Genomic DNA, 112,880 nt, shown 5'->3' with positions numbered 1-112,880 from the left:
CGATCGCGTGCTGCGTGAACCCCGAGCGCCGGTACAGCGCGAGCGCCGGCTCGTTGTCCCCCTCGACGTACAGTGCGGCGGCGCTCAGCCCGCGGCCGTGCAGCCGGGCGGTGCCCGCGCGCATGAGCACACCACCGAGCCGCTGTCCCTGCAGGTCGGGCCGCACGGCGACGGCGTAGAACTCGCCGATGCCGTCCTCGACCTTGAGCCAGCACGACCCGGCGAGCTGCCCGGAGGCATCGCGGAGCAAGAGCAGGTCGTCGCCGGAGAACCAGGCGTCGGCTTCTCGGGCGTGCAGGTCGTCCAACGTCATCCGCCCCTGCTCGGGGTGGTGCGCGAAGGCTGCGGCGTTCAGCGCGAGCCAGTCGGTCTCGTCGTCGGTGCCCGGGCGGAACGCCGACAGGCTGAACCCGTCGGGCAGCTCGACGTCGGCGGCGACGTCCACCTCGGAGTCGGCGACGGGCGCCCGGAGCTGCAGCAGCGTGCGGACCGCGCGCCAGCCGAACCGGTCGGCCAGCGCCCGCGCTGCCGGGTGGTCCCCGTGCGCCCAGGCGAGCCGGGGAGCGGCCCCGCCGCCCAGCGCGAGCGCCTGCGTCACCAGGGCGGTGCCGATGCCGCGGCCGCGGGCCTCCTGGGCGACGACCATCTCGAGCTCACCGTCACGGACCACGGCGACCCCGTCGTCGACGGACAGGACGCTCGCGCGCCCGGCGCGGACGTCCACCAGGGTCTGGTCGGAGAACGGCGGGGCCTCGCCGGGGGCGACGAAGGCGCCGAGGTCGGGCAGCACTACTGCCCCATCAGGCGCTCGGCCTCGTCGTCGTAGACGTTGAAGCGGTACCCGACGTTGCGGACGGTGCCGATGAGTGACTCGAGGTCCCCGAGCTTGGCGCGGAGCCGTCGTACGTGCACGTCGACGGTGCGGGTGCCACCGAAGTAGTCGTAGCCCCAGACCTCGCTGAGCAGCTGCTCGCGGGTGAAGACGCGTGACGGGTGGGTGGCGAAGAACCGCAGGAGCTCGAACTCCTTGAACGTCAGGTCGAGCGGCCGACCGCGGACCTTGGCGGAGTAGCTGGCCTCGTCGATGACGACACCGGACGCCTGGATCTTCGAACTCGTCTGGCCCTTCGCGGCACGACCGGCCGACAGGCGGATGCGGGCGTCGATCTCGGCGGGGCCGGCGCTCTCGAGCACGACGTCGTCGACGTTCCAGTCGCTGTTCACCGCGGTCAGACCGCCCTCAGTGACGACGAGCACGATCGGCGTGGTCGACCCCGACGAGGCGAGGATCTTGCACAGGGCCTTCGCGCTGACCAGGTCGGTGCGGGCGTCCACGAACATCAGGTCGCTCTGCGGGGCGTTGACCAGCTGCGCGGCCTCGGCCGGCACGTGGCGGATCCGGTGGCTCAGGAGGCCCAGGCTCGGCAGGACGTCTCCGGGCGCGGTCGAGGTGAGTACCAGGAGCTGTGCCACAGGACCTCCGGAGGTGGATGACGTCGTGGAGACATCCTAGTGATGCTCGGGAAGGACTCATCCGGCCGGACGGATTGCGCGCCGTCCCGCACAGCACCGCACCGGCGGTGCGAGCGTCCCGCACGAGCACCGCACCCGGCGGTGCAAGCGTCCCGCACGAGCACCGCACCCGACGGTGCGAGCATTCCGCACGTCCCCTGTCATGATGGATCGCGTGACCGAGCCCGTGCACCCCACCGACCAGCGTCGCCTGCGGCTGACGTCCGTCCTGCCGGTCTGGGTGCTGGCGGTCGTCGGGGCGGTGCTCGTCCTGACCCTGGCCGAGCGTGACTCGTTCGCCTGGCTGCTGCTCGTCTTCGTCGCCTGCGTCATGGTCAGCTTCGTGCTGCAGCTCATCACCGCCACCAAGGACGGGCTGGTCGAACGGATCAGCATCGCGTCGTCCGGGGCGTTCGTCGTGGTGCTCGTCACCGCGGTGGTGCTCCTGGCGCGTTGAGCCGAGCCGCGTAGACTCCGGACCATGGATTCGCTGCTTGCGCTCGAGCTCTTCTACGTCGGCCTCCTCGGCCTGGCGTCGCTCGCGATCGCGTTCATCTCGGTGGTCGTCGTCGTGAAGCTGTTCAAGGGTCAGCGTTGATCGAGCTGCCCGAAGGCCTCGCCCCCGAACTGGTCCCGCTGTCGTGGCTGGTCGGCGTGTGGGAGGGCACCGGTGTGGTCGAGTACCCGGTCGGTGACGACGACGAGGTCCGGAACTACGAGTTCGGCCAGCGCGTCAGCTTCAGCCACGACGGCCTGCCCTACCTGAACTACTCGTCCACCACGTGGCTGCTCGACGACGACCACACCCCGCTCGCCGCCGAGATGGGCTACTGGCGGATCGACCGTCCGACCGAGCCCGGCGACCGCGGCCCCGCGATGCTCCTGGGCGACGGTCCTACCCCCTTCAGCACGGTCGAGAGCGTCGAGGCGCTCCGCAACACGACCGACGGCTTCGACGTCGAGGCCGCGATCATCCACCCGACGGGCGTCAACGAGCTCTACGTCGGCCGTGTGCTGAAGGGCCGGATCGACCTGTCGACCGACGCCGTGCTGCGCTCGCCGAACGCGAAGGACTACTCCGCCGCGACCCGCCTGTACGGCCTGGTCGAGGGCAAGCTCTTCTGGGCGTGGGACATCGCCGCGCTCGGCCGTGAACTCACCTCGCACGCCTCGGGGCAGCTCGCGAAGGTCGACTGATGTCGGTGTTCGCCGCGCGGGACGGCTTCGTCGCGGCCGATTCGGTCGCCGCGCACTTCGGCAACCCGATCGGGGAACAGCGACTGCTGTCCCGCGGCCGCGCCGTCGTCGAGCTCGGTCTGGGTGTTGTCACGGTCTCCGGGCCGGACCGCCTGTCGTGGCTCAACTCGATCACCTCGCAGCAGCTCACCGGGTTGCCCACGGGCGTCAGCACCGAGACGCTCGTGCTCGACCAGGCCGGACGCGTCGAGCACGCGGCCCGGATCGTGGACGACGGTGCGACCGCCTGGCTGCTCTCCGAGCGCGCTGACGCTGCGCCGCTCGCCGGCTGGCTCGACTCGATGCGCTTCATGCTCCGGGTCGAGGTCGCCGACCGATCGGCCGACTTCGTCACCCTCGGCTGGCTCGGCGAGGCCGCACCGTTCGCCTCCGTCGAACTGCCCGAACCACCCGTCGCCGAGTGGGTCGACCCGTGGGGCGTCGTCACGCCCGGCGGGTGGGGCTACGCCGCCCAGGAGGCCCACCCCGGCTCCGACTGGACCCTCCGCATCGCCGTGGTCACCCCCGGCACCGCGGCCGCGATCGCCGCGTCGGACGTCCCCGTCGCGGGGCTCCTGGCGTACGAGGCGTTGCGGATCGCCGCCTGGCGACCGGTCCTGTCCGACGTCGACGAGCGGACGATCCCGCACGAGCTCGACTGGCTGCGTTCCGCCGTGCACCTGTCGAAGGGCTGCTACCGCGGGCAGGAGACCGTCGCCAAGGTCCACAACCTCGGGCACCCGCCGCGTCGGGCCGTGCTGCTGCACCTGGACGGGTCCGACGGCGTGCTGCCGGCACCCGGCACCCCCGTGCTGCTCGACGACAAGCCCGTCGGACGGCTGTCGGCGTCGGCGATCCACCACGAGCTCGGTCCGATCGGGCTCGCCGTGGTGAAGCGTTCCCTCGACCCCACCGCGACCCTGCGGCTCGAGGCCGACGACGTCGTGGTGACCGCGGCGCAGGAGACCATCGTCCCGCCCGAGGCCGGTGCGACGGCGAACGTCCCGCGCCTGCCCCGTCTCGGAGCCGTGAAGCGCTCCTAGCCTGCGCGTTGACGGTCGCAAGACACCGGTGTTCGCCGGTCGCACCGCGGTTCGCGGGTGTTCGGAGCGCGAACACCGGTGTTCTGCGCCGCTGCGTCAGGCGGGCTCGACGGCCGACCAGGGGACGCTGAGCTCGCCGAGCCGCCACCTGGTCACGCCGTGCAGCACCGGCCACCCGCGGTCGCGCATGCCGCGCACCGTGGCGATCCACCGCTGCCGGGGTCCGTACGTACCGAGCGGTGCGGCGACCGCCCACGACAGGTCGAGGTCCCGCAGGAACGCGTGCACCCGTTCGCCGGGCACGTTGCGGTGGATCAGGGCCTTCGGCAGGCGCTCCGCGACGATCGAGGGCACGTCGAGCCCGGCGAGCCGGAGCGACACCGTGAAGGTCCGTGGCGCGACGTCGTCGAGCGTGACCCACGATGCGACCCGGCCGACCTCGTTGCAGGTCCCCTCGACGAGCGCACCGCCGGGCTGCAGCCGGTCCTGCATGATCCGCCACGACCCGACCACCGCGGACTCGTCGTACTGCCGCAGCACGTTGAAGGCCCGGATGACGGCGGGTCGGCGCTGCCCGGGCGTCGGCGTCTCGAAGCCACCCAGGCGGAAGGTCACGCCGTCGCGTGTCCCGGCGTTCGCGAGCGCGACCCGCGAGGGCTCGATCTCGATGCCGGTCACCTCGACGTCCGGTCGGACGGCCGCCAGCCGGTCGCGGAGCTCGAGGGTGGTGGTCGGCGATGCCCCGTAGCCGACGTCGGCGACGAGCGGGTCGTCCGTCCGGCGCAGCACCGGCAGGGTCGCGATCCACCGGTCGACGCGGCGGAGCCGGTTGTACCCGGTCGTCCCGCGCGTCACGTTCCCGATGGGCATGCGTCAAGGGTACGGGGCCGGTACCGCTCGGTAGACTCGGAGGCATGACCTCCACGCTCGTCCTGCTCCGTCACGGCAACAGTGACTGGAACCAGAAGAACCTGTTCACCGGTTGGGTCGACGTCCGGCTCAGCGAGCTGGGCGAGAAGGAGGCGAAGCGCGCCGGCGACCTCATCGCCGAGTCCGGCATCGTCCCCGACGTCCTGTACACCTCGCTCCTGACCCGCGCGATCCAGACCGCGGACATCGCGCTGCTGCAGGCCGACCTGGCCTGGCTGCCGGTGAAGCGCGACTGGCGCCTCAACGAGCGCCACTACGGCGCCCTGCAGGGCAAGGACAAGGCCCAGACCCTGGCCGAGTACGGCGAGCAGCAGTTCATGGAGTGGCGCCGCTCGTTCGACGTCCCGCCGCCGCCCATCGCAGACGGAGCCGAGTGGTCGCAGTCCGGTGACCGCCGCTACGCCGAGCTCGGCGACCAGCTGCCCCGCACCGAGTCGCTCAAGCTCGTGATCGACCGCCTGCTGCCGTACTGGGAGTCCGACATCACGAAGGACCTCGCCGCCGGCAAGACCGTGCTCGTCACTGCCCACGGCAACTCGCTGCGTGCGCTCGTGAAGCACCTCGACGGCATCTCCGACGACGACATCGCCGGTCTGAACATCCCGACCGGCATCCCGCTGGTGTACGAGCTCGACGACGACTTCACGCCGACGAAGCCCGCGTACTACCTGGACCCCGAGGCCGCCGCTGCCGGCGCCGCCGCCGTGGCCGCCCAGGGCGCCAAGAAGTAGCGCCCCGCAGAACGCCCCGTCCGGCATCCGGGCGGGGCGTTGGTGCGTGTGCCGTGCTTGCCGGAAGCGACAGAGTGGGCCGCCAACGTTCCGCCGACTCCTGTCGCTCTGCCAGGAGGAACGGATCGCCCCGTCGACGACGTGTCGCTCCGGCAGCATGGTCGGCTCGACGAGCCGTGGCTGGTCAGACGAAGTGCGACGCGATCTCCTGCACCAGGGCCCCGACGTCGTAGGGCTTCGTGGTGTCGACCCGGATCACCGGGACACCGGCGAGCCCGACCGGGTGCGCGTCGTCGCCGTGCTCGTCCCAGAAGGCCAGCACGTCGGCCATGTCCCCGTGCACCTCGTGCCGCACCGGCACGGTGCCCGGGTCGTACCGGTCCCGCAGCCGCTGCTCGGCGGTGGCGCGGTCCGTGTCGCACCACACCTCGACGGCGCGCGGCGACCCGGCGGAGGCGAGCCCGGCCTCCAGGCGGTCCCGGTCGCGGGACGGCAGCCAGACGGCGTCGAGGACGACCCCGTTCTCGACGGCCCGGGCCATGGACCACATCGTGTCCATGGCGATGCCGCCGAGCGGACGCGAGGCGATCATCGGGCCGACGACGTCGGCCAGGGGCTCCTTGATGCGGTCCTTCGACAGGAACGGGCAGCCGAGCACCTCGGCGAGTGCCGTGCCGATCGTGCTCTTGCCGGAACCGGGCATGCCGTTGACGATGATCGCGACCTGGGCCATGCCACGATCCTCGCAGACCGATCGGGTCGGGTCAGACCGCCGCGGTCGAGGTGGACGCGCCGGTCCAGTCGCCGGTCGCCAGGTACTCGACCTTCTTCGCGATCGAGACCGCGTGGTCGGCGAAGCGCTCGTGGTAGCGGGAGGCCAGGGTGGCGTCGACCGTGTCGATCGGGCCGCCCTTCCAGGCCTCGCCGAGCACGAAGTCGAAGACGCTGGCGTGCAGCTCGTCGACGGCGTCGTCCTCGTCGCGGATCTCGGCCGACAGTGCGATGTCCTCGGTGGCGAGCAGGCGCGTGAGCTTCTGCGCCATCGCGACGTCGTGCTTGCCCATCTCCTTGAAGGTGCTGCGGAGGCCCTTCGGCACGACCTTCTCGGGGAATCGCTGGCGGGCGAGCTGCGCGATGTGCTCGGCCATGTCTCCCATGCGCTCGAGCGAGGAGCTGACGCGCAGGGCGGTGACGACGACGCGCAGGTCGCGGGCCACCGGCGCCTGGCGGGCCAGGATGTCGATCGCGATCTCGTCGAGGCTGTTCGCAGCGAGGTCGATCTTCTCGTCGTCGGCGATCACCTCTTCGGCGAGGGCGACGTCGGAGTCGCCGAAGGCCTGCGTGGCTCGGGTGATGGCGGACTCGACGAGCCCGGCGATCTCGGTCAGTCGCTCCTGGACGTCCTGGAGTTCCTGCTGGAAGACTTCGCGCATGGGGGAGTACCTCTCTCTGCGTACCGGACGAGTGTCGTCAGCGCAGGTGAACGAACGGTGACGCGGGGCTGAACGCTTCGCGTTCTGGCCTTCCGCGGACGGTGAACGGTACCGGAACCCCGCATGACCATCCCTACACTGGCGGCATGGACAACGCGTGGCTCGTGCCACTGTCGATGCTCCTCGGCGGGGTCTTCGGCGCGGGCGTCGTGGTGCTGATCATCACCGCCGAGCGCACGGCACGTGCTGCTGACGTGGCGGAGCGGACCCTGCCGGACGGTGTCGCAGCGGTCATCTCGACGATGCACAACCCGGCGGTCGTCATCGACCCGTCGAACACCGTCGTCGCGGCATCGCCCCAGGCGCTCACCGCGGGGCTCGTCGTGCGCCGACGTCTGGTGCACCAGGAACTGCTCGGCCTGATCGACCGGGTGCGCAAGAGCGGGGAGATGGGGGCGGAGGACCTCGAGCTGCCACGCGGCCGCCACGGGGAGCTCATCGGCTACCTCAGCTTCCGCGCCGCCCAGCTGGGCAACCGGTACGTCCTGCTCACCGCGGACGACCTGACCGAGAGCCGCCGCATCGACGAGGTCCGCCGCGACTTCGTCGCCAACATCTCGCACGAGCTGAAGACCCCGATCGGTGCCATCGGGCTGCTGTCGGAGACGCTCGTGCTCGCCGCCGACGACCCCGCGCACGTCAAGAAGTTCGCCGCGCAGCTCATCACCGAGTCCGAGCGGCTCGGGGCGCTGACGAAGGACATCATCGAGCTGTCCCGCCTGCAGTCGGTCGACGCGCTCGAGAACAGCGAGGAGACCGGCATCGACAAGATCGTGCAGGCCGCCATCGACGGCAACGAGGTCGTCGCCCGCGCCCGGTCGATCGAGATCATCCGCGCCAAGAAGTCGAAGCTGCGGGTGATGGGCGACCCGGGCCTGCTGCAGGTCGCGGTGTCGAACCTCATCGCCAACGCGGTGAAGTACTCGCCGGACGGCACCCGCGTCGGTGTGGGCGTCCGGTCGTCGAAGGGCTTCGTCGAGATCGCCGTCACCGACCAGGGTGTTGGCATCCCCGAGGCCGACCTCGACCGCGTCTTCGAACGGTTCTACCGTGTCGATCCCGCACGGTCGCGCGCCACCGGGGGCACCGGCCTCGGGCTCGCGATCGTCAAGCACGTCGTCAGCAACCACGGTGGTGACGTGCGCGTCTGGTCGCAGTCCGGCAAGGGCTCGACCTTCACCATCCGTCTGCCCGAGGCAGATCCCGAACTGACCACAGCCCTCGAAGAGCAACTGGAAGAGCAGCCATCGTGACCAAGATCCTCATCGTCGACGACGAGCCGGCCCTGAGCGAGCCCCTGGAGTTCCTGCTGCAGCGTGAGGGGTACGAGACCTCCGTCGCTGCCGACGGCGTGACAGCGCTGTCGAAGTTCGACACGGAGAACCCCGACCTGGTGCTCCTCGACCTCATGCTGCCGGGCCTGAGCGGCACCGAGGTGTGCCGGCAGATCCGGACCCGCTCGAACGCGCCGATCATCATGCTGACCGCGAAGGACTCGGAGGTGGACATCGTCGTCGGGCTCGAACTCGGCGCCGACGACTACGTCACGAAGCCGTACTCGACGCGGGAGCTCCTGGCCCGGATCCGTGCGGTGCTCCGACGGCGTACCGAGGACGACCCGGCCGACAGCGGCATCCTGCAGGTCGGCGGCATCCGGATGGACGTCGAGCGCCACACGGTGTCCGTCGACGGGTCCGAGACGCCGATGCCGCTCAAGGAGTTCGAGCTCCTCGAGCTGCTGCTCCGGAACGCCGGCCGCGTGCTGACCCGTGGGCAGCTCATCGACCGGGTGTGGGGGTCCGACTACTTCGGCGACACCAAGACCCTCGACGTGCACATCAAGCGCATCCGCTCGAAGATCGAGCGGGTGCCGTCGACCCCCGAGATCCTGGTGACGGTCCGCGGTCTCGGCTACCGCATCGAGGCGTAGGCCCCGCGACCGGTCACGACTCACCGCGCGTCGTCCTGGGAGTGGTCGCAAGTCGTCGCCTCCGGCGCCTTGCAGTGACGGTTCGTGACCACTCGACGAGTGGTCTGCGACGAGTCATGACCGGGCCGCGCGCGAGGGCGCGCGCGACGGCTGGCGACGGCTGGCGACGGCTGGTGTGTGCACCGCACGGACAGCTGGTGTGTGCACCGCACGGACAGGAGGCCCGGTGCCGGTCTCTGGGACCGGCACCGGGCCTCCCGGTCTTCAGTGGTCGAGCGTCGCGTCAGCGCGTCAGCGCGGACGGACTACTGGCCGTCCGTCGGCGTGGCCGTCGGGGTCGAGGTCGGCAGCGTGACCGTGTCGGTCGGCTCCGGGGTCGGGCTCGGCGCGAGGGTCTGGTACTCCTCCTGCGAGCTGGTCAGCACCGGCACGTTCGCCGAGGTGCCCTCGGCGTCGGGGTAGCTGAAGTAGACCTTGACGAGCGATCCGGGCTTCGCGTCCGCGTTGTCGAACACGATCGGCTCGGCGTCGGCGGCGGTGGTGCCCTGGGTGGTGTCGCCCTCTTGCACGCTCGACTCGGCGTCGCTGCCCGCACCCGCTGCCATGGCGAGGTCGACGTGGCTGTTCGCCGGCACGTCGACGGTCCGGGTGTCGCCGCCGATCTCGATCGAGACGGTGTAGTCGTCCTGGTCGTCGTTGTTCACGAGCGTGCCGATGAAGCGGGCGCTCTCGCCGTCGTCCGAGATCAGCAGGGCGTTCCGCACGTCGACCTTGCCGGTCGAGACGTCCACGCCGTCGGTGATCTGCTTGATGTCGACGGTGTGGGCCGGCGACATGAACTCGCACCCGGTGGCGCCGAGCGCGATGGTTGCCGCAACGGCGACGGACACGAGTACCCGAGGTCGCAAGAGATTCCTCCGTAAGTCACGATGAGGACCGGGCGGTCCCCGCGTCCATCCTAGCGATCACCGGGAGGGGTGAGCGTTGAGGGTCCCCTTACCGGAACGGCCCTTGTGGTAAACTGGAGGTCTGGGAACGGAGCCTGATACATGCAATTCGAGGTCGGCGAGACCGTCGTCTACCCCCATCACGGGGCGGCAACCATCTCTGAAGTCAAGACTCGCGTCATCAAGGGCGAGGAAAAGGTCTACCTGAAGCTGCGGGTGACGCAGGGCGACCTGACGATCGAGGTCCCGGCGGACAACGTCGACCTGGTCGGCGTCCGCGACGTGATCGGCAAGGAAGGGCTCGACAAGGTGTTCGAGGTCCTCCGGGCGCCGTTCACCGAAGAGCCCACGAACTGGTCACGCCGGTACAAGGCGAACCTCGAGAAGCTCGCCTCCGGTGACGTCATCAAGGTGTCCGAGGTCGTCCGCGACCTCTGGCGGCGCGATCAGGACCGCGGGCTCTCCGCGGGTGAGAAGCGGATGCTGGCCAAGGCCCGGCAGATCCTGATCTCCGAGCTCGCGCTGGCCGAGAAGACCGACGAGGACAAGGCATCGACCGTCCTCGACGAGGTCCTGGCCTCCTGAACGCCTGAACGCTGAACCACTGAGCGCGACAGCACGAACGACGACCGCACGGTTCCCCGACGGGGTGGACCGGGCGGTCGTCGTCGTTGCAGCGGGGTCCGGCACCCGGCTCGGCATCGGGACGGCGAAGGCGTTCGTGCCCGTGGCCGGTTCGCTGATGCTCGCGCGGGCACTCGAGCCCCTGTTCGCGTTGCCGTCGCCGACGCTCGTCGTTGTGGTCGCACCGGCGTCGCACCTGGACGAGTGCCGGCAGGTGGTCGGTTCCGTCGCGGGTGCTGCGGTCGCGTACACGGCCGTCGTGGCCGGAGGCGCGGATCGCCACGGTTCGGTCGAGGCCGGCCTGGCCGTGCTGCCGGACTCCGTCACCACGGTGCTCGTGCACGACGCGGCACGGTGCCTGACACCCGCGGCGCAGTTCGCGCGGGTGTTCGACGCCGTCGCCGCCGGGGACGGTGCGGGCGTCGTGCCGGCACTCCCCGTCACGGACACCGTGAAGCGCGTCGACGGTGACGTCGTCGTCGAGACCGTCGACCGTGCCGCACTCGTCGGGGTGCAGACGCCGCAGGGCTTCCCCCTCGCCGCGCTCCGGCGGGCGTACGCGGTGTCGTCGCGGTCCGAGACGGACGATGCCGGCGTGTTCCAGGCCGTCGGGGGCACCGTCCGGTTCGTACCGGGTGACGCCGACGCCTTCAAGATCACGACGCCGTGGGACCTCGGCCGGGCCGAGTCGATCGTGCGGGCGCGGTCCGAAGCCGGTGCTGGTGCTGGTGCCGGTGCGGCGGGTGCCGGCCAGGCGGACACCGTCGCGGTCCGACTCGGGCTCGGGGTGGACGTGCACGCCTTCGACGACGCCTCGCCCTGCCGCGTCGGGCTGCTCGACTTCCCCGGCGAACCCGGGCTCTCCGGGCACAGCGACGGCGACGCGGTGGCGCACGCGGTGTGCGACGCCCTGCTCTCCGCGGGGGGCCTCGGCGACATCGGCGGCCGCTTCGGCACCGCCGACCCGCACTACGCCGGCGCCACGGGCGACGTCTTCGTCCGCGGCGCGGTCACGCTGCTCGCCGACGCGGGGCTCGTGCCAGTGTCGGTCACCGTGCAGGTCATCGGCAACCGGCCGCGCATCGGTCGTCGCCGTGACGAGATGCAGGACGCCCTGTCCGCCGTGGTCGGCGCACCCGTGGCGGTGTCCGGCACCACGACGGACGGACTCGGGTTCACCGGCCGCGGTGAGGGGCTCGCCGCGATCGCCACCGCGCTCGTGCGTCCCTCCTGAAACCGCGGCCCCGCGCCGATTAGGGTTGAGGCGTGACCGTTCGCCTCTACGACTCCCGCGCCGCAGCCGTCGTCGACCTCGTGCCCCTGGTCGACGGACACGTGAGCGTCTACGTCTGTGGGCCGACGGTGCAGTCGTCGCCGCACATCGGGCACCTGCGGTCCGCGCTGGTCTACGACATCTGGCGCCGGTGGCTCACCCACCGCGGGTACCGGGTGGCCCTGGTGCGCAACGTCACCGACATCGACGACAAGGTCCTCGACCTGGCTGCCGGCACGGACGAAGCGTGGTTCGCACGCGCCTACCGGGTCGAGCTCGAGTTCACCGCCGCGTACAACGCCCTCGGCATCCTGCCCCCGACCTACGAGCCGCGGGCCACGGCGAGCGTGCCGCAGATGCACGAGATCATCCAGCGTCTCATCGACCGCGGGCACGCCTACGCCGCCGACGACGGCTCGGGCGACGTCTACTTCGACACCGGCAGCTGGGCCGACTACGGGGTGCTCACCCGGCAGCGGCGCGAGGACATGGTCGAGGCTGCCGACGCCGATCCGCGTGGCAAGCGCGACGCCCGTGACTTCGCGCTCTGGAAGGGTGCGAAGCCCGGCGAACCGTCGACCGCCAACTGGGACTCCCCGTGGGGCGCCGGCCGTCCGGGCTGGCACATCGAGTGCTCGGCGATGTCACGTCGGTACCTCGGCCCCGCGTTCGACATCCACGGCGGCGGGCTCGACCTGCGCTTCCCGCACCACGAGAACGAGCTCGCGCAGTCCACGGCCGCCGGGGACCCGTTCGCGTCGTACTGGCTGCACAACGGCCTGGTGACGGTCGAGGGGCAGAAGATGTCGAAGTCGCTCGGCAACTCGATCTTCGCCGCGGACTTCATCGGATCTGCTCGTCCCGCGGTCGTCCGGTACTTCCTCGGCGCCGCCCACTACCGCTCGTCGATCGACCACCACGAGGGCTCCCTGGCCGAGGCCGAGGCGGCGTACGACCGCATCGCCGGGTTCCTGGAGCGCGCCGAGCCTCGGCTCGAGGGCGTCCACCTCACCGATGCCCCATCCGTGCCCGAGGCCTTCGCCGCGGCCATGGACGACGACCTCTCCGTGCCCCAGGCCCTGGCCGTGCTGCACGAGACCGTGCGCACCGGCAACGCCGCCCTGGACGCCGACGATGCGGAAACGCTCGGGACCGCGTACCATCAGGTGGCTGCGATGGTGGAGGTGCTCGGCATCGACCCGCGAGCCGCCCACTGGTCGGGCGGCGGCCACGACACCTCGGCAGGCCCGCTCGCCGCCCTCGTCGAACGCCTCGTGCAGGAGCGCGCGGACGCCAGGGCAGCACGGGACTTCACCGCGGCCGACCGCGTGCGCGACGACCTCGCCGCCGCGGGCATCACGATCGAGGACACGCCGTCCGGAACACGCTGGAGCATCGCCTGAACACGGCAGTGCCGAACAGGAGCTACGCATGAAGAACGTCTCGGGAAGCAAGAAGGGTCGGCCCGGCGCCGTCCGCGCCGGTCGCAAGGGCAACAAGCAGGTCGGTTCCGGCGGACAGGGCGCGCAGGCGCTCGAGGGCCGCAAGCCGACCCCGAAGGCCGAGGACCGCCCGTACCACCCCGCGGGCAAGCGCAAGGCCGCGAAGGACCGCTTCGAGGCAGCCAAGGGTCGGCACGGTTCCTCGAGCACCCCGCAGGGTCGCACCGGCCGTCCGCCGGCACGCAAGACCGACGACTCCGAGCTGGTGACCGGGCGCAACTCGGTGCTCGAGGCGCTTCGCACGAAGACCCCGTCGTCGACGCTCTACATCGCGTCGCGCATCGAGGTCGACGACCGTGTGAAGGAGATCCTCGCGCTCGCGAACCACCGTGGCGTGCCGATCATCGAGCTCATGCGTCCCGAGCTCGACCGCATCACCGGGCACGACAGCGTGCACCAGGGCGTCGCCCTCAAGGTGCCGGCGTACCAGTACGCCGTGTCCGAGGACATCGTCGAGCAGGCGTTCTCGCGCGACCAGGTCCCGCTGCTCGTCGCCCTCGACGGCATCACGGACCCCCGCAACCTCGGTGCGATCATCCGCTCGACCGCGGCCTTCGGTGGACACGGCGTCATCGTGCCGCAGCGTCGCTCGGTCGGTGTGACGGCGTCGGCGTGGAAGACCTCGGCCGGTGCCGCGGCCCGCACCCCCGTCGCGATGGCCCCGAACCTGACGCAGACCCTGAAGTCGCTCAAGTCGATGGGCCTGTTCGTCCTCGGCCTCGACGGCGACGGTGACGTGGAGCTCGACGGCCTCGAGCTCGCCGACCGCCCGATCGTGATCGTCGTCGGTTCCGAGGGCAAGGGCCTGTCGCGCCTGGTCACCGAGACCTGCGACGCCATCGTGTCGATCCCGATCTCGAGCGCCACCGAGTCCCTGAACGCCGGCATCGCCGCGAGCGTCACCCTGTGGGAGGTCGCGCGGCGCCGCCGCACCGCGTAGCCCCGGCGCTTCGTCCGCAGCAACGGTCGCCTCCCCTCGTGGGAGGCGGCCGTTCCTGCGTGCGGCGCCGACCGGGGCAGGCCCGACGGGTCAGGACACGTCGGATGATGCCCGCCGTGTGGTCACGAGTCGTCGCTGCGCGACGCCGCAGGCGACGGTTCGTGACCGGCCGACGTGCACCTGTGGGGTGTCGTGACCGCTCGACGTCCAACGGCACCACCGGCGGTGCAGGTGACGGTCTGGAGGGCCGGCACCGGTCTCCGGGACGCACGCCGGGCCTCCAGGCGGTCGCGTTCTCGAACCCCGAGCGGCCACGACCCATCGGCGGGTGTCGGCCGTGTGGTCACGCGTCGTCGCTGCGCGACGCCGCCAGCGACGGTCTGTGACCAGTCGGCACCCACCCGGCGGGGCGTCGTGACCGACCGGGGACCGCGTCAGACGGTGGCGCGCCAGTCGTCCACGTCGTCGGACTCATCGGCGGCGTCGTCGTCGAGCACCGGGATCGGCACGGTGATCGACGAGGTCGGCGGGTTGATGAGCAGGCGCTCGTCGCGACGGTGGCGGAGCACGTCGTTGATGTACGCGGTCGTGGCCTCTGGCAGGGAGACGGAACGCTCCTCCTGCTGGGACATGAACCAGCGGTGCTCGAGCAGCTCGTGGAACACCTCGGCGGGTTCGAGCCGACCGCGCAGGTCACGGGGGATCGACCGGACGACGGGCTCGAAGACCCGTGAGACCCACTCGTGCGCCACCATCTCCTCGTCGAGTTCGTCACGGCCGTTGCGGGCACGGTACGAGTCGAGGTCGTTGAGCAGGCGCCGGGCCTGGTTCTCGCCGGCGTCGAGCCCGGTGAGCCGCAGCAGTCGGCGCTGGTGGTGCCCGGCGTCGACGACCTTCGGCTGGATCCGGACCTGCGAGCCGCCCTCGGTCGTGTGGATCGACAGTTCTTCGATGTCGAAGCCGAGCTCGTTCAGGCGCTCCACGCGGTCGTTGATGCGCCAGCGTTCCTTGATGTCGAACTGCTCGGTGCCGGTGAGCTCGGTCCAGAGCGTGCGGTACTGGGCGACGATGCGGTTCGAGACGTCCACGGGGTCGGCGTTCTCGTCGAGCCGTCCGCCGGCCTCCAGGTCGAGGAGCTCGCCGGCGATGTTCACGCGGGCGACCTCGAGGTCGTTCTCGCGCTGGCCGTTCGACAGCCCGCCGGGGTAGAGCTTGCCGGTCTCCGCGTCGACCAGGTACGCGGCGAAGGCGCCGGCGTCGCGACGGAACAGCGTGTTCGACAGGGACACGTCGCCCCAGTAGAAGCCGATGACGTGCAGGCGGACGAGCAGCAGCGCGAGGGCGTCGACCAGACGGGTGGCGGTCTCCGGGCGCAGCGTCTGCGAGTAGAGCGCACGGTAGGGCAGCGAGAACCGCAGGTGACGGGTCACGAGCACAGGGTGCAGTGGTTCACCGTCGGCATCGGCGCGGTTCGTGATGACCGCGACCGGGTCCACACACGGCACGTCCATGCGCTGCAGGGTCCGGAGCATCTCGTACTCGGACCGGGCGACCTCTTCGCCGGTCTCCTTCACCGCGGCGACGTACCCGCTCAGGTGCACGAACCGCACGAGGTGCCGTGAGATGCCCTTCGGCAGCGCGACGATCGTGTCGTCGGGCCAGTCGGCGAGCGGCAGGTCCCACGGCAGGTCGAGCAGGCCGGGGTCGACGGTGGCGGCGGTGATGGACATCGAGTCGGGCACGGTGGTTCCTCTGGTGTCGGGGACAGCCGAGAGCCCGCGTCCGGCCTGGTGAGGCGGGCGCGGGCTCTCGGGGGAGTGCGCTGGTTACGCGCTGACGACGGCCTTGTCGTCGAGGCGGTCGCCCGACTCGGTGTCGAAGGCGTGCACGTGGCCCTGCTTCGGCGTGATGACGATCGTGTCACCGATCGACGGGTGCGCACGACCGTCGACGCGGGCGACGATGTCGGCGCGCTGGCCGTTCACGTCGGCGTGACCGTAGAGGTAGCCGTCGGCGCCGAGCTCCTCGACGACGTCGACCGTGACGGGCAGGCCCTCGCCGGACTGCGACACGACGACGTCCTCGGGGCGGATGCCGACCGTGATCTGTGCGGCACGGGCGTTCGACAGGGTGTCGCGGTCGATCGCGTGGTTGAGCGTGCCGAACTTGATGCCGCCCTCGATGACGTCGGCGGGCAGCAGGTTCATGGCCGGCGAACCGATGAAGCCGGCGACGAACACGTTGTTCGGCTTCTCGTACAGGTCGCGCGGGGTGCCGACCTGCTGCAGGATGCCGTCCTTGAGCACCGCGATGCGGTCACCCATGGTCAGTGCCTCTGTCTGGTCGTGCGTGACGTAGACCGTGGTGACGCCGAGACGACGCTGCAGCGACGCGATCTGCGTGCGGGTCTGGACGCGGAGCTTGGCGTCGAGGTTCGACAGCGGCTCGTCCATGAGGAACACCTGCGGCTGACGGACGATCGCACGGCCCATCGCGACACGCTGACGCTGACCACCGGAGAGCGCCTTCGGCTTGCGGCCGAGGTAGTCCTCGAGGTCGAGGAGCTTGGCGGCTTCCTGCACGCGGGTGGCGCGCTCTTCCTTGCCGACGCCGGCGATCTTGAGCGCGAAGCCCATGTTCTCGGCAACGGTCATGTGCGGGTACAGCGCGTAGTTCTGGAACACCATCGCGATGTCGCGGTCCTTCGGCGGGACGTCCGTGACGTCGCGGTCGCCGATGCGGATCTGACCGGAGTTGACCTCTTCGAGGCCGGCCAGCATGCGGAGCGAGGTGGACTTGCCGCAGCCCGAGGGGCCGACGAGGACGAGGAACTCGCCGTCGGCGACGTCCAGGTCGAGGGAGTCGACCGCGGGACGGTTGCCTCCGGGGTAGAGACGGGTTGCCTTGTCATAGGTGACGGACGCCATGAGCGTTCGGTCCTTCCTTCACCGGCAGGTACGTGCCGGACGATCCGAGTGAAGCGGTGTGCCCGTACGGGCCCCGGACAGTCGTCGTCGACTGTCGAGCTCCATACAACACGAGTTCACCCGGGTGCGCCAGTGTTTTCCCCCTTGGTCGGCTGCTTCCCAGAGCGCCCCACTACAATCGCCGGGTCCGTCCGCCGAGCAGGGGAACGCCGAGCGGACACCGATCAGGAGGACGACGCACCGATGAACAACCGCCCCGAGGGTGCTGCCCGCGCCGCGCGGAACGAGCGCCGTGAAGCCGCCCGCCAGCGAGCCCAGCGTGCCCGGACCCAGCAGAAGCGACGCCAGCGCGGTGTCCGGCTCGGACTGCAGATCGGGCTCGGGGTCGTGCTCCTCGCCGCCGCGACGATCGTCACGCTCGTGCTGGTCGACTCCGTGAAGCCCGCCGGGCCCGGACCGTCGACGATGTCGCAGGGCGGCATCACGATCGGACAGGACCTGAAGCCGGTCACCGCGTCCGCGTCCGGATCGGCCGCTGCCGCCCCGAGCAACACCGAGACCGACGGTGCCGGGACCGTCCGGATCACCCTGTACGTCGACTACCTCTGCCCCGGCTGCGGCCAGTTCGAGCGGGCCAACGGTGACTACATCAAGGACCTGGTCGACTCCGGAGCGGCCACGGTCGACATCCACCCGGTCGCGATCCTGTCGAACCGCTCGCAGGGCACGAAGTACTCGCTCCGCGCCGCGAACGCCGCTGCCTGCGTCGCCGAGCACTCGCCGAACCAGTTCTACGCGGTCAACCAGGCGCTCTTCGCGAAGCAGCCGGACGAGGGCACGGCGGGCCTGACGGACGCGGAGCTCACCGACGTCGTCACGGGCGTGCAGGGACTCCAGGAGCGCAGCGCCGTCCGGAGCTGCATCACCGACCAGGACTACGCCAAGTGGGTGGACGAGCAGACGTCGAAGGTGTCCGACGGCACCATCCCCGGGTCGACGCTCAAGGAGTTCCCGGGGACGCCGCTCGTGCTCGTGAACGGCCAGCGGTACGAACTGACCTCGCCGGTCACGAACGACGACTTCCGCACCTTCGTGGTGACGGCCGCCGGGACGACCGACGCGACCCCGACGCCCACCCCGAGCGCGACCCCGACGCCCACGCCGACCAAGCGCTGACGTCCGGACGAGCGCTGACGTCCGGACGAGCGCTGACGTCCGGACGAGCGCTGCCGCGCTGACCACGGACGGGAGGCCCGGTGCCAGCTGGCACCGGGCCTGACGTCCGCAACGGCGCGGCTACAGGGCCGAACCCGGGATGCTCAGGGTGTCGCAGTGCGTCGCACCCTGCTGGTAGCCCCGCAGGAACCAGCGCTGCCGCTGCTCGCTCGACCCGTGCGTGAACGAGTCCGGGTCGACGCGGCCGGTCGCACGCTCCTGGATGCTGTCGTCGCCCACCGCACTCGCCGCCGACAGGGCGTCCGTGATCTGTGTCCGGGTGATCGGCTCGAAGAAGGTCTCGCCGTCCGCGTCCTCGGTGGTCGCGGCGTCGCCGACCCAGGCCCCGGCGTAGCAGTCCGCCTGCAGCTCGACGCGGACGCTGTCCGACGACGCCCCCGTGCCGGAGCGGTCGGTGCTCGCGAAGGATCCCTGCAGCTGCTGGATGTGGTGCCCCCACTCGTGCGCGACGACGTACATCTGCGCGAGCGGACCGCCTGACGAGCCGTACTGCGACTGCAGGTCGTCGTAGAACGCGGTGTCCAGGAAGACCGCCCGGTCCGGCGGGCAGTAGAACGGGCCTGTCGCGGCGGACGCCTGCCCACACGCGGTGTCGGTGGAGTCCTGGAACAGGAAGAACTCCGGCGAGGTGTACGAGATGCCGAGGGATCGTGCCTCGGACGTCCAGTAGGCGTCGAGGGACTCTGCTGCGCCCTCCATCCGGCACTCGACGCGCAGGTTGGCATCCCGCCCGGTCCGGCACTCGGGGGCGGCGTCGGCGGACTCGCCCCCCTGCTGGATCGTCGTCAGGCCGTTGTCGCCGCCGACGATCCCGCTCAGGTCGACCCCCGTGAACTGCAGGATCAGGAACACCACGACGGCGCCGACACCCATGGCACCACCGCCGATCGCCGTGGTGCGACCCCGCCGCTTGACCTTGCCGCCCCGGAGCCGAGCATCGTCGTTGAACGTCATGGCCCCGAACCTACCGATCAGCGGCCCCGCGTAGCGTCGGCGGCGTCGGCCACCCCGACACCTGACGTACACCTGTCGTACAACCGGAAGGAACCGCACGATGGCCACTCCCATCAGCACCGTGATGAGCCCCGCCCGCTACGTCCAGGGCAAGGACGCGATCACCCGCGTCGGCGAGTTCATCGCCCCGATCGGCAAGCGGCCCCTGATCGTCGCCGACGACGTGGTCTGGGGCATCGTCGAGACCGCCGTCACCGAGAGCTTCCGGTCCGCCGACCTGGCCGTCGAGCGTGTCGGGTTCGGCCGCTTCGCCACCCCCGAAGCCGTCGACGAGCTCGTCGAGCAGATCGCCGCGAAGGACGCCGACGTCATCGTGGGACTCGGCGGCGGCTCCGCCATCGACGCCGCGAAGGCCGCCGGACACCTGGCCGGCATCCGGTGGGCGAGCGTCCCGACGGCCGCGTCCACCGACGCCCCCACCTCGGCGCTCGCCGTCATCTACACCGCCGAGGGCGAGTTCATCGAGTACCGCTTCTTCCCGCACAACCCGGACCTCGTGCTCATCGACACCAGGCTCGTCGCCAACGCCCCGGTGCAGTTCCTGGTCGCGGGCATCGGCGACGCGCTGGCGACCTGGGTCGAGGCCCGTGCCGCGAAGCGTGCCAACGCCGACACCATGGCCGGCGGCCTGCAGACCCAGACCGGCGTCGCGCTGGCCGAACTGTCGTGGAGGCTCCTGCACGAGAACGCCCTGCAGGCCATCGAGGCCGTCAAGTCCAAGGTCGTCACCCCCGCGCTCGAGAAGGTCGTCGAGGCGAACACGCTGCTGTCCGGCCTGGGGTTCGAGTCGGGCGGGCTCGCCGCCGCCCACGCGATCCACAACGGGCTGACCGCCGCTCCGCAGGCCCACGGCCTGGCGCACGGGCAGAAGGTCAACATCGGCACGATCGCGCAGCTCGTGCTCGAGGGCGCCCCGGCGGAGGAGATCGAGGACTTCGTCGTCTTCACCACGAAGGTCGGCCTGCCGAACACCCTGACCGAGATCGGCCTGACGGTGGACGACCGCGACGTGCTGCAGGCCGTGGCCGAGGCGGCGACGGTGGAGGGCGAGACCATCCACAACATGCCGTTCCCGGTGACGCCGGAGCTCGTGGTCGACGCCCTGGTCGCGATCGAGGGCATCGCGCGCAGCATCCGCGCCGAGCACGGTCTGCCGGAGCCCGTGCTGTACGAGCACCACTGACCCCGGCGCGGGATCAGGTGCGGATCAGCGGTTCCATCGTCGCCAGGTCCGCACCGATCCCGACGTCGACGAGTTCGATCCGACCCGCGAGGGTGGCGGCGGGTCCGGTCAGCAGTCCGGCCTTCACGCCGCCGAACGTGACGGTGACGTCGGCGTGCAGGACGTGGTCGTCCGCGACGCCGCCGGTGTCCACGTCGACGCCGCTCGGCACGTCGACCGCGACGACGAACGGCGCGCGCTGGTCGCGGGCGAGCTCGCGGATCGCGTCCACGACCTCGCGGGCGGGGGACCGCAGTGCGGTCGCGCCGTGCACCCCGATGCCGAGGATGCCGTCGAGCACCAGGTCGGCCTCGAGTGCCGCCTCGGTCGCGACGGCGGCCAGGCGCTCGCCGTCGCTCCGGCCGGCTGCCCGCAGGATGTCGGCCGCTCCGCCCGCGTTCGGTCCCGAGGTGCCGGACGCGCCGTCGAGCAGACGGGCGCCGGCGTCCAGCGCCGCTGCCAGGCCGGCCGCGTGGACACGGGAGCCGACGCGCAGGACCGCCACGTGCCTCCCGGCCGCTGCCAGGCGAGCACCCGCGAACAGGGCGTCCCCGCCGTTGTCGCCGCTGCCCGCCAGCACGAGGACCGATCCCGGCCCGTCGACCGGCCGCACGGCCGGGTCGTCCAGCAGGTCGCCGACGATGCGCGCGAGCCCTGCGGCGGCTCGCTGCATGAGCGGTTCCCCCGCGTCGAGGTGGGGGCGTTCCGCCGCCCGGATCTGATCGCCGCCGTAGCCGTCCATGGCGACCACACTGCCCCGATACGCTGGAGAGGACATGTCACTCGTCCCCGAAGCGCCCCGCCCCCGGTTCGTGATGTCGCCCGACGGGCTGCGACTCGCGACCTACGACTTCGGCGACCCCGACGCCCCGGCCGTCATCGCGGTGCACGGGTTCGCCTCCGGCGCGGTGCTCAACTGGCACGCATCGGGCTGGACGCGACACCTGGTCCGTGCCGGCTACCGCGTGCTGGCGCTCGACCAGCGGGGGCACGGCGCGAGCGCGAAGCCGCACGACCCGGGTGCCTACTCGATGGACCTGCTCGTCGCCGACGTCACCACGGTCATCGACACGTACCTGCTCGACGACGTCGCGTACCTCGGCTACTCGCTCGGCGCCCGCGTCGGCTGGCACACCGCCGAACGCCTGCCCGGCCGGATCTCGCGAGCGGTCTTCGGCGGGATCCCGGACGCCGACCCGATGCGCCGCGTCCGCGTCGACCAGGCGAAGGCCTACATCGCCGACGGCACCCCGATCGAGGACCGCGTGACGAACGGCTACCTGACGATGGCGGGCAACGTCGAGGGCAACGACCTCGGCGCGCTCGTGGCCATGGTCGAGGGGATGCGGAACAGCATCGAGCCGACCCCGCAGAACGCCCCGGCGCAGCCGCTCCTGATCGCGGCCGGCAGTGAGGACGGCATCCGCGACAGTGCGGTCCGGCTCGCCGAGGCCGCACCGGACGCCACCTTCTTCGAGATCCCGGGGCGCAACCACTTCAACGCACCGACCTCGCGGCCGTTCCGCGAAGCGGCGCTGCGGTTCCTGTCCGCCCCGCGCTGAGGGGTACTCGTGGGTCCCCTCGGTCGGACCCCACCGGGCGTACCGTCCCCGCCATGGACTACAGACTCCTCGGCAACAGCGGGACATCGGTGTCGACGCTGACCCTCGGCACCATGACGTTCGGCAGCGAAGCCGACGAACCCACCTCACACGCCATCCTCGACGCCTTCGTGGCCGCCGGTGGCACGCTCGTCGACACGGCGGACGTCTACTCCGGCAACGAGTCCGAGCGGATCATCGGCCGCTGGCTCGCAGCACACCCCACCGAGGCGGCGCAGGTCGTCCTCGCCACCAAGGGCCGGTTCCCGCAGGGCGACGGTCCGAACGACCTCGGGCTGTCCCGACGACACCTGCGCGTGGCCCTCGACGCCTCGCTCGAACGGCTCGGCGTCGACCACATCGACCTGTACCAGATGCACGCCTGGGACGCCCTGACCCCCATCGACGAGACCCTGCGGTTCCTCGACGACGCCGTGTCCGCCGGCAAGATCGGCTCGTACGGGTTCTCGAACTACCTCGGCTACCAGGTCACCAAGGCCGTCTACGAGGCGAAGGCGCACGGCTGGGCACCGCCGGTCACCCTGCAGCCGCAGTACAACCTGCTCGTCCGCGACATCGAGCACGAGGTCGTGCCCGCCTGCCTCGACGCCGGCATCGGCCTGCTGCCCTGGTCGCCCCTGGCCGGCGGCTGGCTGTCGGGCAAGTACCAGCGCGACGAGGCCCCGTCCGGCGCCACCCGCCTGGGCGAGAACCCGGAGCGCGGCATGGAGGCGTGGGAGGCCCGCAACGGCGACGAGCGCACGTGGGAGGTGCTCGACGCCGTCTCCGAGGTGGCCGACGCCCACGACGCGTCGAAGTCGCAGGTCGCACTCGCCTGGCTGCTGGCCCGGCCCGCGGTCACGAGCGTGATCCTCGGTGTCCGCACCCTGTCGCAGCTCGAGGACAACCTCGGTGCCGCGGACCTGGTGCTCACCGACGACGAGCTCGCCCGGCTGACCGACGCCAGCGCTCCCCGCATCGACGACTACCCCTACGGCACGGCCGGCGTCGCGCAGCGGGAACGGAAGATCACCGGCGGGCGCTGAGCGGACAGGACCCGTGCGCGTTCGTGCACATCGTGCGGATTTCCGCGGATGTGGGGTCAGGGTGTGGACGCGCGGGTCGGTGAGGTGTCATCCTCGTCGCACGACCGGCTGGTTACCGCGTCCAGCGCCCGGAACGCCCCCTGATCCGCGTTCCGTGTGCCGATGCCCCGGGCGAGACTTCGCCCGGGGCATCGCTCTGGGGCCGGCAGCGGGACTTGAACCCGCAACCCCCGTATTACAAGTACGGTGCGCTACCAATTGCGCCATGCCGGCTGACGCCGCTCATCCTACCGGTGAGGGCGTCCGGGGCTCACTCGCCCGACTTCTCGGAGAAGTTCAGCGAGATCGAGTTCATGCAGTACCGGTCACCGGTGGGGGTGCCGAACCCGTCGGGGAACACGTGGCCCAGGTGCGAACCGCAGCTCGCGCACCGGACCTCGGTCCGGGCCATGCCGAGCGAGTTGTCCTCGATGAGCTGCACGGCGTCCGGGTTCACCGACTCGTAGAACGACGGCCAGCCGCAGCCGGAGTCGAACTTCGTGCCGCTCTTGAACAGCTCCGCGTTGCAGGCCGCACAGGTGTAGACGCCGGCGCGCTCCTCGTCGAGGAGTTCACCGGTCCACGGTCGTTCGGTCCCCGCCTGGCGGAGGACGGCGTACTGGTCCGGGGAGAGCTCCTCGCGCCACTGGGCGTCGGACTTGTCGACGTTGTATGCCATTGGTTCCTCCTGCTTCCGGTCGGGCTCTTCCGGGCACTCCCGACCACTTCAGTAAACTCGCCACGATGTCCGAGCATTCCGTGCACCACGCCCGCTGGACCCGTCTGACGACGGACGCACTGTACGGCATCGTCGTCCTGCGCAACCGCGTGTTCGCGCTCGAGCAGCGGGTCACCGCCGAGGACTTCGACGGCCGTGACCGCGAGCCCGACACCGAGCACTGGTGGTTCGGCACGGACACCGCTGCGGTTGGGTACCTGCGGCTCATCCGCCCGGCGGTGGACGAGGTCCACCCGGACGGCGCCGAGTCGCCGGCGTGGGTCATCGGGCGGGTCGCGACCGACCCGGAGCACCGCGGGCAGGGGATCGCCGGCGGGCTCGTCGCCGCCGTCCTCGACGAACACGGACACGACCCGTTCGTCCTGCACGCCCAGGAGTACGTCGCGGCCCTGTACGAGCGGTACGGCTTCGTGCGGTTCGGGGAGCCGTACGTGGAGGCCGGCATCCGCCACGTCGGCATGCACCGGCCCGGGCGCTGATGGACACCCGGGCCCGGTACGCCGCCTTCGCCGACCGCATCGAGGCGGTCTCACCGTCGTACGCCGCCTGGGCACGGTCGCTCGACGACGCCATCGTCGCGCTCCTCGCCGAGGTCCCCGAGCAGCAGCGGCAGCCGGAACTGTTCTTCGCGGTCGCGCGGCGGCTGGGCGCGGACCCGTCGGACCCGGGTGCGCTCGGCGCGCTCGGCCTGGAGGCCCGCCCCGCGCTGGTCACGGCCCTCGCGTCCGCCACGGTGCAGGCCAACGACCCGCGGCGGCTCGCCCCGGTCGTCCCGCTCTTCGCGGCGCTCGCCGAACGCTCCGTACGGCCGCTCGGCCTGGTCGATGCCGGGGCTGCCGCCGGGCTGTGCTCGATCCCGGACCGGGTGACGCTCGACCACCGGACGTCGGAGTCCCGGGTGCCGGCGGAACGCGCCCCGGTGCCGTCGTCGCGCCCCGACTCCTCGGGGCGCGACGACCACGGCGGGGCGCGCACCGAGCTCGTCCGGATGCACACGGCGGTCGACGAACCCGCGGTCCGTCTCGTCGCGGACGTCTCCGGGGTCCTTCCAGCTCCGGCGAGCAGGCCGATCCGGATCGGCGCACGGATCGCCCTCGACCCGAACCCGATCGACCTCGCCGCACCGGGCGCGTTCGACCGGTTGGTCGAGGCGGTCCCGCCCGAGGCGACGGAGCGGATCGCCCTGATGCGCGAGGCGGCGCGCGCGACGCTCGCCGTGCCTCCCGTGCGGATCAGGGGCACGCTGCCGGGTGACCTCGACCGTGCACTGGACGCCCTGCCGGACGACGTCGAACCGGTCGTCCTGACCACCGGGACCCTTGTCTACGTGCCGGGCGCGGACCGGCAACGGTTCGTGGACCGGATCCGTGAGCGGGGGGTGCACTGGATCGCCCTCGAGCGCACCGGGATCCTGCGCGATGTGGCCGCGACGCTCCCCGATGACGTCGACGCCGCTGACCCGGACGCGTTCGCGACGGCCTCGATCGACGGGGTCGCGGTCGCCGCCTCCGACCCGTTCGGTACCCGCGTGCGCTGGTTCCGTGCGCCGAACCTGTGACCAGTGTTCGCGACAGTCCAGCCCCGTGCCAGGGTCCGGATCGACTCCACCCCTACGATGTGCGAGACCCGTTACCCGACCGTGATCGGAACCGCCGTGACCAGCCCCACCGACGAACGCAGCACTGAGCAGCTCAGCGAGCTCGCCCAGCGCGTGCTGTCGTTCGAGCAGGACCGGGCACGGCACGACCGCACGAAGGAAGCGGAGATCCGGGTCGAGTTCGAGATGTCGGCGGCGCGCTACTACCAGGTGCTGAACCGCGTGATCGACTCGCCCGCGGCACTCGCGTACGACCCGCAGCTCGTCAGCCGGCTGCAGCGGCTCCGGCACGCGCGCACCAGCGCCCGGGCCACGCGCAGCTTCGTCGCGCCAGGCGTGGCTCCCGAAGGACGTGAAGAGGAACGATGAGCACGAGATTCCCCCGAGACCGGTTCGACGACGTCGCCGACGGCCCGCGGGTCGGTGCGCACCGCGGTGCCCAGCGTCGCGGCCGTGGCTGGATCGCCTTCGCCTGGGCGGCACTCGCCACCGGGGTGCTCGTCGGCATCGGCGTGCTCGTGCTCGCGCTGCTGAACGGCAGCTACTCCTTCAACAGCTCGGACTCTCCGTCGGCGTCCACGTCGGCGTCCGCCACCGCGAAGCCCTCGGCGACGTCGAAGCCGTCCGCGTCCTCGTCGGCCGGATCGGGCTCCGCGGGGTCCGGCGCGGGCAGTGCCGCGGCCGCGACGCCGGCGCAGCAGGGCACCACCACCGTGGTGGTCCTGAACGGCACGACCACCACGGGCCTGGCAAGCCGGGCGAGTGCGGCGCTGACCGGTGCCGGCTGGCAGGTCGCCTCGACCGGTGACGCCGGCACGACGGGCTCGACGTCGACGATCGTCTACTACCAGCAGGCGTCGCAGGCGGCGGTCGCGCAGGGCATCGCGAAGCAGCTCGGGGTCACCGCGGTGCAGCAGTCGGCGGCGTTCCCGAACGCGGACGTGAGTGTCGTCCTCGGCGCGGACTACACCGGTTGATCCCGGCACCACCGCGTTTTTCGCGCATTGTGTGACGGGTGTGTTTCGGGCACGTTGAATTCTGACGGAATCGACGTGAAACAACGTCACACCTCTTGCCTGATCCGGCGCGTTCGGTCAGAGTCCCATGCAGACGACGATCACGTCGTTCCGCACTGCAGTACCAGGGAGCAAGAGATCATGGCCAACGGAACCGTGAAGTGGTTCAACGCTGAAAAGGGCTTCGGCTTCATCACCGTGGATGGAGGGGGCCAGGACGTGTTCGTGCACTACTCGGCCATCGACATGTCGGGTTACAAGGTCCTCGAGGAGGGCCAGGCCGTCGTGTTCGACGTCGGGACCGGGTCGAAGGGCCCGCAGGCAGAGTCCGTCCGCCCCGCCTGAGCACCACCACTTCCAGAACGCGCCGTCCCGTCAGGGGCGGCGCGTTCGTCGTGTGCGGGGGTGAGGACGGGTGCGGGGAGCGCGACCGCGGCGGTGGTGCGGGGTCCGCCGGACGTGGCGTGTCCTGGGAAGTCGTCACGAGCCTCCCGACTGTGTTGCACTCGCACCCGTCGAGTGCCAGAATCGGCGTTGGCACTCGCTCACGCTGAGTGCCAGCACGACCCCCAAGACGACGTCCGGGAGGGACGAAAAACCACATGGCTAAGATCATTGCTTTCGACGAGGAGGCCCGCCGTGGCCTCGAGCGCGGCCTGAACCAGCTGGCCGACGCCGTGAAGGTGACGCTCGGCCCGCGCGGCCGCAACGTCGTCCTCGAGAAGAAGTGGGGCGCCCCCACGATCACGAACGACGGTGTCTCCATCGCCAAGGAGATCGAACTCGACGACCCGTACGAGAAGATCGGTGCGGAGCTCGTCAAGGAGGTCGCCAAGAAGACCGACGACGTCGCCGGTGACGGGACGACCACCGCGACCGTCCTCGCCCAGGCCCTCGTCCGCGAAGGCCTGCGCAACGTCGCCGCCGGTGCCGACCCCGTGTCGCTCAAGCGCGGCATCGAGAAGGCCGTCGCCGCCGTCTCCGACCAGCTCCTCGCCAACGCGAAGGACATCGAGACCAAGGACCAGATCGCCGCGACCGCGTCGATCTCGGCCGCTGACCCGACGATCGGCGCGCTCATCGCCGAGGCCATCGACAAGGTCGGCAAGGAAGGCGTCGTCACCGTCGAGGAGTCGAACACCTTCGGCACCGAGCTCGAGCTCACCGAGGGCATGCGCTTCGACAAGGGCTACCTGTCGCAGTACTTCGTCACCGACCCCGAGCGTCAGGAAGCCGTCTTCGAGGACGCCTACATCCTGATCGTCAACTCGAAGATCTCGAACATCAAGGACCTCCTGCCGGTCGTCGACAAGGTGATCCAGGCGGGCAAGCAGCTCCTGATCATCGCCGAGGACGTCGACGGCGAGGCCCTGGCCACGCTCGTCGTGAACAAGATCCGCGGCATCTTCAAGTCCGTCGCCGTCAAGGCTCCGGGCTTCGGCGACCGCCGCAAGGCCATGCTGCAGGACATCGCGATCCTCACCGGTGGCCAGGTCATCTCGGAAGAGGTCGGCCTCAAGCTCGAGAACGCGACGCTCGACCTGCTCGGTCGTGCCCGCAAGGTCGTCATCACCAAGGACGAGACCACGATCGTCGAGGGTGCTGGCGACGCCGAGCAGATCGCCGGCCGTGTCCGCCAGATCCGTGCCGAGATCGAGGCGACCGACTCCGACTACGACCGCGAGAAGCTCCAGGAGCGCCTCGCGAAGCTCGCCGGTGGCGTCGCCGTCATCAAGGCGGGTGCCGCGACCGAGGTCGAGCTCAAGGAGCGCAAGCACCGCATCGAGGACGCCGTCCGCAACGCGAAGGCTGCCGTCGAAGAGGGCATCGTCGCCGGTGGTGGCGTCGCCCTCATCCAGGCCGGTGCCGTCGCACTTGAGGCCCTCCAGCTCGAGGGTGACGAGGCGACCGGTGCGAACATCGTCCGCGTGGCCATCGACGCGCCGCTCAAGCAGATCGCGCTGAACGCCGGTCTCGAGCCGGGCGTCGTCGCCGCCAAGGTCCGCGAGCTCGAGTCGGGTTGGGGCCTCAACGCCGCGACCGGCGAGTACGTCGACCTGATCGCCGCCGGCATCATCGACCCCGCCAAGGTCACGCGTTCGGCGCTGCAGAACGCTGCGTCGATCGCCGGTCTGTTCCTGACCACCGAGGTCGTCGTCGCCGAGAAGCCCGAGCGCACCCCCGCTGCTCCGGCTGGCGACCCGACGGGTGGCATGGACTTCTAAGTCCGCCTGACGGAAGGGCCCCGCACGCTGCGCGTGTGGGGCCCTTCTGTGTGTGGGGGTGGGTCTGTTGGTCACGACACCCCGCTCAGGCTCGCGGCGCGGTCACGAACCGTCGGTTTGGCCGCTTCCCGTCGACACTTCGTGACCGTCCGGCGGCGCAGGAGCGGGGAGTCATGACCGGCTCGTGGATGCGGCTTGCTCGTGTCGCGCCTCACCACTCCCGCACAGGAGGCCCGACTCACCTCGTTCTCCACAGGTTCCGAGCGCAGGTGGTCGGCTCGCGTGCCCTGCAGCGACCATGACGGCATGCCAGCTGCCCGTCGCCTCCCCGCTCCGTTCGACCGATCCACCTTCCGCGTGGCCGATGCCGTGGGTGGTGGCATTCATCCGGAACGACTCCGACGTGCCGACCTGGCAGCCCCGGTCCACGGTGTCCGCGCTCCGATCGACTCGGTGGACTTCATCGACGCCGTCGCCCTGGTCATGCGTCCCGACCAGTTCTTCAGTCACACGACCGCCGCTGCGATCTGGGGTGCGCCACTGCCGCAGTCGGTGCAATCGCTCCGGACCGTGCACGTCTCCACTGTGGGAGACGGGGTCCGGATGCGTCGGCCGGACGTGATCGCGCACCGCATCCGTCGGCCGACCGTCGTCGAACACCGCGGGCGCCGGGTCAGCTCGCCCGTGCAGATGTGGTTCGAGTGCGCCGGTGTCGTGGACCGTGACGGCCTGGTCGCGATCGGGGACCACCTCGTCGGAGTGTCGGGTCTGGCGACTGCGGACGACCTCCGTGCTGCGATCCGTCCCGGCACACGCTCCGCGCTCGCTGCTCGACGCGCGCTGGACTTCGTCCGGGCGGGCGCGGAGTCGCCGCAGGAGACCTGGCTCTGTCTGGCAGTGGTCGAAGCGGGGTTCCCCGAGCCGGAGCTGAACGTCGACGTGCACGACGGTGCGGGACGGTTCCTCGGCCGCGTCGACATGGCGTGGCCGGAGTTCGGCATCGCGTTGGAGTACGACGGCGATCACCACCGCGAGCGCGACACCTTCCGACACGATCAACGACGGGACAACGGCTTCGTGGTGAACGACTGGCTCGTGATCCATGCAACGGCGTCGGACGCCCACCGGCCCGCACTGTTGTTCGAGCGGCTCCGGCAGGCGTTCGAGGTCCGTGCGGTCGGAAACCGTCGGCGCTCGGCGTGAGAGCAGCATGTGCCACGCGGATGAGTACTTCGTCGGGCGGTCACGACATGTCGTCGGCTGTGCGCCGGTCGGTCACGAACGGTCGGTCAGCGAGTGCGCAGACGACAGATCGTGACCACTCGGCGGCCGTGAACGGGGTGTTGTGACCAGCCGGGCCGCCGCGGGACGCACGGCCCTCGCCGGTCAGGCGGTCAGGCGGCGAAGTCGCGGGGGAGCAGGGGGAGCCAGACGCGGAAGGTCGCGCCGCCGCCCTCGGTGTCGAAGACCTCGACCGAGCCGTGGTGCGCCGCGACGATCCCGGACACGATGGCGAGTCCGAGACCCGAGCCACCGGTGTCGCGTGCGCGCGAGGTGTCGGCACGCCAGAAGCGCTGGAAGATCTTCTCGCGCAGCTGCGGCGGGATGCCCTCACCGTGGTCGATCACGTCGAGGTGCGCCATGCCGCGCTCGTCGTCCACGCCGATGCCGATCTCGATCGGGTCGTCGTGCGCCGTGAACCGCATGGCGTTGCCCATCAGGTTCGTGACGATCTGGCGGATCTTGTTCTCCTCTGCCAGGACGATCGGCGGGCGCTTCGGCAGCACGACCGTGGGCAGCGGCGTGGTCTCGTCGGTCGGTGTGGCGCCGGCGTCGATGTTCATCGCGCGCGTGCGGCGGGCTCGGAGGCGCGCGATGGTCTGGCGCGAGAACGCGATCGGGCCCGTGGTGTTCGCCGAGGTCGGCGACACGGGCGGTGCCTCGCCGGTGTCCGGAGAGACGACGGACGACGGGGACGACGACGGACGGACGGCCTGCGGCACGCTCTCGCCGGTCAGGGAGTCCTCGACGAGGACCTGGATCTCGCGGTCGGGGTTGGAGGCCATGGTGTCGAGCGCCGAGTCGCGGGCGATGGCGACGAGGTCGACGGGGCCGAGCTCGAGCGGCTTGGACTCGTCGATGCGGGCGAGCTGCAGCAGGTCCTGCACGAGCAGGCCCATCCGCTGCGCTTCCTTCTCGATGCGCTCCATCGCCTGGGCGACGTCTTCTTCCTTGCGGAGGGCACCCATCCGGTACAGCTCGGCGTACCCGCGCAGGGACACCAGCGGGGTGCGGAGCTCGTGGGAGGCGTCCCCGACGAACCGGCGCATCTGGTCGATGGTGCGCTCACGGTCCTCGAACGCGGAGTCGATCCGCTCGAGCATCACGTTGAGGGAGCGGTTGAGCCGGCCGACCTCGGTGTTCGGGGTGTCGGCTTCGAGGCGCTGGTTGAAGTCACCGGCGGCGAACCGGGCCGCGGTGTCCTCGACGTCGCGCAGCGGGTCGAAGGTCGCGGTGACGAGCAGCCGGGTGAGCATGGCGCCGAGCAGGATGACCGAGGCGCCGAACCCGAGGAAGATCGCGGTGAACTTGCCGATCGTCTCGTCGGTGCCGGCACTGGAGACCGCAATGAGCACGTAGCCGGTCTCGGTGGTGCCGTCGGACTGGTTCTGCAGCGACGCCGGGATGATCTGGGCACGCCACTCGTGGTCGTGCTGGCTGTCGTAGAGCGAGATGCGCTGGTTCGACTGCGCGGCCTGCACCAGGGTGGCTTCGCGGACGTCGGGCCGACTCGACGCCTTCGTCTGGCAGATCCGGTCGCCGTCGGCGTCGTACGCGGCGACGTAGGCGCTCTGCGACACCACGACGGACAGCTTGCAGTACTGCTCGCCGTCACTGATGTTCTGGCCCTCGAGCTGCTCGGTGGTCTGCTTGACCGTGTTGTCGAGCTGCTGCATGAGGTAGGTGGACAGCACCGTCATCGTGCCGAGTCCGGCGACGAGCAGTCCGAGCGCGACGAGGAGCACCGTGATCCCGGTGATCTTGGTGCGCAGGGAGATCCCGTCCCACCAGTGGTTCATTCGCGTGTGCATGCTGCCTCAACGATAGACAGCGGCCGCCCGGTGAAACCGGACGGCCGCCGTGAAGTCGAGCCCCGAGGGGCCTTGGCCCCTAGGAAGCCTTGGACGCCTTCAGCATGTAGCCGAAGCCGCGCTTGGTCTGGATGATCGGCTCGGCGGAGTACTGGTCGAGCTTGCGGCGCAGGTACGAGATGTAGCTCTCGACGATGCCCGCGTCGCCGTTGAAGTCGTACTCCCACACGTGGTCGAGGATCTGCGCCTTCGACAGCACGCGGTTCGGGTTGAGCATGAGGTAGCGGAGCAGCTTGAACTCGGTGGGGGAGAGCTCGATCTGCGCGTCACCGATCGTGACCTCGTGCGTGTCCTGGTCCATCGTGAGCTCACCGGCGCGGATGATCGCGTCTTCCTCGTCGTTCATGGTGCGACGGAGGATGGCCTTGATGCGGGCGACGATCTCGTCGAGCGAGAACGGCTTGGTGACGTAGTCGTCACCACCGACGGTGAGGCCGGTGATCTTGTCCTCGGTGTCGTCCTTCGCCGTCAGGAACAGGATCGGCGAGGTGTAGCCCGAGGAACGCAGGCGCTTGGTCACACCGAAGCCGTTCATGTCGGGCAGCATCACGTCGAGGATGATGAGGTCCGGCTCTTCTTCCAGCACGGCGGAGATCGCCTGTGCGCCGTTGCCCACCGCACGCACGGCGAAGCCGGCGAAGCGCAACGAGGTCGTCAGGAGGTCGCGGATGTTCGGCTCGTCGTCGACGATCAGGATCTTGGGGCCATCGCTCATGGTCTTATCTTCTGACTGTTCCCTCGGGGTTTCCTGAGAGCGCTTCGTACGTCAGCCCACGGGCGTCTGGACCTGGTCGGCGTCGAGGATCGTGTAGGAGTACCCCTGCTCCGCCAGGAACCGCTGCCGGTTCTGCGCGAAGTCCTGGTCGACGGTGTCCCGGGCCACGAGCGTGTAGAACGAGGCGGGCAGGCCGTCCTTGTTCGGTCGGAGGAGTCGGCCGAGCCGCTGCGCCTCTTCCTGCCGGGACCCGAACGAGCCGGACACCTGGATCGCGACGGTCGCGTCGGGCAGGTCGATCGAGAAGTTCGCGACCTTGGACACGACGAGCACATCGACCTCGCCGGACCGGAACGCGTCGTACAGCCGCTCCCGTTCGTCGACCGGGGTCGCTCCGGTGATCTCCGCCGCGTCGAGCGACGCGGCCAGTTCGTCGAGCTGGTCGATGTACTGCCCGATCACCAGGATCTGCTCACCGCGGTGCTTCTCGATGAGTTCCCGCACCACCGGGGTCTTCGCCGGCGACGTCGCGGCGAGCCGGTAGCGCTCGTCGTCGCTCGACGCCGCGTACTCCAGGCGGTCCTGGTGCGGCAGGTCGATGCGGACCTCGTAGCAGGAGGCCGGCGAGATGTAGCCCTGCGCCTCGATCTCCTTCCACGGGGCGTCGTAGCGCTTCGGCCCGATGAGCGAGAAGACGTCGCCCTCGCGGCCGTCCTCGCGCACGAGCGTGGCGGTGAGGCCGAGGCGTCGGCGGGCCTGCAGGTCGGCGGTCAGCTTGAACACCGGAGCGGGGAGCAGGTGCACTTCGTCGTAGACGATGAGGCCCCAGTCGAGGGCATCGAGGAGCGACAGGTGCGTGTACTCGCCCTTCCGACGGGCGGTGAGGATCTGGTACGTCGCGATCGTGACCGGCCGGATCTCCTTGACGCTGCCCGAGTACTCGCCGATGTCCTCCGGCGTCAGGGTCGTGCGCTTCAGGAGCTCGGTGCGCCACTGCCGCGCCGAGACGGTGTTGGTGACCAGGATGAGCGTCGTCGCCTTGACGGTCGCCATCGCACCGGCGCCGACGAGCGTCTTGCCCGCACCGCAGGGCAGCACGACGACGCCGGAGCCCTGGGCGAAGAACGTGTCGACCGCCTGCTCCTGGTACGGCCGCATGTGCCACTCGGCGGTGTCCAGGTCGATCGGGTGCGGCTGGCCCGGGGTGTAGCCCGCCAGGTCCTCGGCCGGCCAGCCGAGCTTCACGAGTTCCTGCTTGATCTGCCCACGCGCCCACGGCTGCAGTTCGACCTCGGTCGAGGACCGCATGTCACCGAGCAGCGGCTTGATCCGCTTCGACCGGATGACCTCGGCGAGCACCGACGGGTCCTCGGCGGTGAGCAGCAGGAGCGGCAGCCGCTCGAGTTCCTCGGCGGGGGAGTTCGCGATCACGGGCGCGTCGGGGCGTTCCTCGCGACGGATCACGAGTCGTCCGTAGCGCGAGACCGTGTCGCGGATGTCGACCGTGACGCTCTGCGGCACAGGGAACTTCGCGAAGCGTTCCAGGGTGTCGATCATCGCCTCGGCGTCGTGGCCCGCGGCGCGCGCGTTCCAGAGTCCGAGTCGGGTGATCCGGTAGGTGTGCACGTGCTCGGGAGCGCGTTCGAGCTCGGCGAAGGCCGCGAGCTCGTGGCGTGCGTCCTCGGCGTCGGGGTGCGCGACCTCGAGGAGCACGGTGCGGTCGCTCTGCACGATCAGCGGTCCGTTCATGACCTGCCAGCCTAGCCGTCAGCGCCTGCGTACTGGTGACCGCACGGCTCAGGCGTCGCTCTCGACCGACACGACGAGCGACAGCGGCAGCGTGCGCTCGACGTCGACGGCGGTGTCCCGCCCGCGGACGCGTCCGGCGGCGACCGACGTCGGCACGATCGAGAACGGTCGGTCCGAGCCGTCCGGCATCCGGACGGTCACGCGGATCGGCGTGCGCCCGCGGACGGCCAGGTCGATCTGCCGGCCGAGCCACTCCTGCTCCGGCTCCGCGTCGCCGCGCCGGGTCGTCAGGCGGAGCCGTTCGACGAGTGCGTGCGCCGACTGCTCCGGCGAGCGTCCGGTGGGGCTGCGCCGGCCGGGAGGCCCGTGGTGCGCCTCGGGACGGGCTGCGGTCGTCAGGACGGCCGGGTAGCGCTGGTCCTCGAGCGCGTTGTGCACGACGTGCGGCGGGTAGCGCGTGGTCAGCGTCGTCAGGTCGGGCCGGTCCCAGGCGAGCTGCCGGAGTTCGGCGTCCACCCCGATCAGGTCGAGCTGGTCGGGGGTGCCTCGGACCTCGGTGCCGACACCGCCGGGTCCCCGGTCGACGACGATGCTGCCGTCGCGTCCGGCGACCTGGTCGATCAGGTAGGCCAGGGGCTGCGGGATGCCGGTGGCCGACAGTCGCCCGAGCAGCGCCAGCAGGTCGTCGCGGGAGTGCCCGGCCCGGAACGCCGTGCGCAGGGTGTCCTCGGAGATGCGGTACCGCGCCGCGAGCCCCGGTGCCTCGAGCACGGCGACCGTGCGCAGGGCGTCGTCGTCCACCGGTGCGAGGGGCCCCGGCGCGATGACGGTGAGGTCGTGCTGCAAGTAGACCCGTTCGACGGTGCCCGGCAGGTCGTCGGCGGCCTGCTCGGCGTCGCCGTCGAACAGCGCCCGGCCTGTGCTCGTGACGAGACCGTCGACGGCCAGGCCGAGCGACGCCGCGGTGCCGGCGACGTCGAGCAGCAGGGCGTCGAGCCAGCGGGATCCGGCCGGGTAGGCCCAGCGTCCGAGCGGTACGAGGTCGCGCAGGTCGCCGTCGGCCAGCGCGAGCACTTCGTGCACGGCCGGCGGGAGGGTGTCCGACCATGCGGCCACCAGCGACACCCAGCGCTCCGGCCAGCTGGCGAGCAACCAGGCGTGCCCGGCGTCGGTGACGATCCACCGTCCGGTGTCGGGGTCGGCGAACCCGATGCCGTCGAGCAGCGCCAGGCGACCGGCGACGAGTTCGGCGTCGGTGCCGATGCGCTCCGCGAGGGTCCGGGCGAGCGGCATGCCGATCCCGCCCTTGACGAGTTCGCGGACCGCGCCGGCGTCGACCGCCCGCAGTAGCTCCGCGAGCACGGTCATCGTCGCGAACGCCTGTTCCGCGCCCGTGGTGCGCGCACGCTCGAGCGCCGCGGCGTCGAGGACGGGAGCAGCGGGGCGGACCTGCTGCGGGCCTCCAGGCTGTTCGTCGAGTGAGGTGAGGTCGGGGTGGGCGGCCACGCGTGCGGCGACCGCGTCGTCGACGGCGCCGTCCTGGTCGGCCAGGCCGAGCTCGACCGCGGGGCCGAGCGCGTCGACGGCACCGCCGTCGCGGAGCGCCAGGATCGTGGCGCGCGGCAGGTGCTCGACGGCGGCGTCCACCGCGTCGTCGCCGCGGAGCGCCTCGGCGAGGTCGAAGAAGTCGGTGATGCGCTGCGGGCCGGTCTCGGCGAGTGCAGCGGTGGGGAGTCGCCTCGCCGCGACGAGGCGCTGGAGCGCGTCGTCCGGCATCGCCCGGAGTCGGGCGGCGAGGTCGGCGGTGGTCGTCATCGTCCGGTGCCAGCGTCCGGGGCGGACGTCAGCGAGCCGTCCGGTTCGCTCGTGCGCGACGTGTCCAGGTGATGGCGAGGAGCGTGAAGACCAGCACCATGCCGATCGGGAAGCCGATGAGCGGGATCGCCATGATCACCGGCCACGGCATCGACGCCTGCGCACTCGAGGCCGTCAGCCACATGACGATGATGGCCGCCATGCAGAGGAAGGCAGCGATGAAGATGCCACCGATCATGAACGCCAGAGCGCGTTCGGTACGATTGAACGTCAGCGGGGGTTCTGCGGAATCCTGCGGGTTCCCGGTTGATCGGGTCGGATTGGCCATCGACCCAGGATATCCGACGCACCACGGCCGTACCACGACCTCGAGGAGTCCACGCATGCCCACCGGCAAGGTCAAGTTCTACGACGACGACAAGGGCTTCGGCTTCATCACCGGAGACGACGGCGACCAGGTGTTCCTGCACGCGTCCTCGCTGCCCGACGGCGTCGTGACCGTCAAGGCCGGCACGCGGCTCGAGTACGGCGTCGTCCAGGGCAAGAAGGGGTCGCAGGCGTTGTCCGTGCGGCTGCTCGAACCCCAGCCGTCGCTGTCGCGGATGACCCGTCGCTCCGCGGACGACATGGCCGTGATCGTCGAGGACCTGGTGAAGGAACTCGACCGGATCAGCGGAGACCTCCGCCACGGCCGCTACCCGAAGAACGGCGATCGCATCGCCGCCATCCTGCGGCACGTCGCAGACCAGTTGGAGGCGTGACCCCATGACCGAGTCCGAGACAGCAGGGGCCGAGACGGCTCCCGACGCAGCGTCGACTGACGCCGTGTCCATCGACGCAGCGTCCATCGACGCAGCGTCCATCAACTACACCGACCTGGCGCGCGAGGCGTTGCTCGAGGTCACCCCCGAGTCGACCGTCGGCGCACCCGTCGGCACCGTTGACGAAGGGGACGGCGTCGTGTCCGTCCTGTTCGCCAACCGCCTGCCCGGGTACCCCGGGTGGCGCTGGACCGTCAGTGTCGCGAAGATCGGCGACGACGAACCCACCGTGCTCGAGGTCGAGCTGATGCCCGGGGACGGCGCGCTCGTCGCACCCGAGTGGGTTCCGTGGTCCGAGCGGCTGGCCGAGTATCGGGCCGCGCAGGAGCACGAGGCAGAGGACGGCGAGTCGGACGAGGACGACGAGTCGGACGATGACGATGACGACGACGAGTTCGACGACGACGAAGACGAGTCGGACGACGACGAAGACGAGTCGGATGACGACGAAGACGACGACGACTACGACGACTCGGACGACGAGGACGACGACGACGAGTCGGATGACGACGACGATGACGAGTTCGATGCCGACGAGGACGACCTCGACGAGTCGGACGACGACGACATCGAGGGCGTGGACGTCGATGCGCTCGCCGATGTGAGTGACACCGACGCCTCCGACGGCGCCGACGGCGCCGACGGTGCCGACGAGGATGAGGCTCCGCAGTCGCCGCGCCGCCGCCGTGCCCGCCGCGTGCAGCCGGTCGAGCCCGACGCCGACCTCGAGGTGGACCAGCTCGACGCGGGCGAGGCCGACCCGGACTTCCACCGCGCCTGACGCACCCGCACCGACGAACGAACGGGCCCGGCACCACCGATCTGGTGGTGCCGGGCCCGTTCGGCGTTCCGGCGGGTGTCCCCGGCGTCAGCGCAGGGCGTCGACCGTGAAGTCGATCGCACGCACGAGCTTCGCGACGTCGTCCGGGTCGATCGCGGTGAACGTCGCGACGCGCAGCTGGTTGCGGCCGAGCTTCCGGTACGGCTCGGTGTCGACGATGCCGTTGGCGCGCAGGGTCGCAGCCACGGCCTTGGCGTCGATCGAGTCGTCGAGGTCGATCGTGGCGACGACCTGCGACCGAGCAGCGGCGTCGGTGACGAACGGGGTGGCGTACTCGCTCGCCTCGGCCCAGTCGTAGATCGTCGACGACGAGGTCTTCGTGCGGAGGTCCGCCCACGCCAGACCGCCGGACTCGTTCATCCACCGGACCTGCTCGTCGAGGAGCAGCAGCGTGGAGATCGCCGGGGTGTTCAGGGTCTGGTTCAGGCGCGAGTTGTCGACCGCGTTCTTCAGCGACAGGAACTCGGGGATGTACCGGTCCGATGCGGCGATGCGCTCGATCCGCTCGATCGCCGCGGGGGAGAGCAGTGCGAGCCAGAGCCCGCCGTCAGAGGCGAAGTTCTTCTGCGGCGCGAAGTAGTAGACGTCGGTGGCGCTGACGTCGAACAGGGCACCACCTGCGGCGCTGGTCGCGTCCACGACGGTCAGGGCGCCGGCGTCACCGGTCGCTCGGACGACCGGGGCCATGACGCCCGTCGAGGTCTCGTTGTGCGGGTAGGCGTAGACGTCGACGCCGTCCACCGGCTCGAGTGCGGCGAGGGAGCCGCCCGGCGCTTCGACGACGTGCGGAGCCTGGAGCCACGGGGCTGCGGCGGCCTTGGCGAACTTCGACCCGAACTCGCCGAAGGACAGGTTCTCGGCCCGACGCTCGATGAGGCCGAAGGCGGCGGCGTCCCAGAACGCTGTCGAGCCGCCGTTGCCGAGGACGACCTCGTAGCCCTCGGGGATCTGGAACAGGTCGGCGAGGCCGGAGCGGACGCTGCCGACCAGGTCCTTCACGGGCTTCTGGCGGTGCGAGGTGCCGAGGACCGTGGCGCCGCGCGTCACGAGTGCCTCGAGCTGTGCACCGCGGATCTTCGACGGACCGCAGCCGAAGCGACCGTCGGTGGGGAGGAGTTCGGCCGGGATGACGATGTCTGCCATGCACCGATCCTACCGACGCCGATCCGCATGCCCCCGCCCGTGTACCGGCCGGACGGGGTGGGTCCGGCGCACCCGCTCACCGCGTCCGATGACCCTTTCTCACGTGTGCCCGGGCGCCGGTCGGTGTTCGTCGGTGCGAACAAGTAGTGTGGTCGGCGCTGGGCCCAGACATGAGAGGCGGACCGTGACCGATCTCGTCGACACCACGGAGATGTACCTTCGCACCATCCTCGACTTGGAGGAAGAGGCGATCGTGCCGCTGCGCGCGCGCATCTCCGAGCGCCTCGGCCACTCGGGTCCGACCGTCTCCCAGACCATCGCCCGCATGGAGCGCGACGGCCTGGTCGTCGTCTCCGGTGACCGGCACCTGGAGCTCACCGACGAAGGCCGTTCCCGCGCCACCCACGTGATGCGCAAGCACCGTCTCGCCGAGCGCCTGCTGGCTGACGTCATCGGACTCGACTGGGCCTTCGTGCACGACGAGGCATGCCGGTGGGAACACGTCATGAGCGAGCAGGTCGAGGTCCGTCTGCTCGAGATGCTCGGCAACCCGACCGAGTCGCCGTACGGCAACCCGATCCCCGGGCTGGCCGAGATCGGTGGCCCCGCGGCCGCCGGGTTCCTCGACGGCGTCCAGAACATCGTCGCCGCGACCGAGGGCACCGACGCCGTCGCGACCGGCGTCATCCGACGACTGGGCGAGCCCGTGCAGTTCGAGCCGGAACTCCTGCACCAGCTCCGGACGGCCGGTGTCATGCCCGGCCGGGTCGGCAGTGTGCAGCGTGCGGGGGCCTACGTGGCGGTCCGTGTCGAGGGCGAAGACTCGGGCATCGAGCTCCCCATCGAGGTTGCCCAGCACGTCTACATCGAGCGCGACTGACCCCTCCGGGGTCGTCCCTGAGAGTCTTTACCGATTCGTTACCTCGTGGCGTTTTGTCTCGACACGGTAACGACGCCTCCGTACACTCGTCCGAGTCGCCGTGCTGCCCCTGAGCCGGAGACCCGTGGCAGGACGTCTCGAACCCGTCTCCTGCCTCGATCGGAAACGATGACGAACGGATGGGGTTGCACACCGCCGGACACCCACGGCGGCGTGATGACGAGACGTTGGAGACACACCTCTTGACGCAGACCGGTACCGCCGCGGACGACCAGACGCCCGCGAACCCGACGAACACCGAGAACGCCACCACCGCCCCGCTCACCCGGCGGGCCGTGCGCGAGACCGAGGGCCGAGCCGTCCGCAAGGTCGTGCCGGTGCGCTCCGCTCCGCTGCCCGGCGGTCGTCGTGCCGCGCAGGCCGCCGCCGCCGCGAGCACCGCGAAGGCCAGCTCGGTGTCGCGGAAGCGCAAGTTCCTCGCGCCCGTCGTCCTCACCGTCGCCGCCGGCATGTTCGGGACGGTCGCGGTCGCTCCGGCCTTCGCCGCGACGTCCGCCAGCAACTCGACCGTCGCCGCGGACGCCCAGCGTCAGGTCCGCGCCACGCAGAGCCAGGAGCTGTCGGTGTCCGACGCCGTGGCGCTGGCGGACACGAGCCGTGACGGCTACGGCGCCACCTCCACCGCGACGCTCAACGCCGAGAAGGCGGCCGCGCAGGCAGCCGCCGACCAGGCTGCTGCAGCGAAGCAGGCCGCAGCTCAGGCGAAGGAGACGCAGGCCGCCCGCGCCGCGACCGCGAAGCAGTACGCCTCGTACACCGGGCCGTCCGCGGCGGAGTACGCAGCCAGCTCGTCGGCGGCGAACACCCCGTTATCGCTGCCGGCCGTGGTCAACACCGCCAAGCAGTACATCGGCACCCCGTACGTCGTCGGCGGCGCTGACCCCTCGGGCTTCGACTGCTCCGGCTTCATCATGTTCGTCTACGCCCAGTACGGCATCAACCTGGCGCACTCGGTGCCGCTGCAGGACCAGGCCGGCACCACGATCCCCGAGTCCGAGGCGCAGCCCGGCGACGTCGTCATCTTCAACAACGAGGCGCACGACGGCTTCTACATGGGCAACGGCATGATCATGGACGCCCCGAAGCCCGGTGGCGCGGTGTCCATCCGCCCGATCTGGACGAGCGACTACCACATCGTCCGCTTCGGCATCTAGCGAACACTGCCCCCGGGGGAGTGTGAACTTCTCCAGAACCGGCCCGCACACCCTCGTGCCGGGCCGGTTTCTGGGTTAACCTGACGCTGCACCGGTCCGCACCGGCGCGAACAGGAGACCCTCATGTCGACGTTCCGCACGACCCGCACCATGGGTCGGCGCGCGCGTGTCGACATATGGTCGAGCACAGCCTGCGTGCACGAGCACGCCCCTGCATGACGAGAGCACTGCCCATCCGGGTGGTGCTCTTCGTGGTTCCAGGGGTGTGAACAGGCCGTGTTCACCCGTTCCGCGTCGTCGGTCCGACGCACCCGCAGCGCCTGGAAGCCGTCCAGGCACGTCGGAAGGGAACCCATGCGCACTCTCGTCCTCAACGCCGGTTACGAGCCCCTCGCGGTGATCTCGTTCCGACGAGCCCTCGTGCTGGTCATGAACCAGAAGGCCGCCGTCGTCGCGGCCGACGTCGAACACCCGGTCACCGGGTCGACGTCGAGCTACGAACGTCCGACGGTCATCATCCTCACCCGCTACGTCCGCATCCCGCACTCCCGGCTCGTGCCCGTGTCCCGTCGCGGCGTCCTGCGTCGCGACGGCAACCACTGTGCCTACTGCGGCCGGCACGCCACCACCATCGACCACGTGCACCCGCGGTCGCGCGGTGGGCAGGATTCGTGGGAGAACCTGGTCGCCTGCTGCCTGACCTGCAACAACACCAAGGGCGACCGCACCCCGCAGGAGATGGGGTGGCGCCTCCGGTTCCCGCCGAAGGTGCCGCACGGGTCCTCGTGGGTCGTGCGTGGCATCGAGCGCCCGCAGGCGGAGTGGGACGAGTACCTCGTGGCCGCGTAGCGGCCGTCGGTAAGAGGCACCACGAGACGGACGGGAGGCCCGTGGCGACGCCGCCACGGGCCTCCCGTCCGGCCTGACGCGCGTGCAGGGCACGCGGCTCCGCAGTCGACGGGACCGCCGCGCCACGCCGGGCGGCACCGAGACCACCTGACCCGGCCGGGCTGTCCGGACAGGTGCCGATCGATTTCACCTGCCGTCCACGCCGTGTGCACCGGGACGGAACCCCGCCCCACCGGTTGCCTGCGACAGTTGCGACGTCCGCACCGGACCGGCGTTCCGCACTGCCCGAAAGGTCTCCATGCCCCGCTCCGCACGCACCGCACTCGACACCGAGACGGACCACCAGCCGCTGACCGAACGGTACGACGTCGTCGTGGTCGGCGCGGGCATCGTGGGACTCGGCATGGCGTACGAGGCACTCCGGCAGGGCGCCCGGGTCGCGGTGGTCGACCGTGCGGGCGCGGTCGTCGGGGCGAGCGTCCGGAACTTCGGCCACGCCTGCGTCACCCCGCAGAGCGGCGAGGCAGCCGGGTACGCCCAGGAGGCACGCCGCCGCTGGCTCACACTCGCGCAGCTCGCCGGCTTCACGGCTCGGGAACTCGGTGCCCACGTCGTCGCCCGTCGCCCCGAGGAGATGGCGGTGCTCGAGGAGTACCGCGACTCGGGCGCGGAGGTGCGGCTGGCCGACGCGGCCGAGATCGCCGCGGCCGTGCCGGTCGACCCGGACACCGCCCTGGGCGGCGCGCACCTGGCGCACGACCTGCAGGTCGACCCCCGGGAGGCAGCACCCGCGATCGCGCGCTGGCTCGCCGAGCAGGGGGTCACCTTCCTCTGGCGCACCCCCGTGCTCGAGGTCGCCGCCGGCGCCGTCCGCACCGGTCGCGGCGTCGTCGAGGGGACCAGGGTCGTCGTCTGCACCAACCACGACCTCGACCAGCTCTTCCCGGAGCTCGCCGAGTCGATCGGCCTGGTCCGCTGCCGGCTCCACATGCTGCGTGCGACGATCCCCCTCGCCTTCCCGCTCGCCACACCGCTGCTGACCGGGTGGTCGCTACTGCGCTACTCGGGGTTCGCCGCGATGCCCGGAGCGGGAGCCCTGCGGGACCGGCTCGCCGCCGACCTGCCCGAGGGGATCCGCTGGGACCTCAACCAGATGTACACGTCGCCGCCGGACGGCAGCATCATCGTCGGGGACACCCACGAGCGCGGGGTCGACGCACCGCCGTTCCAGGACGAGGACGGCTTCCGGCTGCTCGTCACCGAGACCGAGCGCCTGTTCGGTGCGCCGGTCTCCGTGGTCGACCGGTGGCAGGGCGTCTACGCCTCGGCGCCGGGGCGGGAGTTCCTCATCGACCAGCCGCTGCCCGGCGTCGACGTCGTGACGGTCACAACGGGCATCGGCATGACGACCGGCCTCGGCATCGCCCCGGCGGTCCTCGGCTGAGGGGGACCGTCAGTCGCGGAGCCGCCGACCAGGCCGGCCAACGCTGCGACCCCGGCGGCCTCTGGCACCGGCGAGGTCGTCACGCGGTCGTCACACCGCGGCCACGGCCTCGTCGACCTCGGCGAGCACCGACGGCAGCTCGGCGACCGAGTCGAGGACGTGGGTGTGCTCGACCGTCGCGAAGTCCGCGTCCTGGTGCGTCCCGGTCCGCACGCCCGCCACGACGGAGGCGCCGGCGCGGTGCCCGGTGAGCAGGTCGGCGACGGTGTCACCGACGACCGCCACGGCACGGACGTCGTCGGTGCCGGTCCGGAGCACGGCGGTGAGCACAATGTCCGGGTACGGGCGCCCGCGCCCGGCGTCGGCGGGGGAGAGCGCGAGGTCGACCAGCGGCCGCCAGCCGAGCAGGTCGAGTACCGCGTCACGCGTCGCGGGCGAGAACCCGGTGGTCAGCGCGATCTGCCGACCCGCGGCGCGGAGTGCGACGAGCGTCTCGACGGCACCGTCCACCGGCCGCACGCCCCGGTCGAGGGTGCGTGCGTAGGCGCGTTCGAACGCGGTGTTCGCCGCTGCGGCGCGGACGCCGTCCCCGTCGAAGAGCGCCGTGAAGACGGCGATCTTCGACTGGCCCATGGTGTCGACGGCGTACTGCACGGCATGGTCGTGCTCGGCGCTCCCACGCTCGAGGCCGACGTCGGTGAGCGCGGTGCGGAAGGCGTCGAGCACGACGCCACCGTCGTCGACGGTGGTTCCTGCCATGTCGAGGCAGACGAGCGAGATCATGGGACTCCTGGGTACGTGCCGCCACGCCGGGACCGGCGCGGTCCGACCAGCGTCGACGCACCCCATGGCGGGCAGACGATGCGCGGGTGTCCGCCAGGTGAACGCCGCCGGGAGGCTCGTCACGGCCTGTGCGGACATGCAGCCGGTCCGCCAGGGGGAGCGGCTCCGGTCCCCGTTCGCCGATCTGCGTCGGTGGCGCCGCGTAGCGTCGGCCGCATGGGCGAGACACCGCACATCGACGGCGCGACCATCGACGACCTGCGCGCGCGGCTGCGTGCCACACGCTGGCCGGACGCACCCGCCGGGGTCGGCTGGTCGCTCGGTGCCGACTACGACGTCCTGCGGCCACTCGTCGAGTACTGGGCCGACGGCTTCGACTTCGACGCGCACCGTGCCGCGCTCGCCGCGCTGCCCTCGCGTCGTGCCGTCGTGGACGGCATCGGCATCCACCTGCTGCACGCCCGGGCCGCACAGCCGGACGCGCTGCCGGTCCTGCTCGCGCACGGCTGGCCGGACTCCGGCTGGCGGTACCGGAAGGTGCTGCCGATGCTCGTCGACGCCGGGTACGACGTCGTCGTGCCGGACATGCCCGGGTACGGCTTCTCGGATGCGCCGCCGCAGGTGCTCGACGCCCGGCAGGTGGCCGGCATGTGGGCGACACTGATGACGGATCTCGGGTACGAGCGGTTCGCGGTCTCCGGTGGCGACATCGGCACACACGTCGCCCGGTACCTGGCACTCGACCACCCCGACCGGGTCGTCGCCGTGCACCGCATCGACGGCGGGCTCGCCTGGCCGGGGCTCGACCCGTCGACGCTGTCCGCCGCCGAACGGGAGTTCGTCGCTGCGACCGACCGCTGGCGCACCGCCGAGGGCGCCTACGCGATGCTGCACCGGACGAAGCCGCAGACCGCAGCGGTCGGGCTGAACGACTCACCCGCTGGGCTGGCCGCCTGGATCGTCGAGAAGCTCCGGGCGTGGAGCGACTGCGACGGCGACCTGTGGTCGGTCTACACGCGCGACGAGGTCCTGGCGCTGCTCACCGAGTACTGGGCCACCGCCACGATCGGCTCGGCGATGCGGATGTACCACGCGAACGCCGCGATCCCTGCGGAGCAGCTGGAGCGACGGGTCGAGGTGCCGTCCGGGTTCTCGATCTTCCCCGGCGACCTGGTGCGGGCGCCGCGCGAGTGGCTCGAGCGGACCACGAACCTCGTGTTCCACCACGAACTCGACCGCGGCGGGCACTTCGCGCCGTTCGAGCAGCCCGACCTGTTCGTCGACGAACTGCACGCGTTCCTGGGGCCCTTCCGCCGCTAGAGTGGACGCGCCAGCCTCTGTAGCTCAATGGAAGAGCAGTTCCGTCCTAAGGAAACGGTTGGGGGTTCGAGTCCCTCCAGGGGCACCAGATCGAAGCGGTTCGAGTTCCTGCCGCGCGTCGGTGTCGCTCAGCGTCTCGACGTCGCGAGGTTGACGGCGTTCACGAGGTACGAGGTCCGGGTCGCGATCGCGTACTTCACGGCGTCGCTCACCCCGGTCGGGTCCTCCGAGGACGCATCGAGGTCGGACTCCGCGATCCCGGTGAGCCACGCGATGTTCGCCACCGTCAGCCCGGAGACCTGCGTGAGACCCTCCAGCATGCCCCGGACGCGGTCATCGTCGGGCACGCTCCCAGCCGCGGCCAGCATGGCTGCGAAGACGGCGAGCCGCTGCGATTCGTCGGGAGTCAGCCCGGTCCCGAGGGCGGTCAGACCCTGGTGCTCGGTCCCTGGCCCGGCCAGGTACGCGGAGAGCGTGGACTCCGAGATCCCGGTCATCTGCGCGATCGCCTCGAGCGCGACGGAACGGTGCTCGATCAGCGCGCGGAGTTCCGCCCGGACGTCGAGGGCCTCGGCAGTCATCTCGTTCCCTTCCTGGTGTGACGGCGGGTCAGGTGGCAGGTCAGTTCTCCACAACCGTCGCCCCGGACGGTAGTCGACCCCGCTGGCCCCGTACGATTGACCCCGTGTCCAAGGTCCTGAGCAGTCTCCCCGTCGGCGAACGAGTCGGCATCGCGTTCTCAGGGGGTCTCGACACCTCCTGCGCCGTTGCCTGGATGCGCGAGAAGGGAGCGATCCCCTGCACGTACACGGCCGACATCGGCCAGTACGACGAGCCGGACATCGACGCCGTCCCGAGCCGCGCCCACGAGTACGGCGCCGAGATCGCCCGACTGGTCGACGCGAAGAGCGCCCTGGTCGAAGAAGGCCTGGTCGCACTGCAGACCGGTGCGTTCCACATCCGCTCCGGCGGCAAGACGTACTTCAACACGACGCCGCTCGGTCGCGCGGTGACGGGCACGATGCTCGTCCGCGCCATGAAGGAAGACGGCGTCGACATCTGGGGCGACGGCTCCACCTACAAGGGCAACGACATCGAGCGGTTCTACCGCTACGGCCTGATGGCCAACCCGCGCCTGCGCGTCTACAAGCCGTGGCTCGACTCCGAGTTCGTCGAGGAGCTCGGCGGCCGCAAGGAGATGAGCGAGTGGCTCGTCGCCCGTGGGTTCCCGTACCGCGACTCCACCGAGAAGGCGTACTCGACCGACGCGAACATCTGGGGCGCGACGCACGAGGCGAAGAGCCTCGAAGAGCTGTCCAGCGGCCTGGACATCGTCGAGCCGATCATGGGTGTCGCCGCCTGGCGTGACGACGTCGAGGTCGCGACCGAGATCGTCAGCGTCCGGTTCGAGGCCGGTCGCCCCGTCGCGATCAACGGCGTCGAGTACACCGACGCGGTCGCCCTGGTCTACGAGGCGAACGCCATCGGTGGCCGCCACGGCCTGGGTGCGTCCGACCAGATCGAGAACCGCATCATCGAGGCGAAGAGCCGCGGCATCTACGAGGCGCCGGGCATGGCGCTGCTGCACATCGCCTACGAGCGCCTGCTCAACGCGATCCACAACGAGGACACGGTCGCCTCGTACCACAACGAGGGTCGCCGTCTCGGTCGCCTGATGTACGAAGGCCGCTGGCTCGACCCGCAGTCCCTGATGCTCCGCGAGTCGCTGCAGCGCTGGGTCGCCTCCGCCGTCACCGGCGAGGTCACGCTGCGTCTGCGTCGCGGCGACGACTACACGATCCTCGACACCACGGGCCCGGCGCTGTCGTACCACCCGGACAAGCTGTCGATGGAGCGCGTCGGCGACGCCGCGTTCGGGCCGGACGACCGCATCGGCCAGCTCACGATGCGCAACCTCGACATCGCGGACTCCCGTTCGCGACTCGAGCAGTACGCCGCCGCCGGCCTCATCGGTGGCGCGACGGCCGAGCTCGTCGGCGAGCTCGAGGCGGGCGAGGCCGAGGAGATCCTCGGTGGCGCGATCGTCGCCTCCGACGCCGAGGACGCGATGGGCCGTCGCACCGACCTGGCCTCCGAAGGCGCCGCCTTCGACTCCGGCACCGACTGATCGAGCGGACCCGCGCCCTGGGCGCGACCCCCTGACGACGGGAGGCCCGGTGCCGGCTGGCACCGGGCCTCCCGTCGGTCGTCAGCCGCGAAGCGCATCCGCCTCGACGGCGGTGGGACGCGACCGTATCGTTGCGGTACCGGGTCAGTCATCAGGGACTCGTCGTCACGATGCTCCTCACGATCTGTGGGGTCTGGCACAGCGGGTCGACCCGGACGGATCCGAGATGCGCATCATCTCGACGAAGGGCTGGTCATCATGGCCGCCAACTTGCAGAACATCTGGCACCGCCACGGGCTCCGGTCCCCGGAAGAACTCGCCGCCCTCGTTGCCGAGCGCCTCGAAGGAACCGGCCACCAGCTCGTCGGCGCCGGCGACGCGCGCTACGAGCCGACGTACGCAGACTTCCTCGGCGAGCAGCTCTGACCCGCAGCGGATTGCCGCTCGACCGTCGGTAGAGTCTGCGCATGCGTACAGCCCGAACCACTGCGGCGGCACTGGCGATCGTCGCGGCGGGACTGCTGACGCTCGTCGGCGTCCAGCCCGCGTCTGCCCACTCGGCCCTGACGAGCAGTACCCCGGCGGACGGGGCGGTCGTCACCGAACCGCTGCAGACGGTCGACCTGACCTTCTCCGAGGCGCCGCTCGCCGGCCTCGACGCCGGGCTCCGGATCCAGGTGACGGATGCTGCCGGCACGGACGTCGCCACGGGTGACGTGACCGTCTCCGGCACGACCATGCGCCGCGCGGTCGATCTCGACCGGGGCAACTACACGGTGCTCTGGCGGTACGTGTCGCCGGACGGCCACCCGATCGAGGGCACGCTCGCGTTCGACTACCGCGCTGCAGCTGCTGTTCCGACCCCGAGCGCGACCGGTGCTCCGACCCCGACGGCGAGCACCGCGCCCACACCGAGCGCCACCGCGACGGCCACCGGGGCGTCCGACGGAGCGCCGTCGTCGTCACCGGGCATCGCGCCCGGCGTGTGGGTCGCCCTCGGCGCCGGCACGGTCCTGGTGGCCGGTGCTGTCGTCGTGCTGCTGCTGCGCCGTGGGCGCAGCGCCGAGCGCAGCTCGTAGCGCGGCGCGCCTCACTTCGTGAGCAGGAACGGTCGGGTCGCACGCGCGCACCCGACCGTTCCTGCTCACGAAGCGCACGCGGCGCGACCGCGTGCGGCACGGGAGTGGCCTCGAGTGCGGCGTCGGCGCGGTGCGGAACCCGATCGGGACGAACAACACCTCTGCGCGATCGACAGCACCATCGCGTGGCATCGAACTGTCGATCGATCCGGTCCATCCGGACCGATCGGCGTGATACTGGGGTGGTGCGTGAACTCCAAGCCGCCATCGCAGCGGACCTCAACGTCCAGCCGACCATCGACCCGGAGCAGGAGGTCGCCCGTCGTGTCGGGTTCCTGCGCGACTACCTGCTGACGACCGGGGCGAAGGGGTACCTCCTCGCCATCAGCGGCGGGCAGGACTCCACCCTGGCCGGCCGCCTGACCCAGCTCGCGGTCGAGTCGCTCCGTGCCGAGGGGCACCCGGCCGAGTTCACGACCGTCCGCATGCCCTACCGGGTGCAGGCCGACGAGGACGACGCCCAGCTCGCCCTGCAGTTCATCGCGGCCGACCCGGGCATCACCGTGAACATCGAGCACGGGGTCGACGGGGTCGTCGAGGACACCGCGGCCTCCGGCGTCGAGCTGAGCGACTTCGTGAAGGGCAACGTCAAGGCCCGCATGCGCATGGTCGCCCAGTACGCGGTCGCCGGGCAGCGTGGCCTGCTGGTGGTCGGCACGGACCACGCGGCCGAGGCCGTCACGGGCTTCTTCACCAAGTACGGTGACGGCGGCGTCGACCTCACCCCGCTCACCGGGCTGTCGAAGAGCCAGGGGCGGCAGCTGCTCGAGCACCTCGGCGCACCCGCCCGTCTGTACGAGAAGGCCCCCACCGCGGACCTGCTCGACGAGACGCCCGGGCAGACCGACGAGGCGAACCTGGGGCTGTCCTACGCCGAGATCGACGCCTACCTGCAGGGGCACGACGTGCCGATCGAGGTCGCCGAGGCGATCGAGTCGCGCTACCGCGCGACGGAGCACAAGCGGCAGGTGCCGGCGACGCCCTTCGACGACTGGTGGCGTGCGGGCGCGTAGGCGCTGACGCGACACGGCCGGGAGGCGCGGTGCAGGTGATCCTGCACCGCGCCTCCCGTCTGTCGTCCCCGACACTTCCCTGCGCGCCCCCGCTGTCCGCCGGCGCTCCTAGGATGGGAGCCAACGGAACAACAGATGCGGAATCCAGGCTGGTACCTGGTCCGCAAGGGGGGGAAACATGGACGTCCTGTTCGCGCTCGGAGCCATCCCGCTGGTCATCGTGGGGATCATCGTCCTCGCCGTGATCGCGCTGATCTACGCCAAGGTCGTGTACCGCAACGCCGGCGCCGACGAAGCGCTCATCATCACCGGCAAGCGCTCGCGCAAGGTCAAGAACGACGACGGCACCGAGACCGTCGAGTCCGGCATCAAGGTCGTGCTCGGCGCCGGCGTGCTCGTCCGGCCCTTCTTCGAGAAGGTCGCGAAGCTGTCGCTCAGCTCGCGCGCGATCGACATCAACGTCAACGCGCAGGACTCCCGAGGGGTCACCATCGACGTCGAAGCGGTCGCGCTCGTCAAGGTCGGCGAGACCGACGCCTCGATCCGGGCTGCCGCGCAGCGGTTCCTCGGGCAGGAGAAGAAGATCGACGACTTCGCGCGCGAGGTCCTGTCCGGTTCGCTCCGCGCCTCGATCGGGGCGACCGACGTGTCGACCATCATCCGCAAGCGCGACCAGCTCACCGTCGCCGTGCTCGACGTCGCGAAGGACGCCCTGCACAGCCAGGGGCTCGACGTCGACTCGTTCGAGATCAAGGGCATCTCGGACCGCAACGAGTACATCAGTGACCTCGGTCGTGCCGAGCGTGCACGGGTGCGACTCGAGGCCGAGAACGCCGAGGCCCAGGCCGACCGTGAAGCGCGAGAGGCGCGCGCGACCGCCGACCAGGCGATCGCCGAGGCCGAGAACACCCTGGCCATCCGTCGTGCCGCGCTGCAGCTCGACGCGGACCGTGCGTCCGCCGAAGCCGCTGCCGCCGGCCCGCTCGCCCAGGCGCGTGCGTCCCAGGGCGTCGTCGAGCAGGAGCAGATCACCGCGCAGAAGCGTGCCGAACTGCGCCGTGCCGAGCTCGAGTCCGAGGTCTCCGCCGTCGCCGAGGCCCAGGCGCGCAAGACCCGCGTCGAGGCCGAAGCCGCTGCCGGTGCCCAGGTCGAGACCGCACGCGCCCAGGCCGAGGCCCGCCGGATCTCCGCCGAGGCCGTCGCAGCCGAGGCGAAGGCCGAGGCGGATGCCCGCAAGCTCGCCGCCGACGCCTCACGCGCCGAGGGTGAAGCCGCCGCCGACGCGATCCGTGCGAAGGGTCAGGCCGAGGCCGATGCGACCAAGGCGCAGGCCGACGCGCTCGCACAGCACTCCGAGGCCGTCCTGCGGGTCAAGGCGATCGAGACACTGCCGAGCATCGCCCGCGAGCTCGCTGCTCCGATGAGCAACATCGACACGCTCACCGTGGTGTCCTCCGACGGCGCCGGCGCACTGTCGAAGAGCGTCGTCAGCCAGTTCAGCGAGGTCGATGCGCTGCTCGGTGCCACCGCCGGGTTCACCCTGAGCGACATCGTGAAGAGCACCACGACGGGGCAGGCAGCCGCCCGAGCCGTCGTGCGCGAGCAGGCGGCGCCGCAGGCCGAACCGGTCGAGTAACCGAGCGGACCCGTTCGGCGGGCGCGTCGGGGGTCAGCCCTCGCCGCGCCCGTTCTCGTCCTGTTGGTCGCGCTGCTGCCCACCGGCGTCCTCACGCTGCTGCGACCCGGCGTCCTCGCGCTGGTCGGCCAGCCGCTGCTGCCAGACGACACTGCGAGCGGCGCCCTCGAGCACGTCGTCGACGCTGCGTCCGCTCTGTGCGGCGAGGGCGCCGCTGAGCCCAGCGGTCAGGGTCCCACCGGCCGCGGCGAGTCGCTCGACGACCTCTTCCTGCCGCTGCGTCAGGGGCTCGTCGACCAGCTCGTCGATCGTGTCGCGGATGTTCTGCTCGCTCGCGTCCAACGCCGCTTCGTCGCCGGACTGCAGGGCTGCTGCCTCGCCGACGACGACGAGACCGAGGCGCGCGGCGTCGTCTTCGGGGCGCGGGGTGCGGTGCTCGTCAGTCATGCGGTGGACCGTACGCTCCGGCGCGCTGCGCTCCCTGGACAGATGCGTCCCCCGGCGTCCGCGGACGAGCCGTCAGTCGGCCCAGCGGCGGAGCAGCCACTCGGCGGCCGCCACGCCCTCGCGCCGCTGGAAGTCGCGGATCGTGGGCATGTTCGGTGGCGCCGGCGGCAGGGCGTGCTCGAAGAACAGCCCGGCGAGCCCGGCCAGCACGGCGTCGATCGTGTCGGCCGGAACCTCGGCGAACACCGGGTGCGTGGCGAGGTGGTGCTCGACGTCGGCGTCCTCACCACGCACGAGGGTGTCGAGCAGGTAGGTCAGTGGGTCGAGCCAGTGCGCACCCACGCTCGCCCAGGGCCAGTCGACCACCCAGACGAGCCCGCCGTCGTCGACGAGCAGGTTGTCCGCTCGGCAGTCGGCGTGCACGAGGTGCTCGCCGTCGACGAGCGCGGCCGCCTGCGATGCCGCACGGGCGATCGCGGGGCCGGCGTCGAGCACGTGCGGCGGCACGACCTCGGCGACGCGGGCGGCGGTCGCGTCGTCGGTCAGCATCCGGTCCCAGGCCCCGAACTCGTCGCGCAGGTCCTCGGCGATGCGGGGGAGTGCCGCCAGCGCGCCGGTCGCGAGGGGCAGGGTGTCGAGCGCGTCGAGCACGGCCGTCGTGTCCGAACCGTCGAGGTGGCTGCCCGGGTGCTGTCCCGCGACGTCGTCGAGCACGAGCGCGACCCAGTCGTCGCCGTCGACGGTGGTGTGCAGTGCGTCGAGCAGCCGCGGCGCCTGCACGGTGGTCGGCAGCTGCGCCATGACCGTCGCCTCGCGCCGGTGCAGCTCGAAGGCCGCTTCGTTGCGCGAGCGCGACACGGTCTTTACGAAGGCGCGTCGTCCGGCCCCGGTCGTCACGCGGTCCGCGCTGCCGGGGGACCACCCGCTCGCCTGCGACTCGGCGGTCACGACCGGCCCGCCCAGCACCCCCTCCACCTGCTGCCGCAGCGTCGTCGGTACATCGGTCCAGGTGGTTCGCCCCATGACCCGACGTTACCTGAGAACCCGTACACGAATGTGCACGCTCGGCAACTTTGCGTTGGCGGCAAAGGTGCTCGGGGTGTAAAGTTGCAGGGCCTGCAAGGTTGATCCTCGTTCGGGCTCCCGACCAGGCCGACGACCAGCACGCCACACCCCCTGTGAGGAACACCGCATGTCCACTGCCACCGCACCCGTCGAGGTGTCGCGCGGACGACAGGACTCCCCGGCGAGCACGCCGGGCAAGTCGATCATGTCGCACCGCCAGATCCTGCTCGTCATCTACGGCCTGATGGCGGGCATGTTCCTGTCCTCGCTCGACCAGACCATCGTCGGCACCGCGATCCGCACGATCGGCGACGACCTGCACGGCCTCGACCAGCAGGCCTGGGTCACGACCGCCTACCTGATCGCGTCGACCATCACCACGCCCATCTACGGCAAGCTCTCCGACGTCTTCGGGCGTCGCCCGCTCTACATCTTCGGCATCGCGGTCTTCATCCTCGGGTCACTGCTCTCGACCCTGTCGACGTCGATGACCATGCTGGCCGCCTTCCGCGCGTTCCAGGGCATCGGTGCCGGTGCGCTGATGTCGCTGCCACTGGCGATCATGGGCGACATCCTCGCGCCCCGTGAGCGTGCGAAGTACCAGGGCTACTTCCTGGCGGTCTTCGGCATCTCGTCCGTCATCGGCCCGCTCATCGGCGGACTGTTCGCCGGTGCGAGCTCGATCGTCGGCATCACCGGCTGGCGCTGGGTGTTCCTGATCAACGTGCCGATCGGCGTCGCGGCGCTGCTCATGGTGATCGCGTTCCTGCACCTGCCGAAGTTCGGCGAGGCCAAGGCGAAGCCGCGCATCGACTGGTGGGGCGCGACCTCGGTCATCGTCACGCTGGCACCGCTGCTCCTCGTCGCGGAGCAGGGTCGCACGTGGGGCTGGGGTTCGGCGAGCGCGCTGGCCTGCTACGGCATCGGCGCACTCGGCCTCGTCGCCTTCCTGGTGATCGAGACCCGCATGCAGGACGACGCGATCATCCCGCTCAAGCTCTTCCGCTCGGCCACGTTCTCGATGGCGACCGTCCTGGGCTTCCTGGTCGGCTTCGCGATGTTCGGTGCGATGCTCACCATCCCGCTGTACCTGCAGATCGTCACCGGTCTCACGCCGACGGAGTCCGGGTTCGCCACGCTGCCGATGATCGGTGGCCTGATGATCGCCTCGATCGCGTCGGGGCAGATCGTGGCCCGTACCGGCCGCTACCGGATCTTCCCGGTCATCGGGACGGCGCTGGTGTCGCTCGGCTACGTCGTCCTGACGTTCATGACGATCGACAAGCCGCTGTGGTTCCTGATGATCGGCATGTTCCTGATCGGTCTCGGCCTCGGCCAGCTCATGCAGAGCATCACCCTGGCGTCGCAGAACGCGGTGCAGCCGCGGGACATGGGTGTCGCGACGTCGTCCGCCACGTTCTTCCGCCAGATCGGTGGCACGCTCGGCACCGCCGTGCTGCTGTCCGTCCTGTTCTCGCTCATGCCGACGAACATCCTGCACGCCACGGCGGACCAGTCGAACCTGAAGCCCGCCCTCAGCGCGGCGCTCGACCCGACGGTCGCGAGCGCCAAGGCGAACCAGGGTGTCATGGACCAGATCTGGAACCCGATCGTCACCCCGCTCCAGCAGCAGGTGCAGTCCGGGCTCGACACCGCCACCGACCAGGTGACCGAGGCCACCGCCGGTGCTCCCGATGCGGTGCGGCAGCAGGCGCTCACCGCAGCCGCCGACAAGGCGCACGCCAGCGTGCAGGACGGCCGACTCGTCGTCGACTGGTCCGACTCGTCGCAGCGCACCTACTGGGTGGACCAGCTCGCCCCGGAGCTGTCGAAGCAGATCGACAAGGGCGCGAACGACTCGAAGGACTCGAACGCCGAGACGAGCGACACGTCCTACCTCAACGGTGCGGACCCGGCCCTGACCCGGCCGTTCATGTCGGGGTTCAACGCCTCGGCCGTGACCGTCTACTGGGTCGGTTTCTCGGTGATCCTGCTCGCGTTCGTCCTGAGCTTCTTCTTCAAGGCGCCGCCGCTCCGCAAGAGCTCGGCCCTGCAGGAGCAGGCGGACGACGCCGGCACCGCCGACGACCTCGAAGCGCAGGCCGTGCGGGCCGCGGACACGATGGGCTCGCCCACCGCCCCGGTCACCGGTTCGATCCCGGTCCAGGGCGGTCGGGCGCAGGTCTGAGTCACGCCGGGCCTCTTCGTCCCCCGACGCGGAGGCCCGGCGTCGCACGGACCCGAGAGCAGGACGGAGCGCAGCACGTGCACCAGACCACCACCACCGAGGACCTCGTCGCGAGCGACTGCGGCCTGCGGGAACGCAAGAAGCAGCAGACCCGGTCCGCCATCCACCGGTCGGCACTCGCCCTGGTCACCGATCGGGGGCTCGCCGGGGTGACGGTGGAGCAGATCTGCGCGGACGCCGGGGTCTCCCCGCGGACGTTCTTCAACTACTTCCCGTCGAAGGCCGAGGCGGCCCTCGGGTTGCCGGCGACGATGGTCCCGGACGCGGCGCGCGCAGTGTTCCTCGGTTCCGCGGGTCCGCTGGTGTCGGACCTCTGCGAGCTCGTCGCGCAGACGGTCACCCTGCCACAGGACCGTCGGCGCATGAAGGAGCTCGTCCGGGCTCGGCCGGAGATGGTCCCGGCGATGATGCAGTGGATGGCGCACGCCCGGCAGACGGTCCTGACGGTCGCTGCCGAGCGGGTCGGCGAGGACACCGCGCGGACCGCGACCACGCTGGTGATGGCCGCCGTGATCGAGTCGGCCCACCGGTCGGCGGACGGTTCGCGCGACGAGCTCGCGGCGCGGCTGCGTGCGGTCGTCGCCGACATGGGGCGGCTCGCCTCCGCCTGACCGGCGCGACCATCGCGTCGCCCCCGGCGCGGGGGCGAGAACGGCCTGGAGGCGCGGTGCGGGACCGACCCGCACCGCGCCTCCAGGCCGTTGATGCGTCCAGACCGCCGCATGCGCAGTCATCGGACGGTTGCGGGGTGACTTTCGCCGAAACGGCACGAACACGGCTCTTGACGCGCAAGACATCGGATGTTTTGATTGCACCGTTCGGTCGACGGAGACCGGACGGCAGGAGACACAGATGAGCCGCATCACCGGTCTGCACGTGCACGACATCCGGTTCCCGACCTCGCGAGAGCACGACGGGTCCGACGCCATGAACCCCGCTCCCGACTACTCCGCCGCCTACGTCGAGATCACCACCGACGCGCTCGACGGCCTGGTCGGCACCGGCTTCGTCTTCACCATCGGCCGCGGCAACGAGGTGCAGGAGTCGGCGATCGCGGCGCTCCGCGGGCACGTCGTCGGCGCCGATGCCGAGGCGGTCCTGGCCGACATGGGCGGCACCTGGCGCGCGATGGTGCACGACTCGCAGCTGCGGTGGCTCGGCCCGGAGAAGGGCGTCATGCACATGGCGATCGGCGCCGTGGTGAACGCCCTGTGGGACCTGCGGGCGAAACGTGCGGGGCAGCCGCTCTGGGCCCTGCTCGCCGACCTGCGTCCCGAGGAACTCGTCGACCTGGTCGACTTCCGGTACCTGACCGACGCGATCACCCCGGCCGATGCGCTCGAGCTGTTCCGCGCCGCCGAACCGCTGCGTGCCGAACGCCGTACCCGTCTGGAGCGCGAGGGCTACCGCGCCTACACGACGACCCCGGGCTGGCTCGGCTACGACGACGAGAAGCTCGCGCGGCTGTGCCGTGAAGCCGTGGACGACGGGTTCACCCAGATCAAGCTCAAGGTCGGCGGCGACGTGGACGAGGACGTCCGACGGATGGGCATCGCCCGCGCCACCGTCGGCCCGGACGTCCGGATCGCGATCGACGCCAACCAGCGCTGGGACGTCGACGAGGCCGTGGCGTGGATCGACCGGCTCCGCCCCTTCGACATCGCGTGGGTCGAGGAGCCCACGAGCCCGGACGACATCCTGGCCCACGCCGAGATCGCCCGACGCATCGCCCCGATCCCGGTCGCGACGGGGGAGCACATGGCGAACCGCGTGATCGCGAAGCAGCTGATCCAGGCCGGGTCGATGTCGGTGCTGCAGATCGACGCCACCCGGGTCGCCGGGGTGAACGAGAACCTGGCGATCCTGCTCCTCGCCGCGAAGCACGGCGTCCGTGTCTGCCCGCACGCCGGCGGTGTCGGCCTGTGCGAGGCGGTGCAGCACCTGTCGATGTTCGACGCGGTCGCCCTGACCGGCGACCTCGACACCCGGTGCATCGAGTTCGTCGACCACCTGCACGAGCACTTCGTGACCCCGGTCGACGTCCACGACGGCCGCTACTGGCCGCCGACCGCGCCCGGCGCCGGCACCGAGCTGCTCGCCGACACCCTGACCACCCACGCGTTCCCGGACGGCCCGGTCTGGGCCGAGTCCGACGCAGCGCACGTCCCGGACGCCGTCCGGGTCGCCTGAATCCCCCTCCCCGCACACCCCATCACCACGACGAAGTGGAGACACCGATGCAACGACGACGTACCGCCGGGCTGGCGGCAGCAGCAGCTGCCCTGCTCGCGCTCACCGGCTGTTCCGCTGGCAGCAACGCCAGCGACGGCCAGTCGAAGGACTCCCTCACCTGGGCCATGTGGATCGCCGGGAAGGAGGACAAGGCCGCGTGGCAGAAGGTCGCCGACACCGTCAAGACCGACGACGACGTGGACGTGTCGATCCAGGGCTCCCCGTTCAACGACTACTGGACGAAGCTCCGCACGCAGCTGTCCACCGGCACCGCCCCGTGCATCGTGAGCATCCAGTCGCTCCGCGCCGCGAACTACACGGACGTGCTCGTGCCGATCGACGACATGGCGAAGCAGGCCGACCTCGACCTGAGCGAGTACGACCAGACCGGGCTCGACGGCATGAAGGTCGACGGCAAGCTCTACGGGCTGCCGTACGACACCGGCCCCATGGTCATGTTCTACAACAAGGACATCTTCGACAAGGCGGGCGTCCCCGAGCCGAAGCCGGGCTGGACGGTCGACGAGTTCGAGGACGCCGCGAAGCAGCTCAAGGCCGCCGGCACGCCGATCTGGGGCACGAGCGTCGAGGACATCCCCCTCGAGTCGATGATCCTCGGCTACAACGGCGGTCGGGTCATCGGGGCCGACGGCACGCTCGACGCCTCGAACACGAAGTTCGCCGAGGGGCTCGACTGGATCGGCAGCCTGGTCAAGGACGGCTACGCCACGCAGGCGAGCACGGACGGCTCCACCGACGACAACGCGTTCGTGTCCGGTGACGTCGCGATGTACAGCGACGGTCCGTGGTCGATCATCAGCCAGAAGGCCAAGGTGCAGTTCGACCTCGGCATCACGACGATCCCCTCGGGCACGGACGGACCCAGCTCGTTCGCCGCCGGGTCGGGCTTCGGCATCTCGAAGCAGTGCAAGTACCCCGAGCAGGCGTTCAAGGCCATCACGACGATGACGAACGAGGCCACGCTCACCTCGCTCGCCGAGCAGGGTCGCGCCTTCCCGGCACGCACCGCGGCGCAGCAGGCCTGGTACGACAACGCCGGCATCGACGGGGTCGAGGACGCCCTGAAGACGGGGCTCGAGAACGCCACCCCGCTGCCCGGCAACAAGCAGAGCGACCAGCTCAACCAGCTCTTCGCGCAGTACGCCCTGCAGGCGGTGAACGGACAGACCTCCGGCAAGGACACGATGTCGTCCATCGCGAGCCAGCTCGGCTCGCAGTGACGGGCGTCACCCCTTGACGGACGGGGAGGCCCGCCACGGCCCCGCCACGGGCCTCCCGTCCGATCCCCACCCTGTTCAGGACCGCGCGAACGACGAGGAGGTCGTCGCATGACCACCATCCAGGACCCACCCGCCGAGGCGGCGCTGCCCGCCCCCGCGGTCGCGGTCGCGACCGGCGCGGCGCCCCGCCGGAAGACCGGCGGCGCCGACGCCGAGCTCGGCCGCCGCTCGTGGTGGGGCGCGGCGTTCGCCGCACCGCACTCGATCGGCCTCGTCGTGTTCACGGCGTTCCCGATCCTGGCGTCGCTCGTCGTGAGCTTCATGAACTGGCCGATGCTCGGTGAACGCTCGTGGGCCGGCCTGTCGAACTACGCGCAGCTGTTCTCCGACCCGATCTTCCGGACGGTCACGCTCAACACGGTGCTGTTCGTCGTGCTCTACGTGCCGCTCAACCTGGTCGTGTCCCTCGGACTCGCGGCCTGGCTCACCCCGAAGATCCGGCACCGGCACGTCTTCCGCGTGCTGTTCTTCATCCCGACGATCACGCCGATCGTCGCGAACGTCGTCGTCTGGCGGATGCTGTACCAGCCGGGCGGCGCCATCGACGCGACGCTGCAGTCGACCGTCGGCGTGCACGCCCCGAACTTCCTGGCGGACGACCACTGGGCGATGCTCGCCGTCGTCGCGATGAGCGTCTGGCAGGGGTTCGGCTACAACATGCTGATCTTCTCGGCGGCGCTCGACTCGGTGCCGGAGAACCAGATCGAGGCTGCCCAGCTCGACGGGGCGAACGCCTGGCAGATGTTCTGGCGGATCAAGTTCCCGCTCATCTCGCCGTCGATCTTCTTCGCGACGATGATGACCCTGATCACCTCGTTCCAGGTGTTCGTGCAGCCGTTCGTCCTGACGAAGGGCGGTCCCGGCACCGCGACCGAGACCCTGGTGCAGTACATCTACAACACCGGGTTCCAGACCCAGCAGCTCGGGCTCGCATCGGCCGGGGCATGGGTGCTGTTCGTCATCATCCTCGGCATCACGGCCGTCCAGTTCCTCGGACAGAAGCGGTGGGTGCACTATGAGTGAGCTGACCTCGTCCAACCGGACGATCAACCCGCGGGCGCTGCCCCGCACGCACCGGCAGGCCGGCAGGGTGCGCCACGCAGTCGGGTACGTGCTGCTGTGCCTGGTGGCCCTGCTGTTCGTCTCGCCGCTCATCTACATGGTGGCGACGAGCCTGAAGCCGTCGGCCGACGTGTTCACGACCCCGCCGACCCTGTGGGGCTCGTCCATCGAGTGGGGCAACTACGCGCAGGCGTTCACCTACCTGCCGTTCGCCCGGTTCATCCTGAACGGCGTGTTCGTCGCCGCGGCCGGCACGGCGATCAACGTCGCCGTCGCGGTGCTGTCCGGCTACGCGTTCTCACGGCTGCGGTGGCGCGGCCGGAACACGGTGTTCGTCCTGTTCCTCGCGACGCTGATGATCCCGCAGGACGTCCTCGTCATCCCGATGTACGTGATGATGCAGGGCTTCGGGTGGGTCGACACGTTCCAGGCGCTCATCATCCCGTGGGCGTTCACGGCCCTCGGCGCGTTCCTGGTGCGGCAGTTCTTCCTCACCGTGCCGCAGGAGCTCGACGACGCCGCCCGGGTGGACGGTGCCGGAGCGATCCGGACGTTCTGCTCGGTGATGCTCCCGCTCGCCCGGCCGACGATGGCGGTCCTCGCCGTGTTCTCGTTCATCGCGTACTGGAACTCGTTCCTCTGGCCGCTCGTCATCGTCAACGACGTCGAGGCCCGTGGCACCATCCCGCTCGGCCTGCAGCAGTTCTTCGGGCAGCAGGGCTCCGAGTGGAACCTCGTGATGGCGGCGTCGGTGATCTCGATGCTGCCCACCGTGATCCTGTTGATCCTGCTCCAGAAGCACCTGGTCAAGGGGATCGTCACCAGCGGTCTCGGTGGCCGGTGACGCCGCCGGACGTCTTCCCTCGTCCTCCACTGAAAGGAACACTGGCCTCATGACCATCACCGCACCTGCCGACCCGCAGACCGCGACGGATCCCGCGGGGTTCCCCGCGTGGTTCTCCCACGACCGGTTCGGCATGTTCATCCACTGGGGGCTCTACGCCCTGCCGGCACGGCACGAGTGGGTGAAGAACCACGAACGGATCACCGACGCCGACTACCAGAAGTACTTCGACCACTTCGACCCGGACCTGTTCGACGCCGCCGACTGGGCCCGCCGTGCGCGCGCGGCGGGGATGAAGTACGTCGTCCTCACCACGAAGCACCACGAGGGCTTCTGCCTGTGGGACACCGCACTCACCGACTACAAGTCCACGAACACCCCCTTCGGCCGGGACATCGTTCGGGAGTTCGTCGACGCCGTCCGTGCCGAGGGGCTGCGGGTCGGTTTCTACCACTCGCTCATCGACTGGCACCACCCGGACTTCACCGTCGACGGCGTGCACCCCCGGCGCGACGACTCGGCGGAGGAGATCGAGGCGTTCAACGAGGGCCGCGACATGTCGCGCTACCGCGAGTACCTCCACGGTCAGATCGAGGAGCTGCTCACCGACTACGGGCAGATCGACTACCTGTTCTACGACTTCTCGTACCGGGACAACGACCACGAGGACATCTGGGGCGGCAAGGGTCGCGACGAGTGGGGCTCCGAGGAACTCATGGCGCTGACGAAGCGCCTGCAACCGGGCATCATCGTCAACGACCGGCTCGACATCCCCGGTGACCTGGTCACCCCGGAGCAGTACCAGCCCGACAAGCCGATGGAGGTCGGCGGGGTCCCGGTGCCGTGGGAGGCCTGCCAGACGTTGAACGGCTCGTGGGGTTACGACCGCGACAACCTCAACCTGAAGCCGGTCGACCTGCTCGTCCGCATGCTCGTCGACGGTGTCTCGAACAACGGGAACATGCTGCTCAACATCGGGCCGACCGGTCGCGGTGAGTTCGACGGGGTCTCCCGCCGGACGCTCGAGGGCATCGGGACGTGGATGCACCAGCACGCCCGCTCGGTGTACGGCGCCGGACCCGCGAAGTTCGTCGCCCCGCGGAACACCGTCTACACGCAGAACGGGAACCGCCTGTACCTGCACCTGTTCGCCTGGCCGTTCGAGCACGTGCACCTGCCAGACCTGGCCGGCAAGGTGGCGTACGCGCAGCTGCTCAACGACGCGTCGGAGATCCACTTCCGCGAGATCCCGCCGGGCACCCGAGCGCAGAACACCGGGCTCGGCGGCCAGCCCGCCGGCACCCTCACCCTGACGCTGCCCATCGTGCGACCCGACGTCGCCGTCCCCGTCGTCGAGCTGTTCCTGCGCGACTGATGCAGCGGATCCTGACGCGGACGCGACTGCGGGCCGGGAACGAGGCGGCGTACGACACCGTGCACGCCTCGGTCCCGCCCGCGCTCGCGGCACGACTGCGCGAGGCCGGCGTGCACGACTGGACGATCTGGCGGGACGGGCTCGACCTGGTCCACCTGATCGAGGTCGAGGACCACCGGGCGATGCGCCGGGCGCTCGCCGATGACCCGGTCAACGCCGAGTGGCAGGAGACGATCAACCCGCTGCTCCAGGCGGCCGACGACTACTCGGGCGACGACGACGGCGTCCCGCGGGTCTGGTCGCTGGCGGACCAGGTGGACGGCGTGGACCAGGTGGCCCCGTGACGGACCTCGCCCTCGACCTGGACCGTGGGCCGTTCTGGTTCGGTGGGGCCGGCATCGGCAACCTGCTCCGTCCGGTCTCCGACGACGACGCCCGCGACACGGTCGACGCCGCCTGGGACGCCGGGGTGCGGGGGTTCGACACCGCTCCGCACTACGGCCTCGGATTGTCCGAACGACGGCTCGGGGTGGCGCTCGCCGGACGCCCCCGGCAGGAGTTCCTCGTGTCGACGAAGGTCGGGCGGGTGCTCGTGCCGGGGCGCGGCGACGGCGACGACCTGGCGTCCGGGGGCTTCGCGGTGCCGGACGACACCGTGCGGCAGTGGGACCCGTCGCCCTCGGGCGTGCGGCGCTCGCTCGACGACTCGCTCGGCCGGCTCGGGCTCGACCACGTCGACGTCGCCTACCTGCACGACCCGGACGTCTACTCGCTCACCGACGGCCTGACCCAGGCGCTGCCGACCCTCGCCGAGCTCCGCGACGAGGGCGTCGTGCGGGCGGTCGGCGTCGGGTCGAACTCCGTCGAGGCGCTGTCGGCGGCCGTCGACACCGGGCTCTGCGACGTCGTCATGCTCGCCGGCCGGTACACGCTGCTCGAGCAACCGGCGGCGGCGCTCGTCGACCGGTGCGCGGCGCTGGGCGTCGCGGTCGTCGCGGTCGGCGTCTACAACTCGGGGCTGCTCGGGCAGGAGCGCCCCGCGGCCGGCGTGACCTACGACTACGCCGAGGCGCCCGCGCGGTTGCTCGCGCGGGCGAACGCCATCGCCGACGTGTGCGACCGCCACGGGGTCACCCTGCCCGAGGCCGCGCTGGCGTTCCCACGGCGGGCCCCGGCGGTCGCCGCGATCGCCCTCGGCGTGCAGTCCGCCGACCAGGTGCGCTCGAACGTCGCCCGGGCCGCCGCCGTCGTGCCCGAGGCGCTCTGGGACGACCTGCGTGCTGCGGGCCTGCTCGACACCTGACCCACGCACGACGAAGGCACCCCGCCCACGCGGTTGCGCGGTTCGGGGTGCCTTTCGTCGTGCGCCGGTCAGACCGGCAGTGTGGTGCCTAGCGGCGCGAACCGCGGCCGGCGACGCGCGTGTAGATGAACAGCACGATGACGGCGCCGATGATCGAGCCGATGATGCCGGCCGGCTGGAAGAAGCCGTCGTTCCCATCGTGGTTGAAGATCAGGTAGCCGAGGAATCCGCCGACGAACGAGCCGACGATGCCCAGGACGATCGTCATGAGGATGCCGATGTTCTGCTTGCCGGGGATGATGAGCCGGGCGAGAGCGCCGGCGATGAGTCCGATGATGATCAAGCTGATGATGAGACCGAGCACGGTGTCCTCCTCGTGGGTGCGGTTGCCGCGGCATGGTTGCCGGAGTCAGGGCCGAGGACTGACACAACTCCGAGGTTCCTGGGAGGATTGTCGGGTTCAGTCCAGGGAGCGCCGCAACCAGCGCTCGACCCCTTCGACGTGGGACACGACGAGGGCCTGCACGAGCTGCGGGTCGCGGCGTCGGATGGCGTCGACGATGGCCGCGTGCTCGTCGAGGGTCCGCTGCACCGAGCCGTTCTGGGTCAGCCCCCGCCACACCCGCACCCGCACCGTCTTGCTCGACAGGGCGTCGAGCAGTCCGGACAGGTACTGGTTGCCGCCGATGCCCGCGATGGTCGAGTGGAACAACAGGTCGTGGGCGACGAGGTCCTCGACGCCGGTGTCGTCGGTGACGGACTGCATCAGGGTCGCGAGTTCGTCGATCTGCTGTTCCGTGGCACGCGCGGTCGCCAGGACGGCGGACGCCGGTTCCAGGATGCGTCGCACCTCGAGCAGGTCGACGAGCGACCGGTCGTGGTGCATGTCGACGACGAACGACACCGCCTCGAGCAGGACGCCCGGTTCGAGGGACGTCACGTACGTGCCGTCGCCGCGTCGGACGTCGAGCACGCGGATGAGCTCGAGCGCCTTCACCGCTTCACGCAGGCTGTTCCGCGACAGGCCGAGCGACTCGCTCAGTTCCTTCTCGGGCGGGAGGCGCTGGCCGGGTTGGAGCTCGCCGCTCACGATCATCTGCTGGATGCGTGCGATCGCATCGTCGGTCAACGACGCCACGTCACCACCTCCTGTGGACCCGGCCGCCTGTGCGACGGGACGTCCCGACGATACCCGGGACGGGCCTCCAGGCCGTGCGGCGGAGCCGTGGCACGATCACGCCGGCCGCAGCCGGAGCGCCTGCATCCCGCCGTCGACCGCCAGCTCGACGCCCGTCGTCGACCGGGCGAGCGGGCTCGTCAGGTAGGCGACCGCCTCGGCCACCTCGGCTGCCTGCACCAGTCGGCCGTGCGGTTGGCGTGCCTCGAGCGCGGCGCGTTCGGCTGCCGGGTCGTCCGCGGTCGACAGGAGCCGTGCGATCCACGGGGTGTCGGCGGTGCCCGGGTTGACGGCGTTGACGCGGATGCCCTCGCGGACGTGGTCGGCTGCCATCGCGCGGGTGAGTGCGGAGATCGCCCCCTTCGTGGCCGAGTACAGCGCACGCTGGGGGAGCCCGGCGGTGGCCGCGACGGAGCACGTGTTGACGATGCTCGCGCTGTCGGAGGCCCGGAGGTGGGGGAGTGCGGCGCGGGACAGGCGAACGGCACCGAGCACGTTGACCTCGTACACGCGGCGCCACTCGTCGTCGGTGTTGTCCTCGACGCTCCCCTGAGCGCCGATGCCGGCGTTGTTCACGAGCACGTCGAGACCGCCGAGCTGGTCGACGGCCGACGCGACGGCGGCACGGACGGACTCGTCGGACGACACGTCGCAGGTGACGGAGACGAGTCCCTCGGCGGTGGACGGCTGCAGGTCGAGCACGGCGACCGCTGCGCCGCGCTCCCGCAGGGCTGCCGCGATGGCCGCGCCGATGCCGGAGGCGCCGCCGGTGACGATCGCGCGGAGACCCGCGTGGCTGCCGGGCGTCCCGGTGGTGCCGGTCTGGTCGGTGGTGTCGGTCATCAGGCTGCTCCTACGGTCTGGCGCTGCGAGCCGAGCCCGTCGGCGGTGAGTTCGACCACGTCGCCGGGCTGCAGGTACGGCGCGTGTCCTGCGAGGGCGACCCCGGCCGGGGTGCCCGTGCTGATGACGTCGCCCGGGTACAGCACCATGAACTGCGACAGGTACCGGACGATCTCGACGGGTCGGAAGATCATGTCGGCGGTGGTGCCGTCCTGCCGCACCTCGCCGTTGACGGTGAGCCGGAGCGCGAGCGCCGCCGGGTCGACCTGGTCGGGGGTGACCAGCCACGGGCCGAGCGGGTTGAACGTCTCGCAGGACTTCCCCTTGTCCCACTGCCCGCCGCGCTCGAGCTGGAAGGCGCGTTCGGAGACGTCGTTCGCGATGGCGTAGCCCGCGATGCAGGCGCTCGCCGCCTCGTCGGAGTCGCAGTACCGGGCGGTGGCGCCGATGACGACGGCGAGTTCGATCTCCCAGTCGGTCTTCTCGCTGCCGCGGGGGATCAGGACCTGGTCGTCCGGGCCGATCACCGTCATCGGGTCCTTCATGAACACGATCGGCTCGGTCGGGATCTCGGCGCCGGTCTCGGCGGCATGGTCGCGGTAGTTCAGGCCGATGCAGACGACCTTGCCGGGGCGGGCCACCGGTGCGCCGCGACGCAGGCCCTCGGCGTCGGGCAGCACCCGGACGTCGCCGGCGTCGCGCGCGTGCCGGACGCGGGCGACCGGGTCCGCTGCCAGGAAGGCGCCGCTGATGTCCGTCGTGATCGGGCGGAGGTCGAGGACCTCGCCGTCGGTGTCGACCGCGACGGGGATCTCGTCGCCCGCGGGGCCGAGTCGTGCGAACTGCATCGTTCCTCGCTCTCCGGCTGCACCGGCGCAACCACAGACATCCTATGTCTGGTCCGAGGTGTCGACAAGGTTCCGGGTGCTGAGGGTCCTGTCATGCAGGTAGGTGCGCTCCGCCGTGCCGCCGAGGACCGCCTGGCGGTCGTCCGGGCTCAGGTCGGCCAGTGCCTCGGTGGTGCGTCGGACCACGTCGTCGTAGGTCGTGGCGAGTGTCGAGACGGGCCAGTCCGACCCGAACATCGACCGCGCCGGGCCGAACCGCTCGACCACGGCGCGGACGTACCGGTCGACCGGCTGCCGTCGCCACTCCGGGCCGGCCTCGGTGAACAGGCCGGACACCTTGCAGGCGACGTTGGGGCGTGCGGCGAAGTCGTCCATCCGGCTCGGCCACCCGGGGCCCCCGCCCGCGATGTCGGGCTTGCCGGCGTGGTCGAGGACGAACGAGGCCTCGGGCACGGCGTCGACCAGTGTCAGCGCTGCACGGTGCTCCCGTGCGCGGACGAGCAGGTCGAACACCAGGCCGGCGGCGGCGAGGGCGCGGACGCCTCGGACGGCCTCGGGCCGGGCGAGCCAGTCAGGGTCCGGTTCGTCTTGCGCCTGGTGCCGGATGCCGACCAGGCGGTTCCCGTCCACGGGGGTGCGACCGGGTCGTGCGACGAGGGCGGCGAGGGCGGCGATCCGGTCGGCGACGTCCGGGGCGGTCAGGTCCACCCAGCCGACGACCCCGGCGACCGGCTCGGGCTGCTCGAGGAGCCAGGCGGTCTCGCCGGGGTCGTGCACGGCCTGCACGACGATCGTCCGGGTGACGTCGGTGCTCCGGGCGGCGGCGCGCAGGTCGTCCACGTCGAACCGTCGGCGGATCGGGGCGACCGAGTCGTCCATCCAGGGGTACGGCCGGTCGGCGGGATCCCAGAGGTGGTGGTGAGCGTCGATGATCACGCGCTCATGATGCCTGATTCATCCGATGTTCACCCGCACGTTGCCGGTGCGGCTCAGACGACGCCGGAGGCCTCGAGCTCGGCGCGCAGCTCGGCGTCGGACGGCTCGACGAAGTGCTTGCCGTTCGGCAGCACCACGACGGGGATGTTCTTCCGGCCGCTGATCGCCTCGGCACGGTCCGCCGCGGACAGGTCCTGCTCCACGTCGACGTACTCGTAGTCCACGCCGAGGGTGTCGAGCAGCGCCTTGGACCGACGGCAGTCGCGGCACCAGTCGGCGCCGAACATGGTCACGCGGTCGGGGGCAGTCGTCGCATCGCTCATGTGCAGAGAGTACGTCGGAGCGCCACCGGGCATTCCCGGAGCCCGCGTCGCAGGGCGACAGGACCGCAGGCCTCCGCAGCAGGCGCGTGCCCGGCCTCGCCCTACGATTGGCACATGCCGCCAGCACCCGACCCCGCGACGCTGGCCTGGGCCTCGGCGGCCGTCCGGCGGTTCGCCGCTGCGACCAACCTGCTCGTCGCCGCCCGCCGGTTCCGCATCGTCGGCGGGGACCCCCGGGACGCCGCGGCGCTCCGGCACCTGCTGACCGCACTCGGCGCGCGCGAGGCCGACGAGCAGCAGCAGTCGAACCCGCAGCAGCCGTCCGACCTGGTCGACCAGCTCTGGTGTCTCGGCACGCCCGAGGAATCGACGCCCGCCGTCGAGCAGGCCGCCGACCGCCCGCGCGGCACCACCCTGGTCGTCATCGACGCCGGCCGGTACCTGCCCGCCGTCGACGAGGACGCCTTCGGTCCCGTCGCACCCGCCCGCCCCGGCGTCCTCGCCGTCCCGATGCTCTCCGACGACGTCTTCCTCGTCTCCACCGGCCGCGACCCCGAGCACGACCCCGCAGCCGAGGCCCGCCTGCGATGGGCCCGGCGGTCGATGCCGGTCGCCCGGTCGGTCGCCGCCGAACTCCGCGACGGCGGACTCCTGCGCGGCACACGCATCGGCGTCGCGATGTTCCTCGAACCCAAGACGGCGGTGCTGAGCCTGCTGCTCCGCGATGCCGGTGCCGAGGTCGTCGTCTACGCCCACGCCGACGAGACCGACGACGCCGTCGCTGACGCACTGCGGTCCGCCGGCCTGACGGTGTTCGCGAGCAGCAGGGCGACACTCGCCGAACAGAAGCGGCTGGCCCTCGCGATGCTCGACACGGCGCCGCACATCCTGCTCGACGACGGGGCACACGTCATCCGGCTCGCCCACCAGGAGCGCCCCGACCTGCTGCCGACGATGCTCGGCGCCGCCGAGGAGACCACGAGCGGCCTGCGACCCCTGCGTGTGCTGGCGGCGCGCGGCGAGCTCGGCATCCCCGTGATCGCGGTGAACGACGCCCGCACCAAGACGTTCTTCGACAACCGGTACGGCACCGGGCAGTCGACGGTGTTCGCGGTGCTCGACCTGGTGGACGGGCTCGCGTCCGGCGCACACCGATTGCAGGCTGGGCCCACGCCGCCGGTTCCGGCCCGACGCGCCAGCGGCGGGCTGGCCGTGCCGGTGGGGAGAGGCGCGGCGGCCGTCGCCGGGTTCGGGCACGTCGGCGAAGGGGTCGCCCTGGTGCTCGCCGCCCTCGGGTTCCGGGTGACGGTAGCCGAGACCGACCCGGTCCGCGCCCTGCAGGCCCGCTTCGCCGGGTACGCCGTGGCCCCGCTCGTCCAGGCGGTGCGTGACGCCGACCTCGTGATGAGCGCCACCGGGGTGCCGGACACCATCGACCTCGAGGTGCTCCGTGCTTGCGCGGACGGCGCGATCGTCGCCGTCGCCGGTGGGGTCGACCAAGAGATCGCCGTCGACGACGCCCTCGCCGCCGGGGCCCGGCGCCAGGACGTGGGGCCGAAGGCCGAGCGGTTCGTGTTCCCCGGCGTCGACGGCGGGCCGATCGTGCTCGACGACGGTGGCTGCATCAACATCACCGCGGCCGAGGGCAACCCGGTCGAGATCATGGACCTGTCCTTCGCCGTGCAGCTCGGCGCCGTCCGGATGCTCCTGGAACGCGGCGACGAGCTGGAGCGTGCCGTCGTGCCGATCGACCCCGCGGTCGACGACGTGACCGCCCGCGCGGCGCTCGCCGCGTTCGGGAGCCGACCCCTGCCTCTCCCCACCGGCACGGCCGGGCTGCCGCTGGCGCGTCAGCCCGGAACCGGCGGCGTGGGCCCAGGCCTTCCCCCTGAACACCCGGCGGACCGCGAGCCGGACGTCCGGACGCACCGTTTCGGAGACCCCACGTGAGCGCCCGACAGCACCCGGTCACGGTGCACTCGGCGCGCGTCGTCGTGCCGATGACCGCGCCGCCGATCGCGGACGGCGCGGTCGCCGTGCAGGACGGCCGCATCCTGCACGTCGGCGACCGGTCGTGGGTCATCGACCAGCTCACCGGGTCCGGCGCGACGTTCACCGAGCGGCAGTGGCGTGGCGCGCTCCTACCCGGACTCGTGAACGCGCACTCGCACCTGCAGTACACCGGCATGGCCAGTGTCGGCCAGCGCCAGTACGGCGGATTCGAGGACTGGGCCGCGGCGTTCAACGTCGACTACGCCGAACCCCACGACTGGCGGGCCGAAGCCGCGGACGGTGCACGGGCGTCGATCCTGGCCGGCGTCACGAGCATCGCGGACATCGTCACCGACATCGAGGCCGCCACCGCGCTGCAGGACGCCGGGCTCGGCGGCATCGCGTACTGGGAGGTCATGGACTGGGAGAACGACGCCTGGCAGTCGCACGGTCGCGACCAGGTGCTCGACGAACTCGACCGGATCCCCACGACGCCCGGCGCGGGTCTGTCGCCACACGCGCCGTACTCGCTCGAGGTCGCCCCGCTGCTCGAGCTCCCCGACATCGTGCGGCAGCGCGGTCTGCGACTGCACCTGCACCTCGGTGAGGCGGCGTTCGAGGGGGAGCGCACCGCCCTCGGTCCGGTCCCCGGGCTCGACGGGGTCGACGGCGTCGGACACGGGAACGACTGGCACCTGGCGAACGTGCCGTCGTTCCGGGCGCTGCGAGCCCTGGGCTTCGGCGCGAGTGCCACCGCGTTCGTCGACCGGCTCGGGGTGCTCGGCCCGGACTGCCACATCGCCCACGGCGTCTACATGACCGCGGCCGACCGGGCCCTCCTGCGTGCCCGGGGCACCGCCGTCGCACTGTGCCCGCGGTCGAACGCCGTCATCGGCCTCGATCCGCCGCCCGTCGCGGACTACCTGCGCGAGGGCAGCCCGATCGCCATCGGCACCGACTCCCTGTCGTCGTCACCGTCCCTCGACCTGATGGCCGACGTCACCGCGCTGCACCGGATCGCCCGCGCCCAGGGCTACGGGCACCGGGACCTGCACGAGCGGCTGCTCGCGGCGGCGACCCTCGGTGGCGCGCACGCGATGGGGCTCGCCGTCGGGCCGGACCGCATCGGGCACCTCGCCGTCGGGGCGCGTGCCGACCTGGCGGTCTTCGACGTCGATGCCCGTACCGTGCCGGACGCGCTCGCCGAGCTCGTCGAGGACGGCGCCGGGCGGGCGGCCGCCACCGTGATCCGCGGGGTCGTCCGTGCCGCGGCGGGCGTCGTCACCGAACCGGCTTCCCCGCACATGGACATCCCCGCACCGCACCAGGAGGAACGATGACCGAGACCGCACCCCGCCCCGGCATGGCCGCCCGTCGCACCGTCGACGGCGACCTGATCGAGTGGCTCGACGTGCCGAAGCGCGCCATCGCCCTCGGCATGGAACCGCACCCCGAGGGCGGTTGGTACGTCCGCACCTGGACCTCGCCGGCGACGGTCACCACCCCCGCGGGGGACCGTCCGGCCGCCACCCTGATCCACTTCCTGCTGCCCCCGGGCGAGGCCTCGGCCTGGCACCGGGTCACGAGCGACGAGATCTGGATGTGGCACGGTCCGGACACCGTCGACCTGCAGCTCGGCGGCGACGGTGACGTCCCCGAGCCCGGCGCGACGATCACGCTCGGCCCGGACGCCGGCCGGGACCGGGTGAACGACGCGCAGGCGTTCGTGCGCGGCGGGGTGTGGCAGCGGACGATCCCGGGCGACGGCGAAGTGCTGCTGAGCTGCCTGGTGTCGCCGGGCTTCTCGTTCGACGACTTCACGATGGTCGACGACGGGGACTCTGCCGCCGAGTAGCACCGCGACACCGTTTCGCGTTGGTATCCCACCGCGAAGTACACTTCGACCTGCCCCCACCCCCCCCCTCGCACGAAGGCCCGACCGTGACCCGTCCCCTCCGCTTCACCCTCGCCGTCGCCACCGCCGCGGTCGCCGCCCTCGCCCTGTCGGCCTGCTCCGCCGGGGGCAGCAGCAACGCCGACGGCACCGTGACCGACGGCAAGCTCACGATCGCCACCGGTGACCCGGCGTACTCGCCCTGGGTCGAGGACAACAAGCCGCAGTCCGGCAAGGGCTTCGAGTCCGCCGTGGCGTACGCCGTCGCGAAGGAGATGGGCTACGGCAAGTCCGACGTCGTGTGGAAGCGCAGCACCTTCGACAGTGCCATCGCCCCGGGCCCGAAGGACTGGGACCTCAACGTCCAGCAGTTCTCGATCGACGCGAAGCGCAAGAAGGCCGTCGACATGTCGAGCGCGTACTACACGACGACGCAGGCCGTGGTCACGACGGAGAAGTCGAAGGCCGCCGACGACACCACGATCGCGGCGCTCAAGCAGGACGCCATCGGTGTCGCGACCGGCTCGACGAGCATCGCGAGCGTCAAGGACGTCCTCGGGGTCACCCCGCAGGTGTTCAACTCGAACGACGACGCCGTGCTCGCACTCAAGTCCGGCCAGATCGACGCCATCGTCACCGACCTGCCGACGGCGTTCTACATGTCCGGCGCGCAGCTCGACGACGGGACCGTGTCGGCGCAGTTCCCCGACGACGGCAAGGGCGACCAGTTCGGCTTCGTCCTGCCGAAGGACTCGGAGCTCACGAGCAAGGTCGACAAGGCCCTCAAGACCCTCGACGACGACGGCACCCTGCAGGAGCTGCAGACCAAGTGGCTGTCGTCCGAGACCGGCACCCCGGTCCTGAAGTAACCGCATGACGCTGCCAGCAGGCACCGGCACCCCGGTGGCCGCCCCCGCGCCGAGCCAGGTCGAGCTCGAGCGTCGGCTCTACCGTCGCCAGCGCGGCCGTCGTTCGGTCGTCGTGTCGGTCGTGTCCACCCTGGTCGTGCTCGCCGTCGTGTACTTCGGCGTCGTGAACACCCCCGGCTGGGCGGCGGTGCAGCAGTCGTTCTTCGACCCCGAGACCGCGATCGACACGTTCCCGGACATCCTGCTGGGCCTGTGGCTGAACGTCCGGATCCTGTTCTTCAGCGCCATCGGCGTCGCCGTGTTCGGCACCCTGCTCGCGGTCGTGCGGGGCCTGCGCAACCCGGTGTTCTTCCCGCTGCGGATGCTCGCGACCGGGTACACGGACCTGTTCCGCGGCCTGCCGCTCATCATCGTGCTCTACCTGGTCGGCTACGGCATCCCGGGGCTCGGGGTGTTCCCGCGGCTCCCCGCCGAGGTCTGGGGCACGATCGCGATCACCCTGACCTACTCGTCGTACATCGCCGAGGTGCTCCGGGCCGGCATGGAGGCCGTGCACCCCTCGCAGCGCCTGGCCGCCCGGTCGCTCGGGCTCTCGCACGCCAAGACGCTGCGCCTCGTGGTGCTGCCGCAGGCGATCCGCAAGGTCACGCCGGCGCTCATGAACGACTTCGTGTCGATGCAGAAGGACGTCGGTCTGGTCTCGATCCTCGGCGCCGTCGACGCGGTCCGCTCCGCTCAGATCGCGCAGGCCGAGACCTACAACTTCACCCCCTACTTCGTCGCCGGGCTGCTGTTCGTGGTGATCAGCCTGCCGCTGATCCGCGTCACGGACGCGATCGCGCGTCGGCAGCAGCGGCGTGAGCAGATCGGAGGGACCGTATGAGCGAGGCAGGCCTGGAGGCCCGTGGTGCGTCCGGTACGGACGCCGCGGTCCTCGAACTGCGCGGGTTGCGCAAGGCCTTCGGCGAGCACGAGGTCCTGCGCGGGATCGACCTGACGGTGCACCGCCACCAGGTCATCTGTGTCATCGGGGCGTCCGGGTCGGGCAAGTCGACGCTGCTCAAGACGGTCAACCTGCTCGAGGGCATCGACGACGGCGAGATCCTGCTGCAGGGCACGGACATCGCCGACCCGCGCGTCGCCGTCGACGCCGTGCGGGCCCGCATCGGCGTGGTGTTCCAGCAGTTCAACCTGTTCCCGCACATGAGCGTGCTCGACAACGTCACGCTCGCCTCGCGCCAGGTGCACGGCATCGGACGGGCCCAGGCCGAGGAGACCGCGCGACGGTTGCTCGACCGGATCGGCCTCGCTTCGTTCGCCGACGCGTACCCCGACCGGCTGTCCGGCGGGCAGCAGCAGCGCGTCGCCATCGTCCGGGCCATCGCGTCCGACCCCGAGCTGCTGTTGCTCGACGAGGTCACGAGTGCGCTCGACCCCCAGCTCGTCGGCGAGGTGCTCGACCTGGTCACCGAGCTGAAGCGGCAGGGCTCGACGATCCTGATGACGACGCACGAGATGCACTTCGCGCGGAACGTCGCCGACCGGATCGTCTTCCTGCACCGCGGCGAGGTCGTCGAGCAGGGATCGCCCGCCGAGGTCCTCGACCACCCGCAGCACCCCGCGCTGGTCGAGTTCCTCGCCCGCGTGCACGCCTAGGGCGTCAGCAGCACCTTGCCGATCACCTCACCGTCGCGCACGCGGCGGTGGGCCTCCTCGACCTCGGCGAGCGGCAGTACCGAGTCGATGACCGGTCGGATGCTGCCGTCGGCGACGAAGGGCCAGACGTGCTCGCGGACGGCGGCGACGATCGCGGCCTTCTCGGCGAGCGGCCGGGCGCGCAGGGTCGTGCCGCTGATCGACGCGCGCTTGCGCATCAGCACCCCGAAGTCGAGCTCGGCGGTGCGGCCGCTGCCCGCGGCGATCACCGCGATGTGCCCGTTCGGGGCGAGGGCCTGCAGGTTCCGGTCCAGGTAGGACGGGCCGACGACGTCGAGCACCACGTCGACACCGACCCCGTCGGTGAACGCCAGGACGCGCTCCACGAAGTCCTCGGTGCGGTGGTCGATGACCAGGTCGGCACCGAGGTCCCGGGACGCGGCGACCTTGCGCTCCCCACCGCTCGTCGCGATCACCGTCGCACCGAGGGCCTTCGCCCACAGCACCGCGTGCGACCCCATGCCGCCCGTGCCACCGTGCACCAGGAGCGTCTGCCCGGGTCGGAGCCCGGCGAGCATGCCGATGTTCGAGTAGACCGTGCAGGCGGCTTCGGGCAGACCGGCGGCCTCGACCAGGTCGACCCCGTCGGGGACCGGCAGCACCTGGGTGACCGGGGCGACGACGAGCGACGCGTACCCGCCGCCGGAGAGCAGTGCGCACACCCGATCGCCCACCGCGACGGTCGTGACCCCCGTGCCGACGGCCCGGACCGTGCCGGAGACCTCGAGCCCGAGGACGTCCGAGGCCCCGGGCGGCGGCGGGTAGTTCCCGGCGCGCTGCTGCAGGTCCGCGTTGTTGACGCCGGCCGCGGCGACCTCGATCAGGACCTCGTCGGTGCCGGGTCGGGGGTCGGGCAGGTCGGTGACGGACATGGAAGCGTCGTCGAACGTGATGGCGTGCATGCCCTCGACGGTACGCGCCCCGTCCCTCGTGCCGGCTGTCGCGGGCCGCGGGCGGCCGGACCCGGAGCGGATCTTCCCTGTACGCTCGATCATGGATCTGCACCTCATCCGGGGGAGTGCGGACGGATCGAGGGGGACCCTCCACCATGCCCAAGAAGCTCATCGCGCTGGCCACCGCCGGCCTCGCACTCACGCTGCTCGCCGGTTGCTCCACCGGGCCGTCCAAGGCCGAGCAGTGCACCCAGTTCGAGAAGACCGTCAAGTCCGCTGCCGAGGGCGTGCAGTCCGAGGCCGCGAACCTGCAGTCCGACCCGGACGCCGCCGTCACGAAGCTCAAGGAGCTCGACGCGAAGATCTCCGACGGCGTCGACGACCTGTCGGACGACGACCTGAAGGCCAAGGGCGACGCCTTCGAAGAGGCCTACGGCGACCTGGTCGACGACATCGAGGACATCGCCGAGGACCCGAAGTCGGCCGACGTCTCGGGCCTGACGAAGTCCAGCACCAAGGTGCAGGACGCCGGCAACGCGTTCCAGAAGGAGTGCAACTCCTGATGCGCCGCACCCTCACCGCGCTGGCCACCGCCGGCCTCGCACTCACGCTGCTCGCCGGTTGCTCCGGCGGTGACGGTGGCAACGGTGGCAACTCGTCCGGCGGTGACTCGGGGGCGTCCAGTGCACCCTCGGCGTCGAAGACCGCCGCGGCGGCTCCCGCGCAGAGCAAGCAGGAGGCCTGCTCCCTGCTCGAGAACGAACTCGCGTCGTTCCTCAAGGAGCAGGGTGCCGACACGGCTCCGTCCGACGTGAAGGCCCGCGGGGCGCTCATCGGCGAGTTCGTCCAGCGCATCGACTCGGCGCTGACGAAGGTCTCGAACGAGCAGGTGCACGACACGTTCGAGGAGTTCTCGGGCGCGGCCAAGCGCTACAGCTCGGCCATCGAGTCCGGTTCGGCAGAGGACTCGACCGAGGTCAAGAAGGCCCAGTCCGACGTGCAGAGCACGCTCGACCAGGTTTCGGCCGTCTGCCCCGCCAAGAGCTGACCGCCACCGCGCACCACACACGACGACGCCCCGCCCTCCTGCGAAGGAGCGGCGGGGCGTCGTGCATCCCAGGGGGACGGGTCAGGCGGCCGCGGCCTGCGACGCGTCGAGCCGTGCGACGTCCTCCGGTCGCAGCCGCACGGTCGGCGCGGTGATCGAGTTCAGGATCGACTGCGGGCGCGACGCCCCGGGGATCGGGACGACGACGTCGCTCTTCTGCAGCTCCCACGCCAGGGCGATGACCTGCGGGGTGACGCCACGGTCGCGGGCGATGTAGGCGAAGTCCTCGAACGCCGTGCCGAGGTCCGCCGCACTCCCGATGCCGCCGAGGGGGCTCCACGGCAGGAACGCGATGCCGAGCTCGTCGCACAGTTCGAGCTCCGGCTCGCTCGAGCGGAACTTCGGCGAGTACTGGTTCTGCACCGAGGCCAGGCGTCCGCCGAGCACCTCGTTCGCGGTGCGGATCTGGTCCGGGTCGGCGTTCGAGATGCCCGCCATCCGGATGACGCCCTCGTCGAGCAGCTCGGCGAGCGCCCCGATCGAGTCGGCGTAGGGCACCGCGGGGTCGGGACGGTGGAACTGGTACAGGCCGATCTGCTCGACGCCGAGCCGCTTCGCCGACGCCTTCGCCGCCTCCTTCAGGTACTCCGGGTGCCCGTTCTGGGTCCAGTTGCCGACTTCGGGGCGCAGGTGTCCGCCCTTCGTCGCGATGAGCACGGCCGAGGTGTCGTCGTGGTACTCCCGGACGGCCCGGGCGATGAGCTCCTCGTTGTGCCCCACCTCGTCGTGGCCGCCCAGGTGGTAGGCGTCGGCGGTGTCGATGAGCGTGACACCGTTCTCGAGCGCTGCGTGGATCGTGGCGATGGACTGACGCTCGTCCGGTCGGCCCTCGATCGACATGGGCATCCCGCCCAGACCGATGGCACTGACGGACACGTCTCCGATGACTCGTTGCTTCATCGGCCCAGCATGCGCCGGGGGTGCGCCCGCACGCCCAGGTGGTCACGCCGTGGCCGTGACCGACAGGCGGACGGGAGGCCCGTGGCGGCCCCGCCTTCGCGCCTCCAGGCCGGAACGGACACGCGTTCTCCGACAGGACACGCGTCGATCGACGCGTGTCCTGTCGGAAGCGTGGTGACGGTCAGGCGCTGGCGGACACCGACGACGCGGCGGAACCGCTGTCGACGGCGTTCCCGAACACGACGCCGCCCCAGGCGATGACGACGATCGCGAGCACGAAGCCGATCGCGGCGATCCACCACGACGGCTTGCGGCGGATCCAGGCGCCGATCGACAGCACGATCGTGGCGACCCCGATGACGAACGCGCCACCGACCGCGATGGCGGCGCCACCGAAGTACCCGCCGGGCGAGCACCCGGCCGAGGCGTCGCACGACGTCGTGGCCGAGGCGACCGCGATGATGCCGACGACCGCCGTGATCGCGGTCATCACGGCACCGAACACCAGGAGCAGGACCGTCGAGATCCGGTCGGCGAGCTTCGCCGGCGGGAACAACGTGGTGCCGCCGCGCTCCCACGCCGCGCGCTGCGCGTCCGTGGGGCCGGAGGAGGGCTGCTGCGGAGGGCCGGGGACGTTGGACCAGGTCATGCGTGCAGTCCTACCGCGCCTCGACCCCGAACGCCTGTGCGAGCCGCTGGATCTTCTGCGCCCGACCGAGTCGGGGCAGGTCGGAACCGTCGCGGATGACCCGGCCGCGGGCCTCGAAGTCGTCCAGGAAGTCCTGTGCCCAGGCGACGTCGGTCGGGGTGGGGGAGATGACCTCGTTGATGACGGGGAGCTGCTCGGTGTCCAGACAGAGCTTGCCGGTGAGGCCGAGCGACACGGCGACCTGCGACTGCTCGCGGAGGATCGGGTGCGACGACCCGACCGTGGGGCCGTCGATCGGGCCGGGCAGGTCGCCGACGCGCGAGGCGACGACGAGCTTCGACCGCGGGTACGCCATCGCGAGGGTGTCGGCGCTCGTCCCGGTGTCGCGGCGGTAGTCGCCGGACCCGAAGGCCAGGCGGAACGCACCCTGCGCCTTGGCGATCGACACGGACTCCTCGATGCCGAGCGCGGACTCGACCAGGGCGATCACCGGCGTCTGGCCGCCGAGCCGGTGCCAGGTGTCGGTGACCTGGGCGGGGGACTCGGTCTTGGCGAGCATGACGCCCTGCAGCCCGGGCAGGCCACGGAGCTCCTCGACGTCGTCGGCCCAGAAGTCCGTCGTGACGTCGTTGATGCGCACCCAGGCCTCGCCACCGCCGGCCAGCCAGGCGGCGACGCCCTGCCGTGCCGAGGGCTTCGCGGCGGGGTCGACGGCGTCCTCGATGTCCAGGATGATCTGGTCGGCGCGGGACCGCTGGGACTTGTCGAACCGATCGGTCGCGGTGCCGGAGACCAGCAGCCACGAGCGTGAGATCTCGGCGGGGACCGATCGACGTCGGTTCGGCGTGGGGGCGGACGGAGCGGTGCGGTCGTCGATGGCCATGCCCCGTTGGTACCACACCCGAGGGGACGAACGCCTCGCTCGGACGCGTGCCGCGTCGATGCGGAAACCCCGAAACCTCGGTTCATTGCCAGAGAGGCCGTCCGGTTCCGCCTACAGTGTCGGATGTGTGGCGAGCGGACAGGGTGACCGACGGTGAGGACGACGTGAACGACGACGTCCCCGTCGAGGGTGCCCGCGCGCGCTCCGACGACGATCGAGACGAGCAGCAGGACGTGGACCAGGAACGGACCGACGACGAGCCGGACCGCATGCTCCGCCCGGAGCTGCAGATGACGAGCCCGCAGGCGATCAGCCTGGGCGACCCGCGGTTGCAGGCGGGCAACGCGGCGGAACCGACGTGGGACGGCTGGCGCACCCAGCTGACCGGGGTCGGTGGCACCAGCCCGCTCACGCACTTCAGCGACCACCCGCGCGCCCGCATCGAGCTGTCGACCACCCACCCCGGTGGTCTCGCGCAGTTCATCACCGGCAAGACGACCCTGCTGTCCAGCCTGATCCGCGACGAGGTGGCGCTCCGTGCCGCCCGCGTGGCCGCCGGACACGTCGAGGCGAAGGGCACCGAGCTCGCCACCGTGCGCGGCATCGACGCCGTGAAGCTCGGCATCGGCATGGCCGACTGGAAGCACGGCGACGAGCAGTTCCGCGGCCCCGTGCTCCTGCGACCGCTGGCGATCCGTCGGCACGGACGCGACTTCGAGGTGCGCCTGCTCGGCGAGCCGGTGCTCAACCCGGGCCTCGCCGACGCCCTGCACGAGCAGTTCGGGGTGATCCTCGACGCGCAGTCCTTCGTGGCCCTCGCGCAGCAGGACGGCTCGTTCACACCGAACCCCGTCATCGACCGGCTGCGTGGGCTGACCGCGCACATCCCGGGCTTCTCGGTGCACGCCCGACTCGTGGTGTCCGCCTTCGCCGAGGTCGCGACCGGCATGGTCGAGGACACCGGCGACCTGTCGCACCCCGTGCTCGACGCACTGGCCGGCAACCCGAGCGCGAAGTGGCAGGTCGAGCAGTCCTACCACCCCGTCGAGCAGACCCCGTCGGACGAGCGCAGCCCCGAGACCGACACGCTGCTGCTCGACGCCGACGACGAGCAGGAGAACGTGATCGCCCAGATCACGGCCGGCAACTCCATCGTCGTGAAGACCCTGCCGGGCACCGGTGGCACCCAGACCATCGTGAACGCCCTGGGCGGCCTGGTCGCGGCGAACAAGCGCGTCCTCGTCGTGAGCCCGCGCCGCGCCACCCTGCGGGGCATCGCCGCACGCTTCGGCGAGGTCCAGCTGCCCGGGGTCGCCGTCACGCCGTCGACCCTGCGCCGCGACGTCGTCCGTGCCATCGCCCGCAACGAGAAGGCCGCGCGGCCGAACCTCCGCGAGGTCGACGACGCCCTGGTCCGCCTGCGCAAGGTGCTGAAGGACTACCGCGGCTCGCTCACCCGCAAGGACCCCGACTTCGGCGTCTCGGTGCTCGACTGCCTGGTGGAGCTGTCGCGCCTGTCGCTGCTGCCCGTCGCCCCGTCGACGACCGCTCGGCTGTCGAAGCAGTCCGTGGCCTCGATGGTCGACGGCCGGTCGCGCGTCGCCGAGACGATGGTCAGCGCCGCGAACCTCGGCGAGTTCCGCTACGGCCCCGACGACTCGCCCTGGTACGGCGCGAAGTTCTCCTCGAGCGACGGGGCGCAGCGTGCGCACCGCATCGCGAAGGACCTGGACGCCGACGGCCTGCCGACCCTGCTCCGCCGCGCCCACGACCTGGTGAGCACGACGCACATGCGCCAGTTCACGACGATCAACGAGCTCGGCATCTACCTGCGCCTGCTCACCGAGATCCGCGACACGCTCGACCGCTTCCTGCCCGTGGTCTTCGACCGCTCGGTGTCCGAGCTCGTGGCCGCCACCGCCCCCCGCGGCGAGGGCGCCCCGATGTCGTCCACGAACCGTCGGCGGCTGAAGAAGCTCGCACGTGAGTACGTCCGACCGGGCGTGCACGTGTCCGACCTGCACGAGGCGCTGACCCGCGTCCAGCAGCAGCGCGTGCTCTGGCAGCGCTACGTCGCCGCCGGCGTGAACCCCGAGGTGCCGACCGGCATCGCCGACGTGCAGGTGCTGTTCTCGAACGTCGCCGAGGACCTCGCGCGTCTCGACGAGCCGCTGGGCCGCACCGAGCGCGACCGCCAGCTCGCGAACATCCCGGTCGACCAGCTCGTCCCGACCATCGCCGAGCTCGCCGCCGAGTCCGACGTCCTGCACAACCTGCAGGAGCGCACCGAGCTCATGCAGACCCTGCGTGACCTGCAGCTCGAACCGCTCATCACCGACCTGGCGAACCGGCACGTGCCGGACGTGCAGGTGCCGGCCGAGCTCGAGCTCGCCTGGTGGCAGTCCGCCCTCGAGACCATGCTCGAGTCCGACCGGGCCCTGCTCGGCGCGAACACCGACATGCTCGACCGGGTCGAGGCCGACTTCCGCCTGGTGGACGACGCCCACGCGGCCGGGGTCTCCCAGGGCCTGGCGTGGCAGCTCGCCGAGAACTGGAAGGTCGGTCTCGTCGACTGGCCGGAAGAAGCGACGGCGCTCAAGACGCAGCTGCGCGACGGTGCGATCACCTCGCGCCTGCTGCAGGACTCCGCACCGCACCTGTCCCGGTCGATCGCCCCCGTCTGGCTCGCGAGCCCGTACGAGGTGCCGCAGATCGCCGACACGATGCCGTTCGACACCGTGATCCTGGTCGACGCCGGTGCCGTGACGATCGCCGAGACCGTCGGTGCCGTCCGTCGTGCCCGCCAGACCGTCGTGTTCGGTGACCCCGTCACCCAGACGCCGTCGCCGTTCCGCATCGCCGTGGACCCCGAGCACCGGGCGCTGCAGGTCGACGAGGGCACGCTCGACGCGTTCCACGCCGACTCCGCACTCGCGAAGCTCTCCACCCTGCTACCCACCCTGTCGCTGTCGCGGTCGTACCGCGCCGGCGGCGAGGACCTGGCCGAGCTCGTGAACCGTCGCTTCTACGGCGGCAAGATCGAGTCCCTGCCGTGGGCCGGCTCGTTCCTGGGCCACGGCTCGATCGCGCTCGACTACGTCAGCGACGGCAAGGCCGTCCCCGACCCCGAGTCCGGTGCCGTCGAGAGCGTCGACGCCGAGGTGGACCGCGTGGTCCGGCTCGTCATCGACCACGCCCGCACCCGCCCGACCGAGTCGCTCATGGTCATCACCGCGTCGGCGAAGCACGCCGTGCGGGTCGAGCAGGCCGTGCTGACCGCCGCCCAGGGCCACAAGGACCTGACCGAGTTCGTCATCGGCGACCGCGCCGAACCGTTCATCGTGGCGACGCTCGAGCAGTCGGTGGCGCAGAGCCGCGACCGTGTCGTGTTCTCCATCGGCTACGGCCGCACCCCGCACGGCCGCGTGCTGCGCGACTTCGGTCCGCTCGGCAAGCCCGGCGGCGAGCGGCTGCTCGCGGTCGCGATGACCCGTGCCCGTCGCTCGATGGTCATCGTCACGTGCTTCCAGCCGTCCGACATCGAGGCCGAGCGCATGGGCCACGGCACCATCGCCCTCGCCGAGATCCTGGCCGAGGTGCGCGCCCGCACGACCGCCGAGTACGTGCCGGACGACTCCGACCCGTTGCTCGTCGACCTGGCCCGTCGCCTCGAGATGCGCGGCATCCCGGTCGCGCTCGGCCACCGCGGCAAGCTCGGCCTCGTCGCCGCGCACGGCGGGGTGTGCGTCACCATCGAGACCGACGCGTCACTGGTGAAGGGGTCGCTGCGCGAGTCCCTGCGCCTGCGCCCCGAGGTGCTCCGTCGTCTCGGCTGGCACTACGTGCGCGTGCACGCGTTCCAGCTGTTCTCCGACCCGGACCGCGTCGCCGACACCGTCGCGTCCGTGCTCGGGGTCGACCGCGGTGCCACGCAGGAGATCTCGATCCCACCGATCCCCGCCCGCCGGTGAGCACGCAGGATCTCGATCCCCGCGTGTCCACGGTCGGCCCCGCCCGCCGATGAGCCGCCGGGCCTCGCGGCCCGCCGGTCCGGTGACGCCGGAGACGGACCAGCTGGTGGGCACGTGGACGCGGGCCGACGACGTGTCGTCAGCCGCGCCTCCCGGATCAGCGGTTCCGCAACCGGACTCGGACGACCCGTCGGGAGGCCCGGTGCGGCGCCGCAGGCGCGTCACCACCCAGCCGGTGGCGGGCTACGACCCGGCGCCGCCGCCGGAACCGGCGCGACACCGCGACGGTGAGAACGACGACCAGCTCCGGCGCGACGTCCCGCCGCACTGGTAACCGGTACCCTGGCCCGTGATGACTGACACCGCGCGGCAGCGCCCCGACTGGCAGACCTGGCCGAACCTGATCACGCTGTTCCGCCTCGTGCTGATCCCGGTGTTCATCGGCCTCGTCGTCGCCGGCCACCCGGGGTGGGCGCTCGTCGCCCTCGTCGTGATCGGCGTGAGCGACTGGGCGGACGGCTTCATCGCCCGGAAGTTCGACCAGGGCTCGAAGCTCGGCAAGGCGATCGACCCGGTCGCCGACCGTCTGGCGATCATCGCGATCGTGCTGTCCCTGGTGCTCGTCGGCCTGCTGCCCTGGTGGGTGGTGGCCGTCGTCGTGCTCGTCGACCTGGTGCTCGTCGTCCTGTCGAGCGTGCTGTTCCACGGCAACCCGGACCTCGACGTCACGTGGACGGGCAAGATCCGCTCGGCACTGCTGTTCGTCGGGCTGCCGGTGCTGCTGTTCTCCGCGGTGCACACCGTCGACGAGAACGCGCCGTGGGTCCGGGTCGTGGCCCTGGTCTTCGTCTACCTCGGCACCGCGGGGCACGTCCTCGCCGGCGCCCAGTACGCCGTCGCGATGTTCGCGAAGCGCCGGGCTGTCTCCGCCGCCTGACCCCCCTCCAGCGCAAAACACCGGTGTTCACGCTGCGCACCGCGGTTTGCGGGTGTGCAGAGCGGGAACACCGGTGTCTTGCGGGTCCGAGCGCGGTCGTGCGCCGGGGCTAGAGCTTCGTCGAGCCGCCGATGCCGGGCCCCTCGGGAGCGTTCGACGGGGCGATGTGCGCCCCCGTGCTCGCGGCGCCACCGTTCTGCGGGCGGAGCAGGTCGCGGATCTCGAGCAGCACTTCGACGTCGGTCGGGGGCACGTCCTGCGGGGTCTGCTCCTCGTCGTTCTTGACGCGCTCGAACGCCACCTTCTTCAGGTGGTTGACGGGCACGACGAGCGCGAAGTACACGACCGCGGCGACGATCACGAAGTTGATGACCGCGCCGATGATCGCGCCGAAGTAGAGCGTTGCGCCTTCGCCGGAGACCGTGGGGATCTTGACCTTCAAGGCTTGGTCGAGGCTCGAGGCGTTGAACACCGCACCGATGAGCGGGTTGATCAGGGCGCTGACGATCGTGCTGACGATCGCGGTGAACGCCGCACCGATGACGACTGCCACGGCCAGGTCGATGACGTTGCCGCGGAGCAGGAACTCCTTGAAGCCCTTCATGCGAGGGTCTCCTTCCGGGTCGAGGACGGCCGCCGAGTGGCGACGCGCCCAATGTATCCGGAGAGCGCAGACCGCGTCAGGACGCGGCGGGCTTCGAGCTGCTCGGCTTCGACTCGGGCTTCTTCGCCGGCTCGGACTTCTTCGGCTCCGACTTCGCAGGGGCGCTCGACGATCCCTCGGCCTTCGGCGCCGGGCGGGAGTCGGTGCGGTAGAAGCCACCGCCGTTGAAGGTCACGCCGACGGGGGAGAACACCTTGCGCAGGACGCCGCCGCAGACCGGGCACTCCGTCAGGGTGGCGTCGGAGAACGACTGCTTGATGTCGAACGCGTTGTCGCACTCGGTGCAACGGTACGAGTAGGTGGGCACATCAGCTCCGGAACGTGATGATGCGTGACGGCGTGATGATGCCGTCGACGGGTTCGTCGTGGGGTTCGCGCGGGACCTCGTCGAGGTACTCCGCGTCGAAGATCACAGCATAGACGGGCGGGCGGTTCGCCATGGACCCGAGGGTCTTGTCGTAGTAGCCGCGCCCCCAGCCCATGCGGACGCCGTCGTGTCCCACCGCCGCCGCGGGGGCCAGGATCGCGTCGACGTCGTTGATCGCGAGCGGTGACAGGACCTCGCCGACGACCTCGGGCAGGCCGAGCAGGCTCTCGGTCTCGCTCTCACCGTCGCCCACGGCCCAGTCGAGCAGGCCGTCCTCGCGGGTGACGGGCAGCAGCACGCGGATGCCCTGCTCGAAGGCCCAGTTCAGGAACGGCCGGACGTTCGGCTCGTCCGGCGCGGACAGGTACAGGGCGATGGACGTCACCTGGCGCTCCTCGACGAAGCGCTGCAGGGTCGCGGTCAGGGTCTCGGTGTCCGCGTCGCGTTCGGTCGTGGTCCGGGTGCGCCGCCGCTGCCGGAGTTCGGCTCGCAGGGCGCGCTTCTCGTTCCCGAGATCGGCGATCATGCCGAGGAGTCTACCGAGGGGTGTCGTTGCGGCTTCCCGCCGGGAACGCGCGCACTCCCGTGTCCCCCGGAGCGACGACATGCCCTCGAAAGGGGGATCGGATACGGTCTGACCATGGGCTTCCAGATTTCGAAGGCGGTGATCCCGGCCGCAGGGCTGGGTACCCGCTTCCTCCCCGCGACCAAGGCGATGCCGAAGGAGATGCTCCCCGTCGTCGACAAGCCGGCCATCCAGTACGTGGTGGAAGAGGCTGTCGGTGCCGGGCTGACCGACGTGCTGATGATCACCGGGCGCAACAAGAACGCGCTCGAGAACCACTTCGACCACGTGTCGGAGCTTGAGGAGACCCTCCGCAAGAAGGGCGACCACGAGAAGCTGCAGAAGGTGAACCAGTCGACGGACCTCGCCGACATGCACTACGTGCGCCAGGGTGACCCGCTCGGCCTCGGCCACGCGGTGCTCCGCGCGAAGATGCACGTCGGCCGCGAGCCGTTCGCCGTGCTCCTCGGTGACGACATCATCGACGCCCGTGACCCGCTGCTCCAGCGCATGATCGAGGTCCAGGGCGAGAAGAACGCCACCATCGTGGCCCTGCTCGAGGTCCCCGAGTCGCAGACGCACCTGTACGGCATCGCCACGGTCGAGCCGACCGAGACCGACGACGTGGTGAAGATCACCGGCCTCGTCGAGAAGCCCCCGCAGGGCGAAGCGCCCTCGAACCTGGCCATCATCGGCCGCTACGTCATCCGTCCCGAGGTCTTCGACGTCCTCGAGAAGCAGGAGCCGGGCAAGGGCGGCGAGATCCAGCTCACCGACGCGCTCATGAAGATGGCGAGCGCGGAAGAGTGGACCGGCGGCGTGTACGGCGTCGTGTTCCGTGGACGCCGGTACGACACGGGTGACAAACTCGACTACATCAAGGCGATCGTGCAGCTCGCCTCGGACCGCGATGACCTCGGCCCCGACCTCAAGTCGTGGCTGAAGGAGTTCAACGCGGGCGAATAGTCGGCCATCCCGCTCGGGTCCGGTGATCACGGACCCGGGCGGGACACCCCGTCCCGCTCCGGGGCGGGACCCCGGAGGAACCCAGCGATGACGACGATCCCGACCCTGTCCCACGGGCGGGTCACCATCCGGCCCCTCCGGCTCCGCGACACCCGCGACCTCGACGCGGCACTCGCGACGAACCGCTCGTGGCTCCGCACCTGGGAAGCCACGAACCCCTCCGGACACGTCTCCACCGACGTCCGTGGCAGCATCCGCGCGCTCCAGGCCAACGCCCGCGCGGGACTCGGTCTGCCGTTCGCGATGGAGCTCGACGGCCGCTTCGTCGGGCAGCTCAACGTCTCCGGCATCTCGTACGGCTCGCTCGCGAGCGCCTCGATCGGCTACTGGGTCGTCGAGGACGCCGCCGGCCACAACGTGACGCCGATCTCCGTCGCCCTCGCCGTCGACCACTGCTTCCGGTCGCTCGGCGTGCACCGGATCGAGATCTGCATCCGGCCGGAGAACGCCCCGAGCCTGCGGGTCGTCGAGAAGCTCGGCTTCCGGTACGAGGGGCTCCGTCGCCGCTACATCCACATCAACGGGGACTGGCGCGACCACTTCTGCTTCGCACTGGTGGCCGAAGAAGTCCGCGGTGGCGTCCTCGAGCGCTGGGTCCAGGGGCAGGTGCCCCCGGGCGTGGGGACCGTGCCGCTCGCCGCTCGCGACGAGGCCGCGATGCCGCTGGACACGACGCCGCGCATCTGACGCGCTGCACCTGACGGGCCTGGAGGCGCGGCGCACCTCCCACGGATTCCGCCCCGACACGCGCAACACGCGTCCGGCAATGACGGGGCCGGGGAACCGCCGCCCCTACCGTGTTCGCATGGCAGGAATCGGCTCGTGGGGTGGCGGCATCGTCCTGCTCGTCGCGGCCGTCCTCTGGCTCGTCTACCTGATGCCGTCGTGGGCCGCCCGTCGTCAGTACCTGGCCACCGAGCGGAACGCCATCCGGCTGCAGCAGACCCTCCGGATCCTCGCGCAGACCGCCGAGCTGCCGGACGAGGTCCGCATCGAGATGAACGCGAAGTCACTGGCCCAGGCGCAGCGCGTCGCCCGGTCCGAAGAGGCCAAGCGCACCGCCATCGTCCGGGCCCACGAGGCCGCGCGGCAGCGTGAGATCACCCGCCGCCTCGCCGAGCAGGCCCCGGTGCTCGAGCGGGCATCCGCCGTGCCGGCCCTGACCGCGATGCGGATGCGCCGTTCCCGGCTCGGAGCGACCCTGTTCGGCACGCTCGGCATCGTCATCGCCCTCGTGGTCTTCATCGCATCGCCGTCGCTCTGGCTCGTCGGTGTCGCCGGCCTCGTCGCCGCCGGTGGGTCCGCAGCGGTCCTGGCCCAGCTGCACCAGGTGGCGACGGCGCGGAAGCAGCGTCTCGCGGCCGCCGAGACGGGCGCGATCCGCGCCTCCCGGCAGTCCACCGCGTGGACCGACCCGGCGCCGCCCCTGTCGACGGAACAGCCCGCTGTGCCCGCGCAGGACCGCTCGTGGACCCCGAACCACGTGCCGAAGCCCCTCTACGTGGAGCGACCGGCCGCGCCGGCCGCGTCGCCCGAGTCGTCGGCCGAGCTCGCCGCCCGGTTGAAGGAGCGCGTCGCCGCGGCCAAGGCGGAAGCCGAGGCCGAAGCTGCGGCGATCCGTGCGGGCGAGTCGGACCCGTCGCTCGCCACCGTGTCCCGGATGCGTCCCGAGCTCGAAGAGGCGGCGGCGTCGCTGTCCGCGCACGACCAGGGGCGTCTCGCCGAGCGGCTCGGGCTCCGGGCCCCGGCCGCGTCCGCCGGCCTTGCCCCCGGCGCTCCTGCTCCAGCCGCTCCTGCTCCCACCGACGAGCCTGCCGGGCCGCCGAGCAAGTGGGCCGGCATGGGCGTCCTCGACGACGATGCGTACCAGCAGGCCGACCTCGACGCGATCATGCGACGGCGCCGCGCGGTCTGACCCGCGGCACGCCCGACGGGCCACGCGCGATTTCGGCTGGGCCGAACGAGGGTGCTAGTGTGGTCGAGAACTTGGGGCTATGGCGCAGTTGGTAGCGCGTCTCGTTCGCAATGAGAAGGTCAGGGGTTCGAATCCCCTTAGCTCCACCACGTGGCAACCACGAGAACGGCCCGGAACCGACAGGTTCCGGGCCGTTCTGTCGTTGCTGCGCGCGTGCGGCGAGACCTTCCTCCACAGGCCGAGCAACGGGGATCGTTCGACACAGTTCACGCACCGGGGTGGTGTGTTGTCCAACGCATCGCCCTAGACTCCCGGTGCGCCGCACGGGCGTCGCCGGCCCACCGGGCCCGACCAGGGGGAGAGCATGTTCCGTATCAGTCGTCTCGTCGCGACCATCGCGACCACGGTGGTGGTGGCCGCCGGCATCGCGGTCGCCGGACCGTCCTCGGGTGCGTCCGCGGCGGTCACACCGCTGGGTGTCGACATCTCCTGGCCGCAGTGTGGCAGCCAGGTGCCGACCGACCAGGCGTTCGGCATCGTCGGGGTCAACGAGTCCCTCGGCAACACCACGAACCCGTGCCTCGCCGAACAGCTCGACTGGGCATCGAAGTCCGTCGGCGGTTCGGCCCAGCCGAAGACCCAGCTGTACGCGCTGTTCGCCAACCCGGGGCTCCAGGCCTCGGTCTGGCCGACGTCGAACAGCTACCAGGGCACGGTGCCCACCAACCCGTTCGGCACGTGCGTGACCAAGAGCGGCAAGAAGCAGCTCACCCTGGCCTGCTCGTTCATGTACGGCTACGCCCGCGGGTACGACGACGTCCAGAGCCGTGGGGTCCCGACCCCGTCCGCCTACCGCTGGTGGATCGACGTCGAGACGGGTCTGTCGTACCAGCGCGACACCGCGCAGAACCGTGCGGCGATGCAGGGCATGATCGTCGGGCTCAAGACCGCCGGCGTGAAGCGGATCGGCCTGTACTCGACCGGGTCACAGTGGAAGACCATCGCCGGCACCGTCAAGGCGAACAGCCCGCTGTACGGCCGCTCGAACTGGATCGCGCTCGGCAAGAGCACGGTGACGAAGGCACGGAAGGCCTGCTCCGGCACGCCGCTTCCCGGCGGCACCATCGCCATGGTCCAGGTCGAGGTGCCCTACGGCTCCGGCACCATCGACCGCAACGTCTCCTGCACCTGATCGACCTGACCGACAGACGGGAGGCCCGCTGCCAGCTGGCAGCGGGCCTCCCGTCCGTCCGAGGGGCGCGTCAGACCCGTCGCCACTGCCCGATCGTCAGCCCGCGATGCTCTCGGTCAGCACGCCGGACTGCGCGAAGGTGGTGTGGATCGCGTTCGCGGCCTGCTCGAAGGCGCGGTTGCCGCGCGAGACGCCGAGCGCGCCGCCCTTGATCGCGGACTTGCCGGATCCGCGCAGCAGTCGGGCGACGGTGCGGCCGTCCGGGGCGATCATGATCTGCACGTCCAGGCGGGTGTGGAACGTACGGTCGTTCGCCATGCCGCCGATGAGCAGCGTCAGGCCGAGGCTGCCGCGGGTCGCGCGGAGCGCACCCTGTTCGGCGTCGTCGACGGTGTAGCCCTCGCGGGCGAGCGCGTCGCGCACCTGGGCACGAGCGGTCTCGGGGTCGGTGGCGACGAAGAAGTCGTGGCTCTCGGGCATGTGTGTGTTCCTTCCGAACGGGTCCGCTGGGACACGGAGGACGCTCGTCCCCGGAGATGATCATGCCGTGTCGGAACGACGGAGGTGTCGCTTACGCTGGTCGTGTCATGACTGCCTCGATGAACCGCCGCGCACTCCTGTCCCTCGCCGGCGTCGCCGGGATCGGGTTCGCCGTTGCGGCGTGCTCCTCCGGCAGCGACAAGGGCGGCGACGGCGGCAGCGGTCGGGGCAGCTCCGGCGGCGGGGGCGCGACGACGTCCACCCCCGCGACGAAGCCCGTCGGGAAGGCCCTCGCCCCGGCGCAGGTCCCGCTGGCCGGTGGCGTCACGGTCACCGTCACGGGGGCCGGACTCGCCGCGGTCAAGGGCGTCACCGTCGGTGGTGTCGCTGCGCGCGACGTCGAGGCGACCGCGTCGAAGGTGACCTTCACGGCCCCGCACCAGGCGATGTACACCGCCGGTGACGCCGACGTCGCGCTCTTCACGTCGGCGATCGAGCCGAGTCCGTCCACCAACCAGTCCTCGGACGGCAACGGCAGCGCCGCGAACGACGGGCAGAGCGGCGCCACCCAGGACACCGCGACCACCACGCCCACACCGACCGCAGCCGCCACACCGGACGCGGGCAGTGCCGTCGCGACGACGACCCTCGCGTACGCCGCACTGACCGACGTCGACCGGCAGCTCGCCTACGCGATGCGGTACTGGAAGGACTACAACCTCGCCGAGTACGGCACCATGAACCCGATCGGCGGCGACTGCGCGAACTACGTCAACCAGACGCTCATCGCCCGCGGCTGGAAGCAGCGGTCCGACTGGTACAACCGCGCGGCCGGCGCCGAGCACAGTGCGACGTGGACCTACTGCCCCACCATGGACCCGTGGCTCGAGACGAACGCGGCCGAGTTCGGGCTCACCCGGCGCTCGTCGGACGAGCGCGACAAGGTCAAGGTCGGCGACATCGTGTTCTTCGACTGGAACGCGAACGGTTCACCGGACCACACCACCATCGTGTCCGAGGTCTTCACCGAGTCCGACGGCACCATCCGCATCAAGTCGGCGAGCCACAACCAGGACGGCCCGTACCGCGACCTCGACGAGATGATCACGGTGCAGCACCCCGGTGGGACGGCCTGGTTCCACACGTTCGACGCGTAGCGCTCTCCAGGCCCGCACGACACCGGTGTTCGCGCGTCGCACCGCGGTCTGCGCGTGTTCAACCGGCGAACACCGGTGTCTTGCAGAGCCGACGGACAGCGCCGCTCAGGGGTACCCGAGGAACCAGAGCAGCACGATCGCGACCGGCTGCAGGCACACCCCGACGACGAGCCACGTCACCGCCCGCCGCCGTGTCCCCACGAACACGTCCGACCCGAGCAGCGGCGCCATCGGCATGAGCAACCGCGGCAACGACTGCTGCGGCAGGAACACGGCCACCAGGTACAGCCCGTACGAGGCCGTGAACGCGAGCACGTCGGTGCCCAGGGCCCGGGTGCTCCTGCGCGAGAAGAACCACACGGCGCCGGCGAGCACCACCACGACGAGCCCGATGCCGAGCGGCCCGAGCCACGTCGACGCCATGATGAACCACGGTGTCAGCGGCGCGAAGTGCTGCCGGCCGACGAACCCCACCCACCACGACAACTCGGTGTCCAGGTAGGCGTCCGGCCGCCCCGTCACGGCGGTCGCGATGACGGGCCACGCCAGGCCCGCAGCCGCGACGACCAGGCCGGTCACCACGATCGCGATCCGATCGCGCCACGGGAACACCTCGGCTGCTCGCCCGGACCGGCGCGCTCCGACCCACCGCACCACCAGGTGCACGGCCAGTGCCAGTGCCAGCGCCAGGACCCCGGGCTTCGTGAACGCGGCCACGACACCGAGCGGCGCGATCAGCCAGTACCGTCGCCGCACCAGGGCCAGCAGTGCGCCGAACAGCAGCACGAGCAGCAGGCTCTCGGCGTAGGCGACCTGCAGCAGGAAGCCCGTCGGCGCGAACGCGAACAGCGCGGTCGCCCAGCGGGCACGGTGTGCGCTGCCGACGGCGAGCACCAGCCGGTACAGCAGCACGCACGCGCCGGCTCCGGCGATCGAGGCGACGACGACTCCGGAGACCCAGAACGAGGCGCCGGTCAGCGTCATCAGGATCCGCACGACCGTGGGGAACACGGGCAGGAACGCCCACGCGTTCGGCAGGACGTGCCCGGCGTCGTCGACGGGCAGCGTCGCCGGGTACCCGTGCTCGGCGATGATCCGGTAGAACGAGGCGTCCCACGACCCCGAGAACGTGAAGAACGACGGGTCGCGTCGGTACGAGGCGAACGGCCAGCCGTTCGCGGTCGCCAGCAGGTACACGGTCGCCAGCAGCACGGTGCTCACCACCCGGGAGCCCATCCAGAGCAGCAGCGGCGCGGTCCACGCGCTGTGCCGTCCGGTCAGCAGGTTGCGGAACCCCCGCCTGGAGGCCCGGCTCGCTTCCGCCACGTTCGTCACCCGCCCGATCCTCCCAGACCGTGGGCCGCGCCCCGCATCGCGGGTCGCCACCCGCCCGGCGCGAGGCGACCCGTGTGCGTCGTGAGCAGCGGTGGTCGGGTCCGTCTGCCGGAGGTGACCACCGCTGCTCACGGGGTGCGGGCCTCCCAGCTAGTGCCCCGTGACCGCGCGACGGATCTGCTCGATCGGGACCTTCGGGGACCGGTCTGCGTTGAGCAGGCCGTTCGTCTCCTGCACGGTGTCGGTGAGCTGCGTCCAGCAGGACCCGGCGAGGAACGAGCTCGCACGGACCGCGTCGTACAGCGCGGTGATCCGGGCGACCCAGTCGTCGCCGTCCGTGGCCGACGTGTACCCCCAGCCGTCCTCGCGCTGCACGCCCGGCTGGTAGTTCACGCCGCCGAACTCGGTGAGCATGACCGGCTGGCCGAGGTCCTCGGCGCCACCGACCAGGATGCGGCGGTCCGCCGGGCCGATCCCACCGAGCAGCCGGGTCCGTGCGGTCTCGTCCGCGTAGGTCGCTGCGAGCCGGGGTCCGTCGCCCTCGTAGTCGTGGATCGTGACGATGTCGGAGTTCGTGTGCTCCCACCCGTCGTTCGAGATGACCGGACGCGTCGGGTCGAGTGCCCGCGTGACGTCGGCGAGGGCCCGGGCGTAGGCCTGCTGGGCCGGGTCGGTGGCGATGTGCTGCACACCCCAGCTCTCGTTGACGGGCACCCACGTGACGATCGACGGGTGCGAGGCGTCACGCTCGACGGCGTCCATCCACTCACGCACCAGTCGCTGCACGGCGCGGGGGGAGAACGCGTAGGCGCCGGGGGCCTCGCCCCACACCATGAGTCCGAGTCGGTCGGCCCAGTACAGGAACCGCGGGTCCTCGATCTTCTGGTGGTTGCGGGCTGCGTTGAAGCCGAGCTCCTTGATGAGTTCGACCTCGCGGCGGAGTGCCCGGCGGGACGGGGCGGCGATGTGCGATTCGGGCCAGTAGCCCTGGTTCAGGACGCTGCGGACCTCGTGGCGTCGGCCGTTGAGCAGGAACGCGCCGCCGTCGACCCCGACCGTCCGGATCCCGAAGTAGCTGGCGACGGCGTCGAACGGCGTCGCGCCGGTACGGGGGAGCAGCGAGACCGTCGCGTCGACCAGGCGTGGGGCGTCCGGGGTCCAGTGCAGCTCGTCCTCGGCCTGCCCGTTCGTCTGCCGCGCGATCGGGACGACCACGTCGAACTCGTCCCCCGTCGAGCCCACGGTGGTCTCGATCGTGGCGAGATGCTCGTCGCGGTCGTCCCAGCGCGCCTCGACGCGCAGGCGCTCGCCGCCGGTGCGGTGCCCGTCGAGCCGGACCGTCAGGCGCATGGTCGCGTGGTCGACGTTCGTCCAGCGCAGGGACGCGATCGAGACGGTCGGCACGGCCTCGAGCCAGACGGTCTGCCAGATCCCGGTGGTGCGGCGGTACCAGATCGCGTGCGGGTCCTCGTGCCAGTCCTGCTTGCCGCGCGGCTGGGTCAGGTCGTGCGGGTCGTCCTCGGCGCGGACCACCAGGGTGTGCACGGCGTCGGGGTCCGTGGTCAGCGCCTCGGTCACGTCGAAGGAGAACGGCGTGTGGCCGCCCTCGTGCTCGCCGATGAACTGCCCGTCGACCCAGACGCGGGCACGGTGGTCGACGGCGCCGAAGTGCAGCACGAGCCGGGGTGCGCCGCTGCCGAACCCGGCGGCGTCGAGCTCGGAGCGGGTGATCGCACGGGAGTACCAGACCACGGGGTGGAAGCCGGGCTCGTCGATGCCCGAGGCGGGGGACTCGGGCGGGAACGGGACGACGATGTCCCGGGCGTCGGTGAAGCCGGTGCGCCAGGCGTCGTCGTCGCCGTCGTTCCGGAACGACCACGTGCCGTCGAGGTCGGCCCAGGCGGTGCGGAGCATCTGCGGCCGGGGGTACGTGCCGTCCTGCCGCGAAGCGAGGGGGAGGCCGGGGGCGGAAGCGGAGTCAGGTGCGGCCACGGTGCCGTCGAGCGTGCTCATGCCTCCATGTTCCCGGTTCGGTACATCGTTGTAAAGGGCATGCCGCCCGCCGTCGCGCCGAGGACTCGGCACCTCGCCAGCCCCCGGCGCGTAGGTTCCGCTGCATGAGCGACGGAGCACCCAGCGCCCCCGACACCACCGCCCCCGACACCCGCACGCCGAGCGACCACGACCTCGAGTCCTGGATCGCCGACCGTCGCTGGTACGCCTCGAAGGGGTCCGTGCCGCGTCTCCGCACCATCTCGACCGACGACGGGACCCGCCTGGTGCTCGACGAGGCCCCCGCGGTCCCCGTGCTCTACCAGGCACCGATCACGAGCGGTCCCGACGGCACGGTCGTCGACGCCACCACCGACCTCGCGTGGGTGTCGGCGCTCGCCGCACGCATCGACGCGGCGCCGGAGTGCCTCAGCCCGATCGGCCGGGTCACCGCGGCCCGCGTCCTGACGGGCGAGCAGTCCAACACCTCGGTCATCTGCGACACGGAGTCCGGCGATCGCGTCATCATCAAGGTATTCCGCGTGCTGCACCACGGCGACAACCCCGACGTGACCACGCAGCTCGCGCTCACGGCGGCGGGCAGCACGCGCGTGCCGCGGGTCTACGGCGCCCTCCGCGCCGACTGGCCCGACGTCGGACGCCCGGACGGCACGGCGACGGGGCACCTCGCCTTCGCCCAGGAGTTCCTGCCCGGGCTCGACGACGCCTGGCGCGTCGCCCTGCGGGAAGCCCAGGCCGGCACGCCGTTCGGGGACCGAGCCGAGCAGCTCGGCACCGCGCTCGCCGACGTGCACCGCACCCTGGCCGGAGCGCTGCCGACCGAGCCGGCCGACGGGTCACGACGCGCCACCGCAGTCGCCACGATGCACGCCCGTCTCGACACCGCCGCCCGCGAGGCCCCGGCCGTCGCCGAACACGCCGACGCGATCCGTGCGGTCTACGCCCGGGCAGCCGACGCGATCTGGCCGGACCTGCAGCGCATCCACGGCGACCTGCACCTCGGGCAGGTCCTGGCGGCTCCGGATCCCCGCGGGTGGGTCTTCCTCGACTTCGAGGGCGAACCGCTCCGCCCCCTCGACGAACGGTCGCTGCCGGACGTCACCCTGCGCGACGTCGCGGGCATGCTCCGCTCGTTCGACTACGTCGCCGGTGCCCTGGCGCACGACGCCGAGCCGGTCGACGCGTCAGCCTGGGCAGCCGAGGCGCGAGCGCGCTTCCTCGACGGCTACCAGCGCGGCACCGGCGCGGACCTCGCCGGCCACAGTGCGCTGCTCGACGCCTTCGAGCTCGACAAGGCGGTCTACGAGGTCGTCTACGAGACCCGCAACCGACCCGACTGGGTCGGCATCCCGCTGGCGGCCGTCGCGCGCCTGGTCGGCGACAGCGGGTCCTGACCACGACCCACGAACGAACAGGAGGCCCGTGGCGACACCGCCACGGGCCTCCTGTCCGTCACCGGGTGACGCCCGTCTAGTTGACGGGTCCCGTGTACTTCTCGCCCGGCCCGGCGCCGATCGCGTCCGGGATCGCCGACGCCTCGCGGAAGGCGAGCTGCAGCGACCGCAGCCCGTCGCGGAGCGGGCGGGCGTGGTGGTCGCCGATCTCGGTCGCGGCGGCGGTGACCAGACCGGCCAGCGCGGTGATGAGCTTCCGTGCCTCGTCCAGGTCGGTCTGCTGCTGCGGGTCGTCGGCCAGGCCGACCTTCACGGCCGCGGCACTGAGCAGGTGCACCGCAACGGTGTTGATGAGTTCGACCGCCGGCACCTCCGCGATGTCCCTGGCGGCGTCGATGCCGGTGTCGTCGATCGGGGTGTCGCTCACGGTGCTCCTCTGCTAGGCTTGCTCGCGGCAGATGCTGTCCGTGTGCCATCAGTTCTCTTGACATCAGTTCTCCTGACGTCACGAACCCTGACAACTCCCGGACGGTGTCACGAAAGAGGAGTCTCTCCCACCCGCGGCCGCGTTCCACCAGGCTACCGGGTCACCACCGCTCCGCGAGCGCACGTGTTGCGCTCGTCGGTCGGATCCCACGGATCCGATGCAGGGCGGCTGCCGAACGGGTCGACATCCCGTGCGTCAGATCTCCTCTCTCGTGCTGTCGTCCAGGGCAAACGCCCCGGACGGCCACCACCTGATTGAAGGAGCTCCGCATCACCGATCCCCGTACCAACGACCGAATCCGCGTTCCCGAAGTCCGACTCGTCGGTCCGCAGGGTGAGCAGGTCGGCGTTGTCCCGATCGCCATGGCCCTGCGTCTCGCGCAGGAAGCCGAACTGGATCTGGTCGAGGTCGCGCCGAACTCGAAGCCGCCCGTGGCCAAGATCATGGACTACGGCAAGTTCAAGTACGAAGCCGCTCAGAAGGCCAAGGAAGCCCGTCGCAACCAGGTGAACACGGACCTGAAAGAGGTCCGTTTCCGCCTGAAGATCGACGTGCACGACTACGAGACGAAGCGCAAGCGCGCCGAGGGGTTCCTCCTCGGTGGCGACAAGGTGAAGGCGATGATCCTCTTCCGTGGCCGCGAGCAGTCGCGTCCGGAGCAGGGTGTCCGTCTCCTCCACAAGTTCGCGGAAGAGATCGCCGAGTTCGGCGTCGTCGAGTCGCGTCCGACCCAGGACGGCCGCAACATGACGATGATCATCGCCCCGCTCAAGAACAAGTCCGACGTCAAGGGCGAGCAGAACGCCAAGCGTGCTGCACAGAAGGCCGAGCGTCGTGCCACCGAGCACGCCGCGAAGGGCAAGGACGAGGCCGAGGCCGGTTCCACGTCCGAGGCAGCTGCGGAATCCACGGACTCCGCGGCCGAATAGGTCCCCGGACCGAACCCGCAACGACGCGGCCCCCCATCCATCCCACGGAAAGGCACCACCATGCCCAAGCAGAAGACCCACTCCGGGTCGAAGAAGCGCTTCAAGGTCACCGGTACCGGCAAGATCATGAAGCAGCAGGCCGGTATGCGTCACAACCTCGAGGTCAAGAGCTCCAAGCGCAAGGCCCGCCTGAACGAGGACCAGGTCCTCTCCAAGGGTGACGCGAAGAACGTCAAGAAGCTCCTCGGCCACTGAGCCCCGCAGATCGTAAAGGAATAGTGCAATGGCACGAGTAAAGAGAGCGGTCAACGCCGCCAAGAAGCGCCGCGTCATCCTCGAACGCGCCGAGGGCTACCGCGGCCAGCGTTCGCGTCTGTACCGCAAGGCCAAGGAGCAGGTCACCCACTCCCTCGTCTACGCGTACCGCGACCGTCACGCGAAGAAGGGCGAGTTCCGTCGCCTCTGGATCCAGCGCATCAACGCTGCCTCCCGTGCGAACGGCCTGACCTACAACCGCCTCATCCAGGGTCTCAACCTGGCCGGCGTCGAGGTCGACCGTCGCATCCTCGCCGACCTCGCGGTGAACAACCCCGAGACCTTCACCGCGCTCGTCGAGACCGCGAAGAAGGCCCTCCCGGCCGACACCTCGGCCCCGAAGGCTGCGTAGTCAGTTCTTCTGCTCGCGAAACCCCCGCCGCACGGCGGGGGTTTCGTCGTTCCTAGACTTGGGTCGTGAGCGATCTCCTCGAGAACCCCCGTGCCGGACGCGTGAAGGCCGTTGCGGCCCTGGCCAAGAAGGACGTCCGGGCCGAGACCGGCCTGTTCCTGCTGGAAGGACCCCAAGCGGTCCGCGAAGCGCTGGAGTACGCGCCGGAGCTCCTGCGCGAGCTGTACGTGACCCCCACCGCCGCAGCCCGCTACGGGCTCGACGACGCGCCGGTGGACACGTGGTTCGTGACCGAGCAGGTGCTCGACGCGATGGCGGACACCGTCACCCCGCAGGGCGTGGTCGCGGTGTGCCAGCAGTTCCCGACGTCGGTGAAGGACGTCTTCCCGGACCGCGCTGCGGCTGCCGCCGACGCGGAGGCCCGTGATGCGTCCGACGAACAGGCCGCGTTGCCCGGACTGGTCGCCATCCTCGAAGAGGTGCGGGACCCGGGGAACGCCGGCACGATCATCCGCGCCGCGGACGCGGCCGGAGCCGATGCGGTGGTGCTGACCGGCCGGTCGGTGGACCCGTACAACCCGAAGGTCGTCCGGTCGACGACCGGGTCCCTGTTCCACGTGCCGGTGTCGGTGGGCGTCACGCTGGCGGACACGATCGAGCGGGCGAAGGCCCTCGGCTACACGGTGCTCGCCGCCGACGTCTCCGGCGACGACCTGCCGGTGGTGCGCGCCGAGGGGATGCTCGACGGTCCGACCGCGTGGGTCTTCGGCAACGAGGCACGCGGGCTCACCGCCGACGACCTGGCGCTCGTCGACCGGGCAGTCAAGGTGCCGATCTACGGGCAGGCGGAGTCGATGAACCTCGCCACGGCGGCGTCGGTGTGCCTGTACGAGTCGGCCTTCGCGCTCCGGAGCTGACGCTCCTCCACAGACCGGTCGTCGGCGTCGGCCATCCACCGTCCGCTCGGTGCAGGTGGGTGGTATCCCGACGGCCGGTAGGCTTGGGTCTCGTGTCAGAACCTCTCGAGATCAGCGAATCGGCCGTCGCCGACGCGGTGGACGCGGCCCTGGCCGCCGTCCGTGCCACGACGACGGTCGCCGAACTGAAGCAGGCCAGGGCCGAGCACACCGGTGAGCAGTCACCGTTGGCGCGGATGAACGCATCGATGCGCAGTGTGCCGCCGGAACAGAAGGCCGCGGCGGGCAAGCTCGTCGGGCAGGCCCGTGGGCGGGTGAACGCGGCCATCGCCGAGCAGGAATCCGTCCTCGCGGTGGCCGAGGAACGCGCACGGCTCGAAGCCGAACGCGTCGACGTCACCGCGTTGCCGACCCACCGCGCCACCGGCTCCCGCCACCCGCTCTCGCTGCTGAACGAAGCCGTCGCCGACATCTTCGTCGGCATGGGGTGGGAAGTCGCAGAAGGCCCGGAGCTCGAGCACGAGTGGTTCAACTTCGACGCGCTGAACTTCGACCAGGACCACCCCGCCCGGGCCATGGCGGACACGATCTTCGTCGAGCCCGTCGACCGGCACCTGGTCATGCGCACCCACACCTCACCGGTGCAGGTGCGGTCGCTGCTGTCGCGTGACCTCCCGCTGTACGTCATCGCGCCCGGACGCGTCTACCGTGCCGACGAGCTCGACGCCACGCACCTGCCGGTCTTCACCCAGGTCGAGGGCATCGCGATCGACAGGGGTCTGACGATGGCGCACCTGCGCGGCACGCTCGAGCACTTCGCCCGGCAGATGTTCGGCGCCGAGGCGCAGATCCGCCTCCGCCCGAACTACTTCCCGTTCACCGAGCCCAGTGCCGAGATGGACGTCTGGCAGCCGAACGCCAAGGGTGGCGCACGGTGGGTCGAGTGGGGTGGCTGCGGCATGGTCAACCCCAACGTCCTGCGTGCCGCCGGGATCGACCCGGACGAGTACCAGGGCTTCGCGTTCGGCATGGGCATCGAGCGGACGCTGCAGTTCCGCAACGGCCTGAACGACATGCGTGACTTCCTCGAGGGCGACATCCGCTTCTCGCAGCAGTTCGGAACGGTGGTCTGATGCGCGTCCCACTCCGTTGGCTCGGTGAGTCCGTCGACCTCCCCGACGACGTCACCCTCGAGCACGTCCACGCGGCGCTCGTGTCGGTCGGCTTCGAGGAAGAAGACGTCCACACCTTCGACCTGACCGCTCCCATCGTGGTCGGTCGGGTCCTCGAGCGCGTCCCCGAGCCGCAGAAGAACGGCAAGACCATCAACTGGTGCCAGGTGGACGTCGGCGAAGCCGAGCCCCGCGGCATCGTCTGCGGCGCGCACAACTTCGACGTCGGCGACCTCGTCGTCGTCACGCTGCCCGGTGCGATCCTGCCCGGGCCGTTCCCGATCGCCGCCCGGAAGACCTACGGACACGTGTCCGACGGCATGATCGCCTCGGCGCGCGAGCTCGGGCTCGGCGACGAGCACGACGGCATCCTGCGCTTCGCCGACCTCGGCATGGAACCCGCCGTCGGTGCCGACGCGATCGCGCTCCTCGGCCTCGACGACGCCGCGGTCGAGATCAACGTCACGCCCGACCGTGGGTACGTGCTGAGCATGCGCGGGGTCGCTCGTGAGTACGCGCACGCCACCGGAGCCAGCTTCCACGACCCCGTCGAGCGCATCGCGCCGCGTGCGGCCGAGGGCTTCCGGGTCACGATCGACGACCAGGCTCCGGTCCGGGGTCGGGTCGGCGCCTCCACGTTCGTCACGCGCGTCGTGCGCGGGATCGACCCGGCAGCGAAGACACCATCCTGGATGGTGTCGCGTCTGTCGCTGGCCGGGGTGCGTTCGATCTCCCTGCCCGTCGACATCACGAACTACGTCATGTTCGAGCTCGGCCAGCCGCTGCACGGCTACGACCTGCAGACGATCGCGGGGGGCCTCGGCGTCCGCCGGGCGAACGCCGGTGAGACGCTCGAGACCCTCGACGGCACCGTCCGGAAGCTCGACCCCGAAGACCTCGTGATCACCGACGACGACGGTCCCGTCGGGCTCGCCGGCGTCATGGGCGGGGCCCGCACCGAGATCTCGGCGAGCACGACGGACATCCTGATCGAGGCCGCCGGGTTCGACCAGGTCTCGATCGCCCGCACCGCTCGTCGGCACAAGCTGCCCAGTGAGGCATCCCGTCGCTTCGAGCGCGGGGTCGACCCGCTGGTGGCCGAGGCCGCGGCGAACCGCGCCGTCGAGCTCCTCGTCGACCTCGCCGGCGGCACCGCCGACCCCCTCGGGTCCACGCTCGTCGACAGCGACCCGCGGCCGACCGTCACGATGCGGGTCTCCCGCCCGGCCGAGCTCGTCGGCGTCGACTACACCGACGCCGAGGTCATCGAGACGCTCCGTGCGATCGGCGCCACGGTCGAGTCCGACGGCGAGCAGCTCGCGGTCACCCCGCCCACCTGGCGCCCTGACCTGACCGACGACACCACGCTGGTCGAAGAGGTCGCGCGCATCGTCGGCTACGACCGCATCCCGAGCGTCCTGCCCGTCGCCCCGCCCGGCCGGGGGCTGACCCGGCACCAGCAGGCACGTCGTCGGGTGGCCTCGGCGCTGGCCGCGGCGGGCCTGACGGAGGTCGTCACGGCCCCGTTCGTCTCGGCCGCCACGCAGGACGACTACCCGGGGATCGACCCGCAGGGCGGACCGAGCGTCGTGCTCGCCAACGCCCTGGACAGCGAGCAGAACCTGCTGCGCCGCAGCGGCGTCCCGGCCCTGGTCGACGCCGCCCGCCGCAACGTCTCGCGCGGGCTCGTCGACGTCGCCCTGTACGAGACGTCCCGGGTGTTCCTGCCGGTGACGGGCGTGACGCTCGGCACCGACGAGGTCCCGGCGGGCGCCGTCCGGCCCGACCGTGCGACGCTCGAAGCACTGGACGCCTCGCTGCCGGCCCAGCCCTTCCACGTCGCCGCACTGCTCACCGGCCACCGGGTCGTCAAGCAGCCCGGCGCCACCGCGGAACCGTTCGGCATCGCCGACGCCATCGACACCGCCCGCCAGGTCGCGTGGGCCGTCGGTGTGGAACTGACCGTCGCGCAGGCCACCCACCCGTCGCTGCACCCGGGTCGCGCCGCGTCCCTGCTCGTCGACGGCACGGTCGTCGGCGTCGCCGGGGAACTCCTGCCCGGACTGGCCGAGGCCGCCGTCCTGCCCCGCGTGGTGGCGGTCGTCGAGCTCGACCTCGACGCGCTCGTCGCCGCAGCCCCGGAACTCGTCGCGGTCGCGCCGATCGTCTCCTACCCGGCAGCCACGCAGGACCTCTCCCTGGTGGTCGACGCCGGGGTACCGGCCGGCGAGGTGCTGGACGCGGTGCGCTCTGGCGCCGGAGACCTGTTGGAGTATGCTCGGCTCGTGGATGACTACCGGGGCTCCGGCGTGGACGAGGGACAGAAGTCCCTGACGTTCGCCCTGCGCTTCCGTGCCACGGACCGCACGCTGACCGCTGCCGAGGCCACCGAGGCCCGTGACGGCGCTGTCCGACGTGCCGGCGAGCGATTCGGGGCGACCCTGCGCGACTGACCCACACGGGATCAGCACCGCCCGGGGTCGCCGCCTCCGACTCTCTCGACGACCAGTCCGACCAAAGGTGGAATCCCATGTCCGTATCCGTCGCCGTGGCGGGAGCCTCCGGCTACGCGGGTGGTGAGCTCCTGCGTGTGCTCTCCGCCCACCCCGAGTTCGAGGTCAGGACGGTGACCGCGTTCTCGAACGCCGGACAGCCCCTGATCGCGACCCAGCCGCACCTCCGTTCGCTGTCGCACCTGACCCTGGCGGAGACGACGGCCGAGACGCTGCGCGGGCACGACGTGGTCTTCCTGGCGCTGCCGCACGGACAGTCGGGTGCGATCACCGCGGAGCTCGGCGACGACGCGCTCGTCATCGACTGCGGCGCGGACCACCGTCTGACGGACCCGGCTGCGTGGGAGCGGTTCTACGGCGGCGACTACTTCGGCGCGTGGACGTACGGTCTGCCCGAACTCCTGCTCGCGGCTCCCACACCGGGTTCGGCCGACGAGTGGCGCGAGGTCGACGACATCGCCTCCCAGGGCAAGCAGCGTTCCGCCCTGGTCGGCACGAAGCGCATCGCGGTCCCCGGCTGCAACGTCACCGCGGTGACGCTCGGCATCCAGCCGGGCATCCAGGCTGGCCTCGTCGAGTCCGACGACCTCGTCGCGGTGCTCAGCGTCGGGCCGAGTGGTGCCGGCAAGAAGCTCAGCACCACCTACCTGGCCTCCGAGATCATGGGGTCCGCCAGTGCCTACGCCGTCGGGGGGACGCACCGGCACGTCCCCGAGATCCAGCAGAACCTGCAGGTCGCGGGCGCCTCCGACGTGACGATCTCGTTCACGCCGGTCCTGGTGCCGATGTCGCGGGGGATCCTGGCGACCACGACCGCGAAGCTCTCGCCCGGCGTCAGCGCGCGTGACGTCCGGCTCGCGTGGGAGCAGGCGTACGCCGACGAACCCTTCGTGCACCTGCTGCCCGAGGGCGAGTTCCCCCGGGTGGCCGACACGATCGGCGCGAACACCGCGCTCGTCGGCATCGCCGTCGACGAGGCCGCCGGCCGCGTCGTCGCGGTGACCGCCCTCGACAACCTCGCCAAGGGCACGGCGGGCGCCGCCGTCCAGTCGGCGAACATCGCCCTCGGTCTCCCCGAGTCCACGGGCCTCAGCGTGGACGGAGTCGCACCGTGACCGACGCAGGCACGACCACCCAGACCGAGCCGGGCCTCCAGGGCGTCACCGCGGCAGCGGGTTTCCGCGCCGCCGGCGTGACTGCAGGCCTGAAGACCAGCGGCAAGCCGGACGTGGCACTCGTCGTCAACGACGGCCCCGACGCGGCCGTGGCCGCCGTGTTCACCAGCAACCGCGCCCAGGCGCACCCGGTGATCTGGTCCCGCCAGGTCGTCGGGGACGGCGTCGCCCGGGCCGTCGTCCTGAACTCCGGCGGCGCGAACTGCTTCACCGGCCCGTTCGGCTTCCAGACCACGCACCTGACGGCCGAGGCCGTGGGCGACGCCCTCGGGATCGGGGCCGGCGACGTCGTCATCTGCTCCACCGGGCTCATCGGCGTCGGCGACCAGTCCTTCCGCGACAACGTGCTCCGTGGCGTCGACCTGGCGAGCGCGGCACTCAGCGACGACGGCGGTCCGGACGCCGCGACCGCCATCATGACGACCGACACGAAGGCCAAGCAGTCCGTCGTGACCGAGGACGGCTGGACCGTCGGCGGCATGGCCAAGGGTGCCGGCATGCTCGCACCCGGGCTCGCGACGATGCTCGTCGTCATCACGACCGACGCCGTGCAGACGCCGGACCAGCTCGACCAGGCGCTCCGGGCGGCCACCCGCATCACGTTCGACCGGGTCGACTCCGACGGCTGCATGTCCACCAACGACACCGTCGTCCTGCTGTCGTCGGGTGCGAGCGGCGTGACGCCCGAGGTCGGTGACTTCCAGGAAGCCCTGACCGCGGTCTGTGCCGACCTGGCCCGGCAGCTGCAGCAGGACGCCGAGGGCGCGAGCCACGACATCACGATCGAGGTCGTGCACGCCGTGACCGAGGACGACGCCGTGACCGTCGGTCGGAGCGTCGCCCGGAACAACCTGTTCAAGGCGGCCGTCTTCGGCAACGACCCGAACTGGGGACGGGTGCTCGCAGCGATCGGCACCACCGACGCCGAGTTCGACCCGTACGCGGTGGACGTCAGCATGAACGGTGTCCGGGTCTGCCACGCGGGCGCACCCGACGAGCCGAGCGACTCCGTCGACCTGACCCCGCGTGACACCCACGTGCGCATCGACCTCGGTGTCGGCACGCACTCGGCCACGATCCTGACCAACGACCTCACGCACGACTACGTGCACGAGAACAGCGCGTACTCCAGCTGATGGCGGCCGACACGAACGGGGCCGGCACGCCCCTCACGAAGGAAGAAGAGCACGAGTTCGCCGCGGTCAAGGCCGCGACGCTCATCGAGTCGCTGCCCTGGCTCAAGCGCTTCTCGGGCAAGGTCGTCGTGGTCAAGTTCGGCGGCAACGCCATGGTGAACGAGGACCTGAAGCGCGCCTTCGCCGAGGACATGGTCTACCTGCGCTACGCCGGCCTGCACCCCGTCGTCGTGCACGGTGGGGGTCCGCAGATCTCCGCCGCCCTCAAGGAACAGGGCATCGAGTCCGAGTTCCGCGGCGGCTACCGCGTCACGACGACCGAGGCGATCACGGTCGTCCGTGACGTCCTGGCCGGCGAGGTGAACCGCGAGATCGTCGACTTGATGAACGAACACGGCGAGGGCCTGGCCGTCGGCGTGTTCGGCGACGGCGGCTCGCTGTTCACCGGCGAGAAGAAGGGCGTCGTCGTCGACGGGCACGAGTACGACCTCGGCCACGTCGGGGACATCACCCACGTCGACCCGTCCGGTGTGCTCGCCGCCATCGAGGCCGGCCGGATCCCGGTGGTCTCGAGCATCGCGATCGACGACGCGCACCCCGACCAGGCGCTCAACGTGAACGCGGACGCTGCGGCCGGTGCCCTGGCCATCGCACTCCGGGCGTCGAAGCTCATGATGCTCACCGACGTCCCGGGGCTCTACCGCAACTGGCCGGACCGTGACTCGATCGTCGACCTCATCGCGGTCGAGGAACTCCGCGAACTCCTGCCGAGCCTCGAGTCGGGGATGATCCCGAAGATGACCGCGTGCCTCGACGCCGTGGTCGGCGGGGTCGGCGGCGCGACCATCATCGACGGCCGGATCCCGCACTCGATCCTGCTCGAGGTCTTCACCCTGCGGGGTGCGGGCACCGAGGTGATCCCGGACCCGAGCCGACGAACCGAGAACCAGATGACCCACGCCGAGATCGGCCGACGCGTGGCGTCGCCGTCGATCGACAGCAGTACCGGCCAGCACGCGGCGGGTACGGACGAGAAGGGACACCAGCAGTGAGCACCGAGACGCAGACCGAGACCTGGAACGACCGGTTCGGGGCGTCGCTCATGCGATCCCTGACCCCTCCGAAGATCATGCTCGAGCGCGGACAGGGCTGCCGTGTGTGGGACGTGGAGGGCAACGAGTACCTCGACTTCCTCGCGGGGATCGCTGTGAACTCGCTCGGCCACGCGCACCCCGCGTTCGTCGCGGCGATCGCCGACCAGGCGGCGAAGCTCGTGCACGTGTCGAACTACTTCGCCACCCCGCCCCAGCTCGAACTCGCCGAGCGCCTCAAGCGCATCACCGGCGCGGGCGAAGCGGGCCGTGTCTACTTCGGCAACTCCGGCGCCGAGGCGAACGAGGCCGCGTTCAAGCTCGCCCGCCTCAACAGGGGCGCCGACGGCACGAAGACGCGGATCCTCGCGCTCAAGCAGGGCTTCCACGGGCGGACGATGGGCGCCCTCGCGCTCACCGGCAAGCCCGCACTGCAGCAGGACTTCCTGCCGATGATCCCGGGCGTCGAGCACATCGACACCTCGATCGACGCGCTCGAAGCGTCGATCGACGACACCGTGGCCGCTCTGATCCTCGAGCCCATCAAGGGCGAGGCCGGCGTGGTCGACCTCCCCGAGGGGTTCCTGCTGGCCGCCCGCCGGCTGACCGAGGAGCACGGTGCGCTGCTGATCCTCGACGAGATCCAGACGGGTGTCGGCCGGACCGGCAACTGGTTCGCGTTCCAGGGGCACGGGGTGACGCCCGACGCCATCACGATCGCGAAGGGCATCGCGGGCGGCTTCCCGATCGGCGCCCTCGTGACCTTCGGCTGGGCGTCCGACCTGTTCTCGGCCGGGCAGCACGGTTCGACCTTCGGTGGCAACCCGCTCGGCACCCGTGTGGCGAACGCCGTGCTCGAGGAGATCGAGCGCGCCGACCTCGTCGCCAGCGCGGTGGTCAAGGGTGAGCGCATCCGTGACGGTATCCGTGCCATCGGCTCCCCGCTGGTCGAAGAGGTCCGCGGCACCGGCCTGCTCATCGGCGTCGGTCTCGCCGGCCCGGTCGGCCCGCTCGTCAACGCAGCCGCCCTCGAACGCGGCCTCATCATCAACGCCCCCAACGAGTCGAGCCTGCGCATCGCGCCGCCGCTCATCGTGTCCGACGCCGAGGTCGACGAGTTCCTGTCGATCCTCGCCCAGAGCCTCGCGGCCGTCGCCGCAGCGCAGGAGCCCACCGCATGACCCGCCACTTCCTCCGCGACGACGACCTGAGCCAGTCCGAGCAGTCCGCGATCCTCGACATCGCCGACCGCATGAAGGCCGACCGCTGGGCGGAGAAGCCGCTCGCCGGTCCGCAGAGCGTCGCGGTGATCTTCGACAAGTCGTCGACCCGCACCCGGGTGTCGTTCCACGTCGGCATCTCGGACCTCGGCGGCAGCCCGCTGATCATCTCGACGGCGAACAGCCAGCTCGGCGGCAAGGAGACCCCGTCGGACACCGCTCGCGTGCTCGAGCGCATGGTGTCGGCGATCGTCTGGCGCACCTACGGCCAGGCCGGGCTCGAGGAGATGGCCGCCGGCACGACGGTCCCCGTCGTCAACGCGCTGTCCGACGACTTCCACCCCTGCCAGCTCCTCGCCGACCTGCTCACCATCCGTGAGCACCGCGGCACACTGGCCGGGCAGACCGTGGCGTTCATCGGTGACGGCGCGAGCAACATGGCGCAGTCGTACCTGCTCGCCGGTGCGACCGCGGGCATGCACGTCCGCGTCGCCGCTCCGGCCGAGTTCTCCCCGTCGGCGCAGGTCGTCTCCGACGCCGAGGACCGCGCTGCCGTGACGGGTGGCTCCGTCCTCGTCGTGACCGATCCGGTGGCCGCCGTGGCCGGTGCCGACGTCGTCGTCACCGACACCTGGGTCTCGATGGGCAAGGAGTCCGAGAAGCAGTCGCGCCTCGACACCTTCGCGGGGTACCGCGTCGACGACGCGCTCTTGGCGCACGCCGCCGCCGACGCCGTCTTCATGCACTGCCTGCCGGCAGACCGTGGGTTCGAGGTGACCGCCGACGTCATCGACGGTCCGCGCAGCATCATCTGGGACGAGGCGGAGAACCGTCTGCACGCCCAGAAGGCGCTGCTGGCCTGGCTGCTCGCCAACGACTGACCGACCGGGTGATCACCAGTGGCTGACCGCGTCGTCCTCGCGTACTCGGGCGGTCTCGACACCTCCGTCGGGATCGGCCGGTTGCGCGACGGCACCGGCAAGGACGTGGTGGCACTCGTGGTCGACGTCGGCCAGGGCGGCGACGACCTCGAGGCGATCCGGCAGCGCGCACTCGACTGCGGCGCGGTCGAGGCGCTCGTGGTCGACGCCAAGGACGAGTTCGCGGACGAGTACATCGTGCCGGCGCTCCGAGCCAACGCGCTGTACCAGAAGCGGTACCCGCTCGTCTCGGCCCTGAGTCGACCGCTCATCGCGAAGCACCTCGCCCTGACGGCGAAGCAGCTCGGTGCGGACAGCGTCGCGCACGGCTGCACGGGCAAGGGCAACGACCAGGTGCGCTTCGAGGCCGCCGTCGCGGCGATCGCGCCGGACCTCCGGACCATCGCCCCGGTGCGGGACCTCGCCCTCACCCGCGACCGTGCCCTCCAGTACGCGCAGGAGCACGGGCTGCCGGTCCAGCAGCCCGAGCGGCAGCCGTGGTCGGTCGACCAGAACGTGTGGGGTCGTGCCGTCGAGACGGGTCTCCTCGAGGACCCGTGGAACGGCCCGACCGAGGACCTCTACGCGACCACGCAGGACCCGGCCCTCCCGCAGCCGGCCGACGAGGTCACGATCACCTTCGACCGCGGGGTGCCGGTCGCCCTCGACGGGCAGCGGTTCAGCGTGCTCCGGATGGTGCAGGAGCTCAACGCCGTCGCCGGCAAGCACGGGGTCGGACGCATCGACGTCGTCGAGGACCGCGTGGTCGGGATCAAGTCGCGTGGGGTCTACGAGGCACCGGCCGCGGTCGCCCTCATCGCCGCGCACGAGGAACTCGAGAGCCTGACGCTCGAGCGAGACGTCGCGCGCTTCAAGCGCGGTGTCGAGGCCGAGTGGGCCGACCTGGTCTACGACGGCCTGTGGTTCGGCGGACTCAAGCGCAGCCTCGACGCCTTCGTCGAGCACACCCAGCAGCACGTCTCCGGCGACGTCCGGTTGCGGCTGCAGGGCGGACGCGCCACGGTGACGGGTCGTCGGTCCGAGCAGAGCCTCTACGACTTCGACCTGGCGACGTACGAATCCGGCGATGCGTTCGACCAGTCCGTGTCCAGGGGGTTCATCGAACTCTGGTCACTGCCCAGCAAGATCTCCGCCCGCCGCGATGCGGCGAACTGACCGACAGCCGCACCGGACCGACCACCAGCCCGCGGCCCCGCCCCCGGCGCGCCCGAGCACCGACGAAACGACGCAGGACGACATGACCGACGAGAAGACCGACGCCACCAACACCGGTGCCCTCTGGGGCGGCCGCTTCGCCGACGGCCCGAGTGCGGCCCTCGCTGCGCTCTCCAAGTCGACGCACTTCGACTGGCAGCTCGCGCCCTACGACATCGCGGGGTCCCGTGCCCACGCCCGAGCGCTGCACACCGCGGGCTACCTGACCGCCGACGAGCTGGAGCGCATGCTCGCCGGCCTCGACCGGCTCGAAGCGGCGCACGCCGACGGCACGCTGCAGCCCGACGACTCCGACGAGGACGTCCACGGCGCCCTCGAACGCCTGCTCATCGCCGATCTCGGTCCCGAGCTCGGCGGCAAGCTCCGCGCGGGTCGCAGCCGCAACGACCAGATCGCCACCCTCGGCCGGATGCACATGCTCGACCACGGACGGCGCATCGGGCGGCTCGTGATCGACCTCGTCGACGCGATCACCCAGCAGGCCACCGAGCACCCGGCCGCGATCATGCCGGGGCGCACGCACCTGCAGCACGCCCAGCCCGTGCTCCTGGCCCACCACCTGCTCGCGCACGCCTGGCCGCTCGTCCGCGACCTCGAGCGCCTGCGCGACTGGGCCGGCCGCGCGAGCGTCAGCCCGTACGGTGCGGGTGCGCTGGCGGGCAGTTCCCTCGGCCTCGATCCCGCCGCGATCGCCGCGGAGCTCGGCTTCGACCGTCCGGCGGACAACTCGATCGACGCCACGGCAGCCCGTGACGTCGTCGCCGAGTTCGCGTTCGTCCTCGCGCAGATCGGCATCGACGTCTCGCGTCTGTCGGAAGAGGTCATCCTCTGGAACACCAAGGAGTTCGGCTTCGTCCGGCTCCACGACGCGTTCTCGACCGGGTCGAGCATCATGCCGCAGAAGAAGAACCCGGACATCGCCGAGCTCGCCCGGGGCAAGTCGGGGCGCCTGATCGGCAACCTGACCGGGCTCCTCGCGACCCTCAAGGGACTGCCACTGGCGTACAACCGCGACCTGCAGGAGGACAAGGAGCCGGTCTTCGACTCCGTCGCCACGCTCGAGGTCCTGCTGCCCGCGTTCACCGGCATGATCGCGACCCTGACCTTCGACACCGACCGGATGGCCGAGCTCGCGCCGCAGGGCTTCTCGCTCGCGACGGACGTCGCCGAGTGGCTGGTCCGTCAGGGCGTCCCGTTCCGGGACGCGCACGAGGTCTCCGGCGCGCTCGTCCGGTACTGCGAGGAGCGCGGCATCGAGCTCGACGAGCCGACCGACGACGAGTACCGGTCGGTGTCCGAGCACCTCACGCCCGACGTCCGTTCCGTTTTGACCATCGAGGGCAGCGTCGCATCGCGCTCCGGCGTCGGGGGCACCGCACCCGACCGGGTCGCCGAGCAGCTCGCGTCCGTCACCCGCCGCGTCCGCGACCTGGCCGAGGGCGCACCCTTCTCGCGATGACCCCGGGGATCGCCGCGCTGCTCGCCGAGCCCGCCCCGATCATCGCGCCGGCCCTGCTCGGTGCGACGATCGCCGGCCGCGGCGTGACGCTCCGCATCACCGAGGTCGAGGCCTACTCCGGCACCACCGACCCCGGATCGCACGGCCATCGGGGGATGACGGAGCGCAACCGCCACCTCTTCGGTCCGCCCGGCACGCTGTACGCCTACCGCTCGTACGGCATCCACACCTGCGTCAACGTCGTGAGTGGGCCGGCCGGCACCTCGTCGGGCTCCCTGCTCCGCGGTGCGCAGGTCGTCGAGGGGCTGGACCTCGCGCGAGCGCGTCGCGGTCCGACGGTCGCGGACGTCGCGCTGGCACGCGGGCCCGGCAACCTCGGGGGAGCGCTCGGCGCGGTCCTCGGGCAGGACGACGGCACGTCGCTCCTCGACGGTTCCGGCCCGTTCGTGCTCACCCTGGCACCCGGCCTGGAGGCCCGGCTCGCCTCCGCCGGACCGGCCCGGGTGATCGACGAGCTCCTGTCCGAGACCCTGCCCGGCCCGCGGGCCGGCGCTGCCGTCCCACGGATCTCCCGCGGTCCGCGCACCGGCGTCGGCGGCATCGCCGGCGGGGTGCAGTACCCCTGGCGCTTCTGGCTGACGGGCGACCCCACGGTCTCGACGTACCGACGGCACAAGGGGGCCCTCGACCCGTGAACCCGGCCACGGGCCTCCCGGCTGCCGCGCCTGCCGGTCGTCCGTCGCCGCTACGATGGCGGGGTGTCCAGTGATACCGCTCAAGACGTCCTGACGCGCCAGCAGAACGACCCCGCCTTCGACTCGGTGTGGGACGAACTGCAGTGGCGCGGTCTGGTGCAGGTCTCGACCGACGAGGCCGCGCTGCAAGAGGCCCTCGACGGTGAGCCGATCACGTACTACTGCGGCTTCGACCCGACGGCCCCGTCGCTGCACTGCGGCAACCTCCTGCAGCTCCTGACCATGCGCCGGCTGCAGCTCGCCGGGCACAAGCCGCTCGCGTTGGTGGGCGGGTCGACCGGTCTCATCGGCGATCCGCGTCCGACGGCCGAGCGCACGCTGAACACCCCGGAGACCGTGGCCGAGTGGGTCTCCCGACTGCAGACCCAGGTGTCGCGGTTCCTCAGCCCGGACGGCGACAACGGCGTCCGACTGGTGAACAACCTCGACTGGACCGCCCCGATGTCCGCGATCGACTTCCTGCGCGACGTCGGCAAGTACTTCCGCGTCAACTCGATGCTCAAGAAGGACGCCGTCGCCGCGCGGCTGAACTCCGATGCGGGGATCAGCTACACCGAGTTCAGCTACCAGATCCTGCAGGGACTCGACTACCGCGAACTCTGGCGCCAGTACGGGTGCACGCTGCAGACCGGCGGTTCGGACCAGTGGGGCAACCTGACCTCCGGCACCGAACTCGTCCGTCGCGCCGAAGGCGCCACGGTGCACGCCCTCGGCACCCCGCTCATCACGAACTCCGACGGCACGAAGTTCGGCAAGAGCGAGGGCAACGCGATCTGGCTCGACGCCGAGATGACCTCGCCGTACGCGATGTACCAGTTCTGGCTCAACACGACGGACGCGGACGTGATCGCCCGGTTGCGGCAGTTCACGTTCCTGACGCGCGCCGAGATCGAACGACTCGAGCAGGCCGTCGCCGACGAGCCCTTCCGACGGGAAGCCCAGCGGACCCTGGCGTTCGAGGTCACCTCGATCGTGCACGGCGTGATGGCGACCCAGGCGGCGATCGACGCCGCGGCCGCACTGTTCGGCAACGGCGACCTCGGTGCGCTCGACCCCGAGACCCTGCGGTCGGCGATCGCCGCGCTGCCGGGGTCGGTCACGCTCGACCCCGGGGCGGACGTCGCACGGGCACTCGTGGAGACGGAACTCGTGAAGTCCCTCGGCGAGGCCCGACGCGCGATCGACCAGGGCGGTGTCTACGTGAACAACGTCCGAGCCGAGGACGCGGCCGCCCCGTTGTCCGACCTCGCCCTGCCCGGGGGAGTCCTCGTGCTCCGTCGTGGCAAGAAGACCCTCGCCGGTGTGACGCTCGGCTGACCCCGATCGCTCGACCTCTCGTGATGCCCGGTTCCCCTGCGGAACCGGGCATCACTGCGTCCGGGCGACGTGTGTTGCACAACGCGACACGCCCGGGATGGGAGCTGGCTTGGCGCACCCGCTCAGGGCTGCGTATAGTTATTACTCGTCACCCCAAAGGTGCGGCGGAGCGGCTGGAGCGAAAGCCCAGAGCACGTCGGCCCTCAAGCGGGACCATCCTCCACTGAAGTTCAGATCGGGCCTTGCGCCGGATCGCTTCGACGCCTAGGATGACAAGCCCACCGGTTCTCTCCCCTCGGGATGAGCCACTGGACCTCCGGGTCCGACGAACAAACGGTGGCAAGCCAAGAACACAAGCCTTGTGGCTGAAGCTCGAACTCGAGCCGAAGAGCAAGTGCGTCTGGTCCTTGAGAACTCAACAGCGTGCACATTGTCAATGCCAATTTATTGATTGACCTCGTGCCTGGTCGGCTTGCTGACTGGGTCATGAAGCAATT

At 71.0% G+C, this 112,880-nt stretch carries 111 protein-coding genes and 3 tRNA genes (1 of these 114 running past the window's edge); 75 read left to right on the top strand and 39 right to left on the bottom strand.

The window, feature by feature from the left end:
- Positions 1-790, bottom strand: the 5' portion of a protein-coding gene (gene mshD / locus ASF75_RS12350) for a mycothiol synthase (protein WP_056071814.1). 38 nt of this gene lie to the left of the window's left edge; the window shows 790 of its 828 coding nt (coding positions 1-790); its start codon is at positions 788-790; the stop codon falls past the left edge of the window.
- Positions 790-1,473 carry a DNA-binding response regulator gene (locus ASF75_RS12345; RefSeq protein WP_017888078.1) on the bottom strand — a complete coding sequence of 228 codons (684 nt, stop codon included), beginning with the start codon at positions 1,471-1,473 and terminating at the stop codon, positions 790-792. The genes mshD and ASF75_RS12345 overlap by 1 nt, the downstream gene beginning before the upstream one ends.
- 214 nt (positions 1,474-1,687) lie before the next feature.
- On the opposite strand from ASF75_RS12345, the gene ASF75_RS12340 reads away from it, so the two are divergent.
- From ASF75_RS12340 to ASF75_RS12330, 3 genes are all read left to right on the top strand, one after another.
- Complete coding sequence (locus tag ASF75_RS12340) at positions 1,688-1,969, top strand: hypothetical protein (RefSeq protein WP_140448504.1); 282 nt, start codon at positions 1,688-1,690, stop codon at positions 1,967-1,969.
- A gap of 137 nt (positions 1,970-2,106) precedes the next feature.
- Positions 2,107-2,709 (top strand): FABP family protein, encoded by a 603-nt coding sequence (locus tag ASF75_RS12335; protein WP_027466617.1) that lies wholly within the window; start codon positions 2,107-2,109, stop codon positions 2,707-2,709.
- Positions 2,709-3,791 (top strand): YgfZ/GcvT domain-containing protein, encoded by a 1,083-nt coding sequence (locus ASF75_RS12330; protein ID WP_056071812.1) that lies wholly within the window; start codon positions 2,709-2,711, stop codon positions 3,789-3,791. Before ASF75_RS12335 ends, ASF75_RS12330 begins: the two co-directional genes overlap by 1 nt.
- A gap of 96 nt (positions 3,792-3,887) precedes the next feature.
- Here ASF75_RS12330 and ASF75_RS12325 read toward each other — a convergent pair whose 3' ends face one another.
- Positions 3,888-4,661, bottom strand: coding sequence for a hypothetical protein (locus ASF75_RS12325; protein ID WP_056071809.1), 774 nt, complete (start codon positions 4,659-4,661; stop codon positions 3,888-3,890).
- A gap of 44 nt (positions 4,662-4,705) precedes the next feature.
- Here ASF75_RS12325 and ASF75_RS12320 point away from each other — a divergent pair, with 44 nt between their 5' ends.
- Positions 4,706-5,452 carry a phosphoglyceromutase gene (locus ASF75_RS12320; protein WP_042539322.1) on the top strand — a complete coding sequence of 249 codons (747 nt, stop codon included), beginning with the start codon at positions 4,706-4,708 and terminating at the stop codon, positions 5,450-5,452.
- Positions 5,453-5,636: 184 nt separating this feature from the next.
- Here ASF75_RS12320 and ASF75_RS12315 read toward each other — a convergent pair whose 3' ends face one another.
- Both ASF75_RS12315 and phoU read right to left on the bottom strand, forming a co-directional pair.
- Complete coding sequence (locus ASF75_RS12315; RefSeq protein ID WP_056071806.1) at positions 5,637-6,185, bottom strand: AAA family ATPase; 549 nt, start codon at positions 6,183-6,185, stop codon at positions 5,637-5,639.
- A 31-nt stretch (positions 6,186-6,216) separates the two neighbouring features.
- Positions 6,217-6,885, bottom strand: coding sequence for a phosphate signaling complex protein PhoU (gene phoU / locus ASF75_RS12310; protein WP_017888070.1), 669 nt, complete (start codon positions 6,883-6,885; stop codon positions 6,217-6,219).
- Between the two features lie 146 nt (positions 6,886-7,031).
- Between phoU and ASF75_RS12305 the strand changes: the two genes are divergently transcribed.
- Both ASF75_RS12305 and ASF75_RS12300 read left to right on the top strand, forming a co-directional pair.
- The gene (locus ASF75_RS12305; RefSeq protein ID WP_017888069.1) at positions 7,032-8,198 is read left to right on the top strand and encodes a sensor histidine kinase; all 1,167 of its coding nucleotides are present in this window, start codon (positions 7,032-7,034) and stop codon (positions 8,196-8,198) included.
- Complete coding sequence (locus ASF75_RS12300) at positions 8,195-8,875, top strand: response regulator transcription factor (protein WP_017888068.1); 681 nt, start codon at positions 8,195-8,197, stop codon at positions 8,873-8,875. The genes ASF75_RS12305 and ASF75_RS12300 overlap by 4 nt, the downstream gene beginning before the upstream one ends.
- Positions 8,876-9,180: 305 nt before the next feature.
- Here the strand turns inward: ASF75_RS12300 and ASF75_RS12295 are convergent, their stop codons facing one another.
- Complete coding sequence (locus ASF75_RS12295) at positions 9,181-9,783, bottom strand: hypothetical protein (RefSeq protein WP_156463876.1); 603 nt, start codon at positions 9,781-9,783, stop codon at positions 9,181-9,183.
- A 141-nt stretch (positions 9,784-9,924) separates the two neighbouring features.
- On the opposite strand from ASF75_RS12295, the gene ASF75_RS12290 reads away from it, so the two are divergent.
- From ASF75_RS12290 to rlmB, 4 genes are read left to right on the top strand one after another with little or no spacing between them, the layout of a single operon-like run.
- A complete protein-coding gene (locus tag ASF75_RS12290; RefSeq protein ID WP_017888066.1) occupies positions 9,925-10,407 on the top strand; it encodes a CarD family transcriptional regulator in 483 nt (160 codons plus the stop codon).
- A 4-nt stretch (positions 10,408-10,411) separates the two neighbouring features.
- The gene (gene ispD, locus ASF75_RS12285) at positions 10,412-11,680 is read left to right on the top strand and encodes a 2-C-methyl-D-erythritol 4-phosphate cytidylyltransferase (protein WP_414835791.1); all 1,269 of its coding nucleotides are present in this window, start codon (positions 10,412-10,414) and stop codon (positions 11,678-11,680) included.
- A 32-nt stretch (positions 11,681-11,712) separates the two neighbouring features.
- Positions 11,713-13,122 carry a cysteine--tRNA ligase gene (gene cysS, locus ASF75_RS12280; RefSeq protein WP_056071801.1) on the top strand — a complete coding sequence of 470 codons (1,410 nt, stop codon included), beginning with the start codon at positions 11,713-11,715 and terminating at the stop codon, positions 13,120-13,122.
- Positions 13,123-13,150: 28 nt separating this feature from the next.
- The gene (rlmB, locus tag ASF75_RS12275) at positions 13,151-14,161 is read left to right on the top strand and encodes a 23S rRNA (guanosine(2251)-2'-O)-methyltransferase RlmB (RefSeq protein WP_017888063.1); all 1,011 of its coding nucleotides are present in this window, start codon (positions 13,151-13,153) and stop codon (positions 14,159-14,161) included.
- A gap of 434 nt (positions 14,162-14,595) precedes the next feature.
- Here the strand turns inward: rlmB and ASF75_RS12270 are convergent, their stop codons facing one another.
- Positions 14,596-15,903 (bottom strand): DUF4032 domain-containing protein, encoded by a 1,308-nt coding sequence (locus ASF75_RS12270; RefSeq protein WP_156463875.1) that lies wholly within the window; start codon positions 15,901-15,903, stop codon positions 14,596-14,598.
- Positions 15,904-15,987: 84 nt separating this feature from the next.
- Complete coding sequence (locus ASF75_RS12265) at positions 15,988-17,088, bottom strand: ABC transporter ATP-binding protein (RefSeq protein ID WP_017888061.1); 1,101 nt, start codon at positions 17,086-17,088, stop codon at positions 15,988-15,990.
- A gap of 243 nt (positions 17,089-17,331) precedes the next feature.
- Between ASF75_RS12265 and ASF75_RS12260 the strand changes: the two genes are divergently transcribed.
- Positions 17,332-18,264, top strand: coding sequence for a DsbA family protein (locus ASF75_RS12260; protein ID WP_056071798.1), 933 nt, complete (start codon positions 17,332-17,334; stop codon positions 18,262-18,264).
- Positions 18,265-18,384: 120 nt separating this feature from the next.
- On the opposite strand, the gene ASF75_RS12255 is transcribed toward ASF75_RS12260, so the two are convergent.
- Positions 18,385-19,278 (bottom strand): neutral zinc metallopeptidase, encoded by an 894-nt coding sequence (locus ASF75_RS12255; RefSeq protein WP_056071795.1) that lies wholly within the window; start codon positions 19,276-19,278, stop codon positions 18,385-18,387.
- A gap of 100 nt (positions 19,279-19,378) precedes the next feature.
- On the opposite strand from ASF75_RS12255, the gene ASF75_RS12250 reads away from it, so the two are divergent.
- Positions 19,379-20,521 carry a glycerol dehydrogenase gene (locus ASF75_RS12250; RefSeq protein WP_056071792.1) on the top strand — a complete coding sequence of 381 codons (1,143 nt, stop codon included), beginning with the start codon at positions 19,379-19,381 and terminating at the stop codon, positions 20,519-20,521.
- A gap of 13 nt (positions 20,522-20,534) precedes the next feature.
- Here the strand turns inward: ASF75_RS12250 and ASF75_RS12245 are convergent, their stop codons facing one another.
- The gene (locus ASF75_RS12245; protein ID WP_031260218.1) at positions 20,535-21,338 is read right to left on the bottom strand and encodes an NAD(P)H-hydrate epimerase; all 804 of its coding nucleotides are present in this window, start codon (positions 21,336-21,338) and stop codon (positions 20,535-20,537) included.
- Between ASF75_RS12245 and ASF75_RS12240 the strand changes: the two genes are divergently transcribed.
- Together ASF75_RS12240 and ASF75_RS12235 are read left to right on the top strand one after the other, a co-directional pair.
- Positions 21,337-22,122 carry an alpha/beta fold hydrolase gene (locus ASF75_RS12240; RefSeq protein ID WP_042539307.1) on the top strand — a complete coding sequence of 262 codons (786 nt, stop codon included), beginning with the start codon at positions 21,337-21,339 and terminating at the stop codon, positions 22,120-22,122. The genes ASF75_RS12245 and ASF75_RS12240 overlap by 2 nt on opposite strands.
- Positions 22,123-22,175: 53 nt before the next feature.
- Positions 22,176-23,207, top strand: a complete 1,032-nt coding sequence (locus ASF75_RS12235; RefSeq protein WP_056071789.1) for an aldo/keto reductase — start codon at positions 22,176-22,178, stop codon at positions 23,205-23,207.
- Positions 23,208-23,404: 197 nt separating this feature from the next.
- Here ASF75_RS12235 and ASF75_RS12230 read toward each other — a convergent pair.
- Together ASF75_RS12230 and msrB are read right to left on the bottom strand one after the other, a co-directional pair.
- Positions 23,405-23,480, bottom strand: a tRNA-Thr gene (locus tag ASF75_RS12230).
- A 37-nt stretch (positions 23,481-23,517) separates the two neighbouring features.
- Positions 23,518-23,925 (bottom strand): peptide-methionine (R)-S-oxide reductase MsrB, encoded by a 408-nt coding sequence (gene msrB, locus ASF75_RS12225; RefSeq protein WP_017888054.1) that lies wholly within the window; start codon positions 23,923-23,925, stop codon positions 23,518-23,520.
- A gap of 65 nt (positions 23,926-23,990) precedes the next feature.
- Here msrB and ASF75_RS12220 point away from each other — a divergent pair, with 65 nt between their 5' ends.
- The 7 genes from ASF75_RS12220 to ASF75_RS12190 all read left to right on the top strand — a co-directional run bounded on the left by ASF75_RS12220 (position 23,991) and on the right by ASF75_RS12190 (position 30,026).
- Complete coding sequence (locus ASF75_RS12220; protein ID WP_162243023.1) at positions 23,991-24,464, top strand: GNAT family N-acetyltransferase; 474 nt, start codon at positions 23,991-23,993, stop codon at positions 24,462-24,464.
- A complete protein-coding gene (locus tag ASF75_RS12215) occupies positions 24,464-25,543 on the top strand; it encodes a DUF2332 family protein (RefSeq protein WP_056071782.1) in 1,080 nt (359 codons plus the stop codon). Before ASF75_RS12220 ends, ASF75_RS12215 begins: the two co-directional genes overlap by 1 nt.
- 96 nt (positions 25,544-25,639) lie before the next feature.
- Positions 25,640-25,951 (top strand): DUF3263 domain-containing protein, encoded by a 312-nt coding sequence (locus tag ASF75_RS12210; RefSeq protein WP_231564081.1) that lies wholly within the window; start codon positions 25,640-25,642, stop codon positions 25,949-25,951.
- Entirely contained in the window at positions 25,948-26,559 is a 612-nt protein-coding gene (locus tag ASF75_RS12205) for a LytR C-terminal domain-containing protein (protein ID WP_017888050.1), read from the top strand. The genes ASF75_RS12210 and ASF75_RS12205 overlap by 4 nt, the downstream gene beginning before the upstream one ends.
- A gap of 180 nt (positions 26,560-26,739) precedes the next feature.
- Positions 26,740-26,943: a cold-shock protein gene (locus ASF75_RS12200; protein ID WP_017888049.1), complete on the top strand. Its 204-nt coding sequence runs from the start codon at positions 26,740-26,742 to the stop codon at positions 26,941-26,943.
- 257 nt (positions 26,944-27,200) lie between these two features.
- Positions 27,201-28,823, top strand: coding sequence for a chaperonin GroEL (gene groL / locus ASF75_RS12195; RefSeq protein ID WP_056071779.1), 1,623 nt, complete (start codon positions 27,201-27,203; stop codon positions 28,821-28,823).
- A 306-nt stretch (positions 28,824-29,129) separates the two neighbouring features.
- Positions 29,130-30,026 carry a hypothetical protein gene (locus tag ASF75_RS12190; RefSeq protein ID WP_156463874.1) on the top strand — a complete coding sequence of 299 codons (897 nt, stop codon included), beginning with the start codon at positions 29,130-29,132 and terminating at the stop codon, positions 30,024-30,026.
- Positions 30,027-30,217: 191 nt separating this feature from the next.
- On the opposite strand, the gene ASF75_RS12185 is transcribed toward ASF75_RS12190, so the two are convergent.
- The 5 genes from ASF75_RS12185 to ASF75_RS12165 all read right to left on the bottom strand — a co-directional run bounded on the left by ASF75_RS12185 (position 30,218) and on the right by ASF75_RS12165 (position 36,492).
- Positions 30,218-31,915 carry a sensor histidine kinase gene (locus ASF75_RS12185; protein ID WP_031260211.1) on the bottom strand — a complete coding sequence of 566 codons (1,698 nt, stop codon included), beginning with the start codon at positions 31,913-31,915 and terminating at the stop codon, positions 30,218-30,220.
- Between the two features lie 79 nt (positions 31,916-31,994).
- A complete protein-coding gene (locus ASF75_RS12180) occupies positions 31,995-32,690 on the bottom strand; it encodes a response regulator transcription factor (protein WP_017888045.1) in 696 nt (231 codons plus the stop codon).
- Between the two features lie 51 nt (positions 32,691-32,741).
- A complete protein-coding gene (locus ASF75_RS12175) occupies positions 32,742-34,439 on the bottom strand; it encodes a DNA repair helicase XPB (RefSeq protein ID WP_017888044.1) in 1,698 nt (565 codons plus the stop codon).
- A 48-nt stretch (positions 34,440-34,487) separates the two neighbouring features.
- A complete protein-coding gene (locus ASF75_RS12170) occupies positions 34,488-36,254 on the bottom strand; it encodes a helicase-associated domain-containing protein (RefSeq protein WP_056071772.1) in 1,767 nt (588 codons plus the stop codon).
- Between the two features lie 28 nt (positions 36,255-36,282).
- Positions 36,283-36,492, bottom strand: a complete 210-nt coding sequence (locus tag ASF75_RS12165) for a hypothetical protein (protein ID WP_042539297.1) — start codon at positions 36,490-36,492, stop codon at positions 36,283-36,285.
- 145 nt (positions 36,493-36,637) lie between these two features.
- Here ASF75_RS12165 and ASF75_RS12160 point away from each other — a divergent pair, with 145 nt between their 5' ends.
- The gene (locus ASF75_RS12160; RefSeq protein WP_017888041.1) at positions 36,638-37,015 is read left to right on the top strand and encodes a cold-shock protein; all 378 of its coding nucleotides are present in this window, start codon (positions 36,638-36,640) and stop codon (positions 37,013-37,015) included.
- Between the two features lie 4 nt (positions 37,016-37,019).
- On the top strand, positions 37,020-37,856 hold the full coding sequence (locus ASF75_RS12155) for a DUF3027 domain-containing protein (protein ID WP_082509725.1): 837 nt from the start codon (positions 37,020-37,022) through the stop codon (positions 37,854-37,856).
- A gap of 87 nt (positions 37,857-37,943) precedes the next feature.
- Here ASF75_RS12155 and serC read toward each other — a convergent pair whose 3' ends face one another.
- Positions 37,944-39,059: a phosphoserine transaminase gene (serC, locus tag ASF75_RS12150; RefSeq protein ID WP_056071769.1), complete on the bottom strand. Its 1,116-nt coding sequence runs from the start codon at positions 39,057-39,059 to the stop codon at positions 37,944-37,946.
- Positions 39,060-39,243: 184 nt separating this feature from the next.
- On the opposite strand from serC, the gene ASF75_RS12145 reads away from it, so the two are divergent.
- From ASF75_RS12145 to ASF75_RS12130, 4 genes are all read left to right on the top strand, one after another.
- Positions 39,244-39,939, top strand: coding sequence for a metal-dependent transcriptional regulator (locus ASF75_RS12145; RefSeq protein WP_017888038.1), 696 nt, complete (start codon positions 39,244-39,246; stop codon positions 39,937-39,939).
- A 242-nt stretch (positions 39,940-40,181) separates the two neighbouring features.
- A complete protein-coding gene (locus tag ASF75_RS12140; protein ID WP_056071766.1) occupies positions 40,182-41,153 on the top strand; it encodes a C40 family peptidase in 972 nt (323 codons plus the stop codon).
- Positions 41,154-41,507: 354 nt separating this feature from the next.
- Positions 41,508-42,002: an HNH endonuclease gene (locus ASF75_RS12135; protein ID WP_017888036.1), complete on the top strand. Its 495-nt coding sequence runs from the start codon at positions 41,508-41,510 to the stop codon at positions 42,000-42,002.
- Between the two features lie 298 nt (positions 42,003-42,300).
- Positions 42,301-43,446, top strand: a complete 1,146-nt coding sequence (locus tag ASF75_RS12130) for a TIGR03364 family FAD-dependent oxidoreductase (RefSeq protein WP_082509723.1) — start codon at positions 42,301-42,303, stop codon at positions 43,444-43,446.
- Positions 43,447-43,536: 90 nt separating this feature from the next.
- Here the strand turns inward: ASF75_RS12130 and ASF75_RS12125 are convergent, their stop codons facing one another.
- Positions 43,537-44,229 carry an HAD family hydrolase gene (locus ASF75_RS12125; RefSeq protein WP_056071763.1) on the bottom strand — a complete coding sequence of 231 codons (693 nt, stop codon included), beginning with the start codon at positions 44,227-44,229 and terminating at the stop codon, positions 43,537-43,539.
- 216 nt (positions 44,230-44,445) lie between these two features.
- Between ASF75_RS12125 and ASF75_RS12120 the strand changes: the two genes are divergently transcribed.
- Both ASF75_RS12120 and ASF75_RS12115 read left to right on the top strand, forming a co-directional pair.
- Positions 44,446-45,549, top strand: coding sequence for an epoxide hydrolase family protein (locus ASF75_RS12120; protein WP_017888031.1), 1,104 nt, complete (start codon positions 44,446-44,448; stop codon positions 45,547-45,549).
- A 13-nt stretch (positions 45,550-45,562) separates the two neighbouring features.
- Positions 45,563-45,637, top strand: a tRNA-Arg gene (locus ASF75_RS12115).
- 40 nt (positions 45,638-45,677) lie between these two features.
- Here ASF75_RS12115 and ASF75_RS12110 read toward each other — a convergent pair.
- Positions 45,678-46,130 (bottom strand): HTH domain-containing protein, encoded by a 453-nt coding sequence (locus tag ASF75_RS12110; protein ID WP_056071760.1) that lies wholly within the window; start codon positions 46,128-46,130, stop codon positions 45,678-45,680.
- 104 nt (positions 46,131-46,234) lie between these two features.
- Between ASF75_RS12110 and argG the strand changes: the two genes are divergently transcribed.
- From argG to ASF75_RS12090, 5 genes are all read left to right on the top strand, one after another.
- Positions 46,235-47,677 (top strand): argininosuccinate synthase, encoded by a 1,443-nt coding sequence (gene argG, locus ASF75_RS12105; protein WP_042540079.1) that lies wholly within the window; start codon positions 46,235-46,237, stop codon positions 47,675-47,677.
- Positions 47,678-47,935: 258 nt separating this feature from the next.
- Positions 47,936-48,103, top strand: a complete 168-nt coding sequence (locus ASF75_RS17720; RefSeq protein ID WP_017888026.1) for a hypothetical protein — start codon at positions 47,936-47,938, stop codon at positions 48,101-48,103.
- A gap of 41 nt (positions 48,104-48,144) precedes the next feature.
- The gene (locus tag ASF75_RS12100) at positions 48,145-48,756 is read left to right on the top strand and encodes a copper resistance protein CopC (RefSeq protein ID WP_056071756.1); all 612 of its coding nucleotides are present in this window, start codon (positions 48,145-48,147) and stop codon (positions 48,754-48,756) included.
- 245 nt (positions 48,757-49,001) lie between these two features.
- On the top strand, positions 49,002-49,829 hold the full coding sequence (gene nadE / locus ASF75_RS12095) for an ammonia-dependent NAD(+) synthetase (protein ID WP_031260204.1): 828 nt from the start codon (positions 49,002-49,004) through the stop codon (positions 49,827-49,829).
- Positions 49,830-50,007: 178 nt separating this feature from the next.
- The gene (locus ASF75_RS12090) at positions 50,008-51,465 is read left to right on the top strand and encodes an SPFH domain-containing protein (RefSeq protein ID WP_017888023.1); all 1,458 of its coding nucleotides are present in this window, start codon (positions 50,008-50,010) and stop codon (positions 51,463-51,465) included.
- 33 nt (positions 51,466-51,498) lie between these two features.
- On the opposite strand, the gene ASF75_RS12085 is transcribed toward ASF75_RS12090, so the two are convergent.
- Both ASF75_RS12085 and ASF75_RS12080 read right to left on the bottom strand, forming a co-directional pair.
- The gene (locus tag ASF75_RS12085; protein WP_017888022.1) at positions 51,499-51,912 is read right to left on the bottom strand and encodes a hypothetical protein; all 414 of its coding nucleotides are present in this window, start codon (positions 51,910-51,912) and stop codon (positions 51,499-51,501) included.
- 72 nt (positions 51,913-51,984) lie between these two features.
- The gene (locus ASF75_RS12080) at positions 51,985-52,935 is read right to left on the bottom strand and encodes a phosphotransferase (RefSeq protein WP_056071753.1); all 951 of its coding nucleotides are present in this window, start codon (positions 52,933-52,935) and stop codon (positions 51,985-51,987) included.
- Positions 52,936-53,104: 169 nt separating this feature from the next.
- On the opposite strand from ASF75_RS12080, the gene ASF75_RS12075 reads away from it, so the two are divergent.
- The 9 genes from ASF75_RS12075 (at position 53,105) to ASF75_RS12035 (ending at position 63,342) form a co-directional block, all read left to right on the top strand.
- Entirely contained in the window at positions 53,105-55,165 is a 2,061-nt protein-coding gene (locus ASF75_RS12075; RefSeq protein WP_056071749.1) for an MDR family MFS transporter, read from the top strand.
- 77 nt (positions 55,166-55,242) lie between these two features.
- Positions 55,243-55,836: a TetR/AcrR family transcriptional regulator gene (locus ASF75_RS12070; RefSeq protein WP_056071746.1), complete on the top strand. Its 594-nt coding sequence runs from the start codon at positions 55,243-55,245 to the stop codon at positions 55,834-55,836.
- Positions 55,837-56,077: 241 nt separating this feature from the next.
- The gene (locus tag ASF75_RS12065; RefSeq protein ID WP_056071742.1) at positions 56,078-57,415 is read left to right on the top strand and encodes an enolase C-terminal domain-like protein; all 1,338 of its coding nucleotides are present in this window, start codon (positions 56,078-56,080) and stop codon (positions 57,413-57,415) included.
- Positions 57,416-57,462: 47 nt separating this feature from the next.
- Positions 57,463-58,698 carry an ABC transporter substrate-binding protein gene (locus ASF75_RS12060; protein WP_235517659.1) on the top strand — a complete coding sequence of 412 codons (1,236 nt, stop codon included), beginning with the start codon at positions 57,463-57,465 and terminating at the stop codon, positions 58,696-58,698.
- Positions 58,699-58,806: 108 nt separating this feature from the next.
- Positions 58,807-59,781 carry a carbohydrate ABC transporter permease gene (locus ASF75_RS12055; protein ID WP_042540073.1) on the top strand — a complete coding sequence of 325 codons (975 nt, stop codon included), beginning with the start codon at positions 58,807-58,809 and terminating at the stop codon, positions 59,779-59,781.
- Complete coding sequence (locus ASF75_RS12050) at positions 59,774-60,664, top strand: carbohydrate ABC transporter permease (protein WP_017888015.1); 891 nt, start codon at positions 59,774-59,776, stop codon at positions 60,662-60,664. The genes ASF75_RS12055 and ASF75_RS12050 overlap by 8 nt, the downstream gene beginning before the upstream one ends.
- A gap of 49 nt (positions 60,665-60,713) precedes the next feature.
- Entirely contained in the window at positions 60,714-62,039 is a 1,326-nt protein-coding gene (locus tag ASF75_RS12045) for an alpha-L-fucosidase (protein WP_042540071.1), read from the top strand.
- A complete protein-coding gene (locus ASF75_RS12040) occupies positions 62,039-62,383 on the top strand; it encodes an L-rhamnose mutarotase (protein WP_056071737.1) in 345 nt (114 codons plus the stop codon). Before ASF75_RS12045 ends, ASF75_RS12040 begins: the two co-directional genes overlap by 1 nt.
- A complete protein-coding gene (locus ASF75_RS12035; RefSeq protein ID WP_042540067.1) occupies positions 62,380-63,342 on the top strand; it encodes an aldo/keto reductase in 963 nt (320 codons plus the stop codon). Before ASF75_RS12040 ends, ASF75_RS12035 begins: the two co-directional genes overlap by 4 nt.
- Positions 63,343-63,430: 88 nt before the next feature.
- Here the strand turns inward: ASF75_RS12035 and ASF75_RS12030 are convergent, their stop codons facing one another.
- From ASF75_RS12030 to ASF75_RS12005, 6 genes are all read right to left on the bottom strand, one after another.
- Positions 63,431-63,706 carry a GlsB/YeaQ/YmgE family stress response membrane protein gene (locus ASF75_RS12030; protein WP_056071734.1) on the bottom strand — a complete coding sequence of 92 codons (276 nt, stop codon included), beginning with the start codon at positions 63,704-63,706 and terminating at the stop codon, positions 63,431-63,433.
- Between the two features lie 96 nt (positions 63,707-63,802).
- The gene (locus tag ASF75_RS12025) at positions 63,803-64,438 is read right to left on the bottom strand and encodes a FadR/GntR family transcriptional regulator (RefSeq protein ID WP_042540122.1); all 636 of its coding nucleotides are present in this window, start codon (positions 64,436-64,438) and stop codon (positions 63,803-63,805) included.
- 138 nt (positions 64,439-64,576) lie between these two features.
- A complete protein-coding gene (locus ASF75_RS12020) occupies positions 64,577-65,362 on the bottom strand; it encodes an SDR family NAD(P)-dependent oxidoreductase (protein WP_056071731.1) in 786 nt (261 codons plus the stop codon).
- Positions 65,362-66,210: a fumarylacetoacetate hydrolase family protein gene (locus ASF75_RS12015; protein WP_056071728.1), complete on the bottom strand. Its 849-nt coding sequence runs from the start codon at positions 66,208-66,210 to the stop codon at positions 65,362-65,364. The genes ASF75_RS12020 and ASF75_RS12015 overlap by 1 nt, the downstream gene beginning before the upstream one ends.
- A gap of 42 nt (positions 66,211-66,252) precedes the next feature.
- Positions 66,253-67,146: an amidohydrolase family protein gene (locus ASF75_RS12010; protein ID WP_156463872.1), complete on the bottom strand. Its 894-nt coding sequence runs from the start codon at positions 67,144-67,146 to the stop codon at positions 66,253-66,255.
- 53 nt (positions 67,147-67,199) lie between these two features.
- Positions 67,200-67,469 (bottom strand): glutaredoxin family protein, encoded by a 270-nt coding sequence (locus tag ASF75_RS12005; RefSeq protein ID WP_017888006.1) that lies wholly within the window; start codon positions 67,467-67,469, stop codon positions 67,200-67,202.
- A gap of 114 nt (positions 67,470-67,583) precedes the next feature.
- On the opposite strand from ASF75_RS12005, the gene ASF75_RS12000 reads away from it, so the two are divergent.
- From ASF75_RS12000 to ASF75_RS11975, 6 genes are all read left to right on the top strand, one after another.
- Positions 67,584-69,419, top strand: coding sequence for an adenosylhomocysteinase (locus ASF75_RS12000; protein WP_056071725.1), 1,836 nt, complete (start codon positions 67,584-67,586; stop codon positions 69,417-69,419).
- A complete protein-coding gene (locus tag ASF75_RS11995; protein WP_017888004.1) occupies positions 69,416-70,801 on the top strand; it encodes an amidohydrolase family protein in 1,386 nt (461 codons plus the stop codon). Before ASF75_RS12000 ends, ASF75_RS11995 begins: the two co-directional genes overlap by 4 nt.
- Positions 70,798-71,316: a cupin domain-containing protein gene (locus ASF75_RS11990; protein ID WP_235517658.1), complete on the top strand. Its 519-nt coding sequence runs from the start codon at positions 70,798-70,800 to the stop codon at positions 71,314-71,316. Before ASF75_RS11995 ends, ASF75_RS11990 begins: the two co-directional genes overlap by 4 nt.
- Positions 71,317-71,402: 86 nt before the next feature.
- Positions 71,403-72,224 (top strand): ABC transporter substrate-binding protein, encoded by an 822-nt coding sequence (locus ASF75_RS11985; RefSeq protein WP_056071722.1) that lies wholly within the window; start codon positions 71,403-71,405, stop codon positions 72,222-72,224.
- 4 nt (positions 72,225-72,228) lie between these two features.
- Positions 72,229-73,107, top strand: coding sequence for an amino acid ABC transporter permease (locus ASF75_RS11980; RefSeq protein WP_017888001.1), 879 nt, complete (start codon positions 72,229-72,231; stop codon positions 73,105-73,107).
- The gene (locus tag ASF75_RS11975) at positions 73,104-73,880 is read left to right on the top strand and encodes an amino acid ABC transporter ATP-binding protein (protein WP_042540059.1); all 777 of its coding nucleotides are present in this window, start codon (positions 73,104-73,106) and stop codon (positions 73,878-73,880) included. Before ASF75_RS11980 ends, ASF75_RS11975 begins: the two co-directional genes overlap by 4 nt.
- On the opposite strand, the gene ASF75_RS11970 is transcribed toward ASF75_RS11975, so the two are convergent.
- On the bottom strand, positions 73,877-74,842 hold the full coding sequence (locus ASF75_RS11970) for an NAD(P)H-quinone oxidoreductase (protein WP_056071719.1): 966 nt from the start codon (positions 74,840-74,842) through the stop codon (positions 73,877-73,879). The two genes, ASF75_RS11975 and ASF75_RS11970, sit on opposite strands and share 4 nt — an antisense overlap.
- Positions 74,843-74,988: 146 nt before the next feature.
- On the opposite strand from ASF75_RS11970, the gene ASF75_RS11965 reads away from it, so the two are divergent.
- Together ASF75_RS11965 and ASF75_RS11960 are read left to right on the top strand one after the other, a co-directional pair.
- Positions 74,989-75,396 carry a hypothetical protein gene (locus ASF75_RS11965; RefSeq protein WP_017887998.1) on the top strand — a complete coding sequence of 136 codons (408 nt, stop codon included), beginning with the start codon at positions 74,989-74,991 and terminating at the stop codon, positions 75,394-75,396.
- Positions 75,396-75,881, top strand: coding sequence for a hypothetical protein (locus ASF75_RS11960; RefSeq protein ID WP_042540055.1), 486 nt, complete (start codon positions 75,396-75,398; stop codon positions 75,879-75,881). Before ASF75_RS11965 ends, ASF75_RS11960 begins: the two co-directional genes overlap by 1 nt.
- An 81-nt stretch (positions 75,882-75,962) precedes the next feature.
- Here the strand turns inward: ASF75_RS11960 and ASF75_RS11955 are convergent, their stop codons facing one another.
- From ASF75_RS11955 to ASF75_RS11945, 3 genes are all read right to left on the bottom strand, one after another.
- Positions 75,963-76,841: an aldo/keto reductase gene (locus ASF75_RS11955; RefSeq protein WP_056071716.1), complete on the bottom strand. Its 879-nt coding sequence runs from the start codon at positions 76,839-76,841 to the stop codon at positions 75,963-75,965.
- A gap of 181 nt (positions 76,842-77,022) precedes the next feature.
- Positions 77,023-77,490, bottom strand: a complete 468-nt coding sequence (locus tag ASF75_RS11950; RefSeq protein ID WP_056071713.1) for a DUF6264 family protein — start codon at positions 77,488-77,490, stop codon at positions 77,023-77,025.
- A gap of 10 nt (positions 77,491-77,500) precedes the next feature.
- On the bottom strand, positions 77,501-78,373 hold the full coding sequence (locus tag ASF75_RS11945; protein WP_017887994.1) for an HpcH/HpaI aldolase/citrate lyase family protein: 873 nt from the start codon (positions 78,371-78,373) through the stop codon (positions 77,501-77,503).
- A 269-nt stretch (positions 78,374-78,642) separates the two neighbouring features.
- On the opposite strand from ASF75_RS11945, the gene ASF75_RS11940 reads away from it, so the two are divergent.
- Positions 78,643-82,344 (top strand): AAA family ATPase, encoded by a 3,702-nt coding sequence (locus tag ASF75_RS11940; protein WP_235517683.1) that lies wholly within the window; start codon positions 78,643-78,645, stop codon positions 82,342-82,344.
- 352 nt (positions 82,345-82,696) lie between these two features.
- A complete protein-coding gene (locus ASF75_RS11930; protein ID WP_042540049.1) occupies positions 82,697-83,281 on the top strand; it encodes a CDP-alcohol phosphatidyltransferase family protein in 585 nt (194 codons plus the stop codon).
- A gap of 109 nt (positions 83,282-83,390) precedes the next feature.
- Here ASF75_RS11930 and mscL read toward each other — a convergent pair whose 3' ends face one another.
- The 3 genes from mscL to ASF75_RS11915 all read right to left on the bottom strand — a co-directional run bounded on the left by mscL (position 83,391) and on the right by ASF75_RS11915 (position 84,838).
- Entirely contained in the window at positions 83,391-83,885 is a 495-nt protein-coding gene (gene mscL, locus ASF75_RS11925; protein WP_042540047.1) for a large conductance mechanosensitive channel protein MscL, read from the bottom strand.
- Between the two features lie 76 nt (positions 83,886-83,961).
- Entirely contained in the window at positions 83,962-84,252 is a 291-nt protein-coding gene (locus tag ASF75_RS11920) for an FmdB family zinc ribbon protein (protein WP_042540045.1), read from the bottom strand.
- A 1-nt stretch (position 84,253) separates the two neighbouring features.
- Positions 84,254-84,838 (bottom strand): 5-formyltetrahydrofolate cyclo-ligase, encoded by a 585-nt coding sequence (locus ASF75_RS11915; protein WP_017887988.1) that lies wholly within the window; start codon positions 84,836-84,838, stop codon positions 84,254-84,256.
- Between the two features lie 114 nt (positions 84,839-84,952).
- On the opposite strand from ASF75_RS11915, the gene galU reads away from it, so the two are divergent.
- The 5 genes from galU to ASF75_RS11890 all read left to right on the top strand — a co-directional run bounded on the left by galU (position 84,953) and on the right by ASF75_RS11890 (position 89,010).
- A complete protein-coding gene (gene galU, locus ASF75_RS11910) occupies positions 84,953-85,843 on the top strand; it encodes a UTP--glucose-1-phosphate uridylyltransferase GalU (RefSeq protein WP_017887987.1) in 891 nt (296 codons plus the stop codon).
- Between the two features lie 87 nt (positions 85,844-85,930).
- Positions 85,931-86,590 carry a GNAT family N-acetyltransferase gene (locus ASF75_RS11905; protein ID WP_017887986.1) on the top strand — a complete coding sequence of 220 codons (660 nt, stop codon included), beginning with the start codon at positions 85,931-85,933 and terminating at the stop codon, positions 86,588-86,590.
- Between the two features lie 118 nt (positions 86,591-86,708).
- The gene (locus ASF75_RS11900; RefSeq protein ID WP_042540043.1) at positions 86,709-87,818 is read left to right on the top strand and encodes a hypothetical protein; all 1,110 of its coding nucleotides are present in this window, start codon (positions 86,709-86,711) and stop codon (positions 87,816-87,818) included.
- 73 nt (positions 87,819-87,891) lie between these two features.
- Positions 87,892-87,967, top strand: a tRNA-Ala gene (locus ASF75_RS11895).
- A gap of 215 nt (positions 87,968-88,182) precedes the next feature.
- On the top strand, positions 88,183-89,010 hold the full coding sequence (locus ASF75_RS11890; protein ID WP_056071707.1) for a hypothetical protein: 828 nt from the start codon (positions 88,183-88,185) through the stop codon (positions 89,008-89,010).
- 96 nt (positions 89,011-89,106) lie between these two features.
- On the opposite strand, the gene ASF75_RS11885 is transcribed toward ASF75_RS11890, so the two are convergent.
- Positions 89,107-89,490, bottom strand: a complete 384-nt coding sequence (locus tag ASF75_RS11885; RefSeq protein ID WP_056071705.1) for a hypothetical protein — start codon at positions 89,488-89,490, stop codon at positions 89,107-89,109.
- 107 nt (positions 89,491-89,597) lie between these two features.
- On the opposite strand from ASF75_RS11885, the gene ASF75_RS17715 reads away from it, so the two are divergent.
- Positions 89,598-90,647, top strand: a complete 1,050-nt coding sequence (locus ASF75_RS17715) for an amidase domain-containing protein (RefSeq protein ID WP_056071703.1) — start codon at positions 89,598-89,600, stop codon at positions 90,645-90,647.
- Between the two features lie 105 nt (positions 90,648-90,752).
- On the opposite strand, the gene ASF75_RS11875 is transcribed toward ASF75_RS17715, so the two are convergent.
- Both ASF75_RS11875 and ASF75_RS11870 read right to left on the bottom strand, forming a co-directional pair.
- Positions 90,753-91,982 (bottom strand): hypothetical protein, encoded by a 1,230-nt coding sequence (locus ASF75_RS11875; RefSeq protein ID WP_200942695.1) that lies wholly within the window; start codon positions 91,980-91,982, stop codon positions 90,753-90,755.
- Positions 91,983-92,132: 150 nt separating this feature from the next.
- Positions 92,133-93,995 (bottom strand): glycoside hydrolase family 2 protein, encoded by a 1,863-nt coding sequence (locus tag ASF75_RS11870; RefSeq protein ID WP_082509719.1) that lies wholly within the window; start codon positions 93,993-93,995, stop codon positions 92,133-92,135.
- Positions 93,996-94,099: 104 nt separating this feature from the next.
- On the opposite strand from ASF75_RS11870, the gene ASF75_RS11865 reads away from it, so the two are divergent.
- Positions 94,100-95,389, top strand: a complete 1,290-nt coding sequence (locus ASF75_RS11865; RefSeq protein ID WP_056071699.1) for a phosphotransferase — start codon at positions 94,100-94,102, stop codon at positions 95,387-95,389.
- Positions 95,390-95,465: 76 nt separating this feature from the next.
- Here the strand turns inward: ASF75_RS11865 and ASF75_RS11860 are convergent, their stop codons facing one another.
- The gene (locus tag ASF75_RS11860; protein ID WP_017887978.1) at positions 95,466-95,816 is read right to left on the bottom strand and encodes a DUF1844 domain-containing protein; all 351 of its coding nucleotides are present in this window, start codon (positions 95,814-95,816) and stop codon (positions 95,466-95,468) included.
- Positions 95,817-96,130: 314 nt separating this feature from the next.
- Between ASF75_RS11860 and infC the strand changes: the two genes are divergently transcribed.
- The 15 genes from infC (at position 96,131) to tyrS (ending at position 112,383) form a co-directional block, all read left to right on the top strand.
- Positions 96,131-96,805, top strand: coding sequence for a translation initiation factor IF-3 (infC, locus tag ASF75_RS11855; RefSeq protein ID WP_017887977.1), 675 nt, complete (start codon positions 96,131-96,133; stop codon positions 96,803-96,805).
- A gap of 60 nt (positions 96,806-96,865) precedes the next feature.
- Positions 96,866-97,060, top strand: a complete 195-nt coding sequence (gene rpmI, locus ASF75_RS11850) for a 50S ribosomal protein L35 (protein WP_017887976.1) — start codon at positions 96,866-96,868, stop codon at positions 97,058-97,060.
- A gap of 28 nt (positions 97,061-97,088) precedes the next feature.
- Positions 97,089-97,472, top strand: a complete 384-nt coding sequence (gene rplT / locus ASF75_RS11845) for a 50S ribosomal protein L20 (protein WP_017887975.1) — start codon at positions 97,089-97,091, stop codon at positions 97,470-97,472.
- Between the two features lie 65 nt (positions 97,473-97,537).
- Positions 97,538-98,389: a TrmH family RNA methyltransferase gene (locus tag ASF75_RS11840; protein WP_027466551.1), complete on the top strand. Its 852-nt coding sequence runs from the start codon at positions 97,538-97,540 to the stop codon at positions 98,387-98,389.
- A 92-nt stretch (positions 98,390-98,481) separates the two neighbouring features.
- Positions 98,482-99,522, top strand: a complete 1,041-nt coding sequence (gene pheS / locus ASF75_RS11835; RefSeq protein WP_056071696.1) for a phenylalanine--tRNA ligase subunit alpha — start codon at positions 98,482-98,484, stop codon at positions 99,520-99,522.
- Entirely contained in the window at positions 99,522-102,014 is a 2,493-nt protein-coding gene (gene pheT, locus ASF75_RS11830; protein WP_056071693.1) for a phenylalanine--tRNA ligase subunit beta, read from the top strand. The genes pheS and pheT overlap by 1 nt, the downstream gene beginning before the upstream one ends.
- Before the next feature lie 77 nt (positions 102,015-102,091).
- Complete coding sequence (locus tag ASF75_RS11825) at positions 102,092-103,189, top strand: N-acetyl-gamma-glutamyl-phosphate reductase (RefSeq protein WP_056071690.1); 1,098 nt, start codon at positions 102,092-102,094, stop codon at positions 103,187-103,189.
- Positions 103,186-104,385, top strand: a complete 1,200-nt coding sequence (argJ, locus tag ASF75_RS11820) for a bifunctional glutamate N-acetyltransferase/amino-acid acetyltransferase ArgJ (RefSeq protein ID WP_056071687.1) — start codon at positions 103,186-103,188, stop codon at positions 104,383-104,385. The genes ASF75_RS11825 and argJ overlap by 4 nt, the downstream gene beginning before the upstream one ends.
- On the top strand, positions 104,385-105,437 hold the full coding sequence (gene argB, locus ASF75_RS11815) for an acetylglutamate kinase (RefSeq protein WP_056071684.1): 1,053 nt from the start codon (positions 104,385-104,387) through the stop codon (positions 105,435-105,437). The genes argJ and argB overlap by 1 nt, the downstream gene beginning before the upstream one ends.
- Positions 105,434-106,657 (top strand): acetylornithine transaminase, encoded by a 1,224-nt coding sequence (locus tag ASF75_RS11810; RefSeq protein WP_017887968.1) that lies wholly within the window; start codon positions 105,434-105,436, stop codon positions 106,655-106,657. The genes argB and ASF75_RS11810 overlap by 4 nt, the downstream gene beginning before the upstream one ends.
- Positions 106,654-107,577, top strand: coding sequence for an ornithine carbamoyltransferase (gene argF / locus ASF75_RS11805; RefSeq protein ID WP_017887967.1), 924 nt, complete (start codon positions 106,654-106,656; stop codon positions 107,575-107,577). The genes ASF75_RS11810 and argF overlap by 4 nt, the downstream gene beginning before the upstream one ends.
- A gap of 18 nt (positions 107,578-107,595) precedes the next feature.
- On the top strand, positions 107,596-108,792 hold the full coding sequence (locus ASF75_RS11800) for an argininosuccinate synthase (protein ID WP_056071680.1): 1,197 nt from the start codon (positions 107,596-107,598) through the stop codon (positions 108,790-108,792).
- A gap of 82 nt (positions 108,793-108,874) precedes the next feature.
- On the top strand, positions 108,875-110,311 hold the full coding sequence (argH, locus tag ASF75_RS11795; RefSeq protein ID WP_017887965.1) for an argininosuccinate lyase: 1,437 nt from the start codon (positions 108,875-108,877) through the stop codon (positions 110,309-110,311).
- Positions 110,308-111,006 carry a DNA-3-methyladenine glycosylase gene (locus ASF75_RS11790; protein WP_056071677.1) on the top strand — a complete coding sequence of 233 codons (699 nt, stop codon included), beginning with the start codon at positions 110,308-110,310 and terminating at the stop codon, positions 111,004-111,006. The genes argH and ASF75_RS11790 overlap by 4 nt, the downstream gene beginning before the upstream one ends.
- Before the next feature lie 63 nt (positions 111,007-111,069).
- Positions 111,070-112,383 (top strand): tyrosine--tRNA ligase, encoded by a 1,314-nt coding sequence (gene tyrS, locus ASF75_RS11785; protein WP_042540028.1) that lies wholly within the window; start codon positions 111,070-111,072, stop codon positions 112,381-112,383.
- Positions 112,384-112,880: the final 497 nt, after the last annotated feature.

It is taken from the genome of Curtobacterium sp. Leaf154 (assembly GCF_001424595.1).
Classification (GTDB): domain Bacteria; phylum Actinomycetota; class Actinomycetes; order Actinomycetales; family Microbacteriaceae; genus Curtobacterium; species Curtobacterium poinsettiae.
The sequence above is the reverse complement of the archived record's forward strand: the minus strand, read 5'-3'. Positions and strand labels throughout refer to the sequence as shown.

Bases quoted from the DNA above. Each gene is read 5' to 3' on its own strand.
- ASF75_RS12085 (WP_017888022.1), bottom strand. From the start codon at position 51,912: ATGACTGACGAGCACCGCACCCCGCGCCCCGAAGACGACGCCGCGCGC.
- ASF75_RS12110 (WP_056071760.1), bottom strand. From the start codon at position 46,130: ATGACTGCCGAGGCCCTCGACGTCCGGGCGGAACTCCGCGCGCTGATC.
- ASF75_RS12015 (WP_056071728.1), bottom strand. From the start codon at position 66,210: ATGCAGTTCGCACGACTCGGCCCCGCGGGCGACGAGATCCCCGTCGCG.
- argH (WP_017887965.1), top strand. From the start codon at position 108,875: ATGACCGACGAGAAGACCGACGCCACCAACACCGGTGCCCTCTGGGGC.
- ASF75_RS12155 (WP_082509725.1), top strand. From the start codon at position 37,020: ATGACCGAGTCCGAGACAGCAGGGGCCGAGACGGCTCCCGACGCAGCG.
- ASF75_RS12190 (WP_156463874.1), top strand. From the start codon at position 29,130: ATGCCAGCTGCCCGTCGCCTCCCCGCTCCGTTCGACCGATCCACCTTC.
- ASF75_RS11885 (WP_056071705.1), bottom strand. From the start codon at position 89,490: ATGCCCGAGAGCCACGACTTCTTCGTCGCCACCGACCCCGAGACCGCT.
- ASF75_RS11870 (WP_082509719.1), bottom strand. From the start codon at position 93,995: ATGAGCACGCTCGACGGCACCGTGGCCGCACCTGACTCCGCTTCCGCC.
- ASF75_RS12125 (WP_056071763.1), bottom strand. From the start codon at position 44,229: ATGATCTCGCTCGTCTGCCTCGACATGGCAGGAACCACCGTCGACGAC.
- ASF75_RS12050 (WP_017888015.1), top strand. From the start codon at position 59,774: ATGAGTGAGCTGACCTCGTCCAACCGGACGATCAACCCGCGGGCGCTG.
- ASF75_RS11945 (WP_017887994.1), bottom strand. From the start codon at position 78,373: ATGGCCATCGACGACCGCACCGCTCCGTCCGCCCCCACGCCGAACCGA.
- pheT (WP_056071693.1), top strand. From the start codon at position 99,522: ATGCGCGTCCCACTCCGTTGGCTCGGTGAGTCCGTCGACCTCCCCGAC.
- ASF75_RS12305 (WP_017888069.1), top strand. From the start codon at position 7,032: ATGGACAACGCGTGGCTCGTGCCACTGTCGATGCTCCTCGGCGGGGTC.
- ASF75_RS11930 (WP_042540049.1), top strand. From the start codon at position 82,697: ATGACTGACACCGCGCGGCAGCGCCCCGACTGGCAGACCTGGCCGAAC.
- ASF75_RS12245 (WP_031260218.1), bottom strand. From the start codon at position 21,338: ATGTCCTCTCCAGCGTATCGGGGCAGTGTGGTCGCCATGGACGGCTAC.
- galU (WP_017887987.1), top strand. From the start codon at position 84,953: ATGGGCTTCCAGATTTCGAAGGCGGTGATCCCGGCCGCAGGGCTGGGT.
- ASF75_RS11900 (WP_042540043.1), top strand. From the start codon at position 86,709: ATGGCAGGAATCGGCTCGTGGGGTGGCGGCATCGTCCTGCTCGTCGCG.
- ASF75_RS12005 (WP_017888006.1), bottom strand. From the start codon at position 67,469: ATGAGCGATGCGACGACTGCCCCCGACCGCGTGACCATGTTCGGCGCC.
- ASF75_RS12055 (WP_042540073.1), top strand. From the start codon at position 58,807: ATGACCACCATCCAGGACCCACCCGCCGAGGCGGCGCTGCCCGCCCCC.
- ASF75_RS12130 (WP_082509723.1), top strand. From the start codon at position 42,301: ATGCCCCGCTCCGCACGCACCGCACTCGACACCGAGACGGACCACCAG.
- ASF75_RS11940 (WP_235517683.1), top strand. From the start codon at position 78,643: ATGCTCCGCCCGGAGCTGCAGATGACGAGCCCGCAGGCGATCAGCCTG.
- ASF75_RS12090 (WP_017888023.1), top strand. From the start codon at position 50,008: ATGGACGTCCTGTTCGCGCTCGGAGCCATCCCGCTGGTCATCGTGGGG.
- ASF75_RS12290 (WP_017888066.1), top strand. From the start codon at position 9,925: ATGCAATTCGAGGTCGGCGAGACCGTCGTCTACCCCCATCACGGGGCG.
- ASF75_RS12180 (WP_017888045.1), bottom strand. From the start codon at position 32,690: ATGAGCGATGGCCCCAAGATCCTGATCGTCGACGACGAGCCGAACATC.
- ASF75_RS12135 (WP_017888036.1), top strand. From the start codon at position 41,508: ATGCGCACTCTCGTCCTCAACGCCGGTTACGAGCCCCTCGCGGTGATC.
- ASF75_RS12120 (WP_017888031.1), top strand. From the start codon at position 44,446: ATGGGCGAGACACCGCACATCGACGGCGCGACCATCGACGACCTGCGC.
- ASF75_RS12320 (WP_042539322.1), top strand. From the start codon at position 4,706: ATGACCTCCACGCTCGTCCTGCTCCGTCACGGCAACAGTGACTGGAAC.
- ASF75_RS12215 (WP_056071782.1), top strand. From the start codon at position 24,464: ATGGACACCCGGGCCCGGTACGCCGCCTTCGCCGACCGCATCGAGGCG.
- ASF75_RS12185 (WP_031260211.1), bottom strand. From the start codon at position 31,915: ATGCACACGCGAATGAACCACTGGTGGGACGGGATCTCCCTGCGCACC.
- ASF75_RS12260 (WP_056071798.1), top strand. From the start codon at position 17,332: ATGAACAACCGCCCCGAGGGTGCTGCCCGCGCCGCGCGGAACGAGCGC.
- phoU (WP_017888070.1), bottom strand. From the start codon at position 6,885: ATGCGCGAAGTCTTCCAGCAGGAACTCCAGGACGTCCAGGAGCGACTG.
- ASF75_RS12220 (WP_162243023.1), top strand. From the start codon at position 23,991: ATGTCCGAGCATTCCGTGCACCACGCCCGCTGGACCCGTCTGACGACG.
- ASF75_RS11905 (WP_017887986.1), top strand. From the start codon at position 85,931: ATGACGACGATCCCGACCCTGTCCCACGGGCGGGTCACCATCCGGCCC.
- ASF75_RS12165 (WP_042539297.1), bottom strand. From the start codon at position 36,492: ATGATCGGTGGCATCTTCATCGCTGCCTTCCTCTGCATGGCGGCCATC.
- ASF75_RS11990 (WP_235517658.1), top strand. From the start codon at position 70,798: ATGACCGAGACCGCACCCCGCCCCGGCATGGCCGCCCGTCGCACCGTC.
- ASF75_RS17715 (WP_056071703.1), top strand. From the start codon at position 89,598: ATGACTGCCTCGATGAACCGCCGCGCACTCCTGTCCCTCGCCGGCGTC.
- ASF75_RS12175 (WP_017888044.1), bottom strand. From the start codon at position 34,439: ATGAACGGACCGCTGATCGTGCAGAGCGACCGCACCGTGCTCCTCGAG.
- ASF75_RS12255 (WP_056071795.1), bottom strand. From the start codon at position 19,278: ATGACGTTCAACGACGATGCTCGGCTCCGGGGCGGCAAGGTCAAGCGG.
- ASF75_RS11955 (WP_056071716.1), bottom strand. From the start codon at position 76,841: ATGAAGCAACGAGTCATCGGAGACGTGTCCGTCAGTGCCATCGGTCTG.
- ASF75_RS12075 (WP_056071749.1), top strand. From the start codon at position 53,105: ATGTCCACTGCCACCGCACCCGTCGAGGTGTCGCGCGGACGACAGGAC.
- ASF75_RS12330 (WP_056071812.1), top strand. From the start codon at position 2,709: ATGTCGGTGTTCGCCGCGCGGGACGGCTTCGTCGCGGCCGATTCGGTC.
- ASF75_RS12020 (WP_056071731.1), bottom strand. From the start codon at position 65,362: ATGACCGACACCACCGACCAGACCGGCACCACCGGGACGCCCGGCAGC.
- ASF75_RS12060 (WP_235517659.1), top strand. From the start codon at position 57,463: ATGCAACGACGACGTACCGCCGGGCTGGCGGCAGCAGCAGCTGCCCTG.
- ASF75_RS12240 (WP_042539307.1), top strand. From the start codon at position 21,337: ATGTCACTCGTCCCCGAAGCGCCCCGCCCCCGGTTCGTGATGTCGCCC.
- ASF75_RS12065 (WP_056071742.1), top strand. From the start codon at position 56,078: ATGAGCCGCATCACCGGTCTGCACGTGCACGACATCCGGTTCCCGACC.
- groL (WP_056071779.1), top strand. From the start codon at position 27,201: ATGGCTAAGATCATTGCTTTCGACGAGGAGGCCCGCCGTGGCCTCGAG.
- argF (WP_017887967.1), top strand. From the start codon at position 106,654: ATGACCCGCCACTTCCTCCGCGACGACGACCTGAGCCAGTCCGAGCAG.
- ASF75_RS11915 (WP_017887988.1), bottom strand. From the start codon at position 84,838: ATGATCGCCGATCTCGGGAACGAGAAGCGCGCCCTGCGAGCCGAACTC.
- msrB (WP_017888054.1), bottom strand. From the start codon at position 23,925: ATGGCATACAACGTCGACAAGTCCGACGCCCAGTGGCGCGAGGAGCTC.
- rplT (WP_017887975.1), top strand. From the start codon at position 97,089: ATGGCACGAGTAAAGAGAGCGGTCAACGCCGCCAAGAAGCGCCGCGTC.
- ASF75_RS11960 (WP_042540055.1), top strand. From the start codon at position 75,396: ATGCGCCGCACCCTCACCGCGCTGGCCACCGCCGGCCTCGCACTCACG.
- ASF75_RS12205 (WP_017888050.1), top strand. From the start codon at position 25,948: ATGAGCACGAGATTCCCCCGAGACCGGTTCGACGACGTCGCCGACGGC.
- ASF75_RS17720 (WP_017888026.1), top strand. From the start codon at position 47,936: ATGGCCGCCAACTTGCAGAACATCTGGCACCGCCACGGGCTCCGGTCC.
- mscL (WP_042540047.1), bottom strand. From the start codon at position 83,885: ATGAAGGGCTTCAAGGAGTTCCTGCTCCGCGGCAACGTCATCGACCTG.
- rpmI (WP_017887976.1), top strand. From the start codon at position 96,866: ATGCCCAAGCAGAAGACCCACTCCGGGTCGAAGAAGCGCTTCAAGGTC.
- ASF75_RS12235 (WP_056071789.1), top strand. From the start codon at position 22,176: ATGGACTACAGACTCCTCGGCAACAGCGGGACATCGGTGTCGACGCTG.
- ASF75_RS11890 (WP_056071707.1), top strand. From the start codon at position 88,183: ATGTTCCGTATCAGTCGTCTCGTCGCGACCATCGCGACCACGGTGGTG.
- ASF75_RS12100 (WP_056071756.1), top strand. From the start codon at position 48,145: ATGCGTACAGCCCGAACCACTGCGGCGGCACTGGCGATCGTCGCGGCG.
- ASF75_RS11950 (WP_056071713.1), bottom strand. From the start codon at position 77,490: ATGACCTGGTCCAACGTCCCCGGCCCTCCGCAGCAGCCCTCCTCCGGC.
- serC (WP_056071769.1), bottom strand. From the start codon at position 39,059: ATGGCAGACATCGTCATCCCGGCCGAACTCCTCCCCACCGACGGTCGC.
- ASF75_RS11980 (WP_017888001.1), top strand. From the start codon at position 72,229: ATGACGCTGCCAGCAGGCACCGGCACCCCGGTGGCCGCCCCCGCGCCG.
- ASF75_RS12080 (WP_056071753.1), bottom strand. From the start codon at position 52,935: ATGGGGCGAACCACCTGGACCGATGTACCGACGACGCTGCGGCAGCAG.
- ASF75_RS12170 (WP_056071772.1), bottom strand. From the start codon at position 36,254: ATGACGACCACCGCCGACCTCGCCGCCCGACTCCGGGCGATGCCGGAC.
- ASF75_RS12250 (WP_056071792.1), top strand. From the start codon at position 19,379: ATGGCCACTCCCATCAGCACCGTGATGAGCCCCGCCCGCTACGTCCAG.
- ASF75_RS12200 (WP_017888049.1), top strand. From the start codon at position 26,740: ATGGCCAACGGAACCGTGAAGTGGTTCAACGCTGAAAAGGGCTTCGGC.
- ASF75_RS12265 (WP_017888061.1), bottom strand. From the start codon at position 17,088: ATGGCGTCCGTCACCTATGACAAGGCAACCCGTCTCTACCCCGGAGGC.
- ASF75_RS12025 (WP_042540122.1), bottom strand. From the start codon at position 64,438: ATGATCGTGAGCGGCGAGCTCCAACCCGGCCAGCGCCTCCCGCCCGAG.
- ASF75_RS11970 (WP_056071719.1), bottom strand. From the start codon at position 74,842: ATGCACGCCATCACGTTCGACGACGCTTCCATGTCCGTCACCGACCTG.
- ASF75_RS12160 (WP_017888041.1), top strand. From the start codon at position 36,638: ATGCCCACCGGCAAGGTCAAGTTCTACGACGACGACAAGGGCTTCGGC.
- rlmB (WP_017888063.1), top strand. From the start codon at position 13,151: ATGAAGAACGTCTCGGGAAGCAAGAAGGGTCGGCCCGGCGCCGTCCGC.
- ASF75_RS11975 (WP_042540059.1), top strand. From the start codon at position 73,104: ATGAGCGAGGCAGGCCTGGAGGCCCGTGGTGCGTCCGGTACGGACGCC.
- ASF75_RS11865 (WP_056071699.1), top strand. From the start codon at position 94,100: ATGAGCGACGGAGCACCCAGCGCCCCCGACACCACCGCCCCCGACACC.
- ASF75_RS11825 (WP_056071690.1), top strand. From the start codon at position 102,092: ATGTCCGTATCCGTCGCCGTGGCGGGAGCCTCCGGCTACGCGGGTGGT.
- ASF75_RS12045 (WP_042540071.1), top strand. From the start codon at position 60,714: ATGACCATCACCGCACCTGCCGACCCGCAGACCGCGACGGATCCCGCG.
- argB (WP_056071684.1), top strand. From the start codon at position 104,385: ATGGCGGCCGACACGAACGGGGCCGGCACGCCCCTCACGAAGGAAGAA.
- ASF75_RS11965 (WP_017887998.1), top strand. From the start codon at position 74,989: ATGCCCAAGAAGCTCATCGCGCTGGCCACCGCCGGCCTCGCACTCACG.
- ASF75_RS11790 (WP_056071677.1), top strand. From the start codon at position 110,308: ATGACCCCGGGGATCGCCGCGCTGCTCGCCGAGCCCGCCCCGATCATC.
- ASF75_RS12325 (WP_056071809.1), bottom strand. From the start codon at position 4,661: ATGCCCATCGGGAACGTGACGCGCGGGACGACCGGGTACAACCGGCTC.
- ASF75_RS12000 (WP_056071725.1), top strand. From the start codon at position 67,584: ATGCCGCCAGCACCCGACCCCGCGACGCTGGCCTGGGCCTCGGCGGCC.
- ASF75_RS12040 (WP_056071737.1), top strand. From the start codon at position 62,039: ATGCAGCGGATCCTGACGCGGACGCGACTGCGGGCCGGGAACGAGGCG.
- ASF75_RS12315 (WP_056071806.1), bottom strand. From the start codon at position 6,185: ATGGCCCAGGTCGCGATCATCGTCAACGGCATGCCCGGTTCCGGCAAG.